The following is a 112,725-nucleotide window of genomic DNA, read 5'->3' as shown; positions in this document are numbered from 1 at the left end:
GATGGCGAGTTTCGCCTTTTTCCGTCTCCCGAGCACGTAACCGCCGACCACGGCGGCCGCGATCTTCATTCCCGGTGTCATCTGTTCGCTCCGTTCATCCGGCAGCCCCCCGGTCGAATTCTTCGAGCAGATCGAGTATTTCGTCTTCCCTGCGGTCGAACTCCTCCTCGCTGATGCCGCCGGCCACCAGTTCTTTCTCCAGGGCGGCCAGCTCCCGCTGCAGCTGCGCGATCTGCTCCTGTTCGGCGGCCTCGACGACGTGCCCGGTGACCCAGGCGACGGCCCGCACCGGCGCCAGCGGAAGCAGAAGCAGTTCGCCGAGCAGTCCCACTATTGGTCCTCGGCAAAGCTGTAGGGCGGCAACGGTCCCTGTGCGCGGACCTCCGCCACTTCTTCGACCAGGGTCGTGAGCCGCTGCACGGCGTCCTGGAATTCGGTCAGTTTCTCCTTGGGCACCAGGAATGAGCAGTTGAAGAAACACCCGTCGACCCGCGGGCCCGGGGAATGCTCGGCCGCCAGCGGAAGCAGGTAGCCGAGAATCGCGTCGGCGTCCTCGCGCTCGCGCTGCTCCAGCCGACCGGCGACCAGTTCGCCGAACCGGACCTGTTCCGCCTGCCCCCGGCCGGCGTCCTCGCGCAAGGTGACGGCCAAATTCCGGATTTCCTCGTCTCCCGCGAGAATCTGCCCCAGCACGACGTCTTCCCGGTGCGAGGCTTTGACGTTCATCTCCACGTGCCCGCGAACGCGTTGCAGAACAGCGGTGTAGACATCGGCTTTGGCCGCGATCTCTTCCGCCACCGCGGTATCGTCCTCCGCGACGACACCGAACCGCATCGGCAAGGTCGGGCCTTCTTCGCACAATGCCTGCAGAATCTCCTGGTGGGCAAGCAGATCCCGGCGTTTCGCCCGCAGTTCGCCGTCGACGTCGCCGACCACGGCGCGGAGCTTGTCCCCGGCGGGGAGCACCCGCGCGGGCGCCGCCGACGGTCCGACGCCGCGCAGCCCGCTCACCTCGGCGGGATGGTCGGCGAACGTGATGCCGTAAAGGTAAGTGCTCATTCGCTCGACCTCGCGGTGCTGCGGCGGCTGCGGCTGCGCGGCTTTTCCTCAGCCTCTTCGCCGTCCTTGTCGCTGGACTTCTGGAACTGCTCGGCGAACGTCTCGACCGCACCGGTCAGCGCGCCTTTGGACTTCCCTTTGGCGCCTTTCTCGGTCACCTCGCCCAGCAGGTCGGGCAGCGTCGTGGCGCTCGAAGCCCGGGTGAGGTCCAGCCGGTTGCACGCCTCGGCGAACCGCAGGTAAGTGTCCACGCTGGCCACCACGATCCGCGCGTCCACGGTGAGCAGTTCGATGCCCACCAGCGAAACCCGGACGAACGCGTCGATCACCAGTCCCTTGTCCAGGATCAGTTCGAGAATGTCGTACAGGTTGCCGGTGCCCGGCCCGCGTTGCAGCTGACCGTTCGCACCGGACCGTCCCGTCGCCATGGTCATGAAATCGCCTTCCCTTCCTACGCGTCGACCTGGCCGCGCGCGTACCGCCGGACCTGCTCGTAGCCGAGGAAGCCGCCCTGTGCGTCGACCCGCACGCAGTACGTGGCCATCAGGCTGGTGGTGTCCGGAACCCGTTCCAGCTCAAGCACTTCCACCAGCAGCTTCCATCCGTCGCCGTCCTTGGTGAACGCCGACACGGACTCGATGTCCTTTTCGGTCAGCTCTTCGAACACCGCGCGCGCCTCGCGCATCAGCCCGGCGGGCGATCGGCTCTCGTCAGCCATCGCGCCTCCGGCCGTCGTCGCGTCCGCTCTCTTCAGGCCGAGGAAACATGTGGGGTCGGCTACCCGGGCCGCACCGGCCAAAACTGGCTACTCGTCAGGAAAATCGAAAATTGCGCCGAACAGCGCAATGCCGCCCCGCCAGACAGCGCAGGCGGCGAACCCTCAGTAGCCGACCGCTCGCGAAGCGCTTCGCCCCCAACGGAAGCGTCGTCCGTCCATTGAGGACTCAAGCGTCCTCAGTGGACGAATCACCAGCGCCACCGCATTCCGTGAATTCCCGGCCCCTGCCCGGTCCGGATCACGTGCGCCGGCACCCCGGGCCGCACCCGCGCCTCGGCGGTCTCCAGCTCGGGCCCGGTCGGCGATTCCTGCCGGTACGACACGCATTCCGCGGGCATCGCGGCCGGATCGAAGCGCACTTCCAGCAGGTGTTCCGCGATCGGCAGCCGGAAGCGCCGGTCGTAGCGCGAATCGGGCTCCTCGTCGCGGAACGCGAACCGGTACTCCACGATCCCCGTCTCGCCGGGAGCCAGGGGATGGTCCAGCACCAGCTCCGTCACCGAAAACGCCTGCTCCGGCGCCGTCCGCACGCAGCCGGGCCGGCAATAGCGCGCCGACACCAGTTCCGGCGACCGCCCCGGGGTGAACCCCCGCAGGGCCACGATGCGCACGAACGCCGGTTCGTCCAGCGCCCGCAGCACTTCCCGCACCCGCAGGCTGCGCATCCGTCCTCCGGCGTCGACGTGCAGAGTCTCGTGCACGCTGACCGATTCCGGCGAAGAGTCCTCGAACGAGTTCAGCACCATCGGCAGCAGGCTGCGGTTCTCCCACAACCGGTCCCAGCGCGCCGCGCGCGGGACTGGAGCGCTGGTGCGCGGCAGGTCAAGCAGCGCCCGCAGCGCGCCCGGCGGCACGTCCAGCACCGGTTCCAGCAAAGCCAGCGCCCGCAACGATTCCGGCCGTTCCGGACGGCTGCGGCCGGTGCGCCACGAGCTGAGCGTGGTCGTGCTGACCGGCACGCCGGAGGCCGCGAGCCGTTCGCGCAGCCGTGCCAGGCCGAGGCCGCTGCGCTCGATCGCGAGCGTGAGGGCGCGCTCGAAGGGCCCTTCGGCCAGCGCCTGGGCCAGCCGCTCCCCGCCCGGAGCCGGGGCGAACAACCGCATTGCGCTCTCCTGGGAAAAACGGACCGGTCTCGTCGGATTCTCGGCACCCGTTCACCGGTTGGCAACCCGCCGAAAGTCGCGTCGGCGCCGCTTGCCCGCTACGGGCGGTTCGGCGGATTCCGCCGCCCGGCCGCGCTGCTTACGTTCGAAAACGTCCCCATCGACACCACTTCCCCAAGGAGCGACATGCGCGCACTCACCCGGGCCCTCGCCGTGCTGACCGGTTCCTGCGCGGTGCTCGGCGCGTTCGCCGTGCCCCCCGCGTCCGCGAGCCCCTCGGCCCCCGAGGCCCAGCCTTCGATCATCGGCGGCAGCACCGCGCAGAACCCCGGCTACATCACGCGGTTCAACGGGCACGCGAACGGCTACACCTTCTTCTGCACCAGCACGCTGATCGGCAGCCGCTGGGTCCTCACCGCGAAGCACTGCATGTACGACAACAACGGGCAGCGGCTGACCGACATCGACCTGTACATCGGCTCCAACAGCGCCAGCGGCGGCGTGCACGCCAAGGCCGCCTCCACCTATGTCTACTCAGGCGGCGACCTGGCGCTGATCGAGCTGAACACCGACGGCGGCAGCACGTTCGCCCGCCTCGCCAGCAACTCCAACGACGCGCAGGAAGGAGACAGCGCGACTGTCTACGGCTGGGGTGCGACGCAGAGCACCGACGAGGGCCACCACCAGTCGAGCGTGCTGAAGAAGGCCGACGTCACCATCACGAACACCCAGGACAGCGACAACGCGGGCGGCCCCGCGATCACGGCGAGCACCCCGAACGGCGCGGTGGCCGGCGGCGACTCGGGCGGCCCGATGGTCGACAACGGCGTCCAGGTCGGCGTGTGCTCGACGAGCGACCGCTCCAGCGTCACGACCTACGGCAGCGTCGCCGCCGGGCGCGACTGGATCCAGCAGGTCTCCGGGGTCTGATCAAGCCGGCGGGTGCCGGAGGGGGGTAGTGCGCATCCCTCCGGCACTCAGCCTCAACCGAGCCTCTCCAACGCCTTCTCCGCCGACCCGGCGTCCTTCCCCATCTCCCGCCACGGATCTGCCTTGCGCGCCAGCCTCCGGTGCAGCTTCTCCGGCCCCCAGCCGTCCGGCTCGGCCTTGCCGAGTTCCGTCCAGTCCAGCGGGGTCGCCGAGGCTGCCCCGGGGCGGGCGCGCAGCGAGTACGGGGCCACGAAGGTCTGGGCGTAGCCGTTGCGGTTCGCATCGAGAAAAATCCGGTCGCCGCGCTGGTCTTTGCGCTGGGCGGTCGTCAGGCGGTCCGGGTCGGCGGAGGCGACGCGGTCCGCCAAGACGCGCGAGAGTTCCAGGACCACGTCCGTGGCCGCCGTGGCGTCGAGGGGGGCGACCACGTGGAAGCCGCGACCGCCGGTGGCCTGCAGATACGCGGCGAGACCGGCGTCGGCGCAGTGGTCCCGGACGCGGCGGGCCGCGGCGCGCAGGTCGGCGACGTCGGTGCCGTCCGGCGGGTCCAGGTCGAGCACCAGCAGGTCCGGCTTCTCCGGAGCGTCCACAGTGGACAGCCAGACGTGGAACTCCACGGTGCCCTGGCCGGCCAGATACAGCAGGGAATCCTCGTCGTCGCACACGACGTAGTCGTCAGTGCCGCCGTCCCGGCGCGGCACGCGTTCGGTGCGCAGCCACGACGGGAAGTGCTCGCCCGGATGCTTCTGGAACCAGCCCTGCGCCTCGATGCCGTCCGGATACCGCCGCAGCGTGAGCGGACGGCCGCGCAGATGGGGCAGCATCGCGGGCGCGACCGTGCGGTAATGCTCGGCGACATCGCCCTTGGTGAGTCCGTCGCCGGGATAGAAGACCTTGTCGGGACGGGAAATCTTCACGGCTGCTCCCGGATCACGTCGGCCGGCTTCTTGTCCTCGCGCAGGCCGGCGAACCTCGGATGGCGCAACCGGCCGTCGCGCGTCCATTCGGAAAACCCGATCTGGGCGACCAGTTCGGGCCGCACCCAGTGCGCCCCCGGCTCGCGCACCGGATCGGCGAACGGCGAGCGGCCGGTTTCGCGCCGGGTCAGCTCGGCGTGCAGCGAGGTCAGCAGCCGGCGGTCGAAGCCGGTGCCGACCTTGCCCGCGTACCGCAGCCGCTCCTTTTCGTGGTAGCCCAGCAACAACGCGCCGAAGCCGATCCGGCTGCCCCGCGGAGCGGTGAACCCGCCGATCACCATCTCCTGCCCCTGCTGGCATGTGAACTTCAGCCAGTCCGGCGAGCGGCCGTGGCGATACGGCGCGTCGGCGCGTTTCGCGATCACGCCCTCCCAGCCGCGACGGCACGCCTCCTCGAAGTACTTCTCCCCCTCGGTGTTGCGGTGCGAGGACAGGCGGAGCGGGTCTTTGAAAGCGAAGGCGGTGCGCAGGATCGACTTGCGTTCGCGCAGCGGGAGCGGCGTGGTGTCCTGCTCGTCGTAGTACAGCAGGTCGAAGAGGTAGTAATACACGCGCACGCCGGTCGCCCGGGCTCGCTCCGGATCGGTGAGGTGGATACGGGGCTGGAGCGCGGCGAAACTGGTCTGGTCGCCGTCGAACGCGACGATCTCTCCGTCCGCGACGAACCGCGGTCCGCCTTGCGCGGCAAGGGCTTCCACGATCTCCGGGTAGGCGTTGTCCATCGCCTTCTGGTTGCGGGAGTACAGCGCCGGGGTGCCGCCGTCGCGCACGCAGACCGCGCGCACCCCGTCGAGCTTGCGCTCGTAAATCCAGCCTTCGGCGGAAAACCGGCGGTCGGTGAGCGTGGCGAGGGTCGGCTCGCGCCAGCCGGGGCCGGTCATCCGAGGTCCTTCGAGGACATCCCACCACCTCCGCTCGCCCGGGTGCCCGCGCACCCGCGGCGCGAAACGTGATTGACGGCTCGCCGCCGGGGTAAGCGGACGGTTCCCGGCAGGCAGGAGCGACCCATGGCCCCCCTCGCGGACGACCTCGTCCTCGCGACCCGCACCGGCGACCTCGACGAGGTGGTCCGGCTGCTAGGCGAACTCGACGCCCTACCTGCGCGGCAGCGAGTGCTGCGCGGCCTGGTGCACCGCTGCGCCGAGGCGGTCCACGACCGGTTCGGCCCGCGGCCCGACAACGCGGTGTTCACCGCCGTCGCGGTGGGCGCGGACGCGGTAGCCGCCGACGTGGACGACCTCGCCCCCGGCGTGCGGGCGGCGTTGCGTGCGGTGCTGGCGGAGTTGAACGGCGACCTCGAGGCCCGCGAAGTACAGCTCAGCCTGGCCGCGCGGGAACCGCGGCTCACCGGGGTGGTGCACTGCCTGCTCTGGGCCGCCGACCTCCCGTGAACCCCGCGCTTCACCGCACGGTGAACCCGCCGTGCTCGCCGACGACCAGCACCCGGCCGTCCAGCTCGTCGGAACTCGCCTGATCGAGGAACACCCGGGCGCCGGTCTCGTCGTCGGTCAGCACCGTGTCCGTCTCCGTGGCCAGCGCGGACACCGAGGTCGCCAAGTCCGCGGAACCTTCGCGGGCAGTGATGCGCAGGCCGCCCTCCGGCGCGACGCCCTGTTCGGTCGCGAGGCGCTGGATGGTCCGGGCCGCGTCGGGATCGATTTTCAGCATGGCCTCCGGGTTACCCGCCCGGTCCGCGCCTACCCGGGCGGTCCGTTTACCGCGCCGGGCAGCGGGTAAGCGGATTCCCGACCCCGATTCCGAGCAGTCCTGAGATGTGAGCGCTCCGATGACCGGATTTTTCCCGCCCGGGCAGGGAAACAGCCCGTTCGACCAGTTCCTGGCGCAGTTCTTCGGCCAGGCCGCGCCCGGCCGCCGCGGCTATTCGGTCGACGTGTCGCGGCTGCTCAACGACCCGGCGCGCGGGCTCGTCGCCGAGGCGGCGGACCGCGCGGGCTCCTGGGGCGGGCGGCACGTCGACACCCAGCACCTGCTGTGGGCCGCGACCCGGCTGCCCGCCACCGCGCGGGCGCTGACCCGCGCCGGGGTCGATCCGGCCAAGGTCGCCGAGCGCATCGAACGCGACCACGCCGCGATCGGCGAGACCACCGCTTCCGCGCTGGCCCCGGGCGCGAAACGAACGCTGATCGACGCCCACCAGCTCGCCCGCGGCCTCGGCTCTCCCTTCATCGGCCCCGAGCACCTGCTCGCCGCGCTCGCCGCCAACGAGGAGTCCGAAGCGGGCCGCATCCTGCGCGAAGAGGGTGTCACCCTCGACCGCCTCCGGCAGGATTCCCCCGCGGACAGTCCGGCGGCGACCCCGCTGCAGGACACCCCGACGCTCGCGCAGTACGGCGAGGACCTCACCGCCCGCGCCCGCGAAGGCCGGATCGACCCGGTCATCGGCCGGGACGACGAGATCGAACAGACCGTCGAGGTGCTTTCCCGCCGCACGAAGAACAACCCCGTGCTGATCGGCGAGGCGGGCGTCGGCAAGACCGCGATCGTGGAGGGCCTCGCGCAGCGGCTCGCCGACGACGACGTGCCCGACCTCCTCAGCGGCCGCCACGTCGTGCAGCTCGACCTCACCGCGATGGTCGCCGGCACGCGCTACCGCGGCGATTTCGAGGAGCGGATGTCCGCGCTGCTCAAGGAGATCCGCGAGCACCGCGACCAGCTGATCGTGTTCGTCGACGAGCTGCACGCGATCGTCGGCACGGGCGCCAGCGAGGGCAGCGGCGGCCAGGGCGCGGGGAACATGCTGAAACCGGCGCTCGCCCGCGGCGAGCTGCACATCGTCGGCGCGACCACGCTCGACGAGTACCGCACCGGCATCGAACGCGATCCGGCGCTGGAACGCCGGTTCCAGCCGATCCTGGTGCCCGAGCCGACCGTCGAGGACGCCGTGTCGATCCTGCACGGCCTCCGCGACCGCTACGAGGCCCACCACCAGGTCCACTACACCGACGACGCGCTGCGAGCGGCCGTCGACCTGTCCGACCGCTACCTGACCGAGCGCTTCCTGCCGGACAAGGCGATCGACCTGATCGACCAGGCCGGAGCCCGCGTCCGGCTGCGCGCGCGGACCAAGCCCGACGGCCAGCGCGAACTGCAGAGCAGGCTCGACCAGCTGCTGCGCGAGAAGGACCAGGCGGTCGCCGAAGAGGACTTCGAACGCGCGTCCTCGCTCCGAGACGAGGTCGCCGAGCTGCGGGAACGCCTCGGACAACCCGTCGAGCGGCCGGGCGGCCCGGTCGAGGTCACCGACGCGGACATCGCCGAGGTCGTCTCGCGGCTCACCGGCGTGCCCGCCGCCCGGCTCACCGAAACCGAACGGGAACGCCTCCTCGGCTTGGAAGAGCACCTGCACGAGCGCGTGATCGGCCAGGACGACGCCGTGCGCGCGGTCGCCGAAGCGGTGCGGCGGTCCCGCGCCGGGCTCGCCGAGCCGGACCGGCCGTTCGGCAGCTTCCTGTTCCTCGGCCCCACCGGCGTCGGCAAGACCGAACTCGCGCGGGCGCTGGCCGAAGCCCTGTTCGGCGACCAGGACAGCATGGTCCGCATCGACATGAGCGAGTACTCCGAGCGCCACACCATCAGCAGGCTGATCGGCTCGCCGCCGGGATATGTCGGATACGAGGACGCCGGCCAGCTCACCGAGGCCGTGCGGCGCCGCCCGTACTCCGTGGTGCTGCTGGACGAGGTCGAAAAGGCGCATCCGGACCTGTTCAACGTGCTGCTGCAGGTCCTCGACGACGGCCGCCTCACCGACGGCCGCGGCCGCACGGTCAACTTCGCCAACACCGTGCTCATCATGACCAGCAACCTGGGCTCGGACCTGGTCGGCAGCTCGACGCACGGCGCGCTCGGCTTCGTCCAGCCCGCCGACGGCGACGGCGACCAGCTGCGCGAACGCCTGATGCGGCGGTTGCGCGAATCGTTCCGGCCGGAGTTCCTGAACCGGATCGACGAGATCGTCGTCTTCCGCCGCCTGGAAGCAGGCCAGCTCGACCGGATCACCGAACTGCTGCTGGAGCGCACGAAACGGCGGGCGCACGCCCAGGGCCTCACCGTCGAATTCACCCCGGAGGCGGTGCGGCGGATCAGCGAACTGGGCTACGAACCGCAGTTCGGCGCGCGGCCGCTGCGGCGGGCGATCCAGCGATACGTGGACAACCCGCTGTCGAGCAAGCTGCTGTCCGGCGACGTCGCGCCCGGCACCGTGGTGCGCGTGGACGCGGGCGGCGACGGCCTTCGCTTCGATCCGTCGGCGGCCGCCTGAGGTGCCGGCTCTCCCGGTTCTGTTCGGCGTCGCCGGACTCCTCGCGCTCGCCGCGGCGGTACTGCCGAAACTCGTCGCCGACCGGCCGTTCTCGACCCCTCTGGTGATGCTGCTCGCCGGCCTGCTGCTCGGCCTGCTGCCGCTGCCGTACCTCGGCGGCTGGGCCTCCCCCGCCGAGCACGAGGACGTAGTGGAATCCTTCACCCAGCTCGGCATCGTGCTCGCGCTCGCGGGCGCCGGCCTGTCCGTGGACCGGCCGTTCGGGCTGCGCGGATGGATGTCGCCGTGGCGGCTGCTGTTCGTCGCGATGCCGCTGTCGATCGCGGCGGTCGCGCTGCTCGGCTGGTGGTGGCTCGGGCTCGCCCCCGCCGCCGCGCTGCTGCTGGGTTCCGCGCTGTCCCCGACCGACCCGGTGCTGGCCGGCGACGTCGGAGTCCCCGACCCCGGCGCGGAGCCGGATCTGGCGCGGGACAACGAGATCCGCTTCACCCTGACCACCGAAGCAGGCCTCAACGACGGCCTCGCCATGCCGTTCGTCCTCGTCGCGCTGCTGCTGGCCGGCACGCCCGTGTCGATCGGCGCCGACGTCCTGCTGCCGCTGCCGATCGGCGTCGTGGCCGGGCTCGTCGTCGGCAGGCTGCTGGCGTGGGCGTTCTTCCGCATCCCGTCGTCGCGTTTCCGCCTGGCCGAATACTCCGACGGGCTGGTCCTGCTGGCATTGGCCTTCCTGCCGTTCGCGGTCGCGGAACTGCTGCACGGCAACGGTTTCCTCGCCGTGTTCACCGCCGCGGTGTGCGTGCGGACCAGCGAGCGCTCGCACGGCTACCACGAGGTCCTGCACACCTTCGGCCGCCAGCTCGAACGGCTTTTCGTCGCCATCACGCTGCTGGGGCTGGGTTTCGCTCTCGGGGACGGCCTGCTGCGCGGCGTCACGCTCCCCGAAATCCTGTTCGCGGCCGTCGCCGTGTTCGTCGTCCGGCCGCTCACGGGCATCGGCTCGCTCCTCCGCTCCCCGGCCCGCGGACGCGCCGCGCTGGCGATCGCGTTCTTCGGCGTGCGCGGGATCGGAACGCTCTACTACCTCGCCTACGGACTCCACCAGGCCGGCCTGCCCGGAGCCGGGCGGCTGTGGCGGGTGGGCGCGCTGGCCGTGGCGCTGTCCGTGCTGATCCACGGGATCCTGGCCGCGCCGGTCATGCGCCGGGTCGAGGAGCAGGGAGCGCACGTGCCCCGGCGCCTCCCCGGGGAATCGGGTCATTGAACGAGCGGTAATGCGAAAGAATATTCCGCCGGACTTTTCCCGCGCGTCACCACATCGGGCGGGAATGGGGCGGGAGAAACCGGGAATCCAGTGCGGTGAAACCGGACCCGGTTTCGCTCGAAGAGTCCAGAAAGGAAGTCCACTATGAACAGGACTGTGCGCCGGATGCTCGCCGCCGGAGCAATCGCCCTCCCGCTGACGCTGGGAGCCGCCGGAATCGCCTCGGCCGACACGTACGCCGACAGCACAGCGGCGGCGGGCCCGTACGGCGCCTTCCACAGCGCGACCTACGCCTCGACCCACGGTTCGGCTGACGGCGACGAGGACTACGGCCAAGGCTCCGCCGCGGTCTATTACGAGGAAAACGCCGCCGCGACCGAGGACGGCTCGAGCAGCGACTACACCTACGCCGATTCGGATCACCGCGGCGGCGTCCGCTACGTCCACGGCGAACACGCCGCCGGACCGGAGGGTGCGTATTCGTCCCACGTCAGCGCGAGCGCGGGCGGCGAGCACCATCACCACCATAGTCCCGGCCTGGTCGGAGACCGGGAACGGTAACCCCCCGCTCCGCGCCTGAGGCCGGCCGGCGGCGCCCCTCCCCGAAGGGGCGCCGCCGGATTCCCCCAGGCCGTTCCGGGAGCGAGCCCTGCGCCGTCCTCTCCTCGAGGGGCGGCGCAGGGCTTTTCGCCGTGGATTCTCATTGCCGGACAAGGAAAACCGCCAGCGCTCCCCCCATCGGGTTACGGAAATCCCGGTCAGGGAATCGCGACCCGACACGATGGTGGAACGAAGTGGAAACCGATTGCCTTCCGCCGCTAGGTTTCTCGACGCACCCGGGCGGACGGCACGCCCCGTTCGCCTGACGCGATCCTCACTTCCCCAAGGAGAACCACCCCATGCTGAAGAAAATCGGTTTCGCCGCGGGCGCGGTCGCGGCCGGCCTCCTGCTCGCCGGCGGGACCGCCTCGGCCGAGGACCCCGGCCCCCACGGCGGGGACGGCCAGGCCGGCCTCCTGAACCTGGACAACACCGACGTGCTGCACAACGTCAACGCCACCCTCGGCCTGTGCGGCAACGACGTGAACGTCCTCGGCGTCCAGGTCCCGGTCCGCCACTCGCTGAACGGCATCGGCATCCCGATCCTGTCGCCGGGCGGCAACACCGCGGCCGGCGAGACCCCGTACAACTGCGCCGCGGGCGCGGTCGTCGACGGCGGCAGCGTCCAGCACCACTGAGCCTTCGCGCCCCGGTCCGCCCGCGGAAGCGGCCCGGGGCGCGAAGTCCGGCGGTTCGCCGCACGCGTCGTGCGGCCCGCCCGGGCCGGGAACGTGTCCGACATTCCCGGGCCTGGCCCAGGGAGGCCGCGACGCGCGGCGACCCCGGCACGGCGGGGCCGGTGCGCACTTGCCCAGGGGCGCACCGGCCCCGCCCGGACCACGCGTTTCCGCTGTTTCCGGCCGCCGCGCCCAATCCGCGACGGCCGTTCCCTTTCTTCCCGCCGAAGCGCGGCGGGTTGTTGTCGGCAAGGAGTTTCACCAGTGATCAAGCAGCTCGGTTTCGTCGCCGCGGCCCTCGCCGCCGGGATGGCCATCGCCGGCGGGACGGCTTCCGCCTCCGGGGTCGCCGTGTCGGACCACCCGGGCGTCGACGACGGCCAGGCCGGTCTCGCCAACGTGCAGAACCTGGACGCGGTGCACAACCTGAACCTCGTCGGCGGGGTGTGCGACAACGACGTGAACGTGCTCGGCGTGCAGGTTCCGGTGCGCCACGTCGCGGACGGCGTCAACGTGCCGGTGCTCTCCCCCGGCGAGAACGAGGCCGAGGGCAAGACGCCGCACAACTGCGCCTCGGGCACCATCGTCGACGGCGGTTCGGCGCAAGGCCACTGACGGCCGCGTGACCGTGGCCGCCGCGGGGAGCACCTGCCCGCGGCGGCCGCTTCGCTGGCATGCCTGGCTCCGGCATCGTGCGCCGGGGCCTTTTCGTTGTGCGCACTGGAGGATTCGGTGAACCTGCCACCGGCAGAGGCGCGCGGCCGCCTGTCCGTCGGTGTCGAGTACGAGCCGTCGGCCGTGACGCTGACCGCCGCGGGCGAAGTGGACCGGCTCACCGCCCCGACGTGGCGGGAAGCGTGGGACGGCTTGCGGCACGCCGGAGTTTCCGCGCCGGTCGTGCTCGCGGACCTCACCCGCGTCACCTTTTTCGGCTCGAGCGGAACCCGCGTGCTGCGGGAAGTGCTGGAGGAAACCCGGAAACTCGGCCGGACGCTGACGGTCGCGGCGTCCCGCCCGGTGCGACGGTCGGCACAGATCGCCGGAATCGCCTCGCGGCTCACGCTGTGCGAGACGCTGGCCGAAGCACGCGCCCGCACCGGGGCGCCCCCGGCCGGAAAGCCGGGCAAAGACCCGGCAGACCTCGTCCGGTGCCTCCGCGCGGAAAACCAGCAGCTGCGCGAAGCACTGGAGAGCCGCGCGGTGCTGGAACAGGCCAAAGGCGTCGTGATGGCCCGGCAGCAGGTCTCGCCGGACGAGGCGTTCGAGCTGCTGCGCCAGCTTTCCCAGCACACCAACGTCAAGCTCCGGGAACTCGCCGCGCAAGTGGTCAAGTCCGCCGCCTGCGCCAAGGTGCCCCCGGCCTACGTCACCCGAGCCGCGGCACGCCGCCGGGGAAACTGACCGGCAGCCAATAGAAACCGCGAGCCTGGCGGCGGCCGTTGAAGCAGATGCCGCGCGATGCTTGGACAAGCCAAAGCCATCGCGGTGGCCCGACAGCAAGTCCCACCGGACGAGGCCTTCCAGCTGCTACGCCGCCTTCCCAGCACACCAACGCCAAACTCCGCCGTACACACCAAAGCGCCCCCGGCCTACCTCAACCGAGCTGCGGCACGCCACCGGGGAAACTGACCGGCAGCCAACAGAAACCACGAGCCTGACGACCGCCGTTAAAACAGACGCCGCACGATGCTCGAACCAGCCAAAGCCATCGCGGTGGCCCGACAGCAAGTCCCACCGGACGAGGCCTTCCAGCTGCTACGCCAGTCTTCCCAGCACACCAACGCCAAACTCCGCCGTCCGCACGAAAGGACCCCCGGCCTCCCTCAACCGAGCTGCGGCACGCCACCGGGAAAACTGACCGGCATCCGATAAAGACCACGAGCCTGGCGGCCGCCGTTGAGCCAGCCGTGGAAGTAGATGTTGCCGTCGACGACGTCGGCCCCGCCCGGTCCCTCGACGGCGCCGCCGAGGCGTTCGGTGGACAGGAACGGGGTGTCGGCCTTGACGAACGCGCCCGCGAGGGTCGGCGCCGTGGCGTAACCGGTGTGGTAGCCGGAGCTCTGGAACGTGTCGGCCGAGTAGAACAGCACGTACCGGGACGGGGTCCGCACCATCGCGGGCGCCTCGACCACGTTCTTCTCCGAGCCGAGGTCGGCGCGCAGGAGTTCCGTGCGCGGGCCGGACAGCGACCGACCGTCCGGGCTCAGCTTCTGCGACCAGATCGCCGCCGGCGGGCCGGAGGCCGACCCGTTCGCCTTGTACAGCAGGTACCGGGCGCCGTCGGAGTCCAGGAATACCTGCGGGTCGATGTCGCCCTGGTCCTCGGGCACGCAGACGAGCGGCTCGGCACCGTCCGGCCGGTACGGGCCGGACGGCTGCGCGGACGTCGCCGTGCCGACGCACATCGGGCCGTTCGGCAGGCGGGTCGCGGCGAAGTACAGCACGAAGGTCCCGTCCGCCGCCGCGGCGACGTCGGGAGCCCAGAACCCGCCGTCCGGCTTCGCCCACTTCGGCACGGAGGCGAGTGCGTCGCCGACGACCCGCCACGGCCCCTCCGGCGCGGGCGCGCTCGCCATCGGGATCTTCCCGGAACCGGTGCTCGTCGAGAAGGCGAGGTATCCCGAGCCCGTCTTGACGACGTCGGGGTCCGGGAAGTCCTGTCCCAGCAGGAGCTGCGGCGCGCTGGCCGCCGACGCGGCCGGGCAGTGGGCGAAGTTCAGGAGAACGGCGGCGAGCACGGCGCCGGCCCGGCGTAGCGAACACATGTCCTCGATTGTCTTTGCCCGCTAACGCCATCGCCCGCCGGCGCCGAGGTTGCCACTGGGAAGGGTGTACGCGGCGAATCCCGATCCGGTGAACCGCGGGGAAAAGCCCGTCACCCTGGCGGGAAAGCCGGTTTACCTTGCCGGGACAAGAGATTCCCAGGTGGACTCCGGTTTTTCGGTGCTGCCGGAAGGAACCGGCGGTACCCGGGCGGGCGGATCGCTTTCCGCGGGCGGCAATTCGGGCCCGGACCGGGGTAACGTCGATCCGGCCGTGCTAGCGCTCGTTCGCGACACCGCGTCTTTCACTTCGGGCGCTTTCCCCCTTCGGAAAGGAAACGAACTGTCATGTCGATGAAACGGACGTTGCTGTCCGGGTTGGTCCTCGCTCCGCTGTGCCTCGTCCTGCCCGGCACCGCCTCGGCCGCCGACGGCCGGGGCGAGCCGCTGCCGCTCACCACCGGCTGGTGGCCCGGCCACTCCAGCAGCGAGGAGGAGTCGGCCGTGTTCGCGGGCATCGGCGGCGCGGGCGTGCTCCACCGCGAGTCCGGCGTCGACGAGTGGGGCAACCGGTGGAGCGAGCACGACGGCAGCCTCGCGGGCATCGGCGGCGCCGCCGTGCTGCACGGCTCGCAGGAAACGAGCGGGGTCACCGCATGGCCCGCGCACGACACCTTGCGAAGCCAGGACGTGACCCCGGCTTCGCCCGTCGTCCACGCGGCGGCCCCGGCTGCCGCCTCGGCCCCCGAGGCTCCCGCGGCTCCCAAGGTCGCCAAGGCTCCGGAAGCCGCCAAAGCCGCGGCGCCGGTGAAGGCCGCCCCGGTGCCGCAGGCCAAGAAAGCGGCCGGGCGGACGCCTGAGGCGGTCCCGGTGCGCACGCTCGGCCATCCCACCGACGACTCGGAGTCGTCGTATCACGCCGGGGCGACTTCAGCCGGTCCGGAAGGGGCGACCTCGGCGCAGGTGAACAGCCACGCGGGCCGCGACCACGCCTGGTACAGCGCTTCGGCGCTCTCGGCGGGCCCGGACGGCGCCGCCTCGGCCGGAATCGCCGCGCTTTCGATCCCCGGCGCAGCGGGATACCGGGCCTGGGAGGTCGGGGCCGGTCCCGCCGGCGCCTACAGCCACTCGACCTCGGCCGCGGCGGACGTCCGCGATTCCGACCTCGACTGATCCGGCGAGCACGACCGGGAAATCACCGCGGAGGGCTGGTGCGCCCGCACCAGCCCTCTGTCGTGCGCCGGGGCATTCGTTTGTTCCCCGGCCCGCGAACCGCCGAAACTCCCGATGCCACAGGTTCACCGTGCGCCGCGGCGCGGTCCGCTGCCGACGGACGGACGACCGAGCGGCAATCGCGATTGTCACCCACAGTAACCATGCATCGGACAAGCAGGACACCGGAAACCTCCGATCGTGAGGTTTGCCCACACCGGATCTGGGTAATCAGAGCCATTTCCTGAGGCGAAAAAAGACACCCTTCGGAATGCATTTCCGGAAATCGAGTGCTTTTCGCCGGGCCGCTCGCTATTCTGGGGCGGCCGGGAGCGAACCGACCCCGAACCGGTTCGCTCCCGGCACTGGGGACGCGAACCCTGCCGCGCCGGAAAGCCCCGGCGGGCCATTCACCGGGACACTCTCGGCTCAGAGGAGATCGTGGTTCAGAATTGCGGCGCACTTCCCGCTGATTTCTCCGGATCCGGCGGCCACCGTGGCCCACTTCGACGTTTTCCGCAGCCGGGAGCGCTGCTGCCCGAAGCCGCGGCACTCCTTCCGGACGCCGGTTTTCCGTGCGCCGGGCCGGATTCCGCCGGATGCGGCGCGGCCGTACTATCGGCAGCGGTTCAGCCAGGAGCCGCGGAAGGACGCACCCGTGCGGTGCGGTCGCCCCCGGCCGTCCTTCCTCAGTAATGCCCAGCATTGTTCGCGCGGGCGGACGCCTCGAGCGTCCGGCCGCGGACTCGGGGGAGGAATGGACAGTCATCTGATGACCGGCGCCCCGGGCGCCACGTACACCCCGCGCCTGGTGGCCGTCACCGGCGACCGGCTCATCCACCCGGCCGATCCGCGCAACGACGTCGCGCGCATCGTGGTGCGCTGGGCGCGGGCGTGGGTCCCGGAAACGTGGGCCGCCCGGCAGTACTTCGCCGCCCTTGGCATCGGCGACGACGAAGCGCCGCGCTACACCGACCAGGACGTCACCGGCTGGCTGCTGCTCCAGCCGCAGCCGGGTTCGCTGGCCGCGCGGGTGCGCTCGAGCGAGCTGGACGTCGCCACGGCGCTCGCGGCGGAAGCGGAGGCCTGGCCCGGGTAGCCGCCACGCTTTCCGGAAAGCCCTGCGCCGCCGCCCAAGCGGCGCAGGGCTCTTCGGCGTGCGTGGAATATTCCCCGTTCCCCGGGAATCTGAATATTCCACTCGGCGGCGTCGTGACCGGCCGGGAATCAGCGAGCGCTGTTGTTGTCGCCAATACAACAACGGGGCGGGAATAACCCGAAAGTGATCCCGGAGCCCGGTCAGAGAATCGGCGTCCGACACGATGGTGGACAGCGGTGGAAATAGTCCCCGATCGTCAGTACGTTTTGCTCATCCGGTCGCGGAGCACACACCTTCATTGCCGCGGCCGCTGGCGCAATCGTCAGAGTCGCGACCGGCCCCTCGCCGGTCGCCGAAATCCCAGAGGAGTTCTGAATGCTGAAGAAGATCGGTCTCGTGTCCGGCGCGATGGCGGCCGGCGCGTTCCTGTTCGGCGGCATCGCGTCCGCCACCCCGGCGGACGGCCACCAGCACGGGCACCACCACAGCGGCCCCGACCAGGTCGGCTTGGTGAACCTGAACAACACCGACGTGCTGCACAACGTCAACGCCACCCTCGGCCTGTGCGGCAACGACGTGAACGTCCTCGGCGTCCAGGTCCCGATCCGCCACTCGCTGAACGGCATCGGCATCCCGATCCTGTCGCCGGGCGAGAACACCGCGGCCGGCCAGACCCCGTACAACTGCGCCTCGGGCGCGGTCGTCGACGGCGGCAGCGTCCAGGGCGGCTGAGTCTCCTGCCGCGGCCGCCCGCTGTGTGTGCGGAAAGCCGGCCGGGGCATGAGGTCCGACGGTTCGCGCCAGCGTACTGAGGTGCACCCGGAGCGCGGAGAGAGCTGCACACTCCTGCTCCGCGCCCCCGGGTGCATCCGACGCCCAGCGACGTCGGCACGGGTGGGATCGGCGGCCTGGCCTGGATACCTCTGCCGGTCCCACCCGGCGTGCTCGACACCGTAACCCACTTCCGCCGTCCCGGCGACTGCTGCCCGGGGCGGCGTTCTTGCGTGCTCGGCACCGCTTTTCCGGCGGCGGACCCGCCAGCCGCGCCGCTTCCCCCGGGCATTCCCGCGTCTCTGCGAGCAGCGTTGCTAGCGCCTTGCGCCGCGGCGCATGCCTTTTCGACTGCGCATCTCGCCGCGGCAATCCCGGTTCGGGAAGACTTCCCTCAGGACGCCGCGACAACCCACGCCTGCGCCCGGCAGACCTTGCCGTCCGCCTGAACCGGCGACGCACCGCCAGGATCAGACCGGTTGAGCTGCGCGAGATAAGTGTTCGACAGCCCGAAAGTCTGCTGCATCATCACCGGCGCGGGCGCCCCGGCGGCGGGACAGCCGACATGACCGTGGCCGAGAGCGTGCCCGACCTCGTGGTTGACGGCGTAGCGCCGATAACCCGGCAGATCGCCGTCGTAGGAATGCGCCCCGCGGACCCAGCGCGCCAGATTGATGACCACGCGCCCGCGTTTCGTGAGGTTGCACGAAGTGTCGTACGGGATGGCGAATCCGCAGAGGTCCGGACGGCGGCTGGTGCCCGGGCTGGTCAGGCTGACCCGGAAGTCCGGCTCCGCGCCGGGGTCGCCGAGCCTGCGCAGCGACACCTTGCCGAGCCCGGTCCAGCTGCGCGGATCCGCGAGAATCGTGTCGACCGCGGCGGCGAACGACGCGTCGTCGGCGGTCGGCTGGATGCCGTCCTCGACCTCGACGGTGTAGGTCAACAGCTTGGGCCCGGCGCCCGCCGTCGTCCCGCTCGCGCCGGGGACCACGTGCCAGGTTCCCGCGCCGGAAACGGCGAAGGGCACGCCGTCAGGCAGCGCCGCCGAGTCGACGGGGGCCGGAGGCGGCGGCCGATAAGCCGCAGCCGTCGGGCCGGCTTTGCCTGGCGCTCGCGGCGGGGGCGGCGGCGCGGTCGGGATCAGCAGCACCGAACAGGACAGGGCCAAGGCGGACGCGACCGCGCACAACGGACGCCAAGCCACGGTTTGCGCCCGCAGCGCGGGAGGCACCGTCGCTCGACGCGGCCGGACAGGTTCAGTAGACAAGGGAAATCTTCGCGTAAGCGGGAGCGAGGGTCGCTTCTGAACGCGGATAGGAGACCACCGCCGGATCGCCGTCGGAGGTGTAGCGGTGCCCGGACGGCGAGGCGAGTTCGTCCAGCCAGTGCGCGGAACCGTAGTCCGCGTCCTTGCCGGTCGACTGCGAGCGGATCCGCGGGATCGAACCCGCGTCGAACCGGCTGGAATACGGCGACGGCGCGGGGCCGGCGCCGACGAGCAGGACGCCGGTGTAGGAGTAGCCGTCGCCGTGCTGCGCGAGGCCGTCTTGCCGAGGGTGCCTGCCGTACGGCAGCGCGAGAGTGGCGGGGACGTATCCGGGAACTGCCTTCTGGATCAGAGCGGCCTCGCCGCGGATCGCTTCCTGCACGGCCGCGGCGGAAACCGTGCGGAGATTGGTGTGCTCCAGCGTGTGGTTGCCGATTTCGAAGCCGTGCTGGTGCAGCCAGCCGAGCGTGCGGGCGCCGTCGGGGTCGCCGAACGGCCGCTGGTTGACGTACAGGCTCGCCACCGGCCGGAAACCGGGATGCCGGGCCGCGACCTCCAGCAGGATCCCGATCGCGGAGCCGGGCGCCGGATCGCCTTGCGGCGTCAGCGTGAACACGCTGGGGTCGCCGTCGTCGAAGGTGAGGACCACCGGGTGCGTGCCCGCGGGGAGGTCGAGCCTGCGGGCGGTCAGGTCTGCCGTGGTGACGGGGACGTAGCGTTCGCGGGCCAGCCGCTCCAGCTCCGCGGCGAAGTCGGCCGGGGTGCGCTCGTAGACCGACTTCGGGTTCGCGGAAAGCCGGTGGTACATCAGCACCGGGACCCGGCCGAGTTCGTCGGCGCCGGTCTTCCGCGCTTCGTCGGCGGTCAGCCGGGGGCGCGCCGCCGCCGGTTGCACCGCCGGGGACGGAGGCGGAACGGGATCGGCCGCCGGGGCTCCGCAGGCGGCGAGACCGGCGAGGGCGGTGAACACGGCCCCGAACCGCAGAAGTGCGCGCATCGCCCGATTCTGCTGCCGGAACGCGCTCGTCGCGAGCCGGTTGCGCCGGTCGGGTGAACGCGATTTCGTTGGCACACCGGGAAAAACCCCGTTGTCACAGGTAGGAGGCGCGCGCCCGCGGACCGCCCGGGCACGATGTGGTGATCGTCGGGAATCGCGTTTGTTCCGGCGCTGCGGGGGAACTCCTGCGCATACTTCCGAATTCGGCCGCGCCGCGCCGGATCGCCCCTCGAAGGAGCCTGGATGCCCGACGCCCGGATGACCCGCCGAGCCGTACTCGCCCTCGCGGTCGCCGGTCTCGGCGCGAGCGCCTGCGGCGGTCCGTCGGCCGCGCAGATGCTCGCGCCGCCCGCGGCCGCCAAAGCCGCGAGCGCGCCGCCGCCGCGCCCGCCGAACGCGCTCGCCACGAGCAGGCTGATCGGCTTCTGCGGAGCGCCCGGCAGCCGGGCCCTGGGAGAAATGACCGGCGATCTCCAAGCCGCGGGCCGGAAACTCGCCCGGCAAATCCAGGCCTTCCCTCAGGACCGCCCGATGACGCCGGTAGTGGAACTCGTCGCCACCACCGCGCACCCGTCCCCCGGCGCCGACGGGATGTACCGCAGCCGTTGCGCGGACCAGACTGTGCGGGACTATCTCGACGAGGCTCGTGCGCTGAAAGGCATGCTGCTGCTGAACATCCAGCCCGGCCGGGCCGACTTCCTGCCCGAGGTGCAGGCCTACGAGCACTGGCTGACCGAACCGGACGTCGGCGTCGCACTGGACCCGGAATGGGCCGTCGAGCCCGGCGACGTGCCCGGCCGGAAATTCGGCCGCACGACCGGAACCGAACTGGACGGCGTCGCCGCGTACCTCGGCAGCCTCGCCCAGCGCGCGCACCTTCCGGACAAAATCATGGTCTACCACCAGGTCGCCGCGTCGGTCGTGCGCGATGAAGCGAGCCTGCGGCCGCATCCCGGCGTGTCGGTCGTGAAGGTCGTCGACGGAATCGGCAGCGCCGCGGCGAAAACCGCGACCTGGAAGACGCTGATGAAAACCAAACCGGTCCACGTGCTGCCCGGGTTCAAACTGTTCTTCCACGAGGACACCCGCCGCGGCAATCCTTTGATGACCCCGGCCGAGGTACTCGCGCTGACTCCGACACCGGCTTACGTCGTCTACGAATGAGCAGTGCTGTTTTCCTTAAGCGACGCCGCCCGCCGGACGTGGCACTGCAGCAAACCCCCGCTCACAGTTTCCCTGCCCGCACAACCACATTCCGGCACCGAAGGCGACGACGTCCGGCGGCACGCCGCTCACCGGCGTCAGCGATCAGGCGAAGATGCGCCGCCCGCCACACCGAGCAACGCACCCGGCCGAACAGCCGCCGGGCGGAGCACGTGCGGCAGAACCCGCGCTCGTCGGGCTCGTGCGCGGCCAGCAGGTCCCGCCATGCGCTGGTCAGCTGGGGTATCACGGTATCGGCCAAGGTGGACTTCGACGGGTCGTCGGCCTGGTCCACGAGAACGTCCAGATAGTCCAGGCGTTCCCGCACCGCCGCGCGCAGCGCCGAGTCCGGAACCTCGTCCACGGTCGTCCTCCTCGTCATGGGTGCCCGAACTCGGCCGCGCCGGCACCCCGGGCGGCGCCGACGCGAGCGTGGCGGACTGCCGATCGCGTTCCCCGGCGGCACCCCGCACCCGGTCCTCACGCCCCCGGCGGATTACGCCGCGGCCCGGCGGGCGGATACGTGTTCGCGGGCGGCGTCTGCTGCTCCGGAGCGGCCGGATACCCCGCCATCGCGCCCGGTTTGGGACCGCGCCGCGCGAGACCCGCGAGACCGACGAGGCCGAGCAATCCGAGCAGGCCCCACAACCCGTTGTTGCCGTTGTCGTGGTCGTCGTTGTGGTTATTGTTGTTTCCGTTGTCGCCGTTGTTCTGCGTCTGCACCGGTTGCGCGAAGCCGGGCGCCGGAACAGCGGCGTCGGCGGCCCCGGCCGTCAGCAGCGGAATCACGACTGCGGCGCAAAGAGCACCGACCTGGCGGCGTACGTGGGCGGTCATCGGGAATTCCCCTTTCGGAAGATACGAGTGAGCGGCCCGCGGCGGTACTGGACCGTCCGCGCGACCAGGCGCCGAGCCGTCTCGCTCAGCCGCCGGCCGGGACTCCTTTCTTGCTGGGCGGGAGTGCTGGATTGCCCGGGAGGTTCTTTCTGGGGCAAGTCGCCGGTCGAGGCCCCCGCTTTCCCAGGATCGTCGGGCTGAGCCGTTCGTTCCGGTGGCCTTTCCTGCGGAACAGTCGCGGTCCGGGAATCCCGATCGGGCCGCTCTTGATCCGGAGATTCGAGAACCTCCTGCGACAGGTCGCCAGTCAGGGCCCCGGCCTCGTGGTGCCCGGGGAACGACTCCGTCGCGCCCGCTTTCCGCACCGCCGGGGGCCGAGCCACTTGCCGTGAAACAGCCTGGGACGCAACGTTTTCGGACTTCTCCTCCGACACCTCCGGTTGCCGGGAGGAAACGAGACCGGACCGCGATTCGGGCACCGCCATGGGTTGCGTCTCCGGCCCGTCGGACGATGTCTCCTTCACCGCACCAGGCCGCCGCAAACGCCCCGCGGACGGCGGCGCCTGCGGACGGATCCCCGCAGCTGCTCGAACCGGACTGTCATGATCACCGGCCCGGGCCCGCGGAACGACCCCCGGAAGAGCCTCCGAACCGGCCCGAGGCAGCTCCTGCCCGCCGTCGTGGTGAAGCATCTCCGGCGTGACCCGGGGCGTCATCAAGGGGGTGTGCGCCGCGTCGGCGTTCGGAACCGCGGGTTCGCGCGCGACCGGATACCGAGCGAGCGGGTCCCGCCCAGCCGAGGCCCGAGCCCGGAGCAGGCCGAGAATCCCGGGCAGTCCGACCAGGCCCACCAGTCCCCACCAGGCAGTCATGGCGCCCTCGCTTTCCTCGCGTCAACCGGTCCGCGCTCGGATAACCGATCGACGCGCGGACAACCGCGAGACCACCTGGACGTGTGACACCGGAAATCTTCTCGGCACGACAGAACTGCGCAGAACACCAGGCCTGGGTAGCCGGGCAAAGAGAATTCACCGAATGCCTGGACGCAGACAACCAACGCTGCACCCGCGGATCAGACTCGCGAGTCCTACCCGGATTCGCGAGAAAGCTCAGCAAGCTTCCCCAGAAGTTCAGCCCCGTCCCCCAGCGAGTCGCGGTCCACCGGCGAGATGCGCCACCACACCACTCCCGAAACGACCCGGCTCGGCGGAAGAACCACCAGCTCTCCCGGCGCGACCACCTCCACCCCGGGCACCGGGTCATGGTCCCCGCAGGAGCCAGGCTCGACGAACAAGAACGCTCCGTGCGGCGACAACGCCATCGGACCGAGCGGGTGGCCGCCGTCGAACGCGGCGAGCACCCGTCCGCCGAGGCGCGTCGGAGCGCGCACGACGTCGAAGGCCCCGCCGACCGGTGCGAGGATCGTCTGCCGATGCACCGCCCACCACTCCGCAACAACGCGGCGGTCGACGGTGGCGTCGGCCGGGGACACCGTCGGCTCCCGGCCGCCCAGCAGCTCGAGAGTGACCGGATGCCAGGCCGTCAGCCCGTCGCACACCGGACCCGGCAGCACTGCCCAGCCCAACTCGGCGTAATGCTCGGCGGCCGCGCGCAACGAGCGCAGCGCAGCCCCGTGATCCCTGGCCAAGCAACGCGAACGGCTTCCGCGCGCAACAGCGGTCATCGCAAGAGTCCCTTCCGAGAGACAGCTCCGTCCGCGCAGGTCAAGCAACGACAGACGATGCGGGAATCGGCAGCCGGGGTACCGCCCGACCACCATGCGACGCCGCCGCGTCCCAGACCAGCCAGCGAACCGCCCGCGAACCGGGCGCAAACCGGCAGCGCGCACGCTGGCGGCGGGTCAGGACGGGATCTGAATATGCCGAAAGCGTGACGTCCCGCGGCGGGGCGCTCGACGGCTTCAATGGACAAGCACCGCTGTCTGGGTTCCAAGCTCCTTAACGGGACCACACAGCTCGAAGCTTCAACTTTCAACGGCATGGTCCAGCTCGACCACGCCGCATTCACAGGCGAAACGCTATTCCTGACCGCGCTTCGCGCCACCCGACGCCGGCACCTTGCCGCGAGGCTGCCACCGACCCGAGCCAAGCCGATGCGGCAGGCGCTGCCCAGGTCTGTCGGGGCCGAACAGACCGACGCCATGCGGATGGGACCAAAGGTTCACGCTGGTCACTATCCGCGAGGAGTCGCGCGCTGTAACGAACCGATCGTCGCCTGCGAACTTTGTATGTTCCTGCAGGCGACGTGAACCAGGGAGGCGGCCGTGGCAGATCGGCTCGCACTGCTGATCGGGGTCCCTTCCTGCGACAATGATCTTTTCGAGGCGTTGCCCGACGTCGTCGCCGCAGACGTCAGGCGGATGGCGGACGTGCTGGCCCAGTCGAGTTACGAAGTCCGATACTGCGGAGTCGGCGACGAATCGGGCCGGGAACCCACCGGGAACCGGATCCGCTCGGCCACGATGAAAGCCTTTCGAGACGTCGCAACCGGCGGAACCCTCCTCCTGTACTTCTCCGGCCACGGCGTCGCCGTCGACGGCAAGGGCTACCTGGTGCCGCAGGACGCCTATACCGGTCCCAACGGACCCGATCCGGAATGCCTCGTCTCACTGATCCCCAGTCGCCTCGGCGAATGCCGGGCCAGTCTCGTGGTGTTCGCAGTGGATGCCTGCCGCGACGACCTGTCCGACTCGCTGGCGCAGTTGCCCGGCAGCGGCCAGCTGCCGTATCCGCCGGACGGCTCCTTCGTATTGTTCAACAGCTGCCAGCCGGGAGAGCGCAGCCAGCACGGCGACGATGGCAGCTATTTCACTCAGGCGCTGGCCGAGGTGCTGGATCGACGCAACTCCGCGCGGACCTTGACTGAGGTGTACGAAGAGGTCATGCGCCGGATGGCGCGCAAGACGGCCAGGACGGACGCCTTGGAGCAGAAGCCGGACCTGGTGATCGCGCACCGTCCAGGCAACACCGAGAAACCGGGCGATTCCGTCATCTGCGCGGGTGACCAGGTGGGCGAGGCCTGGCGGAGGGCCGCGGAGAAGACCCCGCTGTGGGAACGCTGTCTCCAGGACAGCCCCAGCCGTCAGCAGGCGGCGGAAGCGGTTCTCAGTGTTGTCGACCAGTGCTCCAAGCAATGGCTCGAGGCACAGGAGTTCCTCTCGGCCCGCACTGGAATCGCCGATCCCTGGGCAGCACAGGACTATCCGTCCCGGGTGCTGGCGGCCGTGCACGAATGCCTCCCTCCGCAAGCGCGGTTCAGCTCGGTCGAGTTGGCGGTTCTCGTAGCGGCGCCATTCCTCCGGGAGGCGGCGCTGAGTGCGGGCATCCGGCTCGCCGCGACCGTCGAGCCCACCAATTTCACCCGCACCTTCCGCGACGGCGCGAGAAGCGACCTCGAAACCACCCACTCCATCTACGAGCACGTGTGCCGACGTGCCGAAGGCTTGGCCCGGCGCAATCGCGCGGAACCCAGAGATGCGCTGGGGATGTGGCTGGTACACCAATGGCTTGCGGTCCGGCCCGCGTTGTGGACTGAACCGAGCGTCGTACAGCTCTGCGCACAACTGGCACGAGCGACGGCAGGCTGGGGAACCTCGTCGCTGACCGAGGGCGAGATCTGTTCGACTATCCATACTCTGATCGAGTGCGTGGATGCCTCGGCGGACGACCAGCGCCTGGTGGATCTGGTGCGGCAGCGGGTTTTCGACTCTCGCATGCGTGCCTTGGCCACTGCGTTGTGGTTGGGCGGAGTGCTGGCCGCCGACCCTCGCCGGGTGTCTGCTGTCGTGGTGGACCACCTGGGCATCGGCTCCGAGGTTCAGCTGTCCGCACTGCACGCCGCGACCGTCAATGCGCGCTGGGAGCGCAACGGCACCGACCTCGAGCTGCACGCGGTCTGCGATCATCCCGCTTTGCACGCGGCGTTCACCGACCTCGTGCGCCGTGCCGATGTCGTGCTCACGACCGTCCCGGCTTTCGAGCCTGCCGAGGAATTGATCGGCCAGCTCCCCTCCAAGGCGAACTGCGCGGGACTTCGGCCGGAGAACCAGGACGGGCAGCCGGTGTTCGACACGCCGCTGCTTCGCTTTCGGCTTTCCGACGACAAAGTTCGCGAACTGCTGATGGGCCGCCAGCTGTACGGCGAGCCAGATCTGGCGATCCGCGAGCTTTACCAGAACGCGCTGGACGCCTGTCGCTACCGCGACGTCCGCCGCCGCTATCTGACTCGGCTCGACCGTCCTGTCGTGGCCTGGGCGGGACAGATTGCGTTTCAGCAGGGAACCGATCCCGAGGGCCGGGAGTTCATCGAATGCACCGACAACGGAGTCGGGATGAGCAAGGAGACGATGATGAGCACGTTCGCCAATGCGGGCGAACGGTTTGTCTACCGGTCGGGGTTCCGCTCGGAACAGATGCGCTGGCAAGAACTCGATCCCCCGCTGCGGCTCATTCCCAACAGCCAATTCGGCGTGGGAGTGTTCAGCTATTTCATGATCGCGGAGGAAATCCACATCACGACCCGACCGGTCGGCGAAGACGACGTGGTCGGCCCTCAGGCGTTCAACGTGCGCATCGCCAGCAGCGGCAGCCTGTTTCAGATCACCCAGTCGAGCGACATGCCGGCAGGGGGAACCCGGATCCGGCTGTACTTGACCGGCGAGGACTCGCTGTCCGTGCTTCGTACTCTGCGCCGCCTGCTCTGGATCGCCGAGTACGCGGTCGACGTGACCGAAACCGGTGGATCACGCGAGACCTGGCAACCAGAGTTGCTGCGGTTCCCCGATGCGATCGTCGAACCGCTCAAACACGGTGACGACCTGTGGTGGGTCCCAGGAGAAGGAGGGTTCGCCGCCGATGGTGTCCGGACGAACGAGGAGCGCCACGGTCTCATCGTCAACCTTCGCGGACAGCGCCGACCGCAATTCACCGTAGACCGCAACCGGCTGCGTCAATGGGACAGGGACTGGATCCGGCAGCAGGTCCTCGACTCCCTGCCCGCCCTGCGGCAGTGGCCAGGGCTTACCTTGCCGTGGTTGTGGGAGGTGGCGAGCCAGACTCCGACCATCGCCGAGGACGTATTCGCCTATCTCCTCGATCAGGAGCACGACATGGCCGTGCAGGGCGCCTGGGGACGGACCAGCGCGCCATTGGATCAAGTCGGATGCTTGCCGGTCGATCGCGAACTGTTCACCGGCGAGATGATCCCGTGGGGCGGCGGAACGAGAGACTGGTGGATATCTGCCTGGCGAGTAGGTGCGTGGAAGGGCCTCGCCGCGTTCGCAGGCTCCGAACACGTGGCCGAACCGGAGACGACAGCCGGTTTCCCCGTCGTCAGCCCGATGGACGCCAACGTGCTCGGAGCGATCTACTCATCTGGCCGCTACTACGGGAACACGAGCAAGTTCGGACGGCCGTCGACGGCCGAGGTTCTCGCTGCAGCTGCGGACAAAGACGAGTCTCCCGCACACCGGATCAAGCGTCTGCGGCGCTACGCGATCACCGGGCTGGATCTCTCCGCGGCACGCGACGTCCCCCCGATCGACTACCGATTCATGGACAAGGACGAGGTCCTGCCCGAGCGCACCGAGGAGAAGTCTCTGCTCAGCGCCGTCGCTGCCTTCGCACCGCCAGGCAGGGACAAGCCGACCGTCGGCTTCAGCCTGGCAAAAGCGTCCGCAGACCTTCGCGTCCCGCTCGACGAGGTGATCCGGCGAGTAGCCGCTTTCGTGCCCGCCGGCTGGGCCTATCCGATGGCCGACCGCCTCGGCGAACTGGGCAGTCATGTCTTCACGCGCGGCGAAGTCGAATTGTTCAACCAGGACTTCTTCGTCGGCCCTCCGTGGATGAGCCCGTCCGTTTCCCCTGCTCATGTGCTGCGAGCGAGCTCAAAACTCGGGCACTCGGTCGGCTACGTGCTCACCCTGCTGGATCGCTTCACCGCGCTCGGCTACGAGGTGGCCGGCAGACAGTCGTACCCGGAAGACCCCACACAGCTTGAGCAGGAAGCACTGCGGTTCGCGGAGACGTGGGGTTTCGAGTTCTCCTGGCTGCACCTCATCCAGCTCTCGAGCACAACGAGGGAGCCCGTTCCGCAGGTCTTCGCCGGATTGCAGCGACTCGCTGACATCGGCATGATCCGCCTCCCGGACACCGGCTCGGCCCCGGAATCGGTGACCGAAGACGAGCAGGCCGTCATCAACGACGAGCTGTACCAATTCGATTGGTACGCGCATCGCCGTGTCCTCGCCCCCGGGTGGCTCGCCGTGCTGGAGCTGCTGTTCAAGGTGGGCGCCCGGGAATTTCACGACTACGAGGAACGACTGCGCCGCCGGCGGCGTCTGCTCGACATAGTCGACTTGGGCCGTCCGATAACCGCCCCGGAGATCATCCAGCTGGCCTGGTTCCTCGACTACGACATCCCCAAGACCATCAGATACTTCGAAGACATATACCCCAGCACGGCCGACCTGTCGGCTCTGCCGCCGGCCGCGACCGCCGCCGCGGGATTGACGCCCCGATACGAAGAATGCATCGCTCTGCTAGGCCCTCATCACAACAGCCTCGACAGAGAGGGCAACTTCGAGGTGAACTGGGCGCTGCGCCCAGGCGATCTAGTCGAAGCGGCAGCGACGGCACGCCAATCGATCTCGACCCTGCTCGAACGACTGGAACCCTACCGGGCGCTCGGCGCGCCCGTTCCGACGATCGATGCGACAACCCGCAAAACGCTGCCTGACAGGCCCGCAGACCGGCATGACCTCGCGATGCTGACTTCGGTGGACGAGGAGGGGAGGCGGTCCTACATCCATACAGTGACGCCGCTGTGGCTAGTACAGACCGCGGGGAGGCTGGGGTGGACGCTGGCCGCCGCGCACTCGCGTTTCGCAGCGCTTGAACCGATCGGCTTGTCGTGGACCTACGACCCGGCTGCCTGCCTCCCGGACATCGTTTCCTGGCAGGACCTTCTCCTCCTCACGGTGCATCTGGACGGCCAGGAGCCGTCGATCTCCGGAACTGTCACCGATGCGCACATCGCCGCGGGCGCGCGTGAAATCGACGAAACCTCGACGGCAGTCCGCGAACGCCTGCGGCGCTACGCTCCTCTGTTCGAATACGAACTTTCTCCAGAAGGATCCCGTTGACTGACAACACCCGGATCGAACGCCACCGGTCGATCTCCTACCAGGTCAAGGACTACGAACTGCAACCAGGATTCGTCTCAGAACCTCTCGCCGGCGGACGCGGCATCACCGTCACCGGGATCTGCCCCGGCTGCGGCGGCCGAACGACGACCAATTGGTACTACGGCACGGGAAACGGCTACAAATCGTTCCTGCGGAAGAAGGAAGCGACGCCTGAACCCGCCGGAGGCCGAACGGTCTGCTGCGACTGCGGCCACGGCCACGCGGACCGTCCGGCCGACGAACCGTTCCTGGGCTGCGGCGCGCACTGGCGGGTGGAAACGTCGTGAGCACCGAACGGCTTTTGTGGGCACGGAAAGCACAGGAACTTCGGTTCCATCAGCTTGAGGCGACGCGCAAACAAGCTGAATCATGGCGGACCGGACTGACCGGCTTGACGGCTCTGTTCAGCGCTGTCCTGGTGATCAAGGGGCGCGACAACCTGATCAGCCTCGCCGTGCCTTTTGCACCGTTGACTGCGGCTCTGTTCGGCTTGGCGCTCCTCGCATTCGTCGTCGCCACCCTGTCGGCGATCCGGGCGGCGTCCGGAGCGCCGGGAGAAACTTGCCTGCTGGCAGGCGAGGACCTGGAAGCCTGGACTCGCACGGAGACGGCCGAAGCCGGACGGAAGATCGTCGTCGCCCGCAGGACATCAGTCTTCGGATTATGCCTGGCCGCCGCGGCGACCGGGCTCGTCTGGTTCGCCCCAACCACGAGCAATACGGAGCCCACCGTCACGGTCGAGTCGGCAAGTGCACGATACTGCGGAGGACTCGCCGGTGTATCGGGCGGCTCGGTCATCGTACATTCACGCGAGACATACCAGCTCATTCCGTTGACTTCTGTCGTAGCGATTCGCGCCAGCAAGTCCTGCCCGTGAACCTCTCGCAAGGCAGACTTGAGTCGAACTGCCAAATCGGACAGGACTGCACCAACCAACCTGAAGCCGCCAGCATCAGCCACGACGCTGGCTCGTCAGCCGCACTCATAGACCGTCAAACGCAGCCGAACGGTCGCGAGCAGGAATCTCCTGTGTCGCCGTATCCGTTAAACCGAGTTGCCCTGACTTTCTCAAGGTTGTCCTGACCGCACCTCGGGCGCTCCAGGTATCTCCTCCGTTCACGGTCTGCTGCAAGCAGAAAGCGATTCAGCCGAAAGCCCGACCACTGCGAGGATCAACCTCCGCCAGCACCACGGCCCCCGCCACCCGGATCTGGTTGCGCCCGTTCCGCTTCGCCCGCAGCAGCGCGCCGTCCGCGGACATGAGCAGCTGATCGACGGTAGCCCCGTTCTCCGGATACGACGCGACCCCCATCGAGGTGCTCACCCCAGGCAACGTGCGGGGCTGCCCGTCGGTGGTAGCGGTAAGCACGACCGGCGTGTGCGACAGACGCGTGCGGATCCGTTCCGCGACGGCCAGCAGCTGGCCGGGATCGAGGCCTGGCACCAGGATCGCCAGTTCGTCCCCGCCGTAGCGGGCGACGAGGTCCTCGGACCGGACTTCGGCCCGGACGAGGTCGGCGACGGCGCGGATGGCCTGGTCGCCCGCGGGGTGCCCGTAGGTGTCGTTGACGGCTTTGAACTTGTCGACGTCCAGGAACACCACGCCGAGCCTGGTCTGGCTGAGTTTCGCGCGGTCGAGCGCCGCGGTGACGACGTCGGCCCAGTACGCCGGGGCCGCCAGTCCGGTTTTCTGGTCGGTCCGGGACGCGCGCAGGTACTGGGGCAGCAGCAGATCGCGGTGCACGCACAGCACGGCGATCATCGGAGCCGGCAGCGCCCACGGTTCGCGGACCAGCAGGACGGCCATGGTCGCGCCGAGTCCCAGCGCCGAGGCGACGACCAGCTGGTCGCCCGGATGTCCCAAGGCCTGCCGCACCGGGAGTTTCTCGTGCGTGGACAAGCAGATCGCGACCACGACCAAGGCGTAGTTGACCAGCCACCACACGGCGGCCGCGGCGGCCACGAGCAGCAGCGACCACAGATCGTGCGGCAGCCGGGCGCCGGGGGAAACGTTGTTCAGGACAACGGAGGCGGCGGCCGACGCGAGCACGAACGTGGCGGCGGAGTAGACCTTGCGGAACAGAATGGTCGGTCCGTAAACCCGGTACCAGCAATACGCGTAGGACACCGCCGTCAGGGCGAGGACGAGCGGCAGCGGCAGCACCAGCAGCGCGGCGAACACCCACAGGCTCTTGAGATTCGTGTACGGCGCTTTCTTCGACGCCTGCTCGCGGCGGCGTTCGATGGTGCGGACCGCCTCGAGATGCGCGACCGCGGCCGCGGCGAGGACGGCGAACCAAAGCCACTGCGTCCGGGTAATCTCGGCGGAGATCGACGAAAACACTCCGATCCCGACCGCGCCGGCGTCGACCGCGAGCACCAGGCACAGCGCGGGGCGCGGCAGGGACCGCAGCCCTTGCTTCGCCGTGCGTCCGCCACCCTCGCCAGTCACGCTGGTACCTGCCCCTGTCAACGAAGAGTAATCACGGTAACCGCAGCGGCGCCGGCCGTCGATACGCCGGTCGGACCAACCGCCCTTCGAGAAAGGCACCGCCATGAACAACGCACCCGGCAACGAATGGACCCGTTTCGGCCGCGGCAACGAGTGGACCCGCTGCCAGGGCAACGAGTGGGACCGCCTCCGCGGAAACGAGTGGGCCCGCTGATCCGCTACCCCGGTTCCGCGGCACGGCGGGCGCGGTTCCAAGCCGCGCCCGCCGCGAGCGCGGCCAGCACGCCGAGTGCCCCGCAGCAGGCGAGGACCGCGCTCGGGCTCGCCGCGGTCGCCGCGAGGCCGGCCACCGCGATCCCGGCGCCCTGGCTGGTCGTCAACGCGGTCGCGGCCAGACCGTAAGCCTGCGCCCGCCGGCTGTCGGGAACCGCCAGCGTGAACGCCGCCGACGCCGGCAGGTGATACGCGCTCGCCATTCCCGAAAGCCCCCACAGGACAGCCGTCACGGCCAGCCCGGGCTGAACCGCGCACACCACCAGCGGAACGCTGGCGGCCACCGCGAGCGGGCCGAGCAACCGCATCCGCACCCGCGACGGCAGCCGGGACACGATCAGCATCCCGAGGACCGTCCCGGCCGGACTCGCCGCGAGCAGCACCCCCACCGCCTGCGCGGACCCGCCGATCGCCTCCGCATACGGCGCCGCCAGCCCCTCGACCGTGACGTAAAACCCGGCCGCACAAGCCAAACCCACCAGAGAACGCAGCCGCGGCGTCCGCGCGACCAGCACCGTCCCGGCGCGCAGATCGGCCCACCACCGCCCCGCCCGCGTCCCGGTCCCCGGGTCCGGCACGCCCGGCGCAGGCCGCGCCCGGATCCCGAACCGCACCGCCGCCGCGGACGCCACGAACGTCACGCCGTCCGCGACCAGTGCTTGGCCAGGACCGAAGAACGCGACCAGCGTCCCGCCCGTGGCGAACCCGGCCACCTGCGCCAGCTGGACCACCATGTCCAGCACGCCCTTGCCCAGCACGAACTCCTCGCCCGGCAGAACCGCCGCGGCGGTCGCCGCCCGGGCGGCGTTGCCCGGCGCCCCAGCCGCCTGCACCACGACCAGCAGCCCCGCGACGACCGGCAGCGGCAGCGCGGGAATCGCCATGACCGCGACCAGCACCGCGCGCAGCAGGTCAGCGGCCACCATGACGCGCCGCCGCGGCCACCGGTCCGCGAGCCCCGACAGCAACGGACCGGCGAAAATCGACGGCACGTAGGTCAGCGCGTAAACCCCGGCGGTCCAGCCCGCCGAGCGCGTCCGGTCGAACACCAGCAGCGACAACGCCACCCGGGCGAACTGGTCGCCCGCGACCGAAACCACCATGCTCGCGAACAGCGCCCGGAACTCCGGCCTGCCGAACACCTGCCGATACGTCGCCACCCGCCCAGCTTGGCCGATCATCGCGGCTCCGGCACACCCCCGCAGGTACGGGAAGCGGACTCCGGATCCGGCGGGGTTTTCTTCTCCGGTCAAGGCGCCGTGCGGATTTCGCAGTGTCGCCCCGGGAGGGTGCCTTCCACAGTGCGCGGAATTCTTCGGGGATCTCTTTGCCGCGCGGCATTTCCGTACGAAGCTTCGCCCGAGTCGGAGATCCGAAACATCACCAGGCAGCGCGAGAAGTAGACCCCTGCCCCACCAGAACTGCCACGCACCCGAACTGGACACCCGCTGAACGCCCACTGGACCACCCCCCACCCCGTCTTGCGGCCCCGCCGGAGAGCCAAGAGATTGGGAGCACACGAAAACAAGGGGGTCGTCATGCTGAGAACCGGCGCACTCACAGCCGTCACGGCGGGATTGCTCGCCGCTGTCCCGTCCGGCACCGGCGTGGCGGCGGAAAGGCACGGGTGCTGGTCCACCGCACCCATCGAGCTGGTCAACGAAGGAGCATGGAAATACTCCAACCGGATCTCGTGGTGTGTGCAGGGCGCGAAAATCACGTCAGTCGAGCTGGCCATCACCCACCAGGTGCTCAACCAAGCCTGCCGTTGGGTGCGCGTCGTCGAGGAATACCGCGCCCCCGCGAAGGACGGCACCGGCCAGACGATCTACGACCGGGGCGAGTTCGCCTGCCAGGGGACGGACGGGGTGAACCCTTGGCTGGCCGTCACCGTCGAACCGGACGGCGCCTACCTGGTGGACAAGAGCGGCACCCGCTGGTGAATCACTCGCCCCGGCTCAGCCGGGAAAGGAGCGCCAACGTTCGCGTCTCCCCCGGCCCGTGGCCCGTTTCCCGGTGCACCGCAAGCGCATTGCGGGCGTGCTCGGCGGCGGCCCCGGGTTCGCCGCGGGCGAGCAGGGCTCCGGCCAGCGCCGTCAAGGCCTGGCCCCGCAACGCCCGGTAGCCCGCTCCCTCGGCGAGCGCGAGCGCCTGCCGGGCCGGCTCCGGATCCGAGGTGACCGTCGCCAGGCCGATCAGCGCGTCGGCTTCCGGGTAGCGGTCGCCGGTTTCGCGGATGAGGTCGAGGGCCTGTTCGTACCGCCGGGTCGCCTCCGGCCGGTCGCCGAAACGGGCGAGCACGGCCGCCAGCGCGGCCAGCGCCTCCGCCTCGGTTCGCGGGTCCCCCGCCTCCCGGGCGAGCGCGAGCCCCGCGCCGGCGCATTCCAGCGCCATGGCCCGGTGGCCGCGCTCGCCGTGCGCCAAGGCCAGCCGGCTGCGGGTTTCCGCTTCCCCGCCCCGGTTTCCCGCCTCGCACTGCAGGTCCAGCGATTGGCAGAGCAGCTCCACCGCCTCAGCCGTCCGGCCGCGAGCTTGCTGTGCCTGCCCCAGGTTGGCGAGGCTGATCGCTTCGCCGTAGCGGGACCCGATCCGGCGGTACCGGCGCAGCGCCTGGGTGTAGTGCTCGGCGGCTTCGGCGAGCCGGCCCATTTCCCAGTGGACCAGCCCGAGGTTGCCGAACGCGACCGCCTCGCCGGCCGGCTGGCCGATGCGTCTGCTGAGGGTCAGTCCGCGGCCGAACCGGGACGCGGCGTCGGCCAGCCGCCCGGACTGCCAGTAGACGCACCCCAGATTGCCGAGCACCGCGGCCTGCGCCTCGGCCCAGCCGGCCCGGCGCGCGAGCAGCAGCGATGCCGTGTACTGCCGGACGGCCTGCCGGTATCGGCCCTGGCGGAAGTACAAGTCCGCGAGGCTGAGCCGGGCGGCAGCCAGCGCACGAGGATCCCCGTCCGCATCGGCGGCGCGCAGGGCGGCTTCGGCGACTGCAAGCCACTCGACGCGGCGCATGCACATCCAGAAGTACCCGCGCAACGCGTCGGCCAGCCGCCACGCCATGGGCCGCGGCCCGACCTCGACCGCGAACCGCACGGCAGCGACGAGATTGCCGCGTTCGGTGTCCAGCCACGCCGACGCCTCGCCCAGCCCGGCGAACTCGGCTGGCACCGCGGAGCCCGGCAGCCGCAGCATGTGCGGGTACAGAAGGCGCGCGGCACCGTCCACCGATGCCAGATACCAGTCGTACAAGCGGCGCAGCGCCTGCTCGCGGGCCGCGGCGGACTCCAGCTGCCCGGCTTGCTCGGCGGCGTACCGGCGAAGCAGGTCGTGGAAGCGGTACCGGCCCGACGCGTGTTCGACCAGGTGTGCGGCGGCGAGCCGGTCCAGCAGGGCGGCCGCCCGCGTCGTCTCGGCACCGGTCAGCGCGGCCACCGCCTCGGCGCCGAACTCCGCCCCGGGAATCAGGCTCAGCAACCGGAACAACCGCTGGACGTCGGCGGACAGGGCGGCGTGGGACAGGTCGAACGCGACCCGCACGGCGGTCTGGTCGTCGCCCGGCACCGCGAGCGCGCCGAGGAGGTTGCCCTCGCGCAGTTCCGCGACGTAGTCCTCGATGCCGGAACCGGGCCGGTCGGCGAGATTGGCCGCGGCGATTCGCAGCGCGAGCGGCAAATGGACGCACAGCTTGGCGAACTCGACGGCCGCCTCCGGCTCGGCGCGGACGCGCGCGGGACCCAATACTCCGGCGACCAGTTCGACGGCTTCCTCGGAGCTGAGCACGTCGATCGCGAGCCGGCGCGCGCCGTTCACCGCGACGAGGCCGGTCAGCCGGTCGCGGCCGGTCACCACGGTCAGGCAGCCGGGCCCGGCCGGCAGCAACGGCCGGACCTGCTCCGGGTTGACGGCGTTGTCCAGCAGGACCAGGATCCGCCGGTCGGACGTCAGCGTGCGGTACAGGGCGGTCGCGGTCTCCGCATCGGCAGGCACCCGGTAAGGCGAAATCCCCAGTGCGGCAAGGAATTGGGCGAGGATTTCAGCCGGTGCCGCCGGGGCGCCCGGTGCGTGGCCGCGCAGGTTCGCATACAGCTGCCCGCCCGGAAAGCGGTCCCGGACGCGGTGGGCCCAGTACACGGCCAGCGCGGTCTTGCCGACGCCCGCGGTGCCGGAGACCACGGCGATGCCGCCGTCCACCATTCGGTCCAAAAAGGACAGCTCCGCCGTCCGTCCGGCGAATCCGCGCGGTTCCGCGGGCAGCTGCTTCGGAATCCGTTGTGTCGGCCGGGATCCGGCGGGGACCGTGGTGACGGGGTCGCGCAGCACAGCCGCGTGCGCGGCCTCCAGCTCGGGCCCGGGGTCGATCCCGAGTTCGTCCGCGAGCCGCGTCCGCACCTGCCGGTAGAGCCGGAACGCCTCGCCCCGCTGGCCGAGCGCGTGGCGGGCGCGGATCAGGAGGGCCTGCGCGGCTTCGTCGAGCGGCTGTTCCGCGGCGGCTTCGGCGATGCCGGGCAAGACTTCCGCCGCGGCGCCGACGTCGATCATCGCCCCGGCGTACCGGCAGAACGCCTCCCGGCGCTCGGCGACCAGCGAAACGACCTTCGGATGGCCGGCGAGCGGCGGCAGATCGGCCAGCGGCCTGCCGTGCCACAGCCGGAGCGCCTCGCCGAGCGAAGCGACGACGCGAGCGGCGTCGGCGTCCCGGTGCGCGTCTTTCGCCTCGGCGATGAGTTCGCGGAACCGCCACAAATCGACCTCGACAGCGTCCTGCCGCACGGCATAACCCCCGCCGACGTGCGGCAGCACCCCGCTGCCCGCCCGCGGCGCACGGCCGGGTTCCAGCGACCGCCGCAGATGCTTGACGTGCGTCTGGACGACGTTCACCGCGCTCGGCGGGGGCCGGTCGCCCCACAGCGCGTCCACCAGGTCCCGCAGCGCCACGGCATCCCCGCCGGCGAGCGCGAGCAGCCCGAGAACCGCGCGCCGTCCGGGCGGGCCGAGGTCGAGTTCGGCGCCGTCGTGCCAAGCCCGCAGCGCTCCCAGCACCTGGATGCGTACCGGTCTCGCTGCCACCGTGGCCCCCAGCTATCGGCTGCGAACCCCAACGTAATGGTCCTCGCGGCCAGCGCACAAGAAAGTGGCTCCGCTCGGGCTAAAGTACCGACGTCGGCCGGGTGCACGCCAGGGCCGCCCGCCGGATAAATCGACTGTTTCCGGTTCTCCGCTGTCCTTTGTGGACTCGACCGTGACTGCTGCGAATTCCCTTGCGAGCGACCCGGTTCCCCGATGGGAGCGCACGGTCCAATCGCCGTCCAGTCGCCGTCCAGCCGCTGCTGGTGAGGTGTTCGACGGCGGCACGAGCCGTCGAAGGCCCAATTCCAGAAACGTGCCCCATACCGGACAGGAACAGAAAAGAGACGGACATGAAAATTGGCGCCTGGAAGGCATGCACCCGGGCAGCGGTGGCGATCGCGGCCGGCGTGCTCGCCTTGACCACGGGAGTGACGGCGGCCTCCGCCAGCGCGGCGCGCGCGTCCGCGATCGAGGTGACCCACGGCCCGTTCCAGCTCGTCGATTCGGGGGCCCTCGCCAGACGCGCGGCCCCGGCCGACGACCAGATCACCGCGTTCCACGGTTTCAGCACCTTCCAGAAGCTCGTGGTCCAGTCGCAGGGCTTCGACCTCGAAGGCGAGATCCACGGCAGGCTCCGGAGCTACAACTTCAAGGCCCTGTACCAGGTCTACAATCTTCCGTCGTCGGACAGCTGGAAGGTGTGGGTCGTCAGCTTCAAGCACGACAGCAACCGGAGCGTCCTCAAGGAGACCTTCCGCAACGAGCAGCTGATCGACGTCAACATCGACGTCAAGTTCCGCGTCGCGGCCGCCAACCTGCGGGGCGTGTCGTCCCTGCGGATCGGCTTCGAAACGCTGCGGCTGCAATTCAACGGGACGACCAAGGACTTCACGGTCGTCAACGGCGCGTCCGGCGGCGCCAAGGACCAGAACAACAATGACGTCCCCGTGGACTTCCAGCCAGTCTGACCGGGAATTCGCCGCCGGCCGCGCCCAGGCCGGCGATCGCGGCGGCTGGCGCCGGGCCGGCCGCCGCGGGTTCCCTCCGTTCGAGCACCGGACAAGGAGTCGGCATGCTTTTCCAGGAACCCCGGGCGCTGCCCGCCAGACGTCACCCGAGCGGTCCAGCCGGGTCGCCGAGAACAGCTTGGCGGAACTGGGCAAAATCGGCCCTCACCGCCGCCACGCCGCTGGCGCTCCTGGCCACCGGTTCCGGCACCGCATCGGCCGCCGAAGCGCATTTCGTGCCGGAGGCCACCAAAGTCGCCTGGGACGGCGTCGTGGCCACGGTGTCGTTCCGGGAGGTCGATGTGCCGTTGAGCGGCAAGACCACGATTTCCACGAAATTGAGCGTTGACATCAAGGTCTTCTGCACCCAAGGCGAGTCGACTATCGACCTCCACGCCTCCGCGACCGGCTTGACCACCTCGGATCACCCGATCAAAGACGGAACCGTCGCCGGGGTCGCGAAATTCCCGGTCCAGGTGAAAGGCACAGAGGCCCCCGGCTACACGTGCGTGGTCCGGCACCGGGAAATCACCGCGGTCCTGGAGGACTTCCGGACCGGCGCGACCCTGGTCCACCACGCCTGACCCGCGATCAGCACGAACGGCGGCCTTCGGCGCTGTGCAGAACCAGCGGCGACGAAAGCGACCCCGTCGAGGCCGGGCATCGCCCCGCGCTTTCCGGCGGGGTGCTTTCGTCGCCGCTACCCGGTCCGGGCATTCACTCCGCGCAAACTCCTTCCGACGGCAGCGAATTCGCCGCGTCTTCCGCATTCGCCGGCCTCACGACACAGACCGCAGCGCCTCCTCGCTCGGCGAACCCGGCTCCGCGGTATACGCCACCAGCAGCTGCTCCGGATGAGTGTCCACAGTGAACTGCTGAACGTCGAGTTCGAGCCGCCCGGCCACCGGATGCCGATAGACCTTCGACAGCGCTCGCGGACCGCGCACCTGGTGCTCCGCCCACCACCGCCGGAAATCCGCGTCCCGCACGCTCAGTTCGCCGACCAGCGCGCTCAACGCCGGATCGTGCGGCGTCCGGCCGGCTTCCATGCGCAGCACCGCGACGCATTCCCGCGCCGCCCGCGGCCAATCCGCGTACAGCGACCGGAACGATTCGTCCACAAAGGTCAGCCGGATCAGGTTTCTTTCCGCCGCCGGAATCGCCGCGAAATCGGTGAGCAGCGCGGCGCTTCCGCGGTTCCAGGCCAGCACGTCCATCCGGCGGTGCAGCACCATGGCAGGAATGTCGCGCATCGTGTCCAGCAGCTGCCGCAACCGGGGCGCGACCTCGGGCCGGGCCGGGGGACGCGGCGAGACCGGCGCGACGTCGGCGACCGTGAAGAGGTACTCGCGTTCGTCCGGCGCGAGTTGCAGGGCGTCGGCCAGCGCGTCGAGCACCGACCGGGACACGCGGTTCGTGCGGCCCTGTTCGAGGCGCACGATGTAGTCGATGCTGAGGTGGGCGAGCTGAGCCAGCTCCTCGCGGCGCAACCCGGGGACCCGCCGCCGCCGTCCGTCGTCCGGGTACCCGGCCTGCCGCGGATCGAGCGCCGCTCGGCGGGCCCGCAGGAAGTCGCCCAGTTCGTTCGCCATGTCCCCAGTGTGCGGGGTGTGCCTGGTACTGGGATGCATAGGCAGCACTGTCCCTGGTCGCGGCTGCGGACCGCGCCGAAGCTGGAGGCATGCGAACCGACGTCTCCTTCCCCAGCAACAACCTCCGCATCGCCGCCCACCTCTACCTCCCGGACGCCCCAGGCCCGCATCCCGCGCTGGTCGTCGGCCACCCGGGCACCGGCGTCAAGGAACAGACCGCGGGCTCGTACGCTGAGCTGATGGCCGCCCACGGCTACGCCGCTCTCGCCTTCGACGCCGCCTACCAGGGCGAAAGCGAGGGCCTGCCGCGCGGACTCGAAGACCCCGCTCAGCGGGTCGAGGACTTCAAAGCCGCCGTCAGCTACCTGACCAGCCGCGAAGACATCGACCCCGCGCGGATCGGCTTGCTCGGCATCTGCGCGTCCGGCGGCTACTCGCTGACCGCCGCCTCCACCGACCGCCGGGTGCGAGCCGTCGCCACGGTCAGCGCCGCCGACGTCTCCCGCCAGCTGCGCCTGGGCGCCGACGGAACCCAGGACCCGGCGGTCTTCGACGGGATGCTGGCCGCTTCCCGGACCGCTTCCGGCGGTTTGCCGGTCTTCCCGGCGAACGAACAGGAAGCCCGGGCCGCCGGGCAGCACGTCTACGAGGGCTGGGAGTACTACTGCACGCCGCGTGCCGCGCACCCGCGGTCCGCCAAGACGCTGACCTGGGACAGCATCGACCGGCTCGCGTTCTTCGACGCTTTCGCGCCGCTCTCGCTGCTCGGGCCGCGGCCGCTGCTGATGATCGTCGGCGACCGCGCCGAGACCGCGTGGATGAGCATCGAGGCGTTCCAGCGGGCGACCGGCCCGAAGGAGCTGTTCCGGGTCGCCGGAGCGTCCCACGTCGACCTTTACGACCGGCCGGCGGCGGTCGGCGCGGCGGCGGAGAAGCTGGCCGAGTTCTTCGGCGAGCAGCTGTGAACGCGGGCCTCGCCCGGCTGCCGCGGGCTACAGCGCGTCGCGGCCGCGCTCGCCGGTGCGGACCCGGACGACGGTCTCCACCGGCGTGATCCAGACCTTGCCGTCGCCGATCTTGCCGGTGTGCGCGGTCTCCAGCACCGTGCGCAGCGCCGCGTCGACCTGGTCGTCGTCGAGGAGGATCTCCAGCCGGTACTTGGTGATGAAATCGACCGCGTACTCGGCGCCGCGGTAGACCTCGGTGTGCCCCTTCTGCCTGCCGTAGCCGCGCACCTCGGTCGCCGTCATCCCGGCGATGCCGAGGTCCTGCAGCGCCGTCCGGACATCGTCGAGCACGAACGGTTTGACCACGGCGGTCAGCAGCTTCATCGGTTCTCCTCGCGCGCCGGCCGGGACGTCCCCGGCGCGCCGGCGGGCGCGCTCCCCCGGCGTCCGGACTGGATTGCCAGCTCGTACGCGCCTTCGGCGTGCTCGGCTTCGTCGACACCGTCGATCTCGGCCTCGCGGTCGATCCGGAATCCCAGGAATCTGTGCATGACCCAGCCGATCAGGAGGGTCACCACGAACGAATACCCTAGTACCGCCAGCGTTCCCGCCGTCTGGCGCCACAACGGGCCGAAACCGCCGCCGTAGAACAGGCCGTCCGCGCCCTGCGGATTGACGTCCGCCGTCGCGAACAAGCCGATCAGCAGCGTCCCGGCGAACCCGCCGAGCCCGTGCACCGCCACGACGTCCAGCGAATCGTCGAAACCGAACCGGTACTTGAGGCTCACCGCGAACGCGCACGCCACGCCCGCGACGGCGCCGATCGCGATCGCGCCGAGCGGTTCGACGAAAGCGCACCCCGGCGTGATCCCCACCAGCCCGGCCACCGCACCGGACGCCGCGCCGAGCGTGGTCGGCTTCCCGTCGCGGATCTGCTCGACCAGCAGCCAGCCCACCACCGCGGCCGCGCCCGCGACGGCGGTGTTGAGGAACGACGTCGCGGCAAGGTTCTTCGCGGCCAGCGCGGAACCGGCGTTGAACCCGAACCAGCCGAACCACAGCAACCCGGCGCCGAACATCACGAACGGCAAGTTGTGCGGCCGGACCGCCTGCCGCGGCCAGCCGTGCCGACGGCCGAGCACCAGCGCCAACGCCAACGCGGCGGCCCCGGAATTGACCTCGACGACGGTGCCGCCCGCGAAGTCCAGCACGTGCAGCTTCGCCGCGATCCACCCGTCGGGAGCGAAAACCCAGTGCGCCACCGGCAAATACACCAGCGTCGCCCAGACGATGGAGAACAGCGTCCAGGTCCAAAACCGAGCCCGCTCGGCGATCGCGCCGGCGAGCAGCGCGACGGTGATGATCGCGAACATCAGCTGAAACGCCACGAACGCATACAGCGGCACCACGGTCCCGCCAAGCGCGACGGTCTGCTCCGCGAGCCCGCGCAGCCCCGCCAGCCGGAAGTTGCCGAGCAGCCCGGCGAACCAGTCGGAGCCGAACGCGAGCGAGTACCCGTAGGCGACCCAGACCAGACCGACCGTGGCGAGGCAGACGAACGTCATCGCCATCACGTTCAGCACACTGCGCGCGCGGACCATTCCGCCGTAGAACAGCGCGAGGCCCGGCGTCATGAGCATCACCAGCGCCGCGCTGACCAGCAGCCAGGTCGTGCTTCCGGTATCCACCACGCTGGAACTCCTCGTCTCGACTACCGGCCGCTGCAAGCTAACCGCGCGGTGTTACGGGGATGTTTCCGTTGTTTTTCGGCCGGTCGCCCCCAACTGGAGGAAACGGGCGAACCGGAAGAAGCTGGGTCCGCTGTCCATGGTCCCGGTGGTTCGCAGGCCGGGGTTGGCCGTCAACTGCGCTGCCGGAGGCGCCCCGGCTGTCGCTGACGAACATCGGCTGCGGCTAGAACGGGTCCGTGCGGTTGCTGCCCGGCTTCAGCCGGTCCCTCCGCGGTGGTGGTCGCGACCGAGTCCGCGGCCTGTCCGATAGATCCGTACCCCTACGGCCCGATTCCCCGATTGCTGCCGCACAGCCGGGCACCGGAAGGTGACTTTCCAGTCCTAGGAAAGGAAACCGCTGTGAAGAGAACCCACCGGATACCGGGCTTGCTGGCCGCCGGGCTGGCCGTCCTGTCCGCGCCGCTGCTCGACGGCACGGCACAAGCGGCCCCGGCCCCGAACGCCGCCGCGGTCGCCCCGACCGGCGACGCGCACATTCCGCCCGCCATGCGCCCGCAGTTCTACCACGGGCAGGACAGTTCGGTCGCGGAGTTCCCGTTCATCATCGCCGGGCTGCGGGAGGGCGGTTCGCGTCCGCAGGGCCAGACGTGCACCGGGTCGGTCGTCGCGCCGCGCAAGATCCTCATCGCGGCGCACTGCAAGGCCGCCGAGGGCAAGAAGACGTTCCTGTACGGGCTCGACGACCTGAACGCGGGCGGCGGCACCCGGCTCGGTGTCGTCAGCTACGACACCCACCCCAAATACGTGAACTTCGACCAGGGCTACGACGTCGCGGTCGTCACCACCGACGCGGACATCCTGGTGCCGAACGGCCAGTACGCCAAGGTGGCCACCTCCGCGGACACCGAGCTCAGCAAACCCGGCAAGAACGGCGTCGGCGTCGGCTACGGCAAGAAGGACTTCAACGACGACTCGCGGGACGTCACGGTCGACAAGGCCACCCTGCCGATCCGGGAGGGCTCGAACTGCCAGGGAGTCGGCGCCGGATTCCAGGACGCCACGATGATCTGCGCCGGCTACTCCAACGGCGACCCGACGATCCTTCCCGGCGACAGCGGAGGCCCGCTGATCGTGGACGGCAAGGTGGTCGGCGTCGCGTCGTGGAGCCGCAGCGACTTCAAGTGGTACAGCGTCTACGGCAGGCTCAACAACGACATGGGCGACTGGGTCGCCGAGCAGATCGGGAACGTCGGCAACGACAGCTTCTCCCTCGGCGTCAGCCCCGCTTCGGCCCAGGTCGAGCCGGGCAAGTACCTCTCGACCACCGTCACCAGCAAGGCGGGCAAGAACGGCGCGGAATCGGTCGATCTCACCGCGTCCGGGCTGCCGGACGGCGCGAAAGCGACCTTCCAGCCCGCCAGGATCACGTCCGGCGACACCGCCAAGCTGACCGTCGAAACCGCGGCCAGCACTCCGGAAGGCACTTACCCGATCACGATTTCCGGCAAGGGCGCCGCGGACACCGCCACCGCGAAGCTCACGCTGACCGTCGGCAAGGGCACGCCGACTGGCGACGTCAAGGTCGCCGTGACGCCCGCGAGCGGCTCGGTCGGCGCGGGCTCGTTCAGCGACGCGACCGTGTCGGCGGCCGGCGGGACCGGCCAGCTCAAGCTGTCCGCGTCCGGTTCCGGGCTGTCGATCTCGCCGTTCTTCACCCCGCAGGCCATTTCCTCCGGCGGCAGCTCGACGATGCAGGTGTTCGCACCGTTCCAGGCGGGCACCTACCCGATCACCGTCACCGCGACTGACGCGAACGGCAAGAGCGGCAGTGCGACCTACACCTTGACTGTCCGGTGACAAGACGGTGCGCCGCGGCCATTACGACCGCGGCGCACCGTTTCCGGCCCCCCGGTCAGAAGGTGATCGTGAATCCTTCGATCGAACCGGTGTCGAACCGGTTGACGTCCTTGACGCTCAGCTTCCAGGTGCCGTTCGCCGATTCGGCGGAGGCGTCCACGGTGTACGAGCTGTGCACGCCGGTCGCCTCGCCGACCCCGCCGGCCTTGCGCAGCGAGTACGCCTTCCCGCTCGGGCCGATGAGGTCCACCACGAGGTCCGCGGTGTAGGTGTGGGCGATGTCGACCTTCACCGGAAGGGTCGCCGAGGCCTTGCCGTCGCAGCTGTCCTGGGTCACCGAGCTGGTCACCGCGTCGCCGGCGTCCGGAATGGCCACCGGAGCGGTGTTCGACTTGACACCGCACTTCGGCGCGGGCCCGGTCCCGCCGATGAAGGAGACGTTCAGCAGTTTGTCCGGCGAACCGCTGCCCGGGTTCTTGATCACGCCCTCGACCGCTCCGGCCACCAGGGCGTCGCGCGTCTGCTGCGCGGTGGCGCCCGGGTTGGCGGCGAGGTAGAGCGCCGCCGCGCCGGTGACGTGCGGCGTGGCCATCGACGTCCCGCTCATGTTCGCGCTGCTCCCGTCCGACAGCCCGAGGGACGTGATGTTGTTGCCCGGCGCGAAAATGTCGGTGCAGGAGCCGTAGTTCGAGAACGACGCCCGGTTGTCGTTCTCGTCGGAGGCGTTCACCGTGATCGCCTCCGGCACGCGGGCCGGGCTGGTGCCGCACGCGTCGGTCGAGGAGTTCCCGGAGGCGACGGAGTAGACGACGCCGGAAGCGATGGACTTCTTGATCGCGTCGTCGCCGACCCCGGCCTGGTCCATGGTCAGGCTCATGTTCGCCACCGCGGGTTTGGCCGCGTTCGCGGTGACCCACTCCATCGCGTCCACCGCGGCGGAGTCCGGGCCGTTGCCGGAACAGTCGTTGCCGAGCACCTTGAGCGCGACGATCTTGACCTTCTTCGCCACGCCGTAGGTCTTGCTGCCGATCGTGCCCGCGGTGTGCGAACCGTGCCCGTTGCAGTCGATGCCGTCGCCGCCGACGAAGTCCTTGCCGACGCTCGCGCGTCCTTCGTACTCCGGGTTGTCCGGCTTGATCCCGGTGTCGAGGTCGTAGGCGGTGACGCCTTCGCCAGTGTTCGGGTAGGTGTAGCCGCGGTCGAGCGGCAGGCTCTTCTGGTCGATCCGGTCGAGGCCCCAGGTCGCGTCCTGCTGCGTGTCGGCGACCTTGGCCGTGCCGTCCTCGTAGACGGTGCGCACGGCCGGATCGGCGGCGAGCCGGCGCGCCTGCTGCGCGGTCATCCCGCGCACGGAAAACCCGTGCATCGCGACCGAATACGTGGAGCGGACTTCGCCGCCGTAGCGTTGCGTGAGCGAAGCCGCCGAGGACTGCCCGCCGTAAGCGTCCTTGAGCGCCACGATGTACTGGTCGCCGTAGTGCTGTTTGGCCGGCACCACAGTGCCCTCGGCCGCCTGTGCCACGCCCGCCGTGCCCAGCGCCGTCGCGCCGAACACGGCGAGCGCCAGTGCCGTAGTTGCCTTCCTGCGCATCTGGAACTCACCCCGAAACTCGTCGGTTTGCCTGTGACGGAGAGCCACAGGAACACCACTCTTCGGCTGCCCGCCGGGTCCGAACAAGCGAGGCTGCGGTCCGTAGGACTACGTAACTATTGGCCCTCCAGCGGCTGTCCTACGAAAGTCCGGTAACCGGCCGTACGGGTTCCGTGAGCATCCGCCCCGACCTAAACTCCGTTCACGAGAAGGATGGTTTGGGTGCTGTGCGGCTTTTTCCGGAATCGGGAGGCCATGGTGCGCAACGATGCCGCCGTGGGCGCCCCCGCGCTCGTCGGCCGGGGCGAGGAGCTGCGCGCGCTGGCGGCGGCCGCTGTCCGGCCGCCGTCGGTCGTGCTGGTCGAGGGCGAGGCGGGCGTCGGGAAGACCCGGCTGGTCGCGGAATCGCTCCGGTGCCGCGAGCTGGCCGGACGCCGGGTCCTCTCCGGGTGCGGGCAGGCGATGCGCGAGCCGTTCCCGTACGGCGCGGTGCTCGAAGCACTGCGCGACGCCGGCCGGTACCTGCCCGACGCGCGGCCGCTCACCGGTGTCGCCGGGGCGCTGCGCCCGTACCTGCCCGAACTCGGCTCGCACCTTCCGGAGACCCCGCCCTCGCTCGGCGACCGCCGTGCCGACCAGCACCGGCTCTTCCGCGCGGTCCGCGAGGTGCTCGAAGCGCTCGGGCCGGTGCTGCTGGTCGTCGAAGACCTGCACTGGTGCGACGACGGATCGCGCCGGCTGCTGCGGTTCCTCACGGCCGAGCCGCCGCGCGACACCAGCCTGCTGCTCACCTATCGCGGTGAGGAAATGCCGGACGGCAACGCCTTCCGGCCCGCAGCGGGCGCGACGAACCTGCTGCTGGAACTGCGTCCCCTCGACACCGAACAGACTCGGCTGCTCGCCAGCGAGCTGCTCGGCGGCACCGTGTCCGCCGAGTTCGCCGCACTGCTGCACGAGCGGACCGGCGGCATTCCGTTCGTCATCGGGGAAATGGTGCGCACACTGGACGCGCAGACCGCAGCGCACGCCGATCGCCTGACTGTGCGCCGGGTCCTCGACGGCGTCGGCGTGCCCGCACGGCTCCGCGAAGCCGTACTCGAACGGCTTTCCGGCCTTCCCGTGCCCGCGAGACGAATCACCGAGACTGCCGCGGTGCTCGGCGTGCCCGCGTCCGCGCAACTCCTCGGTGCGTTGGCCGGACTGCCGCCACAGCGGGCCAGGCAAGCTCTCGTTCTCGCGCTCGAACGGCACGCGCTGGTCGAACTGGCGGACTTCCACTACGGCTTCCGCCACGCGCTCGCGCAACAGGCGGTGTACCGGACGATTCCCGGCCCGGACCGGCAAGAGCTGCACAAACGAGCGGTTTCCCTGCTCCGCCGGCAAAACCCCGCGCCGATGGCGCAGCTGGCCCGCCACAGCCGAAAGGCAGGTGCGCTCGCCGACGCGCGGCGCTACGCCGAGGCGGCCGCCGACGCCGCCACGTCGGCCGGGGATCTCGCGACCGCGACCGATCTGCTGTGCACCCTGCTGTCGGATCCGGGCCTCGATTCGTCCGATGTGGACCGAATGGCGGTGAAGCTGAGCGAGCTGGCCAATTACGGCACCGCCCAGCACGAGGTGGCGAGCGCGCTGGAGCGGCTGCTGTCCGACGACCGGCTTTCCCGCACGCACCGCGGGCAGATCCGGCTCAGCCGCGGCCTGCTGCTGATCCGCCAGGCGGGCAGCATCGAGGCGGCGCGCACCCAGATCGAGCTGGCCGTGCACGATCTCGGCCACCGGCCCGATCTCGCCGGCCGCGGCATCGCGGTGCTGGGCCAGCCGTGGTTCGGGGCCACGCCGGTCGCCGAGCACCTGCGCTGGCTCGACCGGGCGGACGAGGTCGTCGCGAACACGACCGATCGCACCCTCGTGCTGACGCTGCTGGCGAACAGCCTTCCGTCCCGGCTCCAGATCGGCGACCCGGACGCGCTGGCGGCGATGGACGCCGTCTCGACCGCGGTCTCGTCGGCCGAACAGCAACGCCAGCTGGCCCGGCTGCACGCCAATGTCGCCGACGCGTGCGCGTGGATCGGCCACCACCGGCGCGCGGGCAGCATGGTGCGCAGCGCGATCGAACTCGCGTCGGATTGCGGCGCGCCGTACCTGATCGGCATCGCGCGCTCCACCGGCGTGCACACCGACTGGCTCACCGGACGGTGGGACGGGCTCGACGACAAGGCCCGCGCGCTGCTGTCCGAGCACCGGGAGCTGCTGCCGATGAGCGGGGAACTTTCCCTCGTGCTCGGACTGCTCGCGACCGCCCACGGCGAACGGGACCGGGCCGCCGCCCATTTCGCCGCCGTCGGTCCCGACGAACCGGAGAACGCGGTGACCCCCGTGGTGCTCGCCGCTCACGCCGGGATCGCGAGCATGCTGCTGTCGCATTCCGACGACGAGGCAGCCGCGGCGCGCGCGGACCGCGGGCTGGAGTTGTTGCGCGCCAAGGGAAACTGGGCCTGGTCGGGAGAGCTGCTGCCGGTCGCCGTCGAGGCGTACTGCCGCGTCGGGCGCACCGGAGCCGCCGCCGCCCTGGTCGACGAGGCCGAACGGGAGGTACGCCGCCTCGATGCGCCGCTGGCTGCCGTCGCGTTGCTCGTCTGTCACGGCGTCCTTTCCGCACATCACGGCGACCACGCCCACGCGGCGAAGTTCTTCCACGAAGCTGGCGAAGGCTACGACCGGCTGCCCGCGCCGTATCCGGCAGCGCTGGCCAGGGAACAGCTCGCGCGAAGCAGGCTCGCGATGGGCGAACCGGGCGCCGCCGAGGCATTCCCCGACCTGGCAGAGGTATTCGCCCGCCTCGGTGCCACCCGGGCGGCCGCGCGCTGCCGGCACGCCCACCGCGCGACCGGCGCAGTGGCCCCTTCACGGCGCGGCAGACGCGGGTACGGCAACGAGCTTTCCCCGCGCGAACAGGACGTCGCCCGGCTTCTCGCGGACGGGCACACCAACCGGGAGATCGCCGAGGTGCTGTTCCTGTCCCGGCGCACGGTGGAACAGCACGTCGCCAGCGTGCTGCGGAAGCTCAAGGTCGCCTCGCGCGGTGAGCTGGCCACCGCGGCACGATGAACCGTCAACCGATTCTTCGGCGGGCAGAAACCGCTGCAAGACACGCCATCCGGCGCAACGGCCGAGCCAAGGCAAGAACGGCTACTACATCCCCGGCAGCAAACGCGAACCCGCCGCCACCGACCTGCCCGCCACCCACGGCGTCGTCACCACCCCGCACCCCACCGGCGGCACCCTCGTCACGGTGCCACCGGCGGGGGAACCACTGGGCTTCCTTACCCCGCACCGGAAATCGCCGACGGCAACGCCTGGCAAGCCACCTCCCGCCCCGGCACCGCACCGGTCACCGTGTAGGCGGTCCAGGGCGGACAGCTCTGCCAGCCACCATCAACAGCCGCGACAGCAACACCAGGCAGCCCCGCCCCTCGTCGGCGAAAGCGGCCCGTCGCCACATTCCTGGCTGTCCGGGCGGTTTCCGCGCTCACACCCGCGTGTCGAGGGCCGGGAAAAGAGCCCCCTCAAAGCGCCGGGCGAGTCGAGACCGGGTGCCCTCGATCGGCCTAGCCCTGTCCGGTCGACAGACCGCCGGGCCAGGAGAGGGCGCGCACCGCGTTGTCGCGCAGGACCATGGGCAGAATCTGCTCTTTGACGGGCAGCGTCGCGAAGTCGGCCAGCCAGCGCTCGGGGGTGAGCGCCGGGAAGTCGGACCCGAACAGCACCTTGTCGCGAAGCGGGCCGTTGATGTTCGCGACCAGGGACTCGGGGAAGTACTTCGGCGACCAGCCGGACAGGTCGATGTAGACGTTCGGCTTGTGCTGCGCGACCGCGAGCGCCTCGTCCTGCCAGGGAAAGGAGGGGTGGGCGATGATGATCCGCAGTCGCGGGAAGTCGACCGCGAGGTCGTCGAGACGCATGGGGTTGGAGAACTTGAGCCGCATGCCGCTCCCGCCGGGCTGCCCCCGGCCGACGCCGGTGATTCCACTGTGGAACAGCGCGGTCGCTCCCAGCCCCTCGAGTGTCTCGTAAAGCGGGTAGTACTGCCGGTCGTCGGGGAAGAACTGCTGCTGAGTCGGGTGGAACTTGAAGCCGCGGACGTGGTGCTGCTCGACCAGCCGCCTGGCGATCGCGACGGCCTCGTCGCCGCGGTGCGGGTCGACCGATCCGAACGGCACCACCACGTCCGGGTACTCCAGTGCCACCCGGGCGATTTCCTCGTTGCTCACCGTCTGCCGTCGGCCGCTCGTGGCGAAGTCGTCTACGTCGAACACCACGAAGGCCATCCGGCGCCGTCGATAATCGCGCGCCATCTGTCGCAGGTCGGGAAGCTCGTCGAAGCCGAAAAGCTCGCGCAGCGAGTCTTCGAAAGGCGCTGGCTGTCCGCTCCCCGCCACCGAGCGGAGGACGTGGGTGTGCACGTCGATCGCGACCAGGTCGTCGAACGCGACGGGTGCTGGCGACTCGTCCATGGGAGCGGCCTCAATCCCGGGTGTCGGTGACTTTGGCGGATCGCCCGGCCAGGAAATCGGCCAGCCGTTCCTTCGCCGCGGGATCGCTTTGCGCGATGCCGGCGGCCAGCGACTCCGTCATCAGGCCGACCTCGAGGCCCGCGTCCGCGATCCGGGGAAGGACATGGGTGACGGCGTAGTTCGTCATGGGAGTGTTGCCGGCGACCGCGGCCGCGAGCTCGGCGGCCTTGGCCCCGGCCTCTCCTGGGGGCACGAGGTACTGCGCCAGGCCGATCCGGTGCCCTTCCCCGGCCTCGACGACCCGTCCGGTCAACACCATGTCGGTCACCCGGTGGGCCCCGATCAGGCGCGAAATCCGTGCCGACCCGCCCCCGCCGACGAAGATGCCGCGGGCGCCTTCCGGCAGTGCGAAGAAGGCGGTGGCGTCCGCGACCCGGAGATGGCACGCCGCGGCGAGCTCGAGCCCGCCTCCGATCACGGCGCCCTGCAACGCGGCGATGACCGGAACAGGCGAGAACTGCACCGCGTCCAGACACTCGTGCCACAACCGCGAGTGCAGCATCCCGCCGCGGGCGTCGCGCTCGACCAGCTCCTGAAGGTCGAGCCCGGCGCTGAAGTGCTCTCCCCTGCCCGAAAGCACGACGGATCCCACAGATCCGGGGACGCCGCGCAGGAGCGCGGCGACGCGTCGCAGAATCGAGTCGCTGAGCGCGTTGCGCTTCGGCTCCCGGTCGATCGCGATATGCAGGACGCGGCCGTCCTGGCGGCTTGCGACGAAGTCGACGGTTGCGGTGTTGCCCATGAATGCGTCCTTCTGTCAGGTGGCCGATTCGGCCTGGTATCGGGCGCGCAGCTGGGGTTTCAGCACTTTGCCAGCGGCGTTGCGGGGAAGGCGTTCGACCAGGCGGTAATGCTTGGGCACCTTGTAGTGGGCGATGCGGCCGCGCAGGTGCTCCTCCAGCTCGTCGGCGGTCGCGACGTGCTCGGGCCGCACGACCACGCAGGCCAGGCCTACCTCGCCCCACACCCGGTCGCTGACGCCGATCACCGCGCACTCCGCTACTGCCGGATGCTCGTAGAGCGCGTTCTCCACCTCCGCCGGGGAAATGTTCTCCCCGCCCGAGATGATCATGTCCTTGAGCCGGTCTTTGAGGTAGACGTAGCCGTCGTCGTCGAAGGCTCCGATGTCGCCGGTGCGGAACCAGCCGTCGGGATCGATCGCAGCGGCAGTGGCGTCAGGCAGGTTCCAGTAGCCCCTGGTGACGTTGGGCCCTCTCACGAGCAACTCCCCGCGCTCCCCCGTCGGCACCTCCCGCAGCTGCTCGTCCACTGCCTTCATGTCGACGAAGAAGCTCGGTGCGCCCACGCTCGCCGCCTTCTCGCCGGCCATGCCCGCGCGGAGGAAAGTCGCGCTGGGCGAGACTTCGGTCATGCCGTACCCGGGCTGGAACACGAGGCCGCGCTCGCGGAACTGCTCGGCGAGCGCCGACGGCACCGGCGATCCGCCGCACATGATCGTGCGGAGCGAAGAGAGGTCCGCGCGGGCCCAGCCCGGAGCCTGGGTCAGCGACTGGAGCATCGCCGGCACGCCGAGGAGGGTGGTCACCCGGTGCTCGGCGATCAGGCTGAGCGCCTCTGCCGGGTTCCAGGCGGACATGATGACCGCGGCCCCGCCCTTGAGGAAGGTGGGGAGCAGGTGGTTGTTCAGGCCGGCGGTATGGAACAGCGGCGCGGCGACGAGGCTGACGTCGTCCGTGCGCAGGTCGACGTCCAGCAGCAGGTTGATCGCGTTCCACACCAGGTTGTCGTGGGTGAGCATGACTCCTTTGGGCCGCCCCGACGTCCCGGACGTGTACTGGATCATCGCCACGTCGCCGGGACGCGCCCGGGACTGCGGCACCGGCCCGTCGGCGGAGAGCACCAGCTCCTCGTAGGCCGCCGCGTCGTCGGCGGCCCCGCCCACCCGGACCCGGTGCGCCACGTCCACCCGCGCGAGCACCTCGGCAGCCAGCACGTCGAACTGCTCGTGCCAGACCAGCACTTCCGGGGCGGCGTCGTCCAGGATGAACTCCAGCTCGTCGGCCGAAAGCCGGAAGTTCAGGGGCAGGTACGCCGCGCCCAAGAGGCCGGACGCGAACAGCAGCTCCGGTGCGGCAGGATGGTTCGGCCCCAAGTACGCGACGCGGTCCCCGGCCGACACCCCCGCCGCGGACAGCGCACCGGCCAGCCGCGACGTCCGCTCGTGGACGTCCCGGTAGGTCAGCACGAGCTCGCCGCAGCGGAAGGCGGTCGCCCGGGGAGCGGCGCGGGCCCGGCGCCGCGGCCAAGCGCCCACGCCGTCATGCGCCCTGTCGAGTCCCATGTCCGGTCATCCCTTCCCGAAGTCGCGTCGGTCCCGCAGCATCGCCGAGGCCGGGTCGCTGCGGTTTTCGAGCACGGCGGTTGTTCACCGGGGCCAGCGTGGAACCGCTTCGGCGGGCTCGCACCAAGGTGTTCCGATCAACGGAACCGCGGGGGCTCGGATCCCCTCGCCCGGCGCTCCCGCTCGCCTTCGACCTCGGGAACGCGGGAACCGCGCGCTCCTTGCCAGCTGCGGCCCCGCTCTCTAGAATCACGTTCTAGAGGACGATTCTAGGAGCCGCGTCGCCATGAACAGTGCCACCTTCGAGGGTCTCCAGACGCCGCCTTCTGTGCTGTGGAAGGCGTTCGACGTCTTGGGCGCCTTCAACCACGACCGCCGAGTTCAGACGCTGAGCGAGATCGCGCGCCGGGCCGGCCTCCCGAAGTCGACGACGCATCGAATCCTGCTCATGCTGCAGGAAGTGCGGGCCGTGGAACGGGTCGAGGGCGGGTACGCGATAGGGCTCCGGATGTTTTCGGTCGCTTCGACCTCGGTCGACTCGCGGCTGCGGGAATTGGCGCTCCCGCACCTCGAGCGGTTGCGCCGCCTGACGCGCCAAACTGTGCACCTGGCGGTGCTTCGCGACGGGGACGCCGTCTACTTGGAGAAGCTGCCCAGCCCCGTCGCACCGGCGACTCCCGCGCTCATCGGAGGACGTCTTCCCGCCGCCCGGACCGGCGTGGGAAAAGCTCTGCTCGCGTTCACCGCGGAACCATCGCCCAGCGAGCCGGAGCGGCGCCTCGTCACGGGAGGGCAACGGGCGGCTATCCGGCGCGCCGGCTACGCGACCGATCGCGAGGAAGCAGCACGGGGCCTCGCGTGCGTGGCAGCTCCGGTGCTGGTGGCCAACCGGGCGGTGGCGGCGATATCGGTCGCCTTCGCGGCCCAGCACGGCGACGGATCGGCCTTCGTCAATCCCGTCCGCGAGACCGCGGTCGCGGTGGCGCGGACCGTTGCGAACCTCCCATCATTGATCCCGTGAGCGCCAACAGCCATTCGACGAAGGCACCGTCCGACTCGCGAGAGGCCATCCTCGACGCGGCGGAGCGGCTGATGATGAGGAACGGCTACGACAAGACGTCGATCGCTCGCATCTGCCGGGAGTCCGGGTTCCCGGTGGGTTCGCTCTATCATCATTTCGGCAGCAAGTCCGCGCTTCTCTCCCAGGTGATGGAGCGCGTTTCGCACCGCTTCTTCGCCAGTCTGCCCGCCAGCCCGGGTTCCCGGAGCACCGTCGAGCGGGAGCTGGCCGAGTACTGGGACGCCGTGACCGAAACGATCGTCGGCAGCCTCGGCTACTTCACCCTCTATCTCGAACTGCTCAAGATGAGCTTCGAGGACCCCGATCTCCGGACGCTCATGGACGCGCGCAACCGGTCCTCGTACGAGTCGATCGCGGAGGAACTGCTGCCGTTCGCGCGATCGGCGGGAGTCGCCGACCCGGACGAGGTGGCGGGCCGATTGGGCCGCGTGGTCATGGTCCACACCCTGGGCGCGGTGATGACCTCGGCGGGCAGCGCCGACGCGATCCGCGAGGAGATGGCCGGCATCCGGCAGGTCGTCCGCGACGTGATCATGTCCTCGGGCGCCGGTCAGCCCGGCTGATCCATCGCTGCCCGCTGGCGAGGACAGCGTCGCGATCACGGCCGGGGATCGGCGCCGGCTGCGGCCCGGGCGCGTAGCCAGTGCTGGGCCCGGGACCGCCGGCTGATTTCGGCCTGCCGCACCGAGGTCCGCATCGCCTCCGGCCGGACCCGGAGCCGGGCCGCGATCGGCTCGGCCGGGCCCGCCGGACGGAGCTGGCCCGCGGCGAGGCGGGTCAGCTGCGCGGCCCTCAGCCGCGGACGTCCCGGACGGGGATGCCGAAACTGCTGATGTCCAGCACCGATCCGGTCACCGTCTTCGACTGTGCCGGTGCGGCCAGCAATACGTAGGCGCCCACGTAGTCTTCCGGCGTGGGGGCGAAGCGGAGCGCGGAGCGCTGTTCCATGACCTGGTCAAGGGGAAACGCTTCCCCGATCGAGGTCCGCGAGAGGCCCAGCGATGCCGGGCCGCGCAGATCGGTCTCCATGCCCCCAGGCGCGACCCCGTTGACGCGGACACGGGGGGCCAGCTCATAGGCAAGCTGCTTGACCAACCCGGCCCCCGCATGCTTGGAGGCCACGTAGAGCGCACCGCCGCCGGCGGGATAGAAAGCGGCGTTGGACAGCGTGAGGATGATGGACCCGCCGGTGTCGCGCAGCGCGGCGAGCGCGGCCCGCGCACCCAGCAGGTACCCCTTGACGTTCACGGCGAAAAGTTCGTCGAACCCTGAAGACAGGCTGTCGGTCGAGGACTCCTCGAGCGTGCGGTTGAAGTCCCACAGGCCGGCGTTGCCCACGAAAGTGTCAAGCCGGCCGAAGGCCTCGACCGCGAGTGCGCAGGCGCGCTCGTTGTCCTTGCCGCTGCGAACGTCGCCGGCGAACGTGGCGACCTTTTCGCCGTGCTGGCTGCGCACCTCTCGGAGTTTCTCCTCGGACTTGTCGAAGGCGACTACGTTCGCGCCCTCGGCGACGAAGCGAGTGACGATCGCTCGCCCGAGGCCCGATCCGGCCCCGGTCACGAGGGCCGCCCGGTGGTCGAGCCAACCCATGGCTTTCACTCCTTGGTCAGGTAGGTGTCGGGAAGGGCGACGTAGACGTCGTCGCCGATCGCCGTTGCGGGATGGACCGCCACGGGGGCCGTAGCGGGAGGACCGGACGGGGCGCCCGTTCGGAGGTCGAACCGGGCGAGGTGGAGCGAGCACTCCACGACGCCGTCTCCCGCCCAGCCGTCGGTAAGGGGATAGGACGCGTGCGTGCAGCTGTCGTCGAGGCAGAAGTACTCGCCCTCGGAGGTGAAGACGGCGACCGGGGGCAGCGTGCCCAGGCGCAATCCCTCGTCTTCGAGGACGTCCTGGACGCGACAGGCCCTCCGCCAGGTGCGGCCCTCGTGGGTTTCGAGCTGCTCGGCGAGATCGTCCGGCTTCGCGCTCATAGCATGACGGAGATGCTCGGCGCCAGCAGAGTCGTCTGCTCCAGCACGATCTTGCGCGCGGCGATCAGGAACGGGTGCCCGGTGCTGTCTTCCGCGACGGGGCGCAGAACGTCGAAGCGCTCCCCGATGAACCAGTCCTGATGGCGTTCGAGCCGGCTGCGGTAGACGGAAAAGTTCGACGCGACGCCAAGCGAGTCGTCTTCGTGTCGCGTGACCCGGATGTTGGTGATGAGTCGCCGTGTGCGCGAGGGCGGCTCCTCGGCGAGGGAGACGCCGGAGGTCAAGCGCCGGACGCGACCGCGGAGGAAACCGATGTCGTCGTCGAAGAACGCGGTCTCGTTGCCCGCCGCGACCTCCTTGTCCCGCTCGCGATGGGTCAGCGTGCGGCGCGTCGGCGCCCAGTAGCGGACGTCTTCGGAGAAGAGCGTGATCCACTCGTCGTACCGGTGCTCGTCGAGCAGTTGCGCCTCGGCGAAGAGAAACTGCTCGACTTGGTGCTGGGTTGCCACGTCCACCGGTCGGCGGGAGGCATGGCTGGCGATCGGCGCCCCCGGCCGGTGGCCGGGGGCGTCCGGGCGGGCGGTGGTCATGCTTTCTGCACCTCTCGTGGCAGGGCGGCGGGTTCGCCGGCGCGCCGGGCGGCCTCGCGCTCGCCGATCTCGGCCCAGGTGAGGCCGGACATCAACTCCAGCCATCGCTGGTAGAAGCCGCGGGCGGCCGTCTCGCTGTACACGTCGTTGGACAGCCCTGGAAGCCCGTGGCTGTCGCGCTCTTCATGGCCCAGGCCCATCTGGACGTTGAACGTGGTGGTTCGGGCCTTGTAGCCCCGCAGGACCAGCTGGATCTCGGTCCAGTTCTCGCCGTCGTCGGTCTCGAAGACGCCTGCCGGGCTGAATTGCCGCTGCGCGACGCGCCGGATCAGATCCTTGATGCGGTCGGGGGCGCCTGCCGGCACATAGGTCCATGCCCAGACCTCGATCTGTCCTGGTCCGCGCGGATGCCACACCCGCATCGTCGGGGTGAGCCCGAGCCAGGAGAAGTTCGGGAAAATCGTGTTGTGGGCAAGGACTTTGTCCGGGCGGTCGGCGCCCAGATTGCGGTGGATCTCGTCCTGGTTGGCGGCCAGCCAGTCCCGGTACTCGGGCCCGAAGCTGAACTCGGCGTGCTCGAGATGCGACCTCCAGAAGCCGCCCGAGCCGTGTCCGTTGCCGGCGAACTGCCGCCCGGGCGCCTCGTCGGGAGGGTCGCCCGCGGCCCACGCCCGGGGGTCCTCGCTGAGCGCGATCATCGCCGAGGCGTGGGAGATGGGCACGTGGTACATGTCGCTGGCGAACTGTTCGGAGGCGAACTTCCAGTTGGTGTCGATGACCCACTTGGCGGTGCCGCCGACGAACTCCAGCCCGTCGTCCCACGCGCCCGCGACGGCGTCGAAGTAGTACGCCATGTCGCCCAGGTAGTCCTCGAACTCCGGCACGTCGTCGGACCAGGTGCCGAAGTAGAAGCCCTTGTGCTCGGCGATTCTCGGGACCTTGAGGGCGCCCCACCGGGTCTTGTCGATCTCGTCGCGGTACGCGCGGCTCTCCTTGGGCACGTGGACGAGATTTCCCTCGAGGTCGTAGCCCCAGCCGTGATAGCTGCAGGTGAAGGTCTTGCTCACTCCCTGGTCGCTGCGGCAGATCCGCATCCCGCGGTGCCGGCACTGGTTGAGGAACGCCTTGACCGACCCGTCGCGCTGGCGGACCACCAGCACCGGGTCCTCGCCCATGTAGGTCTGCACGAAGCTGCCGGCCCGGGGCAGCTGGGAACGGTGCGCCAGGAACAGCCACGAGCGGCCGAAGACCAGCTCCAGCTCCTTCTGGTAGATCGCCGGATCGGTGTAGATGACCGGGTTCACGTAGCCGCGGTCCGGCTCGACCAGCTGCTGGAGCCCGCCCGGGACCGCCACGCCGGAGGACATCACCGGCCCCCTTCCGGCGCCGCGAGCCGCCGCGGCTCGGCGTCCGGCGGAGTGAGGTGGTGGCCCCAGACGCTCATCGCGTCGTGATGGGCGACCTTCCAGGTGGCGTCGTCGACGAGCAGCCCGTCGAATCCGTACTCGACGGCGAAGCCCGACGGGGTCTGGACGTAGAACGACGTCATCTTGTCGTTCGAGTGCTCGCCGATGCTCATCTGCACGGGATAGGGGCTGCGCTCGGCGAGGTCGAGGGCCCGGCCCACGTCCTCGAGGGACCGGACTTCCAGCATCAGGTGCCCCAGGCCCGCGGGGACGGAAGGCACCGCTGCGAAAGCGACGGTGTGATGGCGCGGATTGCAATGCAGGAAAATGCCGGCGTCCTCGCCGAAGGCGATGGTGTCGCTGAGCCGGAAGCCCAGCGCCTCCTGGTAGAAGGACGCCGAAGACGCCGGGTCGTCCGCGAAGAAGAACGCGTGCCCGACGCCCAGGTCTCCGCACACGAACCGGACGCCCCGCGGCGAGACGAAAGGCGTCGCGCTGACTTCCTGACCGACGCAGGCTTCGATCGTGTTGCCCGCGTTGTCGGCGAACTTCAGCAGCCGCCGCACTCGTCTGGTCTCGGCGAGCCCCGGGTCTTCGGCCACCGCGATCCCGCGGTCGCCCAGCCGGGCGGCCAGGGCGTCGAGCTCGGCGTCGTTCCTGACCTCGAAGCCGAGCGCGACGAGGGCATCCGGCCCAGGAGCGCCGTCCTCCACCATCAGCCGCGCGGCGCGGTCGTCGGTGCGGAAGATCGCCGTCGACGGGTCCTCGCCCTCGGCCAGTTGCGCGCCGAGCACCTCGGCGCCGAACGTTTTCCACTCTTCTACCGGGCCCCGGACGACCAGGTAGCCCAAGGCGGTGATCTCGCTCATCTGCCTTCTCCTTCGCGGTCGGGGACGAGCCGTCCCCGTGCCGAGGATGTACGGGCGCCCGCCGGGGAGCCGAAGAACGTTCCGGTCGCCGGAACCAGCGGTCAGGCCGAGGCCGGCGCGCCGCCGCGCGAGGGCGGATTCGCGGTTCCGGCGACCGGAACATCCGCTCACCCCGGTCCTCGGATGTCACCCACATTGAGCGCATGACCGTTTCCGAAACCAGCGTCGTCGCCGACCGCTACGCCGACGTTCCGCACTTCCGCGTCCACTACCTCGAGGCGGGCAGCGGCCACCCCCTCGTCCTCCTCCACGGCAGCGGGCCCGGGGCGACCGCCGCGACGAACTTCACGCCCAACATCGCGCCGCTCGCCGCCCGCTTCCGCGTGATCGCGCCCGACATGCCGGGGTGGGGCGAGAGCGACACGCAAACCGACGAGACCGGCCGCGACCATGCCGGGACGCTGATCGCGCTGCTCGACAAGCTCGGCATCGAGAAGGCCGCCCTCGTGGGCAACTCGATGGGCGGGATGACCGCGATCACGGCCGCCGTCCGGTACCCGGACCGGGTTTCCCATCTGGTCACCATGGGCGTCCCCTCGCCTTTCCCGCCGCTCTTCTCCGCGGCCGGCCACTCGGAGGGCCTGGCGATCCTGATGCGGGCCTACCGCGAGCCCACGGCGGAGAACATGAAGCGCCTGGTCCAGGTGATGTGCTTCGACCAGGCGCGGGCCACCGACGAACTCGCCCAGGCCCGCTCGGCTGCCGCGCTGGCGCGTCCGGAGCACCTGGACAGCTGGAACGCCCAGTTCGCCGACGAGGGAACGCTCCCGCCGTACTTCCAGCTCGGCGACGCGGTCTCCCGGGTGACCGCGCCCATGCTGGCCATCCACGGCCGGGACGACCGCGTCGTGCACTACGAGCACAGTCTCCAGCTCGTCACCCGGATCCCCGACAGCCGCCTGGTCCTGCTCAACCGGTGCGGGCACTGGGCGCAGATCGAACACGCCGAGGAGTTCAACAGCTTGGTGACGTGGTTCGTCGGGTCGGAAGAAGCCCGTGCCCGCCCCCGGGCCTGACGCGCGTCCCCGGTCCCACCCCCCGACATCGTCAGCTACCGCGCAGGAGGAACAAGTCGTGAGCACCCTCGTCATCCGCAAGGTCGTCTCCCAGATCGAGGAGACCAGGAGCGCCGCCGGGCGCGGCGACGACGGCGGCCCGCTGCGCAAGGTCGCAGTGTGCGCGGTCGTCGCCAACCCGTTCGCCGGCCGGGGATACGTCGAGGACCTGTCGCCGATCATCAACGCCTCCGGCGAGATCGGCGCCTTCCTGGGCAAGGAGGCGCTTCGGCTGCTCGGAGCCGAAGCCGCGAGCTACGGCAAGGCGGCCTTGGCCGGCACCGCCGGCGAGCAGGAACACGCCAACGCCGCGATCACCTCCGTGTACGGCAACGCGTTCCGCGACGCGATCGGGGGCGGCAAGGCCTGGATCACTTCGGTCACCAAAGTCTCCGCCGGCGACGCGGTGATCGACGTGCCGCTGGCCTACAAAGACGAAATCTGGGTGCGCAGCCACTACGACGCGCTCACCGTGCACGTGCCCGACGCGCCCCGCCCCGACGAGCTGGTCGTGATCGCCGCGGTGACGAACCGAGGCCGGATCAACGCCCGGGTGGGCGGCAAGACCGTCGCCGATGCCGCCGGGGACGCGTCGTGACCGGCAGCATCGCGGTGGTCGGCGCGGGCGTCGTCCTCTCCGGCGACCACACCGCGCCGGTCGTCGACGGCGCCGACACCGTCGTCGCCAAGGACGGGCTGATCACCGCCGTCGGCCGGGCCGGCGATCTCGCCGCCGAGGTCGCCGCGGCCGAGGTCGTGGTCGAGGCCCGGGGCACGACGGTCGCGCCCGGCCTGATCGACTCGCACTGCCACGTCGTGCTCGGCGACTACACGCCGCGGCAGAAGACCGTCGACTTCCTGGCCAGCTATGTGCACGGCGGCATCACCAGCGTCGTCTCGCCCGGCGAGATCCACGCCCAGGGCCGGCCGCACGACGCGACCGGAGTGAAGGCGCTGGCCATCGCCGCCCGGTCCTGCTTCCGGAACTTCCGCCCGGGCGGCATGACCGTGCACGCCGGCTCGGTGGTGCTCGAGCCGAGCCTGACCGAGCCGGACTTCGCCGAGCTCGCGGCCGCCGGCGTGCACCTGGCGAAGTTCGGCTTCGGGCTCTACGCCGACCCCGCCGACGGCTACGACCAGGTCAAGTGGGCCCAGCGGCACGGCATCACGGTCATGTGCCACTCCGGCGGCGCGAGCATCCCGGGCAGCAAGCCGATCACCCCCGAGCATCTGCTCCATCTCGGCCCGGACGTCTGCGGTCACCTCAACGGAGGGCCCACCTCGCTCCCTGACTCCGGGGTCGACCGGATCATCGAGGAGACCGCCATGGCGGTCCAGCTGGTGCAGGCGGGCAACCTGCGTTCCGCCGTGCGCATTCTGCGCAAGTGCGACGCCGAGGGCCGCTTGGACCGGGTCGTCCTCGGCTCCGACACCCCCACCGGCACCGGCGTGATGCCGCTCGGCGTGCTCAAAACCGTGGCCGAGCTCTCCTCCTGGTCGGGCATCGACCCGGCCCGCGTATGGGCCGCCGCCACCGGCAACAACGCCCGCACGTGGGGCCTGCCCGCCGGGTTTGTCCGCGTCGGCGCGGCGGCCGATCTGGTCGTCATGGACGCGCCGTGGGGCTCCACCGCCGACGACGCCGTCGGCGCCCTCGCCATCGGAGACATCCCCGGCATCACCGCCGTGGTCACCGGCGGCGAGCTCCGCGCCCTCACCAGCCGCAACACCCCCCGCGCCGCGCGCCTTGCCGAGGTCGTCCCCGCGATGCCGCACCTCGCCGCGGCCGGTCATTGAGGAGGCCGAGATGTCCTACGCAGTGCTGTTCGAGCCGGAGAAATGCCAGGGCTACGCGAACTGCCTCATCGAGGCGCCCGAAATCTGGGATTTCGACGAGGACGAGAACCGCGCCGTGCTGCGCGTCGCGGGCCCCGGCGACGCGCTCCGCCCCAAGGCGGAGGCGTCGGCCCGCTGCTGCCCCGCGCAGGCGATCCGGATCGAGGAGCCGTCGTGAAGCGCATCGTCGTGGTCGGAGCCTCGCTCGCGGGAGTCAGCGCGGCCGAGGAGCTGCGCCGCCGTGGGTACGACGGCGAGCTGACGCTGGTCGGCGCCGAGCCGGGGCTGCCCTACGACCGGCCGCCGCTCTCCAAAACTGCGCTGGCCAGGATGCTCGCCGGGGACGAGCCGGACGACCTGCTGCTGCGCTCCGCGGACTGGTACGACGAGCACGGGGTCGCCTTGCGCCTCGGCACGCCGGCGAGCGGACTCGACGTCGCCGGGCGCGCCGTGCGGCTCGGGGACGGCAGGCGGGTGCCCTACGACGGACTCGTCGTCGCGACCGGGTCGGCCCCGCGGCCGAGCCCGCTGGCGCGTGCGCTGCCCCCGGCGCACGAGCTGCGGACCGACGCGGACGCCCGGCGGCTCGCCGGAGCCCTTCGCTCCGGCGGCCACCTGGTCGTGGTCGGCGCGGGCTTCGTCGGCATGGAGGTCGCCGCCACGGCCGTCGAGCACGGTCTCGACGTCACCGTCGTCGACGTCGCCCCCGTCCCCATGAGCCGGGTGTTCGGCACGACCCTCGGCGACTGGTTCCGGGACAGGCACGAGAGTCGCGGCGTGCGCGTGCTCTGTTCCTCGGGCGTGGCCCGCGCGGAGACCCGGGGCGAGCGCACCGTCCTCGAACTGGCCGACGGCGAGCGGCTCACCGCGGACACCGTGCTCGTGGGAGTGGGGACCGTCCCGGCCACCGGCTGGCTCGAGGGTTCGGGCCTCGCCCTCGGCGACGGCGTCCGGTGCGAACCGAGCCTGGCCACGGCCGCCCCCGGCGTCGTCGCCGCGGGCGACGTCGCCCGCTGGGAACATCCGCTGCTCGGCGACCTCCGCGTCGAGCACTGGACCAACGCTGTCGAGCAGGGCCGCCACGCGGCCGCCACGCTGCTCGGGGACGCGACGCCGTTCGCGACCGTCCCGATGTTCTGGACCGACCAGCACGACGCGAAGGTGCGGTGCCTCGGCCGCCCCTGCGCCACCGACGACCTGGCCGTCCTCACCCTGACCGCGTCCTCCGTCGTCGCGGTCACCTCCCGCGACGGCGTGGTCCGCGGTGCGGTCTGCGTCAACGCCCCCCGCCAGCTCGCCCGGCTCCGCCAGGCGATCGCCGACCGCCGGCGGGTCGAGGACCTGCTCGCCGACCACGCCGTCGCCTCCTGACCGACCCGCCTCTCCGAGAGCCGAAGGACCCGACATGACCCAGACCGACAACGACGCGAACGCCGAGAACCGGGACGCGCTGTCCGTGATCGAGCTCTTCCCGCAGAACGAGGACTGGTCGCTGCAGACCATGCGGCTGCTGGCCCAGGTGGCTGTCGGCGGCGCCGACCTGTTCGAGTGCGCCCGGACCGCCGCCCGGATCGGCCGCACCACCACCGACGGGGAAGCCTGGCAGGCCGAGTGGAGCCGGACGGCGAAGGAGGTCGCCGCGGCCGGCGAGGCGGCCCTCGAGCGCGGGGAGACCACCACCGCGCGCCGCGCGCTGCAACGCTCCTGCAGCTATTGGCGGCACTCCGAGTTCTTCCTCGGCACGGACGACCCCCGGCGCGAGGAGGCGTACCGGGCCGGCACCGCGAACTTCCAGCGCGCCGCCCAGCTCTCCGGCGGCACTGTCGAGCGGATCCACGTCCCGTTCGAGGGCACCACAATGGACGGGTACGTCGTACGCCCCGACGATTCCGGCGCCGCCCGCCCGACCGTGGTGTTCCTCGGCGGCGCCGACTCCTGGGCCGAGGAGCTCTACTTCCTCGGCGGCACGGAATTCCCGGCGCGCGGGATGAACGTCGTCATGGTCGACACCCCCGGCCGCGGCAGTTCGCTGCGGTTCAAGAACCTCTACAGCCGCCCCGACTACGAGGTGCCGGTCGCGGCGGTGCTGGACCACCTCGCGCGGCGGCCCGACGTGGACTCCGACCGGATCGGCCTGGCCGGCGTCAGCTTCGGCGGCTACTACGCCCCGCGCGCCGCGGCCTTCGAACCGCGGGTCAAGGCGGTCGCCGCCTGGTGCGGCACGTGGAGCATCCTCACCGACTTCTACGAGTTCTACCCGCCGCTCCAGAAACAGCTGCAATGGCTGTCGGGCTCCAAGGACGACGCGGAAGCGCGGGAGAAGCTCGCCGCGTTCACGCTCGACGGCGTCGCCGACCGGATCGACGTCCCGGTCTACGTCATGCACGGCACCGACGACATCATCATGGACGTCAAGGGCGCCCGCCGGTTCGCCGAGGCGCTCACGACCGACGACGTGACCGTCGACATCTACGACGGCGCCGGGTCCTTGCACTGCAGCTACGACTACTTCTCGGTGGCCACCGCGCGGCTCGCGGACTGGTTCGTCCGCAAGCTCGGCTGACGCCGTGTACGAGCTGCACCGGCTGCTCTGGGACGTGCGCCGGCACCCCGGCGTCAAGGACCGCTACCTCGCCGACCCCGACTCGGTGCTCGACGAGTACGGCGTCGGAGGCGAATTCCGCGCATGGATGCGGGACCTCGACTTCAGATCTCTCCACGAGCACGGCATCAACCCCTACCTCCTGTACTTCTGCGCGATCCAGCTCCAGGTGGACCGCACGGAGTACTACGCGCGGATCCGAGGAGAGCTCTCATGACGGGCAACGGCCAGGTCGTCGGCGCCTTCGCCGCCTCGCACTCGCCCGGCATCACCGGCTGGCCCGAGCGGGCCGAGGAGAAAAGCCGGATCGCGGTCGAGTCGGCGTTCGGCGAGGTGCGGCGTCGCATCGAGTCGCTGCGTCCCGACGCCGTCGTCGCGGTGTCGGTGGAGCACTTCACGAACTTCCACCTGGGCAACCTGCCGGCGTTCGCGATCGCCACCGGCGAGGACTACCTCGGCCCGGTGACGCCGGAGATGGCGCGATTCCTCGGCGTGCGGCAGCGGCGCCATCCCGGGGCCGCCGCGCTCGGGCGGCACCTCTACCAGACCGCTCTGGAGTCGGAGTTCGACCCGGCGCTGGTCGAGGGCGGACTGGAATTCGACGAGAACTTCTGCGTCCCGCTCAAGCACCTCGACCCCCAGGCGCGGCTGCCGCTGGCGCCGGTGATCGTCAACGGCGTCAACCCGCCGTGGCCGACGCCGCGGCGCTGCTACGACTTCGGCCGGATGGTCCGGCGGGCCGTGGAGACCCAGACGGAGTTCGAGCGGGTCGTGGTGCTGGCCACCGGCGGGCTCTCCCATTGGGTCGGCCTGCCGGAGTCCGGCGACATCAACGAAAAGTTCGACCGGGACTTCCTGGACCGGCTGGCCGACGGCGACCCCGGCAGGCTGACCGGCTACTCGCGCGACGAAATCGACGCCGCGGGCAACGGCGCCCACGAGATCCGGACCTGGCTGATCGCCGCCGGCGCGGCGGGCACCGGATTCGACGTCCTCGCCTACGAACCGGTGCGCGCCTGGCTCACCGGCACCGCCGTCGCCGCCGCCCGGCTGTGACGGCGACAACCCACCCACTACGAGGAGCACGACACACCATGAGCAACCGTCCCAAGGTCACCGGCCGCGACCTGCGCGGGGTCATGGCCTACCCGCCCACCCCCGCCCTCCCCGGCGCCGAGCGGGTCGACGCCGTCGACACCGTCGACCTCGCCGAGACCGAGCGGATGATCCGCGCCCTGATCTCCGACGGCGTCGACGCGATCGCGCTCAACGGCACTCTCGGCGAGTGCGCGACGCTGACGCTGGACGAGTGGAAGGCCTTCGCCGGCTGCGTCGCGGAAACGGCGAAGTCGGCCGACCCGGACTTCCCGGTCTTCATCGGCGCCACCACCCTCAACACCCGCGACACCGTCGCGCGCATGAAGTTCCTCTCCGGCCTCGGCGTCACCGGGACCCTGCTGGGCCGCCCGATGTGGGGCGAGATGGTCGCGCCGGTCATGGAGCGCTTCTACCGCGACGTCGCCGAGGCAGTGCCGGACCTCGCGATCGTCGTCTACGACAACACCGCCGCCTTCCGCGGCGTCATCCCCCGCCGGGTCTACCAGACCCTCGTCGAGCTGCCCCAGGTCGTCGCCGTCAAGTACGCCGGCGGCGCGTCGGTCGGCTTCCGCTACCACAACGACATGGCCCGCACCGGCACCAGCTTCCCCCTCATGCCGATCGAGACCGACTGGTATCCCGCGTGGGAGATGTACGGCGAGGAGCTCGTCGGCATGGCCTGGTCCTCGACCACCGCGATGGGCCCCGGCCCGGTGCTCGAGCTGCGCGACGCGCTCCAGCAGGGCCGGACGGACGACGCCCGCTGGCTCACCGAGCGCCTGCGCTGGGCGCACGAGCCGTTCCTGGTGGGCCAGGACTTCACGGAGTTCGCGAAGTACAACATCCCGCTGGAGAAGATCCGGGTGAACGGCGCGGGCTACCTCGACGTCGGCAAGTGCCGGCCGCCCTACACCGAGGATCTGGTGCCCGCCGAGCACGTGGCGAGCACGGCCGAGCACGTCGCCCGCTACGACCAGGTCAAGAGCGAGGTCGCGTCCCGGTTCGGCGCCCGCGCCCCGAAGCTGTCCCAGGCGTGACGCGATGAGCAGGCCACCGGACACCGATCCCCTCGCCGCCTGGGTGGACCGGACCCGCGAGGGGATCGGCGAAGGGCGGTTCCCCGCCCGGGCGTTCAACGACCCCGCGGTGCACGCCCTCGAGCAAGAGCGGCTGTTCTCCCGGGCGTGGTGTTTCCTCGCGCACGAAAGCGAAATCCCGGAACCGGGCGACTACGTCACGCGGTACCTCGGCAACAACAACCTCATCGTCGCCCGCGACGAGGAGGGCGCCGTGCACGCGCACCTCAACATGTGCCGCCACCGCGGCAACGTGATGTGCAAAGCCGAGATGGGCAACGCCTCCCACTTCCGGTGCAGCTACCACGGCTGGACCTACAAGAACTCCGGCGAGCTGATCGGGGTGCCCTACCTGAAGGAGGGCTACCAGGAACGGCTGAAGCGCAAGGACTGGGGTCTGGTCCGGGTCAGGGTCGCGTCCTACGAGGGGCTCGTCTTCGGCTGCCTCGCCCCGGACGCGCCCTCGCTCGAGGAGTACCTCGGCGACTTCACGTTCTACCTCGACCTGTATCTCAAGCACGGCTCCGGCGGCGTCGAGGTGCACGGTCCGCCGGACCATTGGACGGCCGAGACGGACTGGAAGATCTGCGCCGAGAACTTCGCCGGCGACGGCTACCACACGCCGGTCGCGCACCAGTGGGGTTTCAACCTCGGGTACTTCCCGTCCTCCGGCTCCACCCACAGCCAGGGCTGGGCGGTCAGCATCCCCGGCCGGGGCCACGGCATCGGGCTGGGCCACAGCCCGGCCTTCCCGCCGTTCGGAGGGTTCCCCGACGACCTGGTCGAGGACATGAAGCGGACTCTCAGCCCCGAGCAGGCCGAGGTCTTCGCCCGCACCCGCACCGCGGTCGGCACGGTCTTCCCCAACCTCTCCTTCCTGATGCAGCCGTTCAGCCTGGTCCCCGGCGAGCCCGGGGTGCGGTTCGTGACCATGCGGCTCTACCACCCCGCGGGCCCGGGCCGGATGGAGATGTACTCGTGGTGCCTGGTGCCCAGGGACGCCAGTCAGGAGTACAAGGACCAGGCCTACCGCGCGTACACGCTGGCGTTCGGGCAGGCGGGAACGTTCGAGCAGGACGACTTCGAGAACTGGACGAAGGTCACCCGGTCCGCGGCGTCCACGATGGTCCGCGACGTCGACTTCCCCTACGTCATGGGGATGGGAAGCGATCCGGACCGGGACTTCCCGGGACCCGGGCACGCCGTCGTCCCCTACGTCAACGACACCAACTTCCGGAACCTGTGGAGCCGCTGGGGCGACTACCTGGCCGGGGAGGCCTGATGACCACGACACCTGCCGGCCAAGCCGGTCGCGTCGACCGGGACACCGCCGGCGAGATCGAGGAGTTCCTGTACCGCGAGGCGCGGGCGCTCGACGAGCGCCGGTTCCGCGACTGGCTGGCGATGCTGGCCGACGACGTCCGCTACGAGGTTCCGGTCCGGGTGACCCGCGAGGGCCTCGCCGAGTGGGAGCTCTCGCCGACGTCGCGGATCTTCGACGACGACCGGGAGACCCTCGAGGTGCGGATCCGCCGCCTGGAGACGGACTTCGCGTGGGCCGAGCAGCCGCCCTCGCGGACCCGGCACTACGTCGCCAACGTGATCGTCGACCCCGGCGAGGTCGCCGGCGAGTACGCCGTGGCCTCGAACTGCTTCGTCTACCGCAGCCGCGGCGACAGTCCCACGCCGAGCCTCTACTCGCTCGACCGCAAGGACATCGTGCGCCGCACGCCGGACGGCTGGCGGCTGGCCCGCCGCTGGGCGGCGTTCGACCAGTCGCTGATCAACGCCCACAACCTGTCCGTCTTCGTCTGACCCGGGAGGCGTCATGCAGATCCCCGAGCCCGTCGTCGAGGAGCCTCCGGCGGGGGACATCCCGGAGTACCCCTCGGCGTCGGCCGACGGCCCGATCGTGGTCGCGAACGAGTTCGTCGACGTCGTCGTGCGACGCGTCGGGACCCGCAACGGGATGCGGCTCGACATCTGGTCACCGCGCCGGGGCACCCGGGTGCTCCTCGACGCGGTCGCCCTCGACTGCCTGAGTTATCAGGAGCCGGGGCTGATCACCGAGCTGCTGGCCCGGCGGCCGGCGCCGTGACCCGGCTGGCCGGACGGTCCGCGCTGGTGGTCGGAGGAGGGTCGGGCATCGGGCGGGCCGCCGCCCTTGCCTACCTGGGCGCCGGCGCCCGCGTCACGGTGGTGGAGCGCTCGGCCGAACTCGCCGCCGCCCTGCGGAAGGAGACCGACGACCGGGTCACCGCGGTCGTGGGCGACGGCACGACGCCCGACGTCCTCGCCGCGGGCGTCGCGTCGGCCGGCGGCGGAGGCGGTCTGGACCACCTGACCTGCTGCGTCGGGGTCTTCGATCACTACGCGTCGCTCCGCCAGCTCGACACCGCGCAGCTGCTCGCCGCGGCCGAGGAGACCTGGCGGCTCAACGTGCTCAGCGCCCTGCTCGCCGCCCACGCCGCCTGGCCGGCTCTCCGCGACACCGGCGGCTCGATCACCCTCACCCTGTCCGAATCGGCGTTCCGCCCGGTCGGAGGCGGCGTCCTCTACGGCAGCTCGAAGTGGGCGCTGCGCGGCGTAGTGCAGCACCTCGCCGCCGATTTCGCCCCTGCCGTACGCGTCAACGGAGTCGCGCCCGGCGGGACGACCGACACCCGTTTCTCCGGTCTGGACGCACTGGGACAGTCCGCTCGCTCAGTCGCCGACAGCGTCGGCCGGGCGGAGCGGATCGCCGCGGGCACCCTGCTGGGGACGGCCCCTACCCCGGCCGACCACGCGGCCGCCTTCCTCCACCTCGCCGACCCCGTCGCGGCCCGCGTCGTCACCGGCCAGGTACTGCTCGTCGACGGCGGCCGGACGCCGTCCTGAGCCGCTGTCCGGCAGAAATGGGCCGACGCCGCATCGGCCGTCGGTGACGCCGCGGCGAGCGCGCCGGGGTTCCGGCGTTCTCTCGCCGCAGCGCGAGGACAGCGCACCCGGCCCGGGCCGGGACCTGGAGAGGTCTGTGCGGGAGGGTGCGCCGGTAATCTGAGCGAGTGACTCGCAACCCTGGCGATGGCGTCGCTCTTCCCCTGGAGGACGGTTTCCACCTCATGCGGCGCGTGCTGCAGGAGCACGCGGCGGAGTGGCAGGCTCGCGTGCCGGAGCTGACCAAGCCCCAGTTCGCGATTCTGAGCGTGATCGCCAGGGATCCGGGCGTCGACCAGGCCACCGCGGGCGAGCGGGCCGCCATCGACAAGTCCACCCTGGCCGCGATGCTGCGCCGGCTGGAGGAGCGCGGCCTGGTCGCCCGCAGCGTCGACCCCCAGGATCGCAGGCGCCAGTTGCTGGAGCTGACCGAGCACGGGACCTCCGCCCTGCACGCGGCCTCGCCGCTGGTCCGGGAGGCCGAGGAGCGGATGCTGTCGCGGTTGTCCGCCTCCGAGCGGCAGCGGTTGTACGCCTTGCTGCGCAAACTCAGCGCCGGGTGACGGCTCTCACTCTGACGGGCGAAGCCCGCGGCCTGGTAATTTAGTTCGTGTACACACTTTCCGTAGACGAACTAACTGGCGGGCCGAGGCCGGCCAGCACAGAAAAGAGGCGGCGATCGTGATCGAGCCGTATCGGGTCACCGGACTGGTGCCGACGTACTGGGCCGTCCATGACAGGTCCGAGATCCGGAAAAATCTGGACCACATCGAAGAATTGAGCCACACCGCACTGTGGCTGTCCGGTTTGGACATTCCGGTGCGGCTGCTGGCCGTCCCCGAAGGCGCTCTCCAGGGGTTCACCGACGAGATCGAGGACGTCGACCACTCCGACTACGCCCGCCACTGCGCGATCGACATCCCGGGCCCGGAGACCGACCGCCTCGGCGCGCTCGCCCGCAAGCACCAGGTTTACGTGATGGCACAAGCCAAAGCACGGCACCCGGACTGGAAAAACCTGTTCTTCAACGTCGCCTTCCTCATCGACCCCGACGGCGAAATCCTGCTCAAGCACCACAAACTGAACTCGTTGCTGCCCTCGGAACGGTCGGTCTCCCCGCACGACATCCTCGACTGGTGGATCGACAAGCACGGGCGCACGCTCGACGCCTTCTGGCCGGTCGCCGACACCAAGATCGGCCGCATCGGCGCCATGATCGCCATGGAGGGCAATTTCCCGGAGAACGGCCGCGGCCTGGCCCTCAACGGCGCCGAGGTGGTCTACCGCCCGTCGCTGCCGTCCGCGTTCACCGCCAACGACGTCTTCGAGATTTCCAACCGGGCCCGCGCGCTGGAGAACAACTTCTACGTGGTGGCGCCGAACATCGGCGGCGGCTGGAACTCGGGCAGCACGGCGGCCGTCGACACCGGCGGCGGCCGGTCGATGATCGTGGACTACCAGGGAGCGGTCGTCGGCAAACAGTTCGACACCAACGGTTCCGCCTACGTGTCCGGCGTGATCGACATCGAGGCGCTTCGCCACCACCGCTCGGCGGCGTCGGTGACCAACTGGCTCAAAGACGTGCGCACCGAACTCGCGCAGATCGCCTACGAACAGCCGATCTACCCGAAAAACCGTTATCTGGAGCGGATTCCGGGCAACCACGCCGAGTTCCGCACGCAGGTCCTCGAGCGGCAGATCGCCCTCATGCAGGAGCGTGGCGTCTACCAGCGACCGTCCCGGTAGCCCGACCGCGCCGACTCCCCGGCGCCCGGCCGCGGGAAGGTTCCCCGGAACGGCGCGGCACGGGCGTCGAGGACCGGCTGCTCGGACGTGGCGCCCGCGGTTCGGGCGCCACGTCCGTCCGGAACGCGGGAAAACCGCGCCAGGCAAGGATTAGCCCGCCCCGCTCCCCTGCCGCGCTCGCCGGCGGCGGTTCACCCCGGGAGGGCGAGGACGACCTGGGTGACGTGGTGCGCGGCTAGACAACCGGCGAGATCGGCGTGGTGGAAGGCACCCTAGGAGTACTCGGTGACCGTCTTGTCTCCGGGCCGCCGGTTGAGCTGCGGCAGCAGATCGGTCCATCCGTCGGGGAACTCGTGGCCGCCGCCCCGTTCCGTGCGGCCGGGTGCGCTGGCGGCGTCAACGGCGGTGACGGGCACGGTGTTCTCCGGATTCGGTTTCGTGCGGATCCGGCCCGCGGTGGGCGCGCTGGGTTTTCGGGCGGGCGAACGAGATCAGGACCAGCACGACACTGATCCCGATCATGATCCAGGCGATGAGGCGGACTCCGCGGTCTGTGACGTCGGTGTGGAAGACGACACCGGTGACGGCGGAAGAGGCGATGGAGCCGACGTAGCCGAAGGTGCGCAGCAGTCCGGACGCGGTGCCGAGCTGCTCGGCGGGCGCCTGGGCGTAGAGCGCCGTTTGGTTGCCCGCGCCGGCGAGTCCCATGGCTGCCCCGATGACGACCGTGATCGCGACGACCCAGCCGATCCACGCCGAGCCGTTCAGCAGCAGGACGCCTGCGGAGCCGGCCAGGCAGGCGAGGGCGGCCGCGACGATCGGGCCGCGGACCAGATTGCGGCGCGAGACCGGCAGGATGACCAGGCCGCTGACCAGAGTCATGGGCAGCAGCAGCAATCCGGCCCCGGTTTCGCTGAGCCCCCGCACGGCCTCGACCCACTGCGTGATCCCGTACAGCACCAGGTACGCGCACAGTTGCACGAGGCCGAAGCGGAAGTAGGCGGCGGTCAGCGGCTTGTTCGAAACGAGCAGCCGGACGTCGAGGAAGGGGCTGCGGGCGCGCAGTTCCCAGGCCACGAGCCCGGCCCAGATCAGGGCCGAGACGCCCAGCAGGCCCCACTTCGGTTCGGGCAGGCCGAACAGGAACAGCAGCAGCGTCGCCATCGCGGCGGCAAATCCCGCGATCCCGCCCAGGTCGAGGTCGGAGGCGATTTCGCGCGGGCGCCGCGAGCGGTCGAGCGGCCCGTCGGGCGGGACCCAGGCCAGCGTGGCGGCGAGGGCGAGCAGCGCGACGGGGACGTTGACCAGGAAGACCGACCGCCAGCCGAGCGCACCGACCAGGACCCCGCCGACGGGCAGTCCCAGGGAGGCCGCGGCGATGCCCGCGATCTGCAGGCCGCCGAGCACGCCGCCGGGCGGCTGGTCCAGGCCCGCCTCCCGGGCGCGGCGGCGGACCATCAGCATCGCCGTCGGATAGGCGCACGAGGTGCCCAGGCCGATCAGCACCCGGCTGGCCAGCAAGGCGCCCAGCTCCTGAGCGACACCGCCGACGAGCCCGCCGACGGCCACGAGCACGATCCCGGCCAGGAACACCCGGCGCGCGCCGAACACCTCGGCGGCTTTGCCCGCGGTCGGCTGCGCGACGGCACAGGCCAGGTAGAGCGCGATCACCAGCGCCGCGGTCCGCCCCAGCGGCACACCGAGCCCCGTGGCGATGGGCAACAGCGCCGTCGCCAGCAGCGAGCTGTTGATCGGGTTGAGGGCGGAGCCGACGAACAACGGCGCGGTGAAGCGCCAGTCGAACGGCCGGCTGGGCGCCGTCGAAGGGTTGCCAGACATGGAAGTCCTCCGGACCCGCACGCGGGCGTGCGCTATCGCGCCGGCGCCGCGGCCGGCGAGTTCAGGGGTGCGAGGACTGGCGGGTCAGAGCAGCTGGGCGAGCCGTTCGAGCAGGGCCGCGCCTTCGCGGAGGGCAGCGACTTCTTCCGCGGTGAAATGCTCGTCCATCAGCTTCGCGTACCGCTCGGTCACCTCGTCGCGGACGCTGCGCACGAGGTGCGTCCCGGCGTCGGTCAACGACAGCAGCTGCCTGCGTTTGTCGGCCGGGTCCGGCGAGCGCCGCACGAGCCCGCGGGCCTCCAGCGCGGCGACCGTCGTCCCCATCGCCTGGGGCGTGATCTGCTCCCAGCGGGCCAGCCCGGCGATGGTGTCCATGCCGTTGCGGTCCAGCCGCGACAGCACCGACGCCTCGGGAAGGCTGAGCCCGGAGGAGGAGCTGTCGTGGGTGCGGCGCTTGACCAAGCTCACCGCATTGCGCACCGCGGTGGCGGTCGCCAGGAGATCACTCTCGCCAGTCACAATGAGAAGACTAGGCTTGCAAACCTAAGTTTGCAAGGTTGCCTTTCTATTCTGGTGCTGGGCAGTGCGTCCTGCGGCCGCGGCAGACGACACGCACGTATGACAAGGTTGTTGGACGACCGCCCCTGACCAGGGGATAATCCCCGCATGGTGAGTGCAGCGGCCGAGCCGCCCCTGTCGGTAGTCGACCGCGTCGCCGCGGAGCTGCGGGAGCGGATCAAACGAGGCGAGCTCGTCGGCGGCCAGCGGCTCTTCGAGGCCGAGCTGACCAGCGACCTGGGCGTCAGCCGCGGTCCGGTGCGGGAAGCCCTCGGCCGGCTGGCGAGCGAGGGGCTGGTGGTCGTCGAGGCCAATCGCGGCGCGTTCGTGCGCCGGTTGCGGGCCAAGGACATCGTCGACCTGTACGAGGCGCGCGCGGCGATCGAGGGCCAGGCCGCCGCGCTGGCGGCCCGCCGCGCCGCGGACTGCGATCAGCGGGAGCTGCGGGAACTGCTGCGGGAGAACGAGGAATTCCTGCGCGGCGGGGAGTTCGCTCCCCATCTGCGGGTCAGCGAGCGGTTCCACCATCTCGTGCTGGAGCTGGCCGACAGCGCGATCCTGGACCGGCTCGGCCGCCAGCTGCACGTGCTGGCCCACCACCTCCAGACCACCAGGATCGTGCGCAGCACCCTGTCCGAACCCCAGCTCTCGGTCGCCGCCACCGCCCGGTGGCACCACGAGATCGGCACTGCCGTGCTGCGCGGGGACGACGACGAGGCCGGCCGCCTCATGCGGGCGCACCTGTTCGAGACCCGGGACGGGTTCCTCGCCTTGGACGGCCCGAAAGCCGGAGGGCAAAGCTGACCGCGGCGCCGTTCCGGCAGCCGCGAACCCTTGCCGGGCAAGGCAAGCGCGCCGTGGCTCGTGCCGGGTTCCAGCGGCACTGACCTGGTCTTGGCGACATCCGGCACCGGCGGGAGGCCGTCGATCGGCGCCGGGCTTTCCAGCTGTCCGCGGGCGTCGGTCGGCGTCGCCACGGCGGCCGCCGGTCCGGCGGGGGCCCGCGGGCGAACCCGAGTACGCGGGTGGTCCGACCGCGGGCAGCCGTGAACCTGAGCCGTCGTCCGCCGGGGCATCCCCTGGCCGCATCGGCGGAAGTCCCAGCCGGTCGGCATCGGTCAGCAAACCCGAAGGCCGCACCCGGGTCTACGAGCAACGCGGGTACTGCGAACGCGGCCGCCGCGCTACCGGGCGGGGAGCGCACCGGTTCATCTCGTCTCCGCAAGTCCGAGGAATCTGCCCCGGTGGAAGATCAGCGGATCCCCGTCGCGGCGTTCGGCGGCGACCACCCGGCCGACGAAGGCCGTGTGGTCCCCGAGATCCTGCGCGGTCTCGGTGACGCACTCGAACCGGGCGACCGTGTCGACGAGCAGCGGCGCGCCGGTGAGCCCGGCACCGTAGCCCACGCTCGCGAACTTGTCGTCGCGCTTCCCGGCGAAGGTCGCGCAGATCTCGCGCGCCGCCGCGGTGTCCGGCAGGACATTGATCGCGAACAGCCCCGCCGCCGCGATCATGGGACGGGTCGACGAGGTACGGCCCAGGCAGGCCATCATCAGCGGCGGGTCCAGGCTCACGCTCATCACGGCGTTGACCACGCAGCCATACGGCGTGTCGTCGAGGACGGTGGTGATCACCGTGACCCCGGTCGCGAACTCCGCCGCGGCCTTGCGCAACCTGGGCCCGTCGACGGCCCCAGGCGGGAATGCGAGCGTCATCAGGCGTCCTCCTCACCAGGCAGTGATGCCGCCGTCGGCCACGACCGTGGCTCCGGTGACGAGGCTCGCCTCGTCGCTCGCCAGGAACAGGCACAGCGGAACCACCTCCTGCGCCTCGCCCAGCCGCCCCAGCATCGAACTGCGCGCCAGCTGCGACATCACCGCCTCCTTGTCGGGATGGTCCCGCAGGAGCTGGTGGGGCATCTGCGTGTCCAAGGGGCCGGGGCACACCACGTTGACCCGGCAGCGCGGGGCGAGTTCGGCAGCCGCCACCTTGGTGAAGGCGACCAAGCCGGCCTTGGAAACGCTGTAGGCCGACCACCCGGCACCTCCGCGAAGCGCGACCGAGGACGACACGTTGACCACTGCGGCGCCGTCGCCAAGCAGCGGCGCCAGGGCCTTGGTGAGCAGGAATGCGCCTCGGAGGTTGACCCCCAGCACTCGGTCCCATTCTTCGACGCTTGTATCGGCGATGGACGCCTGCTGGATGATTCCGGCCGCGTTGATCAGGACATCGACCCGGTCGAGCGTCCGGGCGAAAGCGGTGACCGCGCCGGGATCGGCGATGTCCACGCGCTCGAACGAGAAGGGCTTCCCCGCCGAGCGGGTCTCGGTCCGCAGCCGCTCCCCTGCCGCGCCGTCGACATCGATCCCGACGACGGTCGCCTTCTCGTCGAGCAGGGCATGGCACAGTCGCCGCCCGAGGTCCCCGGCGGCCCCGGCGACCACGGCGGTCTTCCCGGCGAACCGGGTCCCGGCGGTTCCTCCCGCGTTCTCGTGCGCCCGGTTCACGCGGTGGCCAGGCTGGGGCCGAGCGGTCGCCGGACTCCCGCGAGTTCGAGTGCGGGCAGGACCTCGGCGATGAACCGCGGAAGACCGGTCTCGTAGTTCATCCAGGTCAAGGCCACCCCGTCGACGCCCGCCGCGGCGAGGTCGGCGAGCTGTGCGGCGATCGTCGAGGGGCTGCCGATCAGCGGGTAACCGCCCATCGTCGCCGCGACCGACCGCTTGAGTTCGGCGCGCTGATCGGGCGCCAGATGCGCACCGCCCATGGTCCAGTCGAGGGCGTTGCGCACCGCGTCCTCGTCGGCGTCGACAGTGGCGTAGCGCTCGGCGAGGCGGCGCGCCTCCCCGTCGGTGTCCGCGCAGACGACCGAGCCAGTGACCCACACCGACAGCTCGCGGCCGTGTCCCGCGGCGAGTTCCTGGATCTGCCGCACCTTTTTCCCGGTCGCCGTCAGGTCGGTCGTCGCGACGAAGGCGATGTCGGCGTAGCGGGCCGCTAACTGGTGGCCGCGCGGCGAGAACGCGGCGTTCATCAGCGGCGGATGTGGCGCCTGGACGGGCTTGGGGCTGCTGTAGCCGCCGTTCATGGTCAGCCACCGGCCGTGGTAGTCGAAGTCCTCGGGCTCGCCCCAGAGCCGCAGCACGATGTCGAGCCATTCCTCGGAGTAGCCGTACCGGGCGTCGTGGTCGAGCGTCTCGACGCCGAACATGCGCAGTTCCTTCTCGAACCAGCCCGCGACGACGTTCAATCCGACGCGCCCTTGGGACACCGCGTCGATCGTGGCGATCTGTTTAGCCGCCATGACCGGCGGCACGGTGAGGCAGTGCGAGGTCGTGAAGACCGTGATCCGGCTGGTGCGCGCCGCCAATGCGGCAGCCCAGGTGTAGGGCTCGAAGCTGCTGCCCCACGGATTGGTGCGGCCCTCGAACCCGCGCCAGCGCGAGTACGGGATCACCGCTTCGAAACCCGCGTCCTCGGCCAGCCGGACCAGCCGGAGGTTCTGCTCCCAGCCGATCTCGTGGCGGTCCGGGGACGCCGTCACCCCGCCCGCCGAGGTGACGTTGATGCCGAACAATCCGAGCTTGAGCCCGGTATCGGCGAAGAGCGGCCCGGAATTGTTCCTGGGCACGGAAAAAGGGGCTTCTGGCACGGGGTCTCCTTCGACGGGGGATGCGCTCAAGCCGGCTTCAGGCAAGACGAGGTCCGGCGCGGGAAAGGATCGGGGAGGCCCCCGGCGCCAGGCCGGTCCCGCCGCGGTCGTCCGAGCCCGCGAACCACCTCGGCGGCGGTGCGCACCCGGCTGATGCCCGGCAGGATCTGTGTCAGCGAGAAGTCGTGGTGGGCGGCGGAAACACTGGACGTGGCATCGGAAACCACCACGACCCCGAACCCGCGTGCCGCCGCCTCGCGGGCCGTTCCCTCGACCCCGAAGTTGGTGGCCACCCCGGCGAGCACGATCGTCTCGATCCCGCGCTCCCGCAGCAGCGCCTCGAGACCGGTGGACGAGAACGCGCCCCACCCCGCTTTGACGACACGGAGGTCGCCCTCTTCCGCGACCCCTTCGACGATCTGATCCCAACCCGGGGGCTGCACCTCGGGCATCGGCGGCCCTGACGCGTCCACCGCCGGACCGCCGGAACCGGGAAACGCCACGGTCACCAGCACGACGGGCACTCCCGCCAGCCGCGCCCGCGCCGCCAGCTCGCGGGCGGCCGCCGCTACTTCATCCCCCGACAGCGGCGCGAGCGGCATCCCGAGCACCCCCGCCTGGAGGTCGACGAGGACGAGCGCCGTCGTCCCCGGGTCGAGGTCGAGCGGCGCGGTCACGACACGACCTCGTCTCGGCGCGAAGCGGCCTGCCCAGCGGACGTCGTCTGCATGTATTGTCCTACCATGTTGTAGGACAATATCAGCTTGGTCGAACTCGTCAACCCGTCGCACCCGCGTCAGCGCTCCCACCGCACGGCAGTCGGCCCACAGGAAAGCCACTCGGCAACCTGCTCACAGTCCACAACAGACAGTCGACACGCTCCGCACCCCGGCGAGGCGAAGTCCGTTGAGCGACCGAGGCGCGATCTTCGAGGATGCGGTTCGCGAATTCCTCAGACGCCCGTGAGCCGTCGGCGAAGGCGGTCGCGGTGGTCCTGTCCGGAAGAGGGAGAGCAGCGGAAGGTTCTCGTCGGGTGCTGGCTATCGGACCAGCACCCGCGGCGATCATGCGGCACGGCAACCCATATCGCGCGCCGACGCCCGCCAGTCTGCCCGGAATTTCGTCGGGCGCCGACAGGGGCTTACCAGGTTCAAGCAGCCGCTGACGGTGCCTTGTCGCCATCGAATCCGAGAGCCGTCAATCCGCACTCTCGCAAGCGCCTGGGCTTCGGTGTGTCGGCTCCGTTTTCGGCTGGGTATTCCTTCCTCCACCGGGTTTCGCGGCTCCTCGAAGACTCCCGCGCGAGAACTGGCTGGCCGCTGTACCTCGACCGGTTCCGCGTCGCGACGCAACGAACTGCCGCGGAGAACTGAAGCGGACCACGTCAATCCCAGAATCCGGCGCCTGCCAGCCACGGACAGGCCACATAGCAACGACACCGCCGAGTCGGCGCTGCGGGCCGCAGTAGCGTCCCGTGCGACGGGCGGCCCGCCCATCACCGAGTACGAGACCTGGTTCCGGCAAACCGGTCGCTAGGAGTCGACACGCTTCAGCTTGGACGGGGCCCGGCCGGCTCGGCGCGACATGCTCTTACACCGCACCGGGTAGCCGACAGTCGGCCAGTATCTACACGGTCGCCGGGAGCATGCTTTCGAGCGCGGCGACGTTCTGCGGATTCGCTTTCCCGCGCTTCCGGTAGTGGCGCTCCGCCACCTCGCGACTGTTGCTCAGCTGATCGGCGATCGCGGTGGTGGGCAAGCCTGACTCGTCAAGGACAGTGCCGACCGTCTTACGGAACACGTGGCTGGTGACCCATCCGCAGCCAACCGCTTCCATTGCGGCCTCGATGCGATGGATGACGTTCGAGGGGTTGAGGTACCCGCCTTTGAACGAGGCGATGATGTGTCATCGGTAGTTTTCCGCAACCAGACAAGCACCTGGGCCAACAGACGAGTACCCGTTCGCGCCGAGAATCGGGCGAGCGGCTAACCGGCATGAGACTTCGGCTGCATCCGCACCCGATGGCACGCCTAGAGCCGAAGCAGCCGGCAAGCAGGCCACCGGCTGGACTGCCCGGCGCGGGCCCGCTCGATGGCGGAAGGGGCCGAGCGTGACTGACGATGCGCCACGGACGCGCAATCACCATCCCGCTCACAACAGAGAGATCGTCGTCCAAGTGCACTCGATCCACGGCGACGTGAACATTCACGAGCGCGAGGCCATTTCGCACCTCGCCACCGAAGATCGAGCTGACCGCGGACCTGGACGTCGATGAGCAGGCATTGCGCAACCGGCATTCCGTGCCGGACGAAACCCGGCGACGAGGACAGGCGCGACCGCCTCGTGCCCGGCTGGTGGTCCACCGCGTGAAACGACGGCCTAGGGCGACAAGCCTCGCGCGCCGCTACCACCCGAACTCGCCGACCTTGACCAGACACTGCAACACCCTGTCCGCATCCCGTCTTCCCCGCTCAAGCGGAAGTGGTCCGTCCCGCAGCCGCAGCGCGCCGCACGAACGTGTGTCTTCCTCGCGCGGGCTCAGCACAAGTGAATGAAAATCCACTACCCGCCAGATAACCTCCCAGGTCAAGAAGTGCTCTCCCTGCGCAAGCGAGGGGTGATCCCCGGGAGGAGTGTCCGGGATCAAGACCTCGTCGGCGTTCCCCCGGCAGGCGGGGATCCGTCGAGGATCTCGGCGATCTCCGTCAGCCTGCCGTTCTCCCCTAACGAGCGGGCCGTCCGCCTCAACGCGGCCAGCCCCGGCAGCGCGCTGGTGACGGCGCCCTGATTTGCGACGTGGACATGCTCGAGGACGAGTCCTCCAAGGTGGAGGTTCTGGCCAACGAGGTCAACCGCGCGTATGCGATCTGGGAATCGATATCCCGATAGCCACGCAAGAGGCAGGGTTATCACGGGCTTGCCACGTAAGCCGGTTCGTTGCCCGCAAACGCGACGCGGCAGCTGGCCGAAGCGGCCGCGCTGCTCGGCGGCCACCCTCCGCTGACCGCCGAACGGCGGGCAATCGGCCGCGAGCCGATCTCCGGAGACGGCGACCCGATCCTCGGCCGTGTCGACCAGGTGCCCGGCCTCTGCCTGGTTTTCACGCACAGCGGCGCGACGCTCGCACTGATCGCGGGCGAGCTGCTCGCCCAGCAAATCACCGCCGGGCGAGCACATCCGATGCTGACCCCGTTCACGCCGCGCCGATTTCGCTGACCACGACACCGATGCGGCTCGACCTGGCCGGTCGAGTGCCGACGACTTGCGTTGTCGGCGAGCACGACGGATACGGCCGGACCGGCCCGCCCCTCCGCACGCCCGCACGTTCCGGTCTGAATATCGTCGTCCGGCCCGGTCAGGCGGACGGGCGCGCCTCGGCCAGTTCCGCCAACGCGTGAAGCAGCACGTGCGCGAGGTTGTAAATCACCGCCCCGCGCGGTGCTTGCCGGGCCTGTTCCAAGGTTCCGACGATGCTGGTCATCGGCTTGCCTGCGGTCTCCGCAGCTGCCGCGACGGCGTCCAGTGCGCGCCCGACGGCCGGTTCAGCGGCACCGCCGGGCAAACCAAGAGATACCGCTAGGTCGGCCGGCCCGACCAGCACCGAATCGACCCCGGGAAGCGCGAGGATCTCCCCGGCCGCCGCGCACGCTTCGGGCGTTTCCAGCATCGGCACGACGACGGTGGTTTCCGCCGCCGTCTCCAGGTGTTCGGTGCTGCTGCGGGCGCCGAACCGGCCGGCCCGGCTGTAGGTGGCGAAACCCCGCTGCCCGAGCGGCGGGTAGTGCGCGACGGCGACCGCGGCGCGGGCTTGTTCCGCGGTGTCGACGTGCGGCACGATCACGCCGTCCGCGCCGAGGTCGAGCACGCGCAGCACCAGCGCCGGTTCGGCCGCGCCCACGCGGACCAGCGCACCGAGCCCCTGCGCCTGGGCGGCGACTACGTGCTGCTGCAACGGCACCAGGTCCGCTGGTCCGTGTTCGCAGTCGAGCACGACGAAGTCCAGCCCGGCCACCCCGGCCATCTCGACCAGCGTTTCCGACGGCAGCCGCAGCAGCCCGCCGAGCAGCCGTTCCCCGGACCGCAGGCGCTGTTTGAGCGTGGTCACCGCGCCACCATCCCCGCCGACAGGTCGATGTCCGCCGCGCACAGGCCCGGCATCGCCAGCATCGCGAGTACCGCGGCGGCCACCTCGGACTCGGTGACCATCCGGCCCAGTGCGGCGCGGCTCGTGAACGCGCGTTCGGCTTCGGCGTAACTGACGCCGGTGCGTTCCGCCTCCAACCGGAAGTTCCGTTCCATCCGCGGGCCCTCGACCGGCCCGGGCGACAGGGAGTTCACCGCCACCCCGTACGGCCCGACCTCGCCCGCGAGCGTGGCCGTCAAGCCGAGCACGGCCATTTTCGAAGCACAGTAAGGCGTACGGCGCAGGAGCGGCCGTTTCCCGCTCACGGAAGCGATATTGACGACGTCACCCGCGCCGCGCGCCGTCATCGCCGGCAGAAAAGCGCGGCACACCAAGTAAATCCCGCGGACATTGACGCCGAACACCTCGTCCCACTCCTGCGGTTCGACCTCGACGAGCTGCTTCACCGGCCCCGCGACCCCGGCGTTGTTGACCAGCACCGAGATCTCCTCGTCCGCGAGTTCCTCGGCAAGGGCAGCAACCGAACGCGGATCGGCGACGTCGCACGGCGCTGCCCGGCCCGGTCCGGGCAGCGCCGTGACCGTGGCCTCGAGGGCGCCTCGCCGCCGCCCGGCCACGACAACCCGCGCGCCCGCCGCCGACAACGCGCACGCGATCGCGCGGCCGAGCCCGTTCCCTCCGCCGGTGACGAGCGCGGTCCGTCCCGAAAGCGACGCGGTCATGCCGGGTTCCAGGAAAGCTCGCTCCGCCGGAACTCCGCCGCGCGCACGTCGCCCGACCGCGCGTGGCCTTCGAACAGCTCCACCCGCGCCGCGCGTCCGCAGACTTCCCCGAGCCGCACACTCGACTCGCTGCTCGTGACTTCCTGATAGGTCACCGTCTTCAAGTACTTCCCTACCCACAGCCCGCCGGTGTAGCGGGCGGCGCCGCGTGTGGGCAGGACGTGGTTGGTGCCGATCACCTTGTCGCCGTAGGACACGCAAGTGCCCGGGCCGAGGAAAAGCGCGCCGTAGTCCCGCATCTTCGTCAGCGCCTGGCGCGGCTGCTCGGTGAGCACCTGGACGTGCTCGAACGCGTAGGAGTCCGCCAGTGCGAACGCCTCGTCGAGGTCGTCCACCACGTGGATCTCTCCGTGGTCGCGCCAGGCCGGGCCGGCGAAGTCGCGGGTCGGCATGCCCGGCAGCAGCGCCTCGACGTGCTCCAGCGCCTCCCGCGCGAGCTCCTCGGACGTGGTGATCAGCACGGCCGGGGAGTCCGGGCCGTATTCGGCTTGGGACAGCAGGTCCACCGCGACGACGAACGGGTCCGCCGTGTGGTCGGCGACGATCAGCACCTCGGTCGGGCCGGCGAGCAGGTCGATCCCGACCTCGCCGAACAGCTGGCGCTTCGCTTCGGCGACATAAGCGTTGCCCGGCCCGGCGATCAGGTCGACGCGTCCGACGGTTTCGGTCCCGACCGCCAGCGCGGCGACCGCCTGCACGCCGCCGAGCAGGTAGATCTCGTCGGCTCCGGCCAAATGCATGGCGGCGACGGTCGCTTCCGGCACCTCGCCGCGGATCGGCGGCGTGCACGCGGCCACCCGCGGCACCCCGGCCACCTTCGCGGTCACGATCGTCATGTGCGCGGAGGCGGTCAGCGGATAGCGGCCGCCGGGCACGTAAGCTCCCGCGGCGGCGACCGGGACGTGCTTCTGTCCCAAGTGGACGCCCGGGAGCGTTTCGATTTCGAACTCCCCCAACGAGTCCCGCTGCCGCTGCGCGAAAGCGCGCACCTGGTCCTGGACGAACCGGATGTCGTCGAGCACCTGCCCGGGCACCCGGGCGACGATCTTCTCGATCTCCTCGGGCGAAAGCCGGAACGTCTCGGGCGACCACGAGTCGAATTTCTCCGAGCACTCGCGGACCGCGGCGTCCCCGCGTTCGCGGATGCCGGCGATGATCGCGCGGACCCGGTCGCCGACGTCGGTGCGGTCGGCCGCGACCTGCGCGGCGGGGACAGCGGATTTCAGTGTCTTGGGCATTCAGGACTCCTTCGAGAAGGGGGAAAGACTGCACAGCCAGTCGGTCAGGGCCGAGGCCGCGGCACCGGGCGCCTCGAGCGTCAGCAGGTGCCCGGCTTCGGGAAGCACGCGCAGCACGGAATTTCGCGCCCGCGAAGCGATCGAACGGTGGAATTCGGGCGGACACAGGCGATCCTGTGCCCCGGAGAGGACGAGCACCGGACAGGACAGACCCGCCACCGCGGCGTGCGCGTCCCGCCGGGTCGCCTGGGCGGCCAGCTGGGCGCGGAACACACCGGGCCCGATCCGCCGCGCCATGGCGAGAAAACGCCGTTCCAGCGCCGGATCCGGGCGGGAGAACATCGCCGGCAGGATCTCGTCCGCGACCACGTCGTCGAATTCTCCGGCGCGCGTGCGGCGGTCGAACGCGGCCCAGGCGGCCAGTTGCTCCGAGGTCGGCGCGCCGGCGTTGGTCGAGACGGCACAGAATCCGGCGAGCCTCTCCGGTGCCCGGCGCGCGACCTCGAACCCGGCGATAGCGCCGAGGCTCAGCCCGGCGAGCACGAACCGGCCTTCGACCGCGGCCAGGATCTGCTCGGCCATGCCGCCGATGTCCGGCGCGGTGATCTCCGGGTGGACCGCCCGCCCGGGCAGCCGCGGCCAGACGTCGGCGTCGCACAGCATTCCCGGGACCAGCACCACCGGCAGGTCAGTCACCGGCCCGCCGCGCGAGGCAGCAGATGCCACGGCGCGAGGTAACCGTTGTGGTCCAGGCCGACGCCGGCGTCGGCAGCCGCCTTCACGACCTCGTCGTCCCAGTCGAGACGCACGCGGCCGTCGCCGCTGTTGACGACGAGCAGCGTCGCCTGCTCCGCGGCGACATTGCGGATGCTCCGCCAGGCGCCGCGCGGCACGGAAACCATGTCCCACGGACCAAGGCGCACACTCGCCTCGTCGTGCCGGTTGAGCGTGACCTCCCATTCGCCGTCCTTGACCAGCAGCACCTGCGTTTCGTCGTGTCGGTGCAGGGGAATGCCTTCGCCGGGCTCGGCGCGCAGCCACGCCACGTTGTGCCCGTGCGGGTGGTAGATCCGCGGTTCCTGGTCGCGGTCCTCGGTCATGCCGAAGCCGATCACCGGAGCCAGCTCGGCTCGCCCGCCGGGAACCGCCGCGCCCAGCAAGGCGCGGCTGGACCACTGCAGATCGTCGGCAGTGGCCACGCGGCGGCGCAGCTTCACCGCGTCGTAGGACGGCAAGGCGGCGATGTCGGCCGGAGCCATCGGCTGGACCAGGTCCGCGGCGTCGGGCGGTTCGTCGCCGGCGAGAGTGTCGATCAACCGGTTGTCCGCGGTCAGGTACAAGCCGTGCCTGCCCGCCTCCCGCAGCACCGACGGGCCCCAGATGATGCCGCCGGTGTCGTCGTGGCCGAGAACGGTGAACAGCCAGCCGTCGTCCGGGCCGATGTTGGTGAACCCGCGGAAAATCCACGTCGGGATCGAGGCGATGTCGCCCTCGCGCAGCACCAGCTCGCCTTCGTCGCCGTCCGCGCCCCAGCGGAGCAGGAACTCGCCGCGGAAGCACAGGAACACTTCCGCGGTGAAATGCAGGTGCAGGTTGTTGGTGATCCCGTGCGGCATCGCCGCCGCCCCGATGTTGAACCCGTGCGGCTCGCGCAGGTTCACCACCTGGTCGGCGTTCTGGGTCACCCCCGGGCCGATCATCGAGTAGTTCTCCTTGCGGTCCGACCCCGGCGTCCGGCAATCGATGAACGCCTGGTCGCAGGACACGAAATCGGTCCGCCGGATCGTCCGGCGGGCCAGCTCACCCGCCGTCACCGGCCCTTCGTCGGTACGCATGACACCCCTCCGAAACCTGATTGTTTATACGTATGCATACGACCATCGCGGGCAGCTTCTGTCAAGACGCTCCAGCGTCAGGCCTTCGCATGGGCAGACCGGAATTTCCGCTAGGATCCGTATGCACGCCCGTTGCGCGGAAGAGGAGCGGATGTCGATCACGAGTCATGACGTGGCCCGGCTCGCCGGGGTCTCGCAGCCGACCGTTTCCCGGGCGCTGCGCGGGGACCACCGGGTTTCGGCGGCCACCCGCACCCGCGTGCGCGAGGCGGCGGACGCGCTCGGCTACGTGCCGAGCGAGGCGGGCCGGAGCCTGGCGACCCGGTCGACGCACTGCGTCGGCGTGGTCGTCACGGATCTGACCAACCCGTTCTACCCGCATCTGATCGGGCCGCTGCACGACACGCTCGAACAGCACGGCTACCGGATGATGCTGTTCGCCGAGCGCAGCGAGGCCGCGCTGGAGACCGAGCGGCTGCTCGACCGGTCGATCGACGGGGTGGTGCTCACCACCGCGGTGATCGGCTCCGCCCTGCCGGCCGAGCTCACCCGCCGCGGGCTGCCGTTCGTCTTCCTCAACCGGGAGACCGGCGCCGGCAACGCGGACGCCGCGGTAGTGGACAACGAGGCGGGCGGGCGGCTGGTCGCCGAGGAGCTGCTGCGGCTCGGCCACACCGACATCGCGCTGATCGGCGGCCCGGCCGAGACGACGACCGGACGCGACCGCGAACTCGGCTTCCGGATCGGGCTGTCCGAGGCGGGTGTCGGCCTGCCGCGCCGCCGCGTCCGCCAAGGCCCGTTCGACCACGGCACCGGGTACGAGGGACTGCTCGACCTGATGGCGGAAAACCCTCGGCCCACCGCGGTGTTCTGCGGCAACGACGTCATCGCGATCGGCGCGGTCAACGCGGCCCGGCGCCTCGGCATCGACATCCCGGGCGACCTCACCGTCATCGGGTTCGACGACCTGCCGATGGCCTCCTGGGAAACCTTCGACCTGACGACCGTGCGCCACGACCTCGACGGCATGGCCAAGGCCGCGGCGGGCCTGCTGGTCGACCGCCTAGCCGGAAACAGCGAAGCACCGCGACGGACCGTGTTCGCCCCGTCGCTGGTGCCCAGGGGAACGCACGCGCCGCGGTGAACCCCGCGGCCGCCGCAGCGGCGGCCGCGGGGCCCCGGCGGGTCATCGGGCGTATTTGTCCGCCGAGAGGTCGCTGCGGTAGGTCTCCTTCATGAACACCGTGATCACCACGAGAGCGAGTACCGCGGCGGCCGCGAGGTACATCCACACCGCGTAGATCGTGCCGGACTGCGCCACCAGCAGTGTGGCGACGAACGGCGTGATGCCCATGAAGATCGAGAACGAGCAGTTGTAGGCGATCGAACTCGCGCTGAACCGGGTCCGGGTCGCGAACATCTCCGCCGCGCACACGGTGACGATGCCGGTCAGGAAGAACTCCGGGACCAGGTAGATCAACTGGCTCGCCACCGCGGCTCCGAACGTGCCCGCCTCGCCCACCTTGAACGCCAGCGGCACCAGCACGACGCAGCACACCGCCCCGGCTATGAGCATCGGCTTGCGCCCGATGCGATCGGAGATCGCACCGGCGAGCGGCAGCAGCGGGATCAGCACCGCGACCGAGATCATGTTCGAAAGCCACGCCGCGGACTTCGGCAGGTGCAGCGTTTCGGACAGGTACTCCGGATAGAAGGTGACCCACGTGTAGGACAGGATCGCGAGCATGATCGACGCGCCGCAGAAGACCAGGATCGGCCGCCACTGGGAACGCAGCGCCTCGCGCAGCGGAGCCTCGACGACGTTCGTGCCGTGTTCGGTGGCGGCGACGAATTCCGGGGTCTCGGCGAGCCTGCTGCGCAGCCAGACTCCGATCGCGCACAGCGGCAGCACCGCCAGGAACGGGATCCGCCAGCCCCAGCTGTGCAATGCCGCGTCGCTGAACAAGGCGCTCATCAGCGCGGCCGTGCCGGCGCCGGCGAGGATGCCGAAGAAACAGCTGTTCGACGCGAACGACGTGTAGAACCCGCGCCGGCGCGGCTCGGCCCACTCGACCACGAACGCGACCGCCCCGACGTACTCCCCTCCCGCGACCATGCCTTGCAGCACCCGCAGCACGAGCAGGATCAGCGGGGCCGCCAGCCCGATCTGGCCGTACGTGGGAAGCACGCCGATCGCCGCCGTGGACACACCCATGAACAGCACCGTCCACAACAGCACCCGCTTGCGCCCCAGCCGGTCTCCCCACCGGCCGAGGAGGGTTCCGCCGAGCGGGCGCACGAGGCAGGCGATCGCGATCACCGCGTACGCGCTCAGCACGCTGGCGGTGTGGTCGCTGGCCGGAAAGAAGGACGCCGCGAGCACCGGGGCCATATAGCCGTAGAGCCCGTAGTCGAACTGCTCGACGAAGTTCCCGATGCTGCCGGCGAGGATGACCTTGCGGATCGCCTTCCGACGTCCGGTCGCCTCAGCCGTCGCGGCCGCGGTCGGCGTGACGGTGGACATGACACCTCCAGTGGCGTCTCACAACGGCTCAGCCGTCTGCATACGTATGGATGGCAACTTAAGTGGCCCGGGTCACCGGGTCAAGACTGCCACTGCCGCGAATTTTGCCGAGGTCACGAGGGGAAGATCAGCCGCGGCCACGGTCCAGTGGCTGCTCTTGCCCGGAGCAATGCATACGGATACAGTGCCCAGCGCACGTTGCCAGCCGAGAAAGGAACCCGCCATGCCGCTCGACCCGGTCGCCTACCAGCCCTACGCGGACCCGGACGATTTCATCCGCGAGGTCACCGACCGGATCTGGGTGCAGCGCGACATCTCCTACATCGTCGACAACTACGAACCCGACTCGATTGTGCACGGCGGCCTCGGCACCGTGACCGGGCGGGACGGCGTGATCGAGGGCAGCCTGATGCGGATCGCGCAGGTGCCCCAGCACGTGGGCCAGGCCGAGGACGTCGTCTGGGAAGCCCGCGGCGACGACGCCTTCCTCAGCTCGCACCTCGTCTTCTCCGCCGACACGCACCTCGTGGCGGGCCGGCCGGTGCCGATCCGCAAGCGCACCATCGCGAACTGCCTCTACCGGAGGGGCCGCATGGTCGAGGAATGGGTCGTCCGCGACGATCTCGCGGACTGCCTGCAGCTCGGCCTCGACCCGGCCGAGGTCGCGCGCGGGCTGCGGTTCCGCGGCTACGAGGGATCGATGACGAAACCGGCGCCGGCCGACGTCCTGGCCGCCGGCGACAGCGGCCCGCGCGCGGACGATCACCGGCCCGAATGCGAAATGGTGCTGGAATTCGTCGAAGAGGTCTGGAACGCGCGGCGTCTGCACAAAGTCGCCGACTTCATGCACCGGGACCTCTTCCTGCACACCATCGGCGACCGGACCGTGCTTCGCCCGGACGGCTACCAGAAGGACCTGCTCGCACAGATCGCGCCGTTCCCGGACGCCCGGTTCGAGATCCGCGACGTGCAAGCCAACTACGCCGAGCGGTACGCCGGGCTGCGCATCGCCGTGCTGTGGGTCATGCGGGGCGAGTACCGCGGGGTCGCCGATTTCGGGCCGTTGACCGGCAAACCGGTCGACCTGCTCGGCGTTTCGCAGTTCCTCGTGCAGAACGGCCGGATCGTGCGCGAGGTCCGGGTATTCGACCAGATCTCGCTGCGGGCGCAGATCAACGGCCACGAAAGCTCGTTCGCCGACACCAACATCTACTGAGCGCGGCGGGACGTCCGTCCGCTTAGGATCGGCTGATGGAGCAGGAGTCCCGCGACGGCGACCGGGTGACCCTGAACCAGCTGCGGGCGTTCGTCGCCGCCGAAAGCCAGGGCTCGTTCACCCGGGGCGCGGCCCAGCTCGAGGTGTCCCAGGCCTCGATGTCGGAGATGATCCGCAGGCTGGAAGAAGAACTCGACGCGGTGCTCTTCCACCGCGGCGCCCGGCGGCTGACGCTGACCGCGGCCGGCGCGGAACTGCTGCCGTTCGCGCGGCGCGCGGTCCACGCGGCCGACGAAGGGGTCCGCGCGGTGCAGTCGCTGGGCTCGCTCGGCGGCGGCACCGCCACCTTCGGCGTCCTGCGCAACGCGGACTACTACCTGCTCGGCAATCTCGCGCAGACCTTCCATCGCCGGTATCCGTCGGTCAAGGTCCGGCTGGTCGGGCAGAATTCCGCGGAGACCGCGGACGCGATCCGGGCGGGCGACATCGAAGCCGGGCTCATCGTGCTCCCGGTCGACGACGAGGGACTGGACATCACCCCGTTGATGCGGGACGAGGTGCTCTACGTGAGCGCCGACCCGGCGGCGGCCGCGGAACCGGTGAGCATCCGGCGTTTCGCGGCCGCGCGGCTTGTCCTCTACGACGCCCGCTACGGCTGGCGCGACCCCACCCGCCGTCAGCTCGCCGACCGGGCGCAGCTGGCCGGCGTGCGGATCGAACCGGTTTTCGAGATCGAGCACGTGGAAGCGGCCCTGAAACTGGTCGCCGACGGGGCGGGCGACACCATCGCCAGCACCGCGGTGGTCCGCAGCGCCGCCTTCCCGCCGGGCCTGCACACGGCTCCGTTCGAGGAGCCGCTGTTCGACACGATCGCCATCGCCCGCAAACGCGGCCGTCCGCTGTCGCGCGCCACCCGGGAGCTGGCCCGGCTGGCCGAGGACGCGGTCAGCGACGCGCGCGGCCCGGCTGCCGCACGGCCCAAGCAGACCCGAGGCTGACCCGGGTCCGGTGTGGACGGTTTCGCGCCCCTTTTGTCCATAATGGACATTATGCCTCGCTGGCATAGGGCAACCCGATGGTTCGCCCAGGATCGCACCCTCTAGTCCGGGGGCCGGATCGCGCTTACCGTCTCGTGCCATGCAAATCACTCCCTCCGAGGCAGCCCAGCTCGGCCCGCTGACCTGGCTCAAGAAGCCCGCCGTGGACGGACCGCCCGCCCAGCGCGACCCGCGCGTCGTCGACCGCGTCAGCGAAATGCTGCGCGACATCGAACGCGGCGGTCTCACCGCGGTGCGGCGCTACTCCGAGGACCTCGACGGCTGGACCGGCGCGCTCGAACTCGGCCGCGACGAACTGCGCCGCTCCGGCGACCAGCTCCCCGCCGACCTGCGCGCGGCTCTCGAACTCGGCCACGAACGTACTCACCGCTTCGCGGCCGCCCAGCGCGAGCACCTGACCGACTTCGAACTCGAACTGGCCGACGGGGTCGTCTGCGGACAGCGCTACGTGCCGGTCAGCCGGGTCGGCGCGTACCTGCCCGCCGGCCGGTTTCCCTTGCTGGCCAGTGCCTTCATGACGGTCGGGGTCGCCAAGACGGCCGGCGTGCCGTCCGTTCTCGCGTGCACTCCCCCGTCGGGCGAGCACGGCGCGCACCCGGCGGTCCTGTACGGCGCCTACCTGTCCGGCGCGGACCGGGTCTTCGCGCTCGGCGGCGTCCAGGCGCTGGGCGCGATGGCGTTCGGGCTGCTGGACGAGGCCCCGGTGGACATGCTCGTCGGCGCGGGAAACGCCTATGTGACCGAAGCGAAGCGGCAGCTGTTCGGCCGGGTCGGCATCGATCTGCTGGCCGGACCGTCCGAAGTGGCCGTGATCGCGGACGAGACCGCCGACTCCGACTGGGTGGCCGCCGACCTGCTCGGGCAGGCCGAGCACGGCCCCAACTCGCCTGCCGCGCTCGTGACGACCTCCGAGGAATTCGGCCGCCAGGTCGTCGCCGCGATCGACCGCAGGCTGGCGACGCTGGCCACCCGCGAGGTCGCCGGCCCGGCGTGGCGCGACTTCGGGTCGGTCGTCGTCGCGCGCGACAGCGCCCAGGCCGCCGCGGTCAGCGACGTCTGGGGTCCCGAGCACCTGGAAATCCAGACCGCCGACGACGACTATTACCTCAAGACGCTCACCAACTACGGCTCGCTGTTCCTCGGCCGGTGGAGCACGGTCGCCTACTCCGACAAGGGGATCGCGGGCACCAACCACGTCCTGCCGACCGGCAAAACGTCCCGCTACAACGCCGGGCTGTCGGTGTCGCGGTTCCTCAAGCCGCTCACCTACCAGCGTGCCACGAAGGAAGGCACCGCGGCCTTGGCGCCTGCCGTGGAACGGATCTCCGCGTTCGAAGGCCTGGCCGCGCACGAGGCCACCGCCACCGTCCGCATCGAGCACATCGGCCGGCATTCCGGTGCGTTCGACGGCACTCCCGCCGTCGACCGGACCTGAGCCCGCTTCCCGGGCCGGACCGCGTCCGCCGGTCCGGCCCGCCGCCCCCCTGCCGCGCCCCGGCACCGAGAACCAGACAGAGGCTGAGGTCATGTCCGCACCCGCCAACGGAAACCAAGCCGCGGCCGCACCGGAAAAGCTGCGGCGAGAACTCAAAGTCACGGACGCGGCCGCGTTCTCCGTCGGCCTCATCGGCCCGGTCGGCGCGATGGCGCTGCTCGGCGTGGGAGCGGCCGGGCTGCTCGGCGAAGGAGCCACCTGGGCCTTCGTCTTCGCCATCCTCGGCGTTTCGCTCGTCGGCTACGGATTCGTCAAGCTGTCGCAGCACATCTCGCACACCGGATCCGTCTACGCACTGGTCGGCCGCACGCTCGGCCCGCGCGCCGGGTTCGTCGCCGGCACCGCGCTGTTCACCGCGTACGCGACCATCGGCACCGGCTCGACCGCCGAAATCGCCTTGTTCTTCAACAAAGTCCTCAGTCAGCTGGGCCTGGCCGGCGCCGGGTCGGCCGAATGGATCTGGACCGCACTGGTCGCGCTGGTCCTGGTCGTCACGCTGTCGCTGAGCGAAATCCGGGTCATCACGCGGATCCTGCTGATCTGCGAACTGGCCGGGGCCGCGCTGGTCGGCCTGCTCAGCATCGTGATCATCGCGCGGGTCGCGACGGGCCACGGCCCGCACGGGCAGACGTTCAGCTGGAATTTCCTGCACCTGCCCGCAGGAACCGGAGTGGGCACGATCGCCGGCGCCGCGGTGTTCGGATTCCTCGCGTTCGCCGGGTTCGAGGGCGCCGCGTCGCTCGGCGAGGAGACGATGAACCCCAAGCGGGAAATCCCCCGGGCGCTGAAGATCACCATCGCGGTGGTCGGCGTGTTCTTCCTGCTCGCCATCGCCGGGCAGGCGCTCGGCTACGGCACCGGGCCGGACGGAGTGAAAGCCTTCGCCGCGGCCGAAGACCCGTACGGCGATCTGGCTGGCCAGTATCTCGGCAGCGCGATGGGCGTCCTGCTGAACCTGGTCGCCAGCGTCAGCCTGTTCGCGATCACCCTCGGCACCGTCAACGGCGCCGCGCGAGTCGGCTACGCGCTGATCCGCGACGCCGGAGTCCCCGGACCGGTCGCGCGGCTGACCAAACGCGGGGCTCCGGTCGGCACGATCGTCGTGACCAGCGTCCTGATCCTCTGCTTCGCCGTCGGGCAGCGACTGGCCGGCACCGGAGTCCTGGACGCGACTTTCTACTGGCTCACCATCGGAACCATCGCCCTGCTCGTCGCCTACGCCATGGCCACCGTCGGCGCGTTCCGCTTCCTTTTCCTCAGCGGCAAGCCGAAAGCGCCCCGCTGGCAGGCGGTCGTCCCGGTGCTCGCGCTCGCCTTCATCGCCTACACCATTTTCAAGAACGTGGTGGGCGTGTCGGGCCCGTACCGGTTCTTCCCGTACATCATTCTCGGAGTCCTCGTCGTCGCGACCGTCATCGTGGCCGCGGTGCCCGGCCTGGCTGAGCGGGTTCGGACCCAGATCGCCGAGCAGGGAGACAGCGAATGACCAGGATCGTCTGCGAGCAACTCGCCCCGCAGGTCGGCCGCCTCGCCGAAAACCACCGGCAGATCGTCCGCACGATCAGCGAAACCACGACCGCCGGCGCCGACATCCTCGTCCTGCCGGAACTGGCGACCAGCGGATACGTCTTCGAGTCGCCCGCCGAGGCGCGGGAGTGCGCGATCCCGCCGGACGACCCGATGATCGACGAGTGGACGGCCGCCGTCGACGGCGACTCGGTGGTCGTGTGCGGATACGCCGAACGCGGCCCGGACGACGTTCTCTACAACAGCGCGGTGCTGTTCGATGCGACCGGCGTCCTGGCCCGCTACCGCAAGACTCACTTGTGGGACCGGGAGAAGCTGTTCTTCGCCCCGGGGAGCCAGCCGCCGCCGGTCACCCCCACCCCCTTCGGCCGGATCGCGGTCATGATCTGCTACGACCTCGAATTCCCCGAGTACACCCGCCGCGCCGCACTCGAAGGCGCCGACCTGATCGCCGTCCCGACCAACTGGCCCGAAGTCCCCCGCCCCGCGGGTGAGCGACCGCCAGAAGTCCTCATCGCCCAGGCCGCCGCCCGGGTCAACCGGGTCGCCGTCGCCTGCTGCGACCGCTCCGGAACCGAACGCGGCCAGCGGTGGACCGAGGGGACGGCGATCGTCAGCCACGACGGCTGGATCGCCGCTGTCGCGGAAGCCGACGGCCGAGCGCGGTGGGACACCGACCTCGCCGCGGCCCGGGACAAGAACATCAGCACCCGAAACCACCTTTTCGGCGATCGCAGAACCGACCTGTACGGCTCGCCGCGGTGACAGGCAGCGACCCGGCCCTTGACCGTCCACAAGAGACGGTTAGCCGCACCGGCATGCCCGATTGCCGCCCTCGTGACCGCGTCTTCGGGTCCGTGAGGTGAACCCTGAGGACTCTGATTCTCAGGATTCCCCTCGCGGACCGCGAAACCGCGTTGCGGCCGAGCCCCTGCAACCGCACCATATGTCGCCGCTCCGGAGGGCATGCTGCCGTTCGGGCAGAATTCCGCAGCGAAACGCCCGGCTCACCGAAGGGCTCGATCTCGCGCCGAAAGGTTGCGCAAGATTCATTTCGCATGGGCGCGAACGGCGCCCGCGGACACCTGCGGCGACACGCTCCCGGCGAAAACGCCCCGCCAGGCGACGATCACGCGAGCGTCGGCGACGCAGTGCTGCGAGACCGTCATGCACTCCGGAATTCGAGCAGCGCGTGCTCGCGATCGGCGCGCGCGGAGTCGTCCGCCGGGACGCGCCGCCAGTCCAGTCGACGGCAGACCGGCTCACCCATCGCCGAGCCCGGCCTCCGCCGCGAGATGATCGCTTCCGCCGCCGTCGCGGACGGCCGTCTCCACGGTACGGAAGCCACGCGTCAGGGCGTGGTCCGGCGTGGTCAGCGGGAATGAAGAAGGCTAGGTGAACTCGAATCCGGATCGAGCGTCCCGCAGCAGGCCGGTCAGGGGCTGCAGCCTGCGGTCGGTCGAGGCGGCTCTAGCGCTATACGGATATTCCAGATTCAGTTTCGCTGTCGCCCGCAACCAGTTGGCCGAGGTCAGTTCCTGGACCGCTACCACTTCCGCACCGATCCGGGATCACGTCGCCGGCATCGGTGAACACGCCAGAAGCCGGACAGCATGGTCTCGTTGAGAGCGCCCACGAAGATCACGAAGCGACTTCCGGAGATCCCAGATGCCTCGCCTGCTGCATCCGTCGCACACAGCAGCACATCCGCCCCGACCGCGTCCTGCGAAACCAGCTCGGGCAAGCGCTCACGGTGTCTCTGCGCGACACGCACTGGCCAGGTTCGGTCATGACGGCGCGGATCGTGGGCGAATTGTCGGCCGAGGAGGTAGCCGCGGTGACCTTCGCGGTGCACCGGTGGAGCCGTGACGGTCTGAACCACCGGTACCTCCGGAGCGCTCTCGCATCAGGCGGCATGGTGGAGACGCGATGCTCGCTTTACGGTGCCCCGGCCACCTGGACGCGGCCGACCTGGCAGTGATGCGCACGCTCCGCAAACCCGGAGGACCCATCTCCGAGGCGGAGATGGCGGCGTCCGAGCGGTATGTGCGGCGGAACCACCCGAAGGGCCGCATCCCGCAGCAGCTCGTCGAAGAATTCCCGTCGCACGTCTGGTGCAAGCGTTGCCAGGCAGAGACCAAGTCGGGCTCGGCAGAGTGCAACGCGTGCGGGGCTGCGATCCGCCTGCATTGGACGGCCGACGACGAAACCACGGGTGCGGCACGATGACCGGGCGCGGCGTCAACCCCACCCGAATTCTGCGCGACGCACCCGACCCGGCGAACCCGTCTCGCAGCCGGACCGACCCGGCTGTATCGCCGGATGCGAACGCAGATGAGCGCGCACGTCGACGCGCTCAAGGCCCTGACGCCACGTCGGGTGACACCAGGGTCCCCCCTTACCTCGCTACCACCGCGCGTAGACCACGCCCAGCACCACGCGGTCCCGTGAACATGGCCGCAGACATTGATCACAAGGCCCGGGTTGCCGACGAGTACGAGCGATACGAGCTGGTGGTGGCCGCCGCGAACGGGCTGCGCGACCCGGCAGCTCGTGCGCAGTCGATCCTGCTCGTCGGCATAGCAGAGCGCACCGCCATCTCCGACGACGTTCGCGGTCGAGAACCGCTGCGGCGTACGCGAAGTTGCTCGTGCTGCTCAAATACAGCCCGGCCGCTATGCCCCCGATGCCAGCCGTGGCGGCTGGTCGCCAACCAGAGAGGCAGTCCCGATGGCCGCCGCCGGTTCCCGATCCACAACCCTCGCGCCGCACCGCGGCATCGTCGCGAGACTCGAAGCACGGCGGTCTCGCAATGCACAACTGCTCGAGGCATGGCGGGCTGGCGAGTCGATCACCGCGATAGCTCGCGCGAACAATCTGTCCGTGAGCTGGACCGGTCGTCTGCTGCGCCAGGAAGGCGCAGCGCTACCGGAAATCCACCAGGGCGTTAGGCGCGCAGACTTGCCTGTCGCGGAGATCATCCGCAGATAGCAGGCGCTGACGCTCGGCGTGCCGCAGTGGTCTGTCTCGATGTGGCGAAGACGGAAGCTAGCAGCCGGTGCCAAGAGCCCGGTTTCCCTTCGGCATGCGATACGTGGCTGGACCCGAGCAACGTCGCTGGGCGGATGCGCGAGGCGTTCGACGCGTGCGGGTACGGGTGGGTCACGAGCCACGTGTTCCGGGAGACGGTCGGGACGCACCTCGACGAATCGGGCGTCTCCACAACGGAAGGCGCGGAGCAGCTCTGCGACACCCCGGCCGGGTACGAGGAGCACCATCGGGAGAAGCGGCGGAAGGCGTCGAACCACGCGGCGCAGAAGGCGTTGGAGTCGATCAGGAAGGCGGCGAAGTGAATCTTGGGAGTTTATCGGGGAACTGATCAGCAACCAGAGCAAGAAAGAAGCCCCAGGCCTTGTCCAGCCTGGGGCTTTGCTCCCCCGCTTGGACTCGAACCAAGAACCCTCCGGGTAACCGGAACCTATGAAGCCGTATGCCACCCGGCGTCACCTGGTGTCACCTCATGTCTCTGGGCTGCCAACTTGCGCCCTACGGCCCGCGTCGATTGTCCTCTCATGTCTCCTGAGTACACCTCATGTCGTGCCATAGCTGGACAGTGGCTGGACACCCGAGGCAGCTCCTCGCCTCGCTCGATGTCGTACACGCGTTCGAGCCGTGCCGCCCGGCGGTTGCGCAGTACCTGGTACTCGGCCTCGTCATCATCGCCGCGCTGGCGATTCTTGCCGGCGTTCCCATCTTGATCGTGGTGATGGTGAAGCGGTCGAACCGTCGAGCTGCAGCGGCACAACTCGCCGCGGCGCATTCCCCTGGCTGGTACCCGTCGCCACAGCAGCCGGGCCAGCTGCAGTGGTGGAACGGCACCGGGTGGACGGACAGCTTCGCGCCCGCGACCGCAAAGTAGACCGTTGGCAGCCCGTGCCGTACTCGGGTCTCTCGTAGTGACGGTAAGCTGGCACCGCACCTCTTCGCGGAGGGACGGCCCCGGCTGATCACCGGGGCCACGCGAGGAGGCGACTCCGCGAACGAGGGTGGTCGACATGGACTTGCCCGTGGGCAAGAGGATCAAGCACTACCGCGACCGTGCGGGCATGTCCCGGCCAGTCCTCGCTGGCCTGCTCGGCAAGAGCGCCGAGTGGCTCAAGGCTGTCGAGACCGGTCGTATCCAGACACCGCGGCTGCCGATGCTGCTGCGCATCGCGCAGGCGCTCGAACTCGACGATCTCGCCGACCTGACCGGCAACGGGCACGCGGTGCCGGTCAGCGTGTACGCCGGGCCGCGGCACGCGGCGCTGTCCGAGGTGCAGGCAGCGCTGACCGAGTACCGCGTCACCCGCGTCACTGCAGCCCCGGCGTCCGTGCCGCATCTGGCTGAGCGGCTGCGCATGGCGTGGCTGGTCCGTCATTCGTCGTCCGACCATCGCACCCAGCTCGGCAGCCTGCTGCCCGGTCTCATCCGCGACGCGCAGGCGACCGCGCGTGCTCTGCGCGGCGAGCAACGCCGCGCAGCGCGGGTCGTGCTCAGCGGCGTCTACCAGCTCGCCGACTTCTACGTGGCTTACCAACCGTCGCCTGAGCTGGTGTGGATGGTCGCCGACCGGGCCCTCACCGAGGCTCAAGAGGCGGACGACCCGTACGCCATGGCCGGGGGTTCGTGGGCGATGGTGCAGGCGCTGCGCGACGCGGGCAGGTGGGACGAAGCGATCACGCTGGCCACTGACGCGCGCGACCTGCTTCTGCCCTACCTCGACACCGCGCCCGACGACTGGCGCGGGATGGCGGGCGCGCTCGACGCGGAGATCGCCTACGTGCACGCGCGACGCGGGCGGCACGGCGACGCCTGGGCGCATTGGGAAGCCGCAGAACGGACCGCGCAACGCCTCGGTGCCGACTATCGCCATACCCAAACGTCGTTCTCCCGCAGCGTCATGCAGGCTCACGCGGTAACCCTCGGCGTCGAGCTGCGCCGGACCGGCGAGGCGCGACGCGCCGCCAACGCTCTCGACCCTGGCCTCATCCCCTCGCTAGCCCGCCGAGGTCGGCACCTGATCGAGGTTGCCCGCATCCATGCCCAGGAAGGCGACGGACCCGGGACGCTGGCGCTGCTCGACCGGGCACAGCGCGTCGCAAGCGAAACGATCTCCTTCAACGGTTACGCGCGCGACATGCTGATCGACCTGCACAAGCGCCCTCCAGCGGGGGAACGCGAAGCCGTACGCGACTTGGTCGGCCGGGTCGGACTCGCCATCGCCTGAGCCGATCGGGTGAGGGTAGGAACCCTACCCCTTCACCCGCCGATCACTCTTAGCGTTTTCCGCATGACAGTGCGGAATGCAATCGAGCAGCGACGCGGAGCTCCGCACACGTCGGAACTCGCGTTGCGGATGCACTCTGACCCGACCCTCGCACACAAGAGGACCGCGCACCGCTACTGGAAGCGGGACCTTGCCGACCCGTCGGTGCAGTGGCTAATCCCCTGGTGTTCGACCGGCGCCCCCTACCCAGATCGCCATGGGCGCGGCGAATTGGATCTAACAGGGTTCGTAGACGCCGAATGGTGCACCGGTTGCACGGGGTTGGCTGCGCAATGACCGCGGCAACGCCACAACGCCGAAGCAACACCTACCGGCGTCGCCACCACGCGGACGACGAATGCGGGATCAATCCCCTGTTCCTCTTCGCTGACTGGCTGCGTCGAGCGCCGGGGTTCGTCCGGCCGGGCCCGCCGCGCACGACGACGCGGATCCGGCTCGCCTGCAAAGCGTGCGGAGCTACCGCCACGGCGACAGATCGCAGGTGCGGCGAATGCGGCGAGCCCTTCTGGGCCTGCGGCAAATAGACCCCCGATGCCGCGACGGTAACCCCCGACACGCCGCGGCACCGGGTACGCCCCCGCTGGACGGGGTGCGGGGGCGGTGGCCTCTCCCGAAGACCACCGCCCCCATCCACAGACTGCGATGACAGGGGCACCGGATGGAAACGCCGGACGAGGCGCGCGCGAAACGGACCGAGCGAAACCGCCGGATGCTCGAATCCTGGCGTGCCGGTGAGTCGATCACCGCGATCGCCCGGGAACACGGGTTGTCGACGAGCTGGACCGGACGGTTGCTGCGGCAGGAAGGCGCAGTGCTGCCGGAGAGCCGTCAGGGCGTCAGGCGTACCGACTTGCCTGTCGCGGAGATCATCCGGAAGTACAAGCAGGGGGCGTCGATACAGGCACTAGCGGACGAAAACAACGCCGCGTACGGCACCATCCGCAGACTGCTGCTCCGCAACGACGTGAGGATCCGGCCGCACGGCGGCCAGAACGCGATCGCGCTATCGCCCTTGCTGACTCCCCGATTCCGCGGGAAACCGTGAAACTCCCGGCCGCCGCCCGTCTTCAGGTGGCGAAGCGGCCGGGGCTCGACCACCCGTCCGAGGGTGGGGCAGGGGCCGGTCCGTCCATCTACCCCGATCGGCGGCCGGCCCCTCGCCTGGCACGAAACGCCCGGTCGCCGCGCTTCCCCCGACGGCGCGGCGACCGGGCTGTCGGGCTGCCCACGTTTCGAGAGCGGAATGAGGACAGTTCAGATGGCGAAGGATCAGCCGCGCAACACCGCAGGCAAGAGCCCGACGAGTCAGGTATCGGGCAAGAACCACCGGACGACCAACCCAACGGAGAAGAATCGCACTCCGCAGCCGAGGCCGATACAGCCCGACCGCCCCGACCCGAAGCGGAAGCAGTAGCCGTGCCTGACCGCCGCGACGTGCGCAGCTGCCTGGCAGCCGGGCGGGAAGGCAATCGGGTCTACGGGTCTCCAGCGAGCCACCCGCCACGGCAGCCGACCGGGCCGACCCGGCCCGGCGGTGGCTACCGGTCGACCCGGTTCAGGTGGCTTCCAGACCCGCCGCCGTCGGAGGACGACGAGTAGGATCGAGGCCATGCGGACAGCTCGGGAGATGGACAAGCTGGCGACAGCCTTCCTCATCGGAGGCACCGACGCCCGCTTCACCGCCGCGAACCTCCGGCGCGACACCGGCTTGCGCAGTTCCCGGATGCTCCCGCTGCTGGACGAGATGAAACGGCTCGGTTGGATCGCCACCGAGTGGCCTGAAACCGACCCGACCCGGGCGCAGTGCTACTACGTGCTCACCGCACACGGCCGGGAAGAACTCTCTGACAGCTAGCAGGCCTGTGCAACGCAGAAAGCCCCCGCGCTCGACCGCTTCGCAGCGGGAGCGCGGGGGCTTTCTGCGTTGCCCGGCCGAGGGGCCGGGCGGGCGTGATCGGCTGGCGGGCGGGTTACGGGACGATCGTCGACTGGTAGGGCGCGTCGGTCTGAGACTGCATGTAGTAGGTCGCCCCGGCATCGTGCGACCAAGCGTCCGGATCCCGCTTGGACTGCCAGAGCTGTCGGCCGCCCGACAGCGACGACCGATCCACCCACTGATCCGGTTCGCTGGTCAGCGGGCTCAGGGGTTTGAACTGCAGCAGTGTCTGCACCTTCTGCAGCGCCGCGGCGCGGGCTTCCGGGTCGGTGTAGTCCGCGAAGTTGCCGACGATCGCGATAAGCCTCGCCCGGTCGGGGTCCGTGATTCCCTGGTAGTCGAGTTCGTAGACGGCGTGGTCGCCGAGATCGGACACGATCCCTCCCGGTTGTCAGGTGATTCGGAGTCGTCCGGCCGAGTCGACCGGCCGCTCGGGGGTGTCGGTGGTGCGATGCCAGACCGTGTAGTCGCCGCGCGCGAGGACACGGGGGTTGCTGCCGTATGGGCCGACGAGGACACCGACGACACCAGGCCGCAGGTGCTCGGCCGGTGCCCAGTCGCCCTCGAGCGGATCGCCCTGTGCGGTGGGGACAATCGCCAGGTCGACGGCCAGCGCGGCGACGTCGACCGGCGTGCCGTCCGCCGCGGTCGCGCCGATCCCGACCTCGACGTACTCGGTGGACAGGGCCGACTGCTCTTTCATCGAACCTCCAGTGCTGACCAGCGGGACGGGAGCAGCGTCGCGCGCCGGCGGCCGGTCAGGACGGTCGCGGCGACGGTGATGTCGCGATCCTGGCCCGGCTGCGTCTGTGCAGCCATCGCGGCGACGGCCGCGGCTTCGAGCAGTGCCCGGGTTTCCTGCTCGGGCACCGCGCCCAGCGCTGCCACGGTCACAACGTCCAGGGCCGGGGCCCTGTCGGCGTGCGCTGTCAAACCCGCCGCCGCGACAGCCGCCAGGTCGAGCAGCACGGTTCGTTCGGCGACCGCGTTCACGTCGGCCTGCGCGACCGCGACGGCATTCAGGGCAACGGAGGTAGTCCTGAACGCGGACGCGTCGGTACGAGCCATCGCGGCGACGTCGAGCGCGGCCGCCCGGTTCGCGAACGGGCTGAGGTCGCCGCGCGCCACGGCCGCGACGCCCATGGTGGCCTGGCGTTCGCCGGTTGCGGTGAGGCTGGTCTGCGCGGTCGCGGCGCTGGACAGTGTCGCGGCGCGCGCCGCGAACGCTCCGACGCTCACCGCCGCGGTCGCGGCGCACGTGAGGGTGGCGTTCTGGGTGCCGCCGAGCGGCGGGTCCGTGTCCGCAGCCAACGCAGTGGATCCTGCGGTCAGGGTCCGGCTGTTGCCGGATCCGTCGGTGAGGGCCGCGCCGGCGAAGTCCCACGACGCCCACGCACCCGAGCGGACTGGGGTGGCGCTCTGGCTCTCCGCCGCGATCTCGGCGTCGGTAAGCACCGCCGTCCAGATCCGCCAGTACGCCAAGCTGCCGTTCAGCCACTCGGACCCGTCCGACGGCGACCGGCCGAAGAACGTCAGCCCGTCCGGCGCGGTCCCGACGCCTACGGTGCCGGTCAGCTTGGTCAGCGAACCGGGTGTCGTGCCGTAGTAGAAGCTGCACGCCCCGGCGGAACCGAGGGTCGCGGCGACGTAGACCCACGTGTTCAGGCTGATCTCGGCGCCGATGAGGCCGGACGGGTTCGACGCCGAGTAGACCGCGACATTCCGGCCGTTGGCGGCCTTGAACCCGATGATCCAGGCGCTGTTGCCGCCGCTGCCGGAGTGCAGCCGCAGGCACGGATTGAAGGAGTTCGCGCCCGCAGACACGATCCGCGCCCAGCCGCCTATCGTCCACGCGGTCGACGACGGTGCCGAGCCGAGGCTGACGCGGTCGGTCGCCGCGTCCGAACGCGCCGCCATGGCCTACGGCGTGTTGTTCAGGGAGAAGGTCAACGCCCCGGGCGCGAAAGTGATCAGATCGCCCGCCAAGGTGGTGATACTGGTGCCAAAGGTGCCCCACCAGCTGTACCGCGGCGTGCCGCCGGAGTCTTTCGTGTTCGCGCCGACGACCGTCGCGGCCGGCATCGGGCCGAAGCTGATCGCGGCGTTGTTCGAGATCGAACCGGTCGCTGTGTCGCCGGACGTCGGGTAGGCCTGGTCGGCGTACGAGCCGCCGGTCACCGCGGTGCCGTTCGCGGTGGCGCTCGGCGCGGTGGTGGTCAGCTCGACCTTGGTCGCGCCGGTCGGCTCGACGTAGGCGGTGCCGCGGATCGAGGCGTTGATCAGTCTCGCGGCTTCGGCGGTCTTGAGTCCGCTGGGCATGTCAGTTCCCCTTCCCGAAGACCTGGTTGAGGACGTTCTCCGGCAGCGCCTGGACGGCCGCGTTGATCGCCTCGCCGTTGGCGACCAGGTGCTCGCGGTACTCGTCGCCGGTCAGGGTCTCCGCGCCGTCGCGGGCGATGGCGCAGACAGGGCAGCCGGCCAGGGCGTGGCAGTCGGTGTGCCAAGCGGCGATGTCGCCGGCTTTGGTGACGGCCTGGTGGCGTGGGTGGTCGTCGTGGATGGCGCAGCCGGGACAGGTGCGGTCGACCATGGTCAGCCCTCCTTCGGGGCGTCGGTCGGCGGTATGACGGTGAAGGCGTCCTGGCCGAGTTTCGCGACCGGAACGACCCGGCGGCGGGCGAGGATCGTGGAGACGACCGAGCCCGCGAACCCGACGACCGAGACGACGATGTTGATCGTGGTGTCGGGGATGACAAGCCACCCGGCGGTGACGATCGCGACGAGCAGTGCCCGCACGGCCTCAGCGATCGCAACCGGCTCGCTGCTGGGGGCGCTCATCAGAACACCAGCTGCACGGACGCGCCGTGATCAGGCCCGGCGAGTTCCCACCACAGCGAGCAGGAGAGCGCTCCCGCGGGAACCGGGACCACCCACGGGTAGTGGTCGGATATCGTGCCGTTCGAGGGAGACGCTTCCTTCAGCAGGTTCTTGTCACCCACCGTGCTGTACGGTCCGAAGAACACGCACTGGTGGATCTTCAGGTTGTCGTAGGCGACACTGATCACCAACTCCTTCGCGCCCTTGCACGAAATGGAGGTGGACTTGTTTCCGGGGGCGAGTTGCACAGGGTCCTCCTGATGATTGGCAGCGCGCGGGGCGCTCTGACCGCCTGTCGGCGCGTTCCCGAGGGCAGAGATACGGGCACGGAACGCGCCCATGTCGAAGTTCGGGTCCGATTTCCTGCCTCGCGGCGAGCAGACTTCCTTGTGACCGAGCACGGCCGAGATCGGCAGCCCGAATGCCGCGCACAACGCACGGCACAACCGGGCGTAGGCGTCGAGTTGTACCTCCGGCCACGCCGCGGTGCCGGTCGCCTCCGCCTCGATCCCGATGGCGTAGTTGTTCGACCAGTTGTTGTTCAACACCGCGCCGGCGTGCCAGCACAGGCCCGCGGCGACGACGTACACCGTGCCGTCGCGACCGAGGACGTAGTGCGCGAGCGGCCCGGCGAGATCGGATCGTCCATTCTGGACGACGCCGAGGGAGGGCGCGTTTCCCGCGGCGGGCCCGGCGGTGTGGTGGCAGACGACGGCTTTAACACCGGACATCTGACCGTGGCCTCGGGCAGTCCATCCGGGCTGCTCGACCACCTTGAGCCCGGCGGAGCGGGCGATCGTGGCGAGCGAGGTCAGGAGCATGGTTCAGCCTCCGGGTGCGGTCGGGGTGGTGGTCGGTGTCTGGCTGGCGGGAGCCGGGTAGGTCGCGACAATGCACTGCCAGGTGTCGGCCGCGCCGCCGTCCGCGAGCTGCACCCGGATCTGCGCGAACTGCCCGCCGTTCGGGCACAACGCCTCGGGATGCTGGTGCAGGTAGTCCGAGAAGATCGCCTGGATCTCATCCGCAGTCGGGGTGTGGCCGTCCTGCCCGTTCGCGCCGTCCTTGCCGTTGGCTCCGTCTTTCCCCTTCGCGCCGTCCGCCCCGGCCTTGCCCTCGGGCCCAGGCGGAGGCGGATTCGCGGCGTAGTAGGCAGCGATCGAATCGAACAACTGCTGCGGACTCGGCCCGGCCGCGGTGACCGGGTTCGCCGCGAAGTAGCGCGCGATCGCCGGACCGAGATCGGTGTACGGCACGTACCGGCCCGACAACGACGCGAGCACCTGCGCCGTCGCGGCCTGCGCGATCACGCTCGTATCCGGCACCGAACCCGGCTCCGGGATCGGCACCGTCGGCTGCCCGCGCGCCTGCAGCTCCCCGTTCGCCTTCTCCCCCGCGGCCTTCGCCGCCTGCGCCTGCTGCAGCGACGTGAGCGCAGCGGACGTCGCCGCGGACTTCAAGTACAGGTCGGTGATCGCGTACCCGCCGCCGATCACGATCAGCACGACAACCACCGCCACCGAGATGATCAGCTTGGGCCACCAGCGTTTCAGCTCTGCCCGCGCGACCCGCCGCGCCTCGGTCGGCGCGGCCTCGGCCAGCTCGTGCATGCTGTCGCGGACCTGACCGAGCGCGTCCTCAGTGCGGTGATCGTCCACGGATCTCCCCGTCCCATGTCGGATCCAGCCGGTACAGCAGCACCTTCAGCGCGGTGTTTTCCTGCACGAGCTTGGCGTTGGCTTTCAGCAGCTTCCGGTTCTCGTCCTGTGCCTCGTCGCGCTCGCGTCGAGCATCAGCCATCGCATCCCCCACCAGATCGAGCGCCTGGTCGGTGCGGCGCACCACCCCCGGCTTCGGCGAGGGAAGCACGGCAGCCGCGTCCGGACCGGGCTTGTCCTTGCCGCGCCGCTGTTTGATGCGCTCCAGCAGGATCGGCGAATAGGCCGTGACCAGGACGCCGATCAGAGTGAGGACGCCGAGCAGGATCGCGAGCCACGGAGGCCCGGCGGTCGGATCGACCTCGTCGGCAGCGAGCAGCACGCGACCCCCTCGTACTCGGCATCACCTCGATGCTGTCCGTTCATGCCGGTGTGCCGATCACGATCCATGCACCCCGCCGGCTGGCATCGATGTCGACGACGTCGCCGACCGTGGGCGTGTAGTGCTTGTATCGCGGCAGGGTCATCACGGCGTCATCCACGACGACTTGGACTTTCGTACCCACGAGCGCGATCACCAAGCCCTGCTTCTTCTGCGAGGCAACGAGATCCTCCAGCCGCTGCCACAGCACGTCGATCAGCCGCACAGGCACCTCTCACGATTCGGCGGGCAGCACGAGGTCCGACCGGGTCGAGCACGTCAGAGCCCCGCCGGCGGTGAGCGGGATCGTGAGCTTGTCGATGATGTGGTTCGCACGCCCGAGTTCGGTGTCGTCAAGTTCGACGACGTCGCCCGCATCGAGTGCCGGGTTCACGATCAGGCTGAAGTCCACTTTGCACGCAAGGCCCAGAGTTCTCGCGAGGAACGCTTCCCCCGCAGCCCATGCCTGCCCGGACGAGATGATCAGCGGTGAACTGTAAAAGCGGGTTCTGATTCCGAACGGGGACAGAACCCATGTCGGCGAGTTCGGATCGTCGTCCTCGACGACCTCGCGGACGGGCGAGGTGCCGTCCGACCGCTGGCCGTTGATCACCCAACGGTTCCAGACGTTGTCGCGGCTCCACTCCTCGTTCGTGGTGAGGACGTTCCCGCCTTCCCCGGTGCGGGCGTACCAGACCGGCGAGTCCCGCAGCGTCGGCAACGGCCGGACGACGACCCGCCCGATCTGGTCGAAGAAACACTCGGCCCCGATCGCGTCAGCGAGTTTCTCGACGCCGTCGTCCCAGCGTTCCTTCTCGATGTCCATCACCGGCGCGATGTCCGTGTTGCCGGTGAGGTCGACGACGGGATAGTCGAGGCCGAGCGTTTCCCAGATCAGTGCTTTGATACCGGCAATATAGGTCGCGCCCTCGGCGGTTTGCGTTGGAGCCGAAAACCGGTCCTCCGCGACCCGCTGCGACGGGTCGACGAGGTCAATTGAAACCGCGGTACGGCTCTCGGCCGACCGGCCGCGCTTCGACTTGTCGAGGTGGAATACACCGAGCGGGATCCACTCGGGCTCCGGCAGCTCCGGGATCACAATCCCGCGGTACAACGCGCAGGTCGACCCGAACGGAGTGAGCAACCCGCGCGGGTCGGCCGGCCACAGCTTCGGATCGGTGACCAGGGTCGCGGTACGCCGCACCTGACTGCCCGAGTCGACGGTCACCTCGCCGTCGAGCACCGGGACCGTGCGCGTACCGAAATACGGCGACTGCACCACGGCTTTGACGTCCACTGTGTGGCTGCCGCCGAGGATGTCCCGGGCCCGATCACTCAGATCCCACACCGCGACCGCCTTTCACACCGCAGGTGCGGCGACCTGCACCCACGCCGCACTGATCAGCAGGTACTTCTGCCAGTCAGCCGCGCCGTCGGGATCCTCGCCCGCGTCCGACAAGCTCAGCCAGATCCCGGGGCCCCAGTTGTGATCGGCCGGTGCCCGCAGCAGCAGCGGCTGGTTGTCCTCGAGCAGCGCCCACAGGTCCGCGGTCGCCTGCTCGTCGAACGTCCACAGCTTGATGTCCTCAGTGGACACCCACCCGGACCGTTTCCGCTGCGCCACAGTGATCGCGAGCGGGTCGTCGATCGCCTGGAACACCGTCTGCCCGGCCTTCCGGCCGCGCAGGGGCCGCTTCGAGCAGAAGATCTCCAGCGGCGCCGAAGGCGTCTTCGGGTGGGTGAGCCACACCCGACCCTGAGACGCGAGCGTCGCCCCGCCGGACGTCATCGAGCCGCCCTTGCGGGACGGATTCACCAGCATGTACCGGACGGGTTCGTCGACCGGGCATTCGCCGTCCTGGATGACGCACAGCGGAGCCAGCGCCGACGACGACAGATCCGGCACACCCAGCCACGTGGCACCGTAGGTCGCGCCGTCGTAATACGCTCCATCGGTGACCCGGCGTTCGATAGTGACGCCGTCGAGGCTGATCGATCCGCCCGCCGGAAGACCAGCCGCGACCAGCTTGACCGTCGCCGACACGCCCGCGGGGGGCGTCGTCAGCCGCACCACCTGTCGTGCGAACTGCCCGATCGACCGGTTGATGTCGTTGCCGGTGAGCGACGCGGTCGAGGTCGTGAGCGGCAGGCCGCCCGAGTCGACCCACTGAGCCTGGACGGTGAACCCGGACGCAGCGGCCGACAGCTTCAGGTCGAACGCGATCGTCAGGTCGATCCCGGGCGGGAGGTTGTTCGGGACGACGACACCGCACGACCCGGCCGACGCGATCGTCGCCTTCAGGTACGACTTCCCTTGCGTGGCTGTGCCGTCGCCGGTCACCTGTGCCAGCGTCGGCGTCCCGAGGTCGGCGAGCACGCCGTTCAGCCCGGCCTCGAACGATGGGTTCTGGCAGTAGTTGCGGCGCGTCACGCCGGTGACGGGCACCGGGCTTCCGCCGCGGACCGGTTCGAGCGTGCCGTCGGTCCGCAGCCGGACGAGGCTGAGGAACGGCGCGTCCGGCCACCATGCGGTGATCTCCATGACGCCGCTGACCGGCACAGGCCGGATGCTGATGCCGCCGCCCGGATACGAGACCGGAGACAGTCGGCCAGCCCAGCCGCGCAAACCGAACGCGAGCGTCCTGTTGGGAGTGTAGGTCCAGGTCGGCGTGCCACCGGGAATGGGCGGCGGCGCGGACTGCTGACCCGGCGGAACCGACGACCCGCTTCCACGCGCGGCCCACGCTTCGCGGGCACGTGCGCCTCGCGCCCAGGCCATTGGTCAGAACCCCATGCTGATGTACTGGAACGCCACCGCAACGCCGGAGCCGACATTGCCGCCGGTCGAAATCAGGAAGAACTGGACGCTGACCCCGGTCGCGGACTCCGCCGACACCGTCGCCACTGCCGGGACACCGGTGCTCGTGATGCCCAACGCAGTCGCGATCGTCCCGTTCGGGAACGGTGTCTGGTGCGCGACCGTGATCACGCCGTTCGCACCAGTCGTTCCGGTCTTCTGCCCGCCGCGCAACAGGATCGCCGACCCGTCCGGGATCGTCCCGCTTCGCCGCGGCCCGGCATCCGACGCGAACGCGACACCGACTGACGGCGCCCACAGCCCGTTCGCGCGCTCGGCGACGTCCTTCTTGTCGCCGCGCATCACCCGGCCGCCGATCGGCGCGTCCGACGGCAACGCCGACGACGTCCGCGCCAGCAGCGTGTCGTACGACGTCGGCGCGGCCTCGACACGAGTGCCCGCACCCCACGCCTGCGCGGTCGTGCCCTCCATGCCCCGCGAAACCGTCACCGTGTTCGAACCCGCTGTGTGACCGGTGACCCACACGATTTCGTATGCGCCGAGCGTGTCGTCGTGCAGCACCAACGGCAGGTACTTGCCAGTGGTGCCGCCACTGCCATAATCGGTGTCGAGCCCGACGAAGTCGACCGACTGCAGCGTCGAACTGCTCACGGTCGCCGCGCTCAGCAGCGCCGTCGAGAAATAGTCCTTCGTGGCGCGCTGCTCATTAGCCACCTGGTCCTCCTAAGTTCTGCGACCGCGGGCGAAATCAGTGCCGGACGCGTGGTCTGCTGCCTGGATCCGCGCGTCGATGAGCGGGACAAGGACCCCGCCGATGTTGAGCGATCCGGAGATCTGAAGCGGGCCGGACAACCGCCCCGCAGATGCCCCGCCACTCGCGGTTTGTGCCGCGATCCCGCCAGCGGCATACCGGCGCATCAACGCGAACCCCATGCGCCGCGCGGTTTCCTCGAGAAGAGCGAGCGACCGACCGGACCTGTTGATCGGGATGTACGCCTCATCATCCCGCACCCGATCCCCGATAACCCGCCACGTGTTCGGCGGCACGATGTCCGCGAGACCGGCGCGCATCGGACGCAGCCGCTCGAACCCGCCAGCCGCGTAGTGCTTCAGGATGCCGCCCGCCGCCAGCATCGCCCTTCCGCCCGCTGGCATGTAGCCGACCGGCAGGTTCGTTGTGCCGCCACCGACCGTCTTCACGGTGATGATGCTGGTGCGAGGCCGCGCCGCGTAGTCGATCGCGGAGTTCGCTGCACCAGTCTGCGCATCCACCGTAATTACGCCGACACTGCCGTCAGCGAACCGCACCACCTGCACGGTCTTGTCTCGCGCAGCCTGGTTGAACGCGTCCACGGTCATATAACCCCGCGCGCCGTTCGCGTACTGGACCGCGACCATCGTCTTGCCCGTGGCCGGGTCCTTGTTCGCGTCCAAGGTCATCACGCCGATGCTGCCGTCGGCGTACTGCACCGTGGCGTTGACCTTGCCGGTAGCCGGGTCGACGTTCGCGTCGACCGGCATGACACCCTTCACCCCCGCGGCGTACTCCGGCAGCTTGTCGATCGCCGACTGCGCCGCGACGACGTTCGCATCGACCTTGATTTCCTTGCCGTCCGGGAGCTTGTACACCGCCTCCCCGAGATCGTTGAACGACACGTGCAAACCGGCCGCCGCCGCACTCGACGCGTCCATCCCGGCAATGAATGTCCGCAACGCGTCCGGGATCTTGTCCTTGTACGTGCCTGCCAGTCGAACAGCCTCGGCATTTGCCGCCGCGACTCCTTCCTGTTGCTTGAGGATGTCGCTGCTGGCTTTGCTGTTCGCGGTCGCCTCGGCCTTCTTCGCAGCGATCACGTTCAAGATCGCGTGCTCCTCAGCGCGAACGGCGTTCTGATACTCCTCGCTCTTTTCACCGTGCGCCTTCAACGCATCCGTCGAACTCTGCTGCGCGGACTTCAACTGCGCCAACGCATCCCGGTACTGCAAATTCGCGTCCGCGGCGGACAACGAAGCCTGCGCCTGACGCTGCTGCGCCTCGTACAGCTTCACCGTTTCCGTCGACACGCCAGCCTCAGCCGACGCCAGCAACTCAAACGCGGCCTGCGCTTCCCGGTTCGCCTTGACCTGCTCGCCGAGCGCGCCGGTGCCATCCAGAATGTGCGTGATCAACGCCTTCTGATCATCCGAGAACTGCTGCTGCGCTACGGAACCAGCCTTACCCGCAGCAATGCTCGCCGACGAGAACGCCTTGACTTTCGCCTCGACGTCCGCGTACGCGCCTCCGTTCGCCAGCAGTTCGTGGTTGATGCCCTGCAGACCCTGGATCTGCTTGTCGTTCAGGCCGGCTTGCCGAGAAATGCGGTCGATCGCGGTGTCCGACGCCTTCGTTACCTCGTCCAACGCCGTCGCGTTTCCGTTCGCCGCAGCCGCGTACAGCGCGAAACTGCTCCCGGCGATCTTCGCGTTCTCCGCGACGTTCCGGTCCGCCAACGCCTTGTTGTTCGTGCTGATGACCGACTGGTCGATCGCACCGCCCGACTGCTTGTATGCGTTGGTCAGGTCGTCGACCTTCTGTTTATAGGCCGCGGCCTTGGCTGCTGCTTCCTCCTGTTTCTTGGAGAACAGCGACAGCACAATGCTCGCACCGGCCAGCGCGAGACCCCACGGACCACCGAGCACACCGACGAGACCAGAAGCCGCCGACTTCAGCAGGCTTCCGCCCGCCGCCGCGACACCCGCCACCTTGCCGAATCGTTCCGCGCCGCCCGAGGCGTTGTCGAACGCGGCGCGCGCAGCCGACAGCGCCGACGACCTCTCTACGATCGTGCCCATCGCCGCGCCCATCGTGCTGATCGGCGTCCCCGCCGCGGCAGCACCGTCCCGAATCGCACGCGTCTGCTCCACGAACCCGCGCGTCGCCGCGACAGCCGGAATAGCGGACGTGTTGAACGCCGCTGCCGCCGACCCCATACGGCCGATCGACGACCCGGCCTGCTCCGCGACCGCACGCTGAATCCGCGCCTCATCACCGAACTGGCGGACGACATTCACAGCGCTGCCAAGGCCCGACGCGACCGCGCGCGCCGGCGCGGTCAGCGTACCGAACGCGCTGCCGACCAAGCCGACCTTCCGCGATGCTCCGTCAGCTTCTCCTCCGAGACTCGAGAACCGGTCCCGGATGCTGTTGATGATCGGCGGACCGACCTTCAGCGCGAGCAGCGCGAGGGCCGCGGTTTGAATCGGGCCCGGCAGGCTGCCGAAGAACTGCGCCACCTCGCCGACGCCTTCGGCGAGAGGCTGCACGATCTGCAGCACCAGCTTCGCCGCGCCGTACCCGAGTTCGAGCGCCTCCCGCGCCGCGCCGATCGGGCCACCCGCAGTAGCGAAACCTTGGCCGATCTTCGCCGCGCCCTTCGCCAACGGCTCCGCGACGTCGACCGCTTCCCGGGCGACATCCACGAACCCCTTGACGATCGTCTTCCCGACATCGAGGCCGCGCGCACCGATCGCCTTCGCCGGGTCGACCAGCGGCGACAGCAACCGGTCCGCCGCCGAGGCGACCTCGGCTGCCCCGGACGAGACGCCCTTCGCGATGCCCGGCCCGAACTCCTTGCCAGCGTCCGCCGCGCCCTTGACCAGGCTGGCCAAACCGTCGGACACGACCGGCCCGTACTTCGAGACGGCGTCCGCGCCCATCCGCACGGCGGATTCGAGCGGGGGCCCGATCGACTCGAAGATGTCGATCGCCGTCGTCTCGAGCTGGCTCTTGAAGCCCTCGATCGCGCCGCCGAGCCCCCGGGTCTTCGCGGCAGCAACGTCGGCGGCACCGCCGGACTTGCTGACCGCGGTGGCCATCTGGTCCCACTGGTCCGCAGTAACGCCCGCGGCGACGCCAGCGAGCCGGACAGCGTCCGACCCGAACACGGTCGCGGTCGCCTGCTGGTACTGGGCGTCGGTCATCTTCTCGGACGCCGTGTGCAGCTGCTCGAACAGCGACTTCAAGCCCACGAAGCGTCCCTGCGCGTCGTAGACCTTGAGGCCGAGCTGCTCGATAGCTTTCTGCGCGGGCTTCGACGGGTTCGCCAGCGCGAGCAACGCCGACTTGAGGAGCGTGCCCGCGTCGCTGCCCTTGATGCCCGCGTTCGCGAACAGCGACAGCGCGGTCGAGGTTTCGTCGATCGACAGCCCGAACTGATGCGCCACCGCGCCGACTTGCTGCATCGCCTGCGCGAAGTCGGTGATCTCGCCGCTGGCAGCGTTAGCGCTGTTGGCGAGCACGTCGGCGACGTGCCCGGCCTGGTCCGCGCTGAGCCCGAAGGCATTGAGCGCCTGCGACTGGATTTCCGCTGCACTGGCCGCGTCGACCTGAGCCGCAGCGGCGAGCTGAAGCGTTCCCTTTGCCGCAGTCATCGCCTGATCGACGCTGAGCCCGCCCTTGGCAAGCTCGGTCATCGCCGCCGCCGCATCGGCCGCCGACGTGGCCGGCAGGTCCATGTCGGCACCGAGCCGCTTCGCGGTGTCGCCGACGAGCGCCATCTGCTCGCCGGTCGCGTGCGACACGGCCTGCAGGTCGTTGAGGCTCGACTGGTACTCGATGCCGATGTCGATGGCCTTCTTCAGGCCGACGGCACCGATGGCGGTGCCCGCAGCGACTGCGAGCCCTAGTCCTTTGGCGACGGTCCCGAGCGCACCGCCGGCGGAGCGGAGCTTGCCGCCGAGTTTCTCGGGGAACCCGCGGGTGTCCGGCTCGACGAGGATGTCGATCTTTCCACCGGCCACGTGATCACCCCCGTGGCTACTGGTGTTCGGTGACGATCCCCTTGGCGCGCTCGAACTCGTCGAGCGTGATCATTTGAGGTTCGGGTTTCGGCGGGTTCTGGTAGCGCTGCACCTCGGCCATGTACGCGTCCACCCGTGCCTGCGCGAGCTTCGGCGGCCGAATCGCGCTCGGCGGGATCATCGGAAACGGCGGCGGCTTGAGGCCGTTCTTTTTCGCGATGGCCCGTTCCTTGCGGAGTTCCGGATCGTCCGGGTCTATGGTCCGGTCGTTCCAGGTCAACTGCAGCGCATACTCCTGCGCTTCGAGCAGCCGCGCGGTGTTTTCCTCGTGCGGGCCCCACGCGGCCACGCCGTCGCTGAGCAGGTCACC

Annotated in this window: 112 protein-coding genes (2 of these 112 running past the window's edge); 53 read left to right on the top strand and 59 right to left on the bottom strand. The window is 70.2% G+C overall.

The features are described 5' to 3' along the window. The 6 genes from F9C12_RS38195 to F9C12_RS38170 all read right to left on the bottom strand — a co-directional run. Positions 1-81, bottom strand: partial view of a hypothetical protein gene (locus F9C12_RS38195; protein ID WP_409463672.1) — the 5' end (the start) only. The gene continues 492 nt to the left of window position 1, outside the view; the window shows 81 of its 573 coding nt (coding positions 1-81); the start codon lies at positions 79-81; its stop codon lies off the left edge, out of view. A gap of 13 nt (positions 82-94) precedes the next feature. Next, positions 95-331: a gas vesicle protein GvpG gene (locus F9C12_RS38190; RefSeq protein ID WP_409186633.1), complete on the bottom strand. Its 237-nt coding sequence runs from the start codon at positions 329-331 to the stop codon at positions 95-97. Then, positions 331-1,059, bottom strand: coding sequence for a GvpL/GvpF family gas vesicle protein (locus F9C12_RS38185; RefSeq protein WP_409463671.1), 729 nt, complete (start codon positions 1,057-1,059; stop codon positions 331-333). Before F9C12_RS38185 ends, F9C12_RS38190 begins: the two co-directional genes overlap by 1 nt. Further along, positions 1,056-1,493, bottom strand: a complete 438-nt coding sequence (locus tag F9C12_RS38180) for a gas vesicle structural protein GvpA (RefSeq protein ID WP_409186631.1) — start codon at positions 1,491-1,493, stop codon at positions 1,056-1,058. Before F9C12_RS38180 ends, F9C12_RS38185 begins: the two co-directional genes overlap by 4 nt. A gap of 17 nt (positions 1,494-1,510) precedes the next feature. Next, complete coding sequence (locus F9C12_RS38175; protein ID WP_409463670.1) at positions 1,511-1,777, bottom strand: gas vesicle protein; 267 nt, start codon at positions 1,775-1,777, stop codon at positions 1,511-1,513. Positions 1,778-2,025: 248 nt separating this feature from the next. Further along, positions 2,026-2,940 carry a hypothetical protein gene (locus F9C12_RS38170; protein ID WP_409186629.1) on the bottom strand — a complete coding sequence of 305 codons (915 nt, stop codon included), beginning with the start codon at positions 2,938-2,940 and terminating at the stop codon, positions 2,026-2,028. Positions 2,941-3,126: 186 nt separating this feature from the next. Here F9C12_RS38170 and F9C12_RS38165 point away from each other — a divergent pair, with 186 nt between their 5' ends. Further along, positions 3,127-3,870 carry a S1 family peptidase gene (locus F9C12_RS38165; protein ID WP_409463669.1) on the top strand — a complete coding sequence of 248 codons (744 nt, stop codon included), beginning with the start codon at positions 3,127-3,129 and terminating at the stop codon, positions 3,868-3,870. 53 nt (positions 3,871-3,923) lie between these two features. Here F9C12_RS38165 and ligD (F9C12_RS38160) read toward each other — a convergent pair whose 3' ends face one another. Together ligD (F9C12_RS38160) and ligD (F9C12_RS38155) are read right to left on the bottom strand one after the other, a co-directional pair. Beyond that, positions 3,924-4,787, bottom strand: a complete 864-nt coding sequence (gene ligD, locus F9C12_RS38160) for a non-homologous end-joining DNA ligase (protein WP_409463668.1) — start codon at positions 4,785-4,787, stop codon at positions 3,924-3,926. Continuing rightward, positions 4,784-5,728, bottom strand: a complete 945-nt coding sequence (ligD, locus tag F9C12_RS38155; protein ID WP_409463667.1) for a non-homologous end-joining DNA ligase — start codon at positions 5,726-5,728, stop codon at positions 4,784-4,786. Before ligD (F9C12_RS38155) ends, ligD (F9C12_RS38160) begins: the two co-directional genes overlap by 4 nt. A 126-nt stretch (positions 5,729-5,854) precedes the next feature. Between ligD (F9C12_RS38155) and F9C12_RS38150 the strand changes: the two genes are divergently transcribed. Next, positions 5,855-6,238: a hypothetical protein gene (locus tag F9C12_RS38150; RefSeq protein WP_409463666.1), complete on the top strand. Its 384-nt coding sequence runs from the start codon at positions 5,855-5,857 to the stop codon at positions 6,236-6,238. Positions 6,239-6,248: 10 nt separating this feature from the next. Here the strand turns inward: F9C12_RS38150 and F9C12_RS38145 are convergent, their stop codons facing one another. Further along, complete coding sequence (locus tag F9C12_RS38145) at positions 6,249-6,515, bottom strand: adhesin (RefSeq protein ID WP_409186624.1); 267 nt, start codon at positions 6,513-6,515, stop codon at positions 6,249-6,251. A gap of 118 nt (positions 6,516-6,633) precedes the next feature. On the opposite strand from F9C12_RS38145, the gene F9C12_RS38140 reads away from it, so the two are divergent. The 7 genes from F9C12_RS38140 (at position 6,634) to F9C12_RS38110 (ending at position 13,536) form a co-directional block, all read left to right on the top strand. Next, entirely contained in the window at positions 6,634-9,126 is a 2,493-nt protein-coding gene (locus F9C12_RS38140; RefSeq protein ID WP_409463665.1) for an ATP-dependent Clp protease ATP-binding subunit, read from the top strand. Position 9,127: 1 nt separating this feature from the next. Further along, complete coding sequence (locus F9C12_RS38135; protein ID WP_409463664.1) at positions 9,128-10,387, top strand: cation:proton antiporter; 1,260 nt, start codon at positions 9,128-9,130, stop codon at positions 10,385-10,387. 144 nt (positions 10,388-10,531) lie between these two features. Next, positions 10,532-10,948, top strand: a complete 417-nt coding sequence (locus F9C12_RS38130) for a hypothetical protein (protein WP_409463663.1) — start codon at positions 10,532-10,534, stop codon at positions 10,946-10,948. A 338-nt stretch (positions 10,949-11,286) separates the two neighbouring features. Continuing rightward, positions 11,287-11,625, top strand: coding sequence for a hypothetical protein (locus tag F9C12_RS38125; RefSeq protein WP_409463662.1), 339 nt, complete (start codon positions 11,287-11,289; stop codon positions 11,623-11,625). A gap of 303 nt (positions 11,626-11,928) precedes the next feature. After that, complete coding sequence (locus F9C12_RS38120; RefSeq protein ID WP_409186619.1) at positions 11,929-12,279, top strand: hypothetical protein; 351 nt, start codon at positions 11,929-11,931, stop codon at positions 12,277-12,279. A gap of 117 nt (positions 12,280-12,396) precedes the next feature. Continuing rightward, positions 12,397-13,065, top strand: a complete 669-nt coding sequence (locus F9C12_RS38115) for an ANTAR domain-containing protein (RefSeq protein WP_409463661.1) — start codon at positions 12,397-12,399, stop codon at positions 13,063-13,065. Positions 13,066-13,350: 285 nt separating this feature from the next. Then, positions 13,351-13,536 (top strand): ANTAR domain-containing protein, encoded by a 186-nt coding sequence (locus tag F9C12_RS38110; RefSeq protein WP_409463660.1) that lies wholly within the window; start codon positions 13,351-13,353, stop codon positions 13,534-13,536. Here the strand turns inward: F9C12_RS38110 and F9C12_RS38105 are convergent. Further along, on the bottom strand, positions 13,488-14,429 hold the full coding sequence (locus tag F9C12_RS38105) for a glycoside hydrolase family 43 protein (RefSeq protein ID WP_409463659.1): 942 nt from the start codon (positions 14,427-14,429) through the stop codon (positions 13,488-13,490). The two genes, F9C12_RS38110 and F9C12_RS38105, sit on opposite strands and share 49 nt — an antisense overlap. 345 nt (positions 14,430-14,774) lie before the next feature. Between F9C12_RS38105 and F9C12_RS38100 the strand changes: the two genes are divergently transcribed. The 3 genes from F9C12_RS38100 (at position 14,775) to F9C12_RS38090 (ending at position 17,469) form a co-directional block, all read left to right on the top strand. Continuing rightward, complete coding sequence (locus F9C12_RS38100; protein ID WP_409463658.1) at positions 14,775-15,599, top strand: hypothetical protein; 825 nt, start codon at positions 14,775-14,777, stop codon at positions 15,597-15,599. Positions 15,600-16,410: 811 nt separating this feature from the next. Beyond that, entirely contained in the window at positions 16,411-16,737 is a 327-nt protein-coding gene (locus F9C12_RS38095) for a hypothetical protein (protein WP_409186613.1), read from the top strand. Between the two features lie 375 nt (positions 16,738-17,112). Beyond that, positions 17,113-17,469 (top strand): hypothetical protein, encoded by a 357-nt coding sequence (locus F9C12_RS38090; protein WP_409186612.1) that lies wholly within the window; start codon positions 17,113-17,115, stop codon positions 17,467-17,469. A 433-nt stretch (positions 17,470-17,902) separates the two neighbouring features. Here the strand turns inward: F9C12_RS38090 and F9C12_RS38085 are convergent, their stop codons facing one another. Continuing rightward, positions 17,903-18,775 (bottom strand): DUF3152 domain-containing protein, encoded by an 873-nt coding sequence (locus F9C12_RS38085; protein ID WP_409463657.1) that lies wholly within the window; start codon positions 18,773-18,775, stop codon positions 17,903-17,905. Continuing rightward, the gene (locus F9C12_RS38080) at positions 18,765-19,772 is read right to left on the bottom strand and encodes a polysaccharide deacetylase family protein (protein WP_409186610.1); all 1,008 of its coding nucleotides are present in this window, start codon (positions 19,770-19,772) and stop codon (positions 18,765-18,767) included. Before F9C12_RS38080 ends, F9C12_RS38085 begins: the two co-directional genes overlap by 11 nt. Positions 19,773-20,015: 243 nt before the next feature. Here F9C12_RS38080 and F9C12_RS38075 point away from each other — a divergent pair, with 243 nt between their 5' ends. Continuing rightward, on the top strand, positions 20,016-20,936 hold the full coding sequence (locus F9C12_RS38075; RefSeq protein ID WP_409463656.1) for a hypothetical protein: 921 nt from the start codon (positions 20,016-20,018) through the stop codon (positions 20,934-20,936). A gap of 61 nt (positions 20,937-20,997) precedes the next feature. Here F9C12_RS38075 and F9C12_RS38070 read toward each other — a convergent pair whose 3' ends face one another. The 3 genes from F9C12_RS38070 to F9C12_RS38060 form a co-directional block, all read right to left on the bottom strand. Further along, positions 20,998-21,339 carry a hypothetical protein gene (locus F9C12_RS38070; protein ID WP_409463655.1) on the bottom strand — a complete coding sequence of 114 codons (342 nt, stop codon included), beginning with the start codon at positions 21,337-21,339 and terminating at the stop codon, positions 20,998-21,000. A gap of 116 nt (positions 21,340-21,455) precedes the next feature. Then, a complete protein-coding gene (locus F9C12_RS38065) occupies positions 21,456-21,812 on the bottom strand; it encodes a WGxxGxxG family protein (protein ID WP_409463654.1) in 357 nt (118 codons plus the stop codon). A 1,087-nt stretch (positions 21,813-22,899) separates the two neighbouring features. After that, the gene (locus F9C12_RS38060; RefSeq protein WP_409463653.1) at positions 22,900-23,496 is read right to left on the bottom strand and encodes a bifunctional DNA primase/polymerase; all 597 of its coding nucleotides are present in this window, start codon (positions 23,494-23,496) and stop codon (positions 22,900-22,902) included. Positions 23,497-24,096: 600 nt separating this feature from the next. On the opposite strand from F9C12_RS38060, the gene F9C12_RS38055 reads away from it, so the two are divergent. From F9C12_RS38055 to F9C12_RS38045, 3 genes are read left to right on the top strand one after another with little or no spacing between them, the layout of a single operon-like run. Next, the gene (locus tag F9C12_RS38055; protein ID WP_409463652.1) at positions 24,097-28,974 is read left to right on the top strand and encodes a caspase family protein; all 4,878 of its coding nucleotides are present in this window, start codon (positions 24,097-24,099) and stop codon (positions 28,972-28,974) included. Further along, positions 28,971-29,303 (top strand): hypothetical protein, encoded by a 333-nt coding sequence (locus F9C12_RS38050; RefSeq protein WP_409463651.1) that lies wholly within the window; start codon positions 28,971-28,973, stop codon positions 29,301-29,303. The genes F9C12_RS38055 and F9C12_RS38050 overlap by 4 nt, the downstream gene beginning before the upstream one ends. Beyond that, positions 29,300-29,893: a hypothetical protein gene (locus F9C12_RS38045; RefSeq protein WP_409463650.1), complete on the top strand. Its 594-nt coding sequence runs from the start codon at positions 29,300-29,302 to the stop codon at positions 29,891-29,893. The genes F9C12_RS38050 and F9C12_RS38045 overlap by 4 nt, the downstream gene beginning before the upstream one ends. Positions 29,894-30,160: 267 nt before the next feature. On the opposite strand, the gene F9C12_RS38040 is transcribed toward F9C12_RS38045, so the two are convergent. Together F9C12_RS38040 and F9C12_RS38035 are read right to left on the bottom strand one after the other, a co-directional pair. Beyond that, positions 30,161-31,468 carry a GGDEF domain-containing protein gene (locus F9C12_RS38040; protein WP_409463649.1) on the bottom strand — a complete coding sequence of 436 codons (1,308 nt, stop codon included), beginning with the start codon at positions 31,466-31,468 and terminating at the stop codon, positions 30,161-30,163. Positions 31,469-31,686: 218 nt separating this feature from the next. After that, entirely contained in the window at positions 31,687-32,922 is a 1,236-nt protein-coding gene (locus tag F9C12_RS38035; protein WP_409463648.1) for an MFS transporter, read from the bottom strand. A gap of 357 nt (positions 32,923-33,279) precedes the next feature. Here F9C12_RS38035 and F9C12_RS38030 point away from each other — a divergent pair, with 357 nt between their 5' ends. Next, positions 33,280-33,684 (top strand): hypothetical protein, encoded by a 405-nt coding sequence (locus F9C12_RS38030; RefSeq protein ID WP_409463647.1) that lies wholly within the window; start codon positions 33,280-33,282, stop codon positions 33,682-33,684. 1 nt (position 33,685) lies between these two features. On the opposite strand, the gene F9C12_RS38025 is transcribed toward F9C12_RS38030, so the two are convergent. Then, positions 33,686-36,802 carry a BTAD domain-containing putative transcriptional regulator gene (locus F9C12_RS38025; RefSeq protein ID WP_409463646.1) on the bottom strand — a complete coding sequence of 1,039 codons (3,117 nt, stop codon included), beginning with the start codon at positions 36,800-36,802 and terminating at the stop codon, positions 33,686-33,688. A gap of 350 nt (positions 36,803-37,152) precedes the next feature. On the opposite strand from F9C12_RS38025, the gene F9C12_RS38020 reads away from it, so the two are divergent. Together F9C12_RS38020 and F9C12_RS38015 are read left to right on the top strand one after the other, a co-directional pair. Then, a complete protein-coding gene (locus F9C12_RS38020; protein WP_409463645.1) occupies positions 37,153-37,770 on the top strand; it encodes a hypothetical protein in 618 nt (205 codons plus the stop codon). 104 nt (positions 37,771-37,874) lie between these two features. Further along, positions 37,875-38,393: a hypothetical protein gene (locus F9C12_RS38015; RefSeq protein ID WP_409463644.1), complete on the top strand. Its 519-nt coding sequence runs from the start codon at positions 37,875-37,877 to the stop codon at positions 38,391-38,393. A 195-nt stretch (positions 38,394-38,588) separates the two neighbouring features. On the opposite strand, the gene F9C12_RS38010 is transcribed toward F9C12_RS38015, so the two are convergent. Further along, positions 38,589-39,401, bottom strand: a complete 813-nt coding sequence (locus tag F9C12_RS38010; protein WP_409463643.1) for a helix-turn-helix transcriptional regulator — start codon at positions 39,399-39,401, stop codon at positions 38,589-38,591. An 89-nt stretch (positions 39,402-39,490) separates the two neighbouring features. On the opposite strand from F9C12_RS38010, the gene F9C12_RS38005 reads away from it, so the two are divergent. After that, positions 39,491-40,366 (top strand): alpha/beta hydrolase, encoded by an 876-nt coding sequence (locus F9C12_RS38005; RefSeq protein ID WP_409463642.1) that lies wholly within the window; start codon positions 39,491-39,493, stop codon positions 40,364-40,366. A 27-nt stretch (positions 40,367-40,393) separates the two neighbouring features. Here the strand turns inward: F9C12_RS38005 and F9C12_RS38000 are convergent, their stop codons facing one another. Both F9C12_RS38000 and F9C12_RS37995 read right to left on the bottom strand, forming a co-directional pair. After that, on the bottom strand, positions 40,394-40,732 hold the full coding sequence (locus F9C12_RS38000; RefSeq protein WP_409463641.1) for a P-II family nitrogen regulator: 339 nt from the start codon (positions 40,730-40,732) through the stop codon (positions 40,394-40,396). Then, entirely contained in the window at positions 40,729-42,039 is a 1,311-nt protein-coding gene (locus F9C12_RS37995; protein WP_409463640.1) for an ammonium transporter, read from the bottom strand. The genes F9C12_RS38000 and F9C12_RS37995 overlap by 4 nt, the downstream gene beginning before the upstream one ends. A 399-nt stretch (positions 42,040-42,438) precedes the next feature. Between F9C12_RS37995 and F9C12_RS37990 the strand changes: the two genes are divergently transcribed. Next, the gene (locus tag F9C12_RS37990; protein WP_409463639.1) at positions 42,439-43,896 is read left to right on the top strand and encodes a trypsin-like serine protease; all 1,458 of its coding nucleotides are present in this window, start codon (positions 42,439-42,441) and stop codon (positions 43,894-43,896) included. A 55-nt stretch (positions 43,897-43,951) separates the two neighbouring features. Here the strand turns inward: F9C12_RS37990 and F9C12_RS37985 are convergent, their stop codons facing one another. After that, the gene (locus tag F9C12_RS37985; RefSeq protein ID WP_409463638.1) at positions 43,952-45,487 is read right to left on the bottom strand and encodes a S8 family peptidase; all 1,536 of its coding nucleotides are present in this window, start codon (positions 45,485-45,487) and stop codon (positions 43,952-43,954) included. A 276-nt stretch (positions 45,488-45,763) separates the two neighbouring features. Here F9C12_RS37985 and F9C12_RS37980 point away from each other — a divergent pair, with 276 nt between their 5' ends. Next, on the top strand, positions 45,764-48,595 hold the full coding sequence (locus tag F9C12_RS37980; protein ID WP_409463637.1) for an ATP-binding protein: 2,832 nt from the start codon (positions 45,764-45,766) through the stop codon (positions 48,593-48,595). 500 nt (positions 48,596-49,095) lie between these two features. On the opposite strand, the gene F9C12_RS37975 is transcribed toward F9C12_RS37980, so the two are convergent. Genes F9C12_RS37975 through F9C12_RS37965 form a run of 3 tightly spaced genes read right to left on the bottom strand, consistent with a single transcriptional unit; the run spans position 49,096 to position 52,363 of the window. Further along, positions 49,096-50,001, bottom strand: a complete 906-nt coding sequence (locus tag F9C12_RS37975) for an amidohydrolase family protein (protein WP_409463636.1) — start codon at positions 49,999-50,001, stop codon at positions 49,096-49,098. Positions 50,002-50,011: 10 nt separating this feature from the next. Then, positions 50,012-50,803, bottom strand: a complete 792-nt coding sequence (locus tag F9C12_RS37970) for a crotonase/enoyl-CoA hydratase family protein (RefSeq protein WP_409463635.1) — start codon at positions 50,801-50,803, stop codon at positions 50,012-50,014. Positions 50,804-50,818: 15 nt separating this feature from the next. Beyond that, positions 50,819-52,363, bottom strand: a complete 1,545-nt coding sequence (locus tag F9C12_RS37965; RefSeq protein WP_409463634.1) for an acyl-CoA synthetase — start codon at positions 52,361-52,363, stop codon at positions 50,819-50,821. 286 nt (positions 52,364-52,649) lie between these two features. On the opposite strand from F9C12_RS37965, the gene F9C12_RS37960 reads away from it, so the two are divergent. After that, entirely contained in the window at positions 52,650-53,384 is a 735-nt protein-coding gene (locus F9C12_RS37960; protein WP_409463633.1) for an IclR family transcriptional regulator, read from the top strand. Next, positions 53,381-54,007 (top strand): TetR/AcrR family transcriptional regulator, encoded by a 627-nt coding sequence (locus tag F9C12_RS37955; protein ID WP_409463632.1) that lies wholly within the window; start codon positions 53,381-53,383, stop codon positions 54,005-54,007. The genes F9C12_RS37960 and F9C12_RS37955 overlap by 4 nt, the downstream gene beginning before the upstream one ends. Before the next feature lie 229 nt (positions 54,008-54,236). Here the strand turns inward: F9C12_RS37955 and hcaB are convergent, their stop codons facing one another. Genes hcaB through F9C12_RS37930 form a run of 5 tightly spaced genes read right to left on the bottom strand, consistent with a single transcriptional unit; the run spans position 54,237 to position 58,282 of the window. After that, entirely contained in the window at positions 54,237-55,034 is a 798-nt protein-coding gene (gene hcaB / locus F9C12_RS37950) for a 3-(cis-5,6-dihydroxycyclohexa-1,3-dien-1-yl)propanoate dehydrogenase (RefSeq protein WP_409463631.1), read from the bottom strand. Positions 55,035-55,039: 5 nt separating this feature from the next. Further along, complete coding sequence (locus tag F9C12_RS37945) at positions 55,040-55,417, bottom strand: non-heme iron oxygenase ferredoxin subunit (RefSeq protein WP_409463630.1); 378 nt, start codon at positions 55,415-55,417, stop codon at positions 55,040-55,042. After that, the gene (locus F9C12_RS37940) at positions 55,414-56,007 is read right to left on the bottom strand and encodes an aromatic-ring-hydroxylating dioxygenase subunit beta (RefSeq protein ID WP_409463629.1); all 594 of its coding nucleotides are present in this window, start codon (positions 56,005-56,007) and stop codon (positions 55,414-55,416) included. Before F9C12_RS37940 ends, F9C12_RS37945 begins: the two co-directional genes overlap by 4 nt. Next, a complete protein-coding gene (locus F9C12_RS37935; protein ID WP_409463628.1) occupies positions 56,004-57,374 on the bottom strand; it encodes an aromatic ring-hydroxylating dioxygenase subunit alpha in 1,371 nt (456 codons plus the stop codon). The genes F9C12_RS37940 and F9C12_RS37935 overlap by 4 nt, the downstream gene beginning before the upstream one ends. After that, positions 57,374-58,282: a VOC family protein gene (locus F9C12_RS37930; protein WP_409186596.1), complete on the bottom strand. Its 909-nt coding sequence runs from the start codon at positions 58,280-58,282 to the stop codon at positions 57,374-57,376. The genes F9C12_RS37935 and F9C12_RS37930 overlap by 1 nt, the downstream gene beginning before the upstream one ends. A gap of 203 nt (positions 58,283-58,485) precedes the next feature. Here F9C12_RS37930 and F9C12_RS37925 point away from each other — a divergent pair, with 203 nt between their 5' ends. From F9C12_RS37925 to F9C12_RS37855, 15 genes are all read left to right on the top strand, one after another. Next, the gene (locus F9C12_RS37925; RefSeq protein ID WP_409463627.1) at positions 58,486-59,358 is read left to right on the top strand and encodes an alpha/beta fold hydrolase; all 873 of its coding nucleotides are present in this window, start codon (positions 58,486-58,488) and stop codon (positions 59,356-59,358) included. A gap of 58 nt (positions 59,359-59,416) precedes the next feature. Beyond that, on the top strand, positions 59,417-59,995 hold the full coding sequence (locus F9C12_RS37920) for an amino acid synthesis family protein (protein WP_409186594.1): 579 nt from the start codon (positions 59,417-59,419) through the stop codon (positions 59,993-59,995). Continuing rightward, positions 59,992-61,194 carry an amidohydrolase family protein gene (locus F9C12_RS37915; RefSeq protein WP_409463626.1) on the top strand — a complete coding sequence of 401 codons (1,203 nt, stop codon included), beginning with the start codon at positions 59,992-59,994 and terminating at the stop codon, positions 61,192-61,194. The genes F9C12_RS37920 and F9C12_RS37915 overlap by 4 nt, the downstream gene beginning before the upstream one ends. Positions 61,195-61,204: 10 nt before the next feature. After that, positions 61,205-61,411 (top strand): ferredoxin, encoded by a 207-nt coding sequence (locus F9C12_RS37910; RefSeq protein ID WP_409463625.1) that lies wholly within the window; start codon positions 61,205-61,207, stop codon positions 61,409-61,411. After that, a complete protein-coding gene (locus F9C12_RS37905) occupies positions 61,408-62,604 on the top strand; it encodes an NAD(P)/FAD-dependent oxidoreductase (RefSeq protein ID WP_409463624.1) in 1,197 nt (398 codons plus the stop codon). Before F9C12_RS37910 ends, F9C12_RS37905 begins: the two co-directional genes overlap by 4 nt. 34 nt (positions 62,605-62,638) lie before the next feature. Continuing rightward, complete coding sequence (locus F9C12_RS37900) at positions 62,639-63,796, top strand: alpha/beta hydrolase family protein (RefSeq protein ID WP_409463623.1); 1,158 nt, start codon at positions 62,639-62,641, stop codon at positions 63,794-63,796. A 4-nt stretch (positions 63,797-63,800) separates the two neighbouring features. Further along, positions 63,801-64,052, top strand: coding sequence for a hypothetical protein (locus F9C12_RS37895; protein WP_409186589.1), 252 nt, complete (start codon positions 63,801-63,803; stop codon positions 64,050-64,052). Next, positions 64,049-64,891: a hypothetical protein gene (locus F9C12_RS37890; RefSeq protein WP_409186588.1), complete on the top strand. Its 843-nt coding sequence runs from the start codon at positions 64,049-64,051 to the stop codon at positions 64,889-64,891. The genes F9C12_RS37895 and F9C12_RS37890 overlap by 4 nt, the downstream gene beginning before the upstream one ends. A 38-nt stretch (positions 64,892-64,929) precedes the next feature. Beyond that, positions 64,930-65,970: a dihydrodipicolinate synthase family protein gene (locus F9C12_RS37885; protein WP_409463622.1), complete on the top strand. Its 1,041-nt coding sequence runs from the start codon at positions 64,930-64,932 to the stop codon at positions 65,968-65,970. A 4-nt stretch (positions 65,971-65,974) separates the two neighbouring features. Beyond that, positions 65,975-67,291: an aromatic ring-hydroxylating oxygenase subunit alpha gene (locus F9C12_RS37880; RefSeq protein ID WP_409463621.1), complete on the top strand. Its 1,317-nt coding sequence runs from the start codon at positions 65,975-65,977 to the stop codon at positions 67,289-67,291. Beyond that, positions 67,291-67,824: a 3-phenylpropionate/cinnamic acid dioxygenase subunit beta gene (locus tag F9C12_RS37875; protein ID WP_409186585.1), complete on the top strand. Its 534-nt coding sequence runs from the start codon at positions 67,291-67,293 to the stop codon at positions 67,822-67,824. Before F9C12_RS37880 ends, F9C12_RS37875 begins: the two co-directional genes overlap by 1 nt. 13 nt (positions 67,825-67,837) lie before the next feature. Continuing rightward, positions 67,838-68,107, top strand: coding sequence for a hypothetical protein (locus F9C12_RS37870; protein WP_409186584.1), 270 nt, complete (start codon positions 67,838-67,840; stop codon positions 68,105-68,107). Continuing rightward, the gene (locus F9C12_RS37865) at positions 68,104-68,886 is read left to right on the top strand and encodes an SDR family NAD(P)-dependent oxidoreductase (RefSeq protein WP_409463620.1); all 783 of its coding nucleotides are present in this window, start codon (positions 68,104-68,106) and stop codon (positions 68,884-68,886) included. Before F9C12_RS37870 ends, F9C12_RS37865 begins: the two co-directional genes overlap by 4 nt. Positions 68,887-69,053: 167 nt before the next feature. Beyond that, positions 69,054-69,488, top strand: coding sequence for a MarR family winged helix-turn-helix transcriptional regulator (locus F9C12_RS37860; RefSeq protein WP_409186582.1), 435 nt, complete (start codon positions 69,054-69,056; stop codon positions 69,486-69,488). A gap of 118 nt (positions 69,489-69,606) precedes the next feature. Beyond that, on the top strand, positions 69,607-70,671 hold the full coding sequence (locus F9C12_RS37855) for a nitrilase-related carbon-nitrogen hydrolase (RefSeq protein WP_409186581.1): 1,065 nt from the start codon (positions 69,607-69,609) through the stop codon (positions 70,669-70,671). Positions 70,672-70,943: 272 nt separating this feature from the next. Here the strand turns inward: F9C12_RS37855 and F9C12_RS37850 are convergent, their stop codons facing one another. From F9C12_RS37850 to F9C12_RS37840, 3 genes are all read right to left on the bottom strand, one after another. Next, the gene (locus tag F9C12_RS37850; RefSeq protein ID WP_409463619.1) at positions 70,944-71,087 is read right to left on the bottom strand and encodes a hypothetical protein; all 144 of its coding nucleotides are present in this window, start codon (positions 71,085-71,087) and stop codon (positions 70,944-70,946) included. Then, positions 71,068-72,510 carry an MFS transporter gene (locus F9C12_RS37845; protein WP_409463618.1) on the bottom strand — a complete coding sequence of 481 codons (1,443 nt, stop codon included), beginning with the start codon at positions 72,508-72,510 and terminating at the stop codon, positions 71,068-71,070. The genes F9C12_RS37850 and F9C12_RS37845 overlap by 20 nt, the downstream gene beginning before the upstream one ends. 84 nt (positions 72,511-72,594) lie before the next feature. Beyond that, a complete protein-coding gene (locus tag F9C12_RS37840; protein ID WP_409186578.1) occupies positions 72,595-73,029 on the bottom strand; it encodes a MarR family winged helix-turn-helix transcriptional regulator in 435 nt (144 codons plus the stop codon). A 147-nt stretch (positions 73,030-73,176) separates the two neighbouring features. Between F9C12_RS37840 and F9C12_RS37835 the strand changes: the two genes are divergently transcribed. Then, entirely contained in the window at positions 73,177-73,872 is a 696-nt protein-coding gene (locus F9C12_RS37835) for a GntR family transcriptional regulator (RefSeq protein ID WP_409463617.1), read from the top strand. Between the two features lie 404 nt (positions 73,873-74,276). On the opposite strand, the gene F9C12_RS37830 is transcribed toward F9C12_RS37835, so the two are convergent. From F9C12_RS37830 to F9C12_RS37810, 5 genes are all read right to left on the bottom strand, one after another. Further along, a complete protein-coding gene (locus F9C12_RS37830) occupies positions 74,277-74,783 on the bottom strand; it encodes a flavin reductase family protein (protein WP_409463616.1) in 507 nt (168 codons plus the stop codon). Between the two features lie 12 nt (positions 74,784-74,795). Further along, positions 74,796-75,575 (bottom strand): SDR family NAD(P)-dependent oxidoreductase, encoded by a 780-nt coding sequence (locus tag F9C12_RS37825; protein WP_409463615.1) that lies wholly within the window; start codon positions 75,573-75,575, stop codon positions 74,796-74,798. Beyond that, positions 75,572-76,720, bottom strand: coding sequence for an LLM class flavin-dependent oxidoreductase (locus tag F9C12_RS37820; protein WP_409463614.1), 1,149 nt, complete (start codon positions 76,718-76,720; stop codon positions 75,572-75,574). The genes F9C12_RS37825 and F9C12_RS37820 overlap by 4 nt, the downstream gene beginning before the upstream one ends. Before the next feature lie 26 nt (positions 76,721-76,746). Next, on the bottom strand, positions 76,747-77,397 hold the full coding sequence (locus tag F9C12_RS37815; protein WP_409463613.1) for an isochorismatase family protein: 651 nt from the start codon (positions 77,395-77,397) through the stop codon (positions 76,747-76,749). Between the two features lie 949 nt (positions 77,398-78,346). Then, the gene (locus F9C12_RS37810; RefSeq protein ID WP_409463612.1) at positions 78,347-78,478 is read right to left on the bottom strand and encodes a hypothetical protein; all 132 of its coding nucleotides are present in this window, start codon (positions 78,476-78,478) and stop codon (positions 78,347-78,349) included. Positions 78,479-79,657: 1,179 nt separating this feature from the next. Here F9C12_RS37810 and F9C12_RS37805 point away from each other — a divergent pair. Next, positions 79,658-79,936 carry a hypothetical protein gene (locus tag F9C12_RS37805; RefSeq protein ID WP_409463611.1) on the top strand — a complete coding sequence of 93 codons (279 nt, stop codon included), beginning with the start codon at positions 79,658-79,660 and terminating at the stop codon, positions 79,934-79,936. 139 nt (positions 79,937-80,075) lie between these two features. On the opposite strand, the gene F9C12_RS37800 is transcribed toward F9C12_RS37805, so the two are convergent. From F9C12_RS37800 to F9C12_RS37780, 5 genes are read right to left on the bottom strand one after another with little or no spacing between them, the layout of a single operon-like run. Beyond that, a complete protein-coding gene (locus F9C12_RS37800; protein ID WP_409463610.1) occupies positions 80,076-80,825 on the bottom strand; it encodes an HpcH/HpaI aldolase family protein in 750 nt (249 codons plus the stop codon). Next, on the bottom strand, positions 80,822-81,586 hold the full coding sequence (locus F9C12_RS37795; protein WP_409463609.1) for an SDR family NAD(P)-dependent oxidoreductase: 765 nt from the start codon (positions 81,584-81,586) through the stop codon (positions 80,822-80,824). The genes F9C12_RS37800 and F9C12_RS37795 overlap by 4 nt, the downstream gene beginning before the upstream one ends. Beyond that, positions 81,583-82,884 carry a histidinol dehydrogenase gene (gene hisD, locus F9C12_RS37790; protein ID WP_409463608.1) on the bottom strand — a complete coding sequence of 434 codons (1,302 nt, stop codon included), beginning with the start codon at positions 82,882-82,884 and terminating at the stop codon, positions 81,583-81,585. Before hisD (F9C12_RS37790) ends, F9C12_RS37795 begins: the two co-directional genes overlap by 4 nt. Then, positions 82,885-83,580 carry an alpha/beta fold hydrolase gene (locus tag F9C12_RS37785; RefSeq protein ID WP_409463607.1) on the bottom strand — a complete coding sequence of 232 codons (696 nt, stop codon included), beginning with the start codon at positions 83,578-83,580 and terminating at the stop codon, positions 82,885-82,887. Continuing rightward, entirely contained in the window at positions 83,577-84,719 is a 1,143-nt protein-coding gene (locus F9C12_RS37780) for a cupin domain-containing protein (RefSeq protein WP_409463606.1), read from the bottom strand. Before F9C12_RS37780 ends, F9C12_RS37785 begins: the two co-directional genes overlap by 4 nt. 151 nt (positions 84,720-84,870) lie before the next feature. Between F9C12_RS37780 and F9C12_RS37775 the strand changes: the two genes are divergently transcribed. Then, positions 84,871-85,863 carry a LacI family DNA-binding transcriptional regulator gene (locus F9C12_RS37775; RefSeq protein WP_409463605.1) on the top strand — a complete coding sequence of 331 codons (993 nt, stop codon included), beginning with the start codon at positions 84,871-84,873 and terminating at the stop codon, positions 85,861-85,863. Positions 85,864-85,905: 42 nt separating this feature from the next. Here the strand turns inward: F9C12_RS37775 and F9C12_RS37770 are convergent, their stop codons facing one another. Next, positions 85,906-87,243 (bottom strand): MFS transporter, encoded by a 1,338-nt coding sequence (locus F9C12_RS37770; RefSeq protein ID WP_409463604.1) that lies wholly within the window; start codon positions 87,241-87,243, stop codon positions 85,906-85,908. A 223-nt stretch (positions 87,244-87,466) separates the two neighbouring features. Here F9C12_RS37770 and F9C12_RS37765 point away from each other — a divergent pair, with 223 nt between their 5' ends. The 11 genes from F9C12_RS37765 (at position 87,467) to F9C12_RS37715 (ending at position 99,724) form a co-directional block, all read left to right on the top strand. Next, positions 87,467-88,459: an ester cyclase gene (locus F9C12_RS37765; RefSeq protein WP_409463603.1), complete on the top strand. Its 993-nt coding sequence runs from the start codon at positions 87,467-87,469 to the stop codon at positions 88,457-88,459. Between the two features lie 35 nt (positions 88,460-88,494). After that, positions 88,495-89,457 carry a LysR family transcriptional regulator gene (locus tag F9C12_RS37760; RefSeq protein ID WP_409463602.1) on the top strand — a complete coding sequence of 321 codons (963 nt, stop codon included), beginning with the start codon at positions 88,495-88,497 and terminating at the stop codon, positions 89,455-89,457. Positions 89,458-89,596: 139 nt separating this feature from the next. Next, the gene (gene hisD, locus F9C12_RS37755) at positions 89,597-90,952 is read left to right on the top strand and encodes a histidinol dehydrogenase (protein WP_409463601.1); all 1,356 of its coding nucleotides are present in this window, start codon (positions 89,597-89,599) and stop codon (positions 90,950-90,952) included. 91 nt (positions 90,953-91,043) lie between these two features. Next, complete coding sequence (locus F9C12_RS37750) at positions 91,044-92,498, top strand: APC family permease (RefSeq protein ID WP_409463600.1); 1,455 nt, start codon at positions 91,044-91,046, stop codon at positions 92,496-92,498. Beyond that, positions 92,495-93,304 (top strand): nitrilase-related carbon-nitrogen hydrolase, encoded by an 810-nt coding sequence (locus tag F9C12_RS37745; RefSeq protein ID WP_409463599.1) that lies wholly within the window; start codon positions 92,495-92,497, stop codon positions 93,302-93,304. The genes F9C12_RS37750 and F9C12_RS37745 overlap by 4 nt, the downstream gene beginning before the upstream one ends. A gap of 1,164 nt (positions 93,305-94,468) precedes the next feature. Next, positions 94,469-94,768, top strand: coding sequence for a hypothetical protein (locus tag F9C12_RS37740; RefSeq protein WP_409463598.1), 300 nt, complete (start codon positions 94,469-94,471; stop codon positions 94,766-94,768). Positions 94,769-95,664: 896 nt separating this feature from the next. After that, the gene (locus F9C12_RS37735) at positions 95,665-95,892 is read left to right on the top strand and encodes a hypothetical protein (protein ID WP_409463597.1); all 228 of its coding nucleotides are present in this window, start codon (positions 95,665-95,667) and stop codon (positions 95,890-95,892) included. Positions 95,893-96,152: 260 nt separating this feature from the next. Beyond that, entirely contained in the window at positions 96,153-96,458 is a 306-nt protein-coding gene (locus F9C12_RS37730) for a DUF2510 domain-containing protein (protein ID WP_409186513.1), read from the top strand. Between the two features lie 136 nt (positions 96,459-96,594). Then, complete coding sequence (locus F9C12_RS37725; RefSeq protein WP_409463596.1) at positions 96,595-97,809, top strand: multiprotein-bridging factor 1 family protein; 1,215 nt, start codon at positions 96,595-96,597, stop codon at positions 97,807-97,809. A 718-nt stretch (positions 97,810-98,527) separates the two neighbouring features. After that, on the top strand, positions 98,528-98,914 hold the full coding sequence (locus tag F9C12_RS37720; RefSeq protein ID WP_409186511.1) for a helix-turn-helix domain-containing protein: 387 nt from the start codon (positions 98,528-98,530) through the stop codon (positions 98,912-98,914). Between the two features lie 564 nt (positions 98,915-99,478). Continuing rightward, positions 99,479-99,724, top strand: a complete 246-nt coding sequence (locus tag F9C12_RS37715; RefSeq protein WP_409186510.1) for a hypothetical protein — start codon at positions 99,479-99,481, stop codon at positions 99,722-99,724. A gap of 115 nt (positions 99,725-99,839) precedes the next feature. On the opposite strand, the gene F9C12_RS37710 is transcribed toward F9C12_RS37715, so the two are convergent. The 15 genes from F9C12_RS37710 to F9C12_RS37640 all read right to left on the bottom strand — a co-directional run. Beyond that, positions 99,840-100,181 carry a hypothetical protein gene (locus F9C12_RS37710; protein ID WP_409186509.1) on the bottom strand — a complete coding sequence of 114 codons (342 nt, stop codon included), beginning with the start codon at positions 100,179-100,181 and terminating at the stop codon, positions 99,840-99,842. A 15-nt stretch (positions 100,182-100,196) separates the two neighbouring features. Further along, entirely contained in the window at positions 100,197-100,508 is a 312-nt protein-coding gene (locus F9C12_RS37705) for a hypothetical protein (RefSeq protein ID WP_409186508.1), read from the bottom strand. Further along, a complete protein-coding gene (locus tag F9C12_RS37700) occupies positions 100,505-101,722 on the bottom strand; it encodes a LamG-like jellyroll fold domain-containing protein (protein WP_409186507.1) in 1,218 nt (405 codons plus the stop codon). The genes F9C12_RS37705 and F9C12_RS37700 overlap by 4 nt, the downstream gene beginning before the upstream one ends. A 3-nt stretch (positions 101,723-101,725) precedes the next feature. Further along, a complete protein-coding gene (locus tag F9C12_RS37695) occupies positions 101,726-102,124 on the bottom strand; it encodes a hypothetical protein (protein ID WP_409186506.1) in 399 nt (132 codons plus the stop codon). Between the two features lies 1 nt (position 102,125). Continuing rightward, positions 102,126-102,395, bottom strand: a complete 270-nt coding sequence (locus F9C12_RS37690) for a hypothetical protein (protein WP_409186505.1) — start codon at positions 102,393-102,395, stop codon at positions 102,126-102,128. A 2-nt stretch (positions 102,396-102,397) separates the two neighbouring features. Then, positions 102,398-102,643 carry a hypothetical protein gene (locus F9C12_RS37685; RefSeq protein WP_409186504.1) on the bottom strand — a complete coding sequence of 82 codons (246 nt, stop codon included), beginning with the start codon at positions 102,641-102,643 and terminating at the stop codon, positions 102,398-102,400. Further along, positions 102,643-103,503: an N-acetylmuramoyl-L-alanine amidase gene (locus F9C12_RS37680; protein WP_409186503.1), complete on the bottom strand. Its 861-nt coding sequence runs from the start codon at positions 103,501-103,503 to the stop codon at positions 102,643-102,645. Before F9C12_RS37680 ends, F9C12_RS37685 begins: the two co-directional genes overlap by 1 nt. 3 nt (positions 103,504-103,506) lie before the next feature. Beyond that, a complete protein-coding gene (locus F9C12_RS37675; RefSeq protein WP_409186502.1) occupies positions 103,507-104,337 on the bottom strand; it encodes a hypothetical protein in 831 nt (276 codons plus the stop codon). Further along, positions 104,318-104,719 (bottom strand): hypothetical protein, encoded by a 402-nt coding sequence (locus tag F9C12_RS37670; RefSeq protein WP_409186501.1) that lies wholly within the window; start codon positions 104,717-104,719, stop codon positions 104,318-104,320. Before F9C12_RS37670 ends, F9C12_RS37675 begins: the two co-directional genes overlap by 20 nt. A gap of 40 nt (positions 104,720-104,759) precedes the next feature. Continuing rightward, positions 104,760-104,984, bottom strand: coding sequence for a hypothetical protein (locus F9C12_RS37665; RefSeq protein ID WP_409186500.1), 225 nt, complete (start codon positions 104,982-104,984; stop codon positions 104,760-104,762). A 9-nt stretch (positions 104,985-104,993) separates the two neighbouring features. Further along, entirely contained in the window at positions 104,994-106,106 is a 1,113-nt protein-coding gene (locus tag F9C12_RS37660) for a DUF5047 domain-containing protein (RefSeq protein ID WP_409186499.1), read from the bottom strand. 12 nt (positions 106,107-106,118) lie between these two features. Next, a complete protein-coding gene (locus tag F9C12_RS37655) occupies positions 106,119-107,318 on the bottom strand; it encodes a hypothetical protein (RefSeq protein WP_409186498.1) in 1,200 nt (399 codons plus the stop codon). Between the two features lie 222 nt (positions 107,319-107,540). After that, positions 107,541-108,290 (bottom strand): hypothetical protein, encoded by a 750-nt coding sequence (locus tag F9C12_RS37650; RefSeq protein WP_409186497.1) that lies wholly within the window; start codon positions 108,288-108,290, stop codon positions 107,541-107,543. A gap of 9 nt (positions 108,291-108,299) precedes the next feature. Beyond that, the gene (locus F9C12_RS37645; RefSeq protein ID WP_409463595.1) at positions 108,300-112,355 is read right to left on the bottom strand and encodes a phage tail tape measure protein; all 4,056 of its coding nucleotides are present in this window, start codon (positions 112,353-112,355) and stop codon (positions 108,300-108,302) included. A gap of 16 nt (positions 112,356-112,371) precedes the next feature. After that, positions 112,372-112,725 carry the 3' portion of a hypothetical protein gene (locus F9C12_RS37640; protein WP_409186495.1) on the bottom strand. Its footprint extends 63 nt past the window's final position, so the window shows 354 of its 417 coding nt (coding positions 64-417); its start codon lies beyond the right edge, outside the window; the stop codon is at positions 112,372-112,374.

Source organism: Amycolatopsis sp. GA6-003 (assembly GCF_046267895.1).
Classification (GTDB): Bacteria; Actinomycetota; Actinomycetes; order Mycobacteriales; family Pseudonocardiaceae; genus Amycolatopsis.
Note: the sequence above shows the minus strand (reverse complement) of the source record. Positions and strands in the feature narration are given on the sequence as shown.

Excerpts from the sequence above, each read along its gene's own strand:
- F9C12_RS37890 (WP_409186588.1), top strand. The coding sequence starts at position 64,049 with ATGACGGGCAACGGCCAGGTCGTCGGCGCCTTCGCCGCCTCGCACTCG.
- F9C12_RS37875 (WP_409186585.1), top strand. The coding sequence starts at position 67,291 with ATGACCACGACACCTGCCGGCCAAGCCGGTCGCGTCGACCGGGACACC.
- F9C12_RS38005 (WP_409463642.1), top strand. The coding sequence starts at position 39,491 with ATGCGAACCGACGTCTCCTTCCCCAGCAACAACCTCCGCATCGCCGCC.
- F9C12_RS38010 (WP_409463643.1), bottom strand. The coding sequence starts at position 39,401 with ATGGCGAACGAACTGGGCGACTTCCTGCGGGCCCGCCGAGCGGCGCTC.
- F9C12_RS37930 (WP_409186596.1), bottom strand. The coding sequence starts at position 58,282 with ATGAGCGAGATCACCGCCTTGGGCTACCTGGTCGTCCGGGGCCCGGTA.
- F9C12_RS37690 (WP_409186505.1), bottom strand. The coding sequence starts at position 102,395 with ATGGTCGACCGCACCTGTCCCGGCTGCGCCATCCACGACGACCACCCA.
- F9C12_RS37770 (WP_409463604.1), bottom strand. The coding sequence starts at position 87,243 with ATGTCCACCGTCACGCCGACCGCGGCCGCGACGGCTGAGGCGACCGGA.
- F9C12_RS37795 (WP_409463609.1), bottom strand. The coding sequence starts at position 81,586 with ATGACCGCGTCGCTTTCGGGACGGACCGCGCTCGTCACCGGCGGAGGG.
- F9C12_RS37870 (WP_409186584.1), top strand. The coding sequence starts at position 67,838 with ATGCAGATCCCCGAGCCCGTCGTCGAGGAGCCTCCGGCGGGGGACATC.
- F9C12_RS37735 (WP_409463597.1), top strand. The coding sequence starts at position 95,665 with ATGCGCGAGGCGTTCGACGCGTGCGGGTACGGGTGGGTCACGAGCCAC.
- F9C12_RS37900 (WP_409463623.1), top strand. The coding sequence starts at position 62,639 with ATGACCCAGACCGACAACGACGCGAACGCCGAGAACCGGGACGCGCTG.
- F9C12_RS37985 (WP_409463638.1), bottom strand. The coding sequence starts at position 45,487 with ATGCGCAGGAAGGCAACTACGGCACTGGCGCTCGCCGTGTTCGGCGCG.
- F9C12_RS37695 (WP_409186506.1), bottom strand. The coding sequence starts at position 102,124 with ATGCCCAGCGGACTCAAGACCGCCGAAGCCGCGAGACTGATCAACGCC.
- F9C12_RS38080 (WP_409186610.1), bottom strand. The coding sequence starts at position 19,772 with ATGCGCGCACTTCTGCGGTTCGGGGCCGTGTTCACCGCCCTCGCCGGT.
- hcaB (WP_409463631.1), bottom strand. The coding sequence starts at position 55,034 with ATGGGTTGGCTCGACCACCGGGCGGCCCTCGTGACCGGGGCCGGATCG.
- F9C12_RS37700 (WP_409186507.1), bottom strand. The coding sequence starts at position 101,722 with ATGGCGGCGCGTTCGGACGCGGCGACCGACCGCGTCAGCCTCGGCTCG.
- F9C12_RS38180 (WP_409186631.1), bottom strand. The coding sequence starts at position 1,493 with ATGACCATGGCGACGGGACGGTCCGGTGCGAACGGTCAGCTGCAACGC.
- hisD (WP_409463601.1), top strand. The coding sequence starts at position 89,597 with ATGCAAATCACTCCCTCCGAGGCAGCCCAGCTCGGCCCGCTGACCTGG.
- F9C12_RS37740 (WP_409463598.1), top strand. The coding sequence starts at position 94,469 with ATGCTCGCTTTACGGTGCCCCGGCCACCTGGACGCGGCCGACCTGGCA.
- F9C12_RS38165 (WP_409463669.1), top strand. The coding sequence starts at position 3,127 with ATGCGCGCACTCACCCGGGCCCTCGCCGTGCTGACCGGTTCCTGCGCG.
- F9C12_RS38105 (WP_409463659.1), bottom strand. The coding sequence starts at position 14,429 with ATGTGTTCGCTACGCCGGGCCGGCGCCGTGCTCGCCGCCGTTCTCCTG.
- F9C12_RS37705 (WP_409186508.1), bottom strand. The coding sequence starts at position 100,508 with ATGAAAGAGCAGTCGGCCCTGTCCACCGAGTACGTCGAGGTCGGGATC.
- F9C12_RS38020 (WP_409463645.1), top strand. The coding sequence starts at position 37,153 with ATGAAAATTGGCGCCTGGAAGGCATGCACCCGGGCAGCGGTGGCGATC.
- F9C12_RS38000 (WP_409463641.1), bottom strand. The coding sequence starts at position 40,732 with ATGAAGCTGCTGACCGCCGTGGTCAAACCGTTCGTGCTCGACGATGTC.
- F9C12_RS38095 (WP_409186613.1), top strand. The coding sequence starts at position 16,411 with ATGACCGGCGCCCCGGGCGCCACGTACACCCCGCGCCTGGTGGCCGTC.
- F9C12_RS37765 (WP_409463603.1), top strand. The coding sequence starts at position 87,467 with ATGCCGCTCGACCCGGTCGCCTACCAGCCCTACGCGGACCCGGACGAT.
- F9C12_RS37680 (WP_409186503.1), bottom strand. The coding sequence starts at position 103,503 with ATGCTCCTGACCTCGCTCGCCACGATCGCCCGCTCCGCCGGGCTCAAG.
- F9C12_RS38060 (WP_409463653.1), bottom strand. The coding sequence starts at position 23,496 with ATGACCGCTGTTGCGCGCGGAAGCCGTTCGCGTTGCTTGGCCAGGGAT.
- hisD (WP_409463608.1), bottom strand. The coding sequence starts at position 82,884 with ATGCCCAAGACACTGAAATCCGCTGTCCCCGCCGCGCAGGTCGCGGCC.
- F9C12_RS37775 (WP_409463605.1), top strand. The coding sequence starts at position 84,871 with ATGTCGATCACGAGTCATGACGTGGCCCGGCTCGCCGGGGTCTCGCAG.
- F9C12_RS38065 (WP_409463654.1), bottom strand. The coding sequence starts at position 21,812 with ATGACCGCCCACGTACGCCGCCAGGTCGGTGCTCTTTGCGCCGCAGTC.
- F9C12_RS38035 (WP_409463648.1), bottom strand. The coding sequence starts at position 32,922 with ATGATCGGCCAAGCTGGGCGGGTGGCGACGTATCGGCAGGTGTTCGGC.
- F9C12_RS38145 (WP_409186624.1), bottom strand. The coding sequence starts at position 6,515 with ATGCTGAAAATCGATCCCGACGCGGCCCGGACCATCCAGCGCCTCGCG.
- ligD (WP_409463667.1), bottom strand. The coding sequence starts at position 5,728 with ATGACCGGCCCCGGCTGGCGCGAGCCGACCCTCGCCACGCTCACCGAC.
- F9C12_RS38185 (WP_409463671.1), bottom strand. The coding sequence starts at position 1,059 with ATGAGCACTTACCTTTACGGCATCACGTTCGCCGACCATCCCGCCGAG.
- F9C12_RS37880 (WP_409463621.1), top strand. The coding sequence starts at position 65,975 with ATGAGCAGGCCACCGGACACCGATCCCCTCGCCGCCTGGGTGGACCGG.
- F9C12_RS37685 (WP_409186504.1), bottom strand. The coding sequence starts at position 102,643 with ATGAGCGCCCCCAGCAGCGAGCCGGTTGCGATCGCTGAGGCCGTGCGG.
- F9C12_RS38175 (WP_409463670.1), bottom strand. The coding sequence starts at position 1,777 with ATGGCTGACGAGAGCCGATCGCCCGCCGGGCTGATGCGCGAGGCGCGC.
- F9C12_RS38140 (WP_409463665.1), top strand. The coding sequence starts at position 6,634 with ATGACCGGATTTTTCCCGCCCGGGCAGGGAAACAGCCCGTTCGACCAG.
- F9C12_RS38150 (WP_409463666.1), top strand. The coding sequence starts at position 5,855 with ATGGCCCCCCTCGCGGACGACCTCGTCCTCGCGACCCGCACCGGCGAC.
- F9C12_RS38125 (WP_409463662.1), top strand. The coding sequence starts at position 11,287 with ATGCTGAAGAAAATCGGTTTCGCCGCGGGCGCGGTCGCGGCCGGCCTC.
- F9C12_RS38110 (WP_409463660.1), top strand. The coding sequence starts at position 13,351 with ATGCTCGAACCAGCCAAAGCCATCGCGGTGGCCCGACAGCAAGTCCCA.
- F9C12_RS37830 (WP_409463616.1), bottom strand. The coding sequence starts at position 74,783 with ATGACGCTCGCATTCCCGCCTGGGGCCGTCGACGGGCCCAGGTTGCGC.
- F9C12_RS37970 (WP_409463635.1), bottom strand. The coding sequence starts at position 50,803 with ATGGGCAACACCGCAACCGTCGACTTCGTCGCAAGCCGCCAGGACGGC.
- F9C12_RS37720 (WP_409186511.1), top strand. The coding sequence starts at position 98,528 with ATGGAAACGCCGGACGAGGCGCGCGCGAAACGGACCGAGCGAAACCGC.
- F9C12_RS37745 (WP_409463599.1), top strand. The coding sequence starts at position 92,495 with ATGACCAGGATCGTCTGCGAGCAACTCGCCCCGCAGGTCGGCCGCCTC.
- F9C12_RS37750 (WP_409463600.1), top strand. The coding sequence starts at position 91,044 with ATGTCCGCACCCGCCAACGGAAACCAAGCCGCGGCCGCACCGGAAAAG.
- F9C12_RS37945 (WP_409463630.1), bottom strand. The coding sequence starts at position 55,417 with ATGAGCGCGAAGCCGGACGATCTCGCCGAGCAGCTCGAAACCCACGAG.
- F9C12_RS37725 (WP_409463596.1), top strand. The coding sequence starts at position 96,595 with ATGGACTTGCCCGTGGGCAAGAGGATCAAGCACTACCGCGACCGTGCG.
- F9C12_RS38030 (WP_409463647.1), top strand. The coding sequence starts at position 33,280 with ATGCTGAGAACCGGCGCACTCACAGCCGTCACGGCGGGATTGCTCGCC.
- F9C12_RS37760 (WP_409463602.1), top strand. The coding sequence starts at position 88,495 with ATGGAGCAGGAGTCCCGCGACGGCGACCGGGTGACCCTGAACCAGCTG.
- F9C12_RS38170 (WP_409186629.1), bottom strand. The coding sequence starts at position 2,940 with ATGCGGTTGTTCGCCCCGGCTCCGGGCGGGGAGCGGCTGGCCCAGGCG.
- F9C12_RS38100 (WP_409463658.1), top strand. The coding sequence starts at position 14,775 with ATGTCGATGAAACGGACGTTGCTGTCCGGGTTGGTCCTCGCTCCGCTG.
- F9C12_RS38130 (WP_409463663.1), top strand. The coding sequence starts at position 10,532 with ATGAACAGGACTGTGCGCCGGATGCTCGCCGCCGGAGCAATCGCCCTC.
- F9C12_RS38015 (WP_409463644.1), top strand. The coding sequence starts at position 37,875 with ATGCTTTTCCAGGAACCCCGGGCGCTGCCCGCCAGACGTCACCCGAGC.
- F9C12_RS37960 (WP_409463633.1), top strand. The coding sequence starts at position 52,650 with ATGAACAGTGCCACCTTCGAGGGTCTCCAGACGCCGCCTTCTGTGCTG.
- F9C12_RS37935 (WP_409463628.1), bottom strand. The coding sequence starts at position 57,374 with ATGTCCTCCGGCGTGGCGGTCCCGGGCGGGCTCCAGCAGCTGGTCGAG.
- F9C12_RS37965 (WP_409463634.1), bottom strand. The coding sequence starts at position 52,363 with ATGGGACTCGACAGGGCGCATGACGGCGTGGGCGCTTGGCCGCGGCGC.
- F9C12_RS37975 (WP_409463636.1), bottom strand. The coding sequence starts at position 50,001 with ATGGACGAGTCGCCAGCACCCGTCGCGTTCGACGACCTGGTCGCGATC.
- F9C12_RS37780 (WP_409463606.1), bottom strand. The coding sequence starts at position 84,719 with ATGCGTACCGACGAAGGGCCGGTGACGGCGGGTGAGCTGGCCCGCCGG.
- F9C12_RS37845 (WP_409463618.1), bottom strand. The coding sequence starts at position 72,510 with ATGTCTGGCAACCCTTCGACGGCGCCCAGCCGGCCGTTCGACTGGCGC.
- F9C12_RS37835 (WP_409463617.1), top strand. The coding sequence starts at position 73,177 with ATGGTGAGTGCAGCGGCCGAGCCGCCCCTGTCGGTAGTCGACCGCGTC.
- F9C12_RS37715 (WP_409186510.1), top strand. The coding sequence starts at position 99,479 with ATGCGGACAGCTCGGGAGATGGACAAGCTGGCGACAGCCTTCCTCATC.
- F9C12_RS37910 (WP_409463625.1), top strand. The coding sequence starts at position 61,205 with ATGTCCTACGCAGTGCTGTTCGAGCCGGAGAAATGCCAGGGCTACGCG.
- F9C12_RS37925 (WP_409463627.1), top strand. The coding sequence starts at position 58,486 with ATGACCGTTTCCGAAACCAGCGTCGTCGCCGACCGCTACGCCGACGTT.
- F9C12_RS38075 (WP_409463656.1), top strand. The coding sequence starts at position 20,016 with ATGCCCGACGCCCGGATGACCCGCCGAGCCGTACTCGCCCTCGCGGTC.
- F9C12_RS38090 (WP_409186612.1), top strand. The coding sequence starts at position 17,113 with ATGCTGAAGAAGATCGGTCTCGTGTCCGGCGCGATGGCGGCCGGCGCG.
- F9C12_RS37940 (WP_409463629.1), bottom strand. The coding sequence starts at position 56,007 with ATGACCACCGCCCGCCCGGACGCCCCCGGCCACCGGCCGGGGGCGCCG.
- F9C12_RS37885 (WP_409463622.1), top strand. The coding sequence starts at position 64,930 with ATGAGCAACCGTCCCAAGGTCACCGGCCGCGACCTGCGCGGGGTCATG.